This is a genomic window from Acidobacteriota bacterium (assembly GCA_020853395.1).
Classification (GTDB): domain Bacteria; phylum Acidobacteriota; class Vicinamibacteria; order Vicinamibacterales; family SCN-69-37; genus JADYYY01.
In genome coordinates this window covers 1-115,343 of the sequence record JADYYY010000019.1, presented here as the reverse complement: position 1 = coordinate 115,343, position 115,343 = coordinate 1, and the positions used below count along the sequence as shown (strand labels likewise).

Here is a 115,343-nt window from a genome sequence, read left to right as displayed (position 1 = left end):
CTGGCTGGCGGTGCTGGTGCTCGCGTTCGTGAACGGCGGAGTCCGGGAAGTGCTGCTCATCCCCGCGATCGGCGCGTTCGCCGGTCGGGCGATCAGCGCCATCGCGCTCTCCCTCGTCGTGCTGCTCGTGACCTATCTCACGATCCGATGGGTCGGCCCACGGTCGCCTCGCGACGCCTGGATCATCGGCGCTCTCTGGCTCGCGCTGACGCTGGCCTTCGAGCTGCTCACCGGCCATTTCGCGTTCGGCACGCCGTGGCCCGACCTCTTCGCGGACTACGACGTGTTCCACGGCCGGCTCTGGCCCCTGGTGCTCGTCACCGTCGCCGTCGCACCGCGGCTGTGCACGAGCCGTCACGGGATCTTCGGATCGCTCACGTAACGGCGCGGACGCCGCTCGTCACGCAATCGCGCCGCTGCGCGGAGGCCCCGCTACGACAGCCGCACCGGCACGGTACGCCATCCGCCGAGCGGATACGTCTCCCGTGCGGGCTCGGCCTCGTGCGACAGCTCGATGCCGGTGGTGGCGGCGAGCAGCGTCTCCGTCGCGACGACGAGCTCCATCGTCGCGAGCGGACGTCCGGGACAGGCGTGAATGCCGGTGCCGTAGACGAGGTTGTGCGGCGCGTGCGCCTCGGGCCGGTACGCGTCCGGATCGCCGAACACGCGCTCGTCGCGGTTCGCCGAGGTCCAGTTCAGATAGATCCGCGTGCCGGCCGCGACGTCGAATCCGGCGATGCACGCCGCCGCCGTCGTCACGCGCCGGTTGACGAGGAAGGGATCGTCGATCCGCAGCATCTCGTCGATCGCCGCCGACAGGTCGCCGGGACGCGCGCGGAGTCGCGCCTGGACGTCCGCGTGCGTCGCGAGGAAATGGACGACGACGCCGAGCGCCGCGGCCATCGAGGCGAGGTCGCCCGCCGTCCAGTTGCGCAGGATCGACACGATGTCGGCGTCCGGCAGCGGCGCGCCGTTCACGACGACGTCGAGCAGCTCGGTCGTCGGATCCTGCGGCGCGGCCGCGCCCAGCTCGCGGCGGCGGTGAATCTGGGCCAGGACGATGTCGTCGAACGCGGCGGCCACGGCGGCCGTGCGCGCGTGATCCTTCGAGCGCGTGGCCGCATGGTTGTCGGCCATCCACGCGAGCAGTCGATCCTCGATGCCCTGCCATCCCAGCCACGCCGCCTGCGCGTCGACGGCGAAGGGGTAGCCGAGCTCCGTGACCGCATCGACGGTGACGCCGCGCGGGAGCGCGCCGACGATCTCGCGCGCGACACGGCGAACCTGCGGCTCGAGCGCGCGCATGCGCTCCGGCGAGAAGAACGGATCGATGACCGCGCGAAACGCCGTGTGCTCGGGCGGATCGAGCGAGTTCGGCACCATGCGATGCGCGGACGCGGCCGACGAGAAGGTCGCCGGATCGGCCGCCGCCGCGACGACGTCCGCGTGCCTGAAGAGCGTGACGCCGCGCGGCGACTCGGCGAGCGGGCCGGCCGCACGCATGCGATCGTAGGTGCCGCGCTGGTCGGCCAGCAGCGGTTCGGACAACGGCTCCCAGGGAGGAATCGGCGCGCTCATTGAGCCATGTTCGCACAGCGCGCTCAGGGCATTCCGTACGCCTCGATCTCCATGACGCGGCTCCACCGGCTCTGCGTCCCCGTGATGAACAGCCGAATCCTCGTCGTCGTCACCGGTGCGAACCTGGTTTGCCACCAGACGTACGTGTTGTTCCGCTCGATGCCGCCCGGCACCGTGCGCCAGCGCGCGCCGTCCCAGTACTGGACTGTGAAGGCCTTCAAGCCGAATCGGCTGGACTGCATCGACGGCGTCGGATCGTCGGGCGTCCGCTCCGCGTCCTGCTGGCCGAAGACGTCGACCTGGTCGATCGACTTCGGGCCGTCGAACGCCACCTCGATCCAGTCGGGCCATTCGCCGGGCGTCTCGTCGCTCCAGCCGCCGCCGAGCTCCCACGGCTCGCCGCGGCGATCGCCGTTGATGACCGAGCCCGGGTCGAACCACCCGAGCGCGCCTTCACCGTCCCAGCGGTAGGTCGAGGAGGCGCTCGCCACCGCGCCGTGAGCGGAGAGCGCGACGTTCACGCGCCCCGGCCGCGGCGCCACGATCGTCCGTGGCGAGATCGCGGCGGCCAATTCGAGGAACGCGGGCGACGCGAAGAACCCGCGCGGCGGATCGGCAACATCGTTCACGCTCGATGGAGGCGATGGATGGACGACCGCCGCCGCGGCGGGAGGAGACGCGATTGGAGCGCGGCGGACAGGACCGATGGTCGCCGCCGCGATCGCAAGGAGAACGACGGCGGCGCCCGCGTACACCCATGGCGTCGCCCAGCGGCGCCGTGCCGGTGCGCTCTCGTGCGCGAGCGCGGCCGGCTGGATCGCCTCGGCGTCGACGGCCTCGTCGATGCCGATCGGCTCGACGGCAGCCGCGCTCCGAAGCTCGACGACAGCCGCGCTCTGGAGTTCGATGGCCGGTGCGCTCTGGACCTCGACGGCCGGTGCGCTCCGAAGCTCGATGGCAGGCGGCGCGTTGTGAGCCGGCGGCTCGGACGTGCGGTCTTTGATGGCCGCCAGCGCCTCGTGCAGGTCGCGCGTGAGGGCGGCGACCTCGTCGCGCAGGCCGTGGTCGAGCGCGGCCGCGCGGCCCTGCTGGGCTTCGCGGAGCAGCCGCTCGAGCGACTCCAGCTCCGTCCGGGCCGTTCGCCACTCGGCGAGCAGCGCGTTCAGCGAGTCGAGTTCGGACTGCAGGTCGGCGATGGCGGAACCTCGGCGTTCACCTGCTGACGGCAAACGAGACGAGCCGCAGTGCCGGCGCCTCGCCCGAGCGCCAGATCGGATACACGAGATCGTCGTCGATCGAATCGGGCGGCGCGTTGTCTCGAAGGTCCGCGCGCGCAAGCCGCGGCACGTCCGTCCGGAAGTACTTGCGGTAGGCCGCGACCCAATCGGCCGCGATCTCCCGCTGCGCCGTCTGGAGCGCGACCGTTCCATCGCAGACGAGCTGCGGCAGCAGCCGCTCCAGTTGATCCTTCACGTGGGCGTTCCACGTGCGCGAGGCGTATCGCTGCGGCCAGAGGTTCTCGACGCTCGGCGCGCCACCCAGCTCCGGCGTGATCAGGTAGTCGAGCTCGTAGCGCTCCGCCGGCTCGTGCTCCATCCCGTATCCGCGGAGCACCTGGACGCGCACGGCGTCGGGAACGCGCCGCTGCTCGTGCGCGCCGGGCGCGCACAGCTCCTCGGCCGTCACGCTCCATGTCGCTCCCGGCGTGAGCGACGCCACCGGCAGCGCATCGTCTTCGACCGGCGCGATGGCGCCGGGCTGGAAGCGGCCGCCAGGCTCGTGGCCGACGCGGACGAGCAGGACGACCGCGACGATGGCCGGGCAGATCATGACCCAGCGCGACGCGCCACCGAACCGCGGCACGAAGCGCCCGACGGGCGAGCGTTCCCGCTCGCGCACGAGCGCGGCGAGCCTGGCCCGGAGCGCCTCGCGAGACGCGGCGGCGTCTTCCGCATCGCACAGCGCCGACCGGTAGCCGGCCGCGGCCAGCATTACGCCTCGACAGAGCGCGGCACGGCGATGGCTGCACGACGTGCAGTCGGCCAGGTGAGCCTCGACGACGGCCTGGCGGCGAGCGGAGAGCTCGCCGTCGGCGGCCAGCACGAGATCGCGATCGCTCAGGTGAGGGTGACGCATCGATCACTCCATGTCCGCAGCCGAGAGGCGGCCGATCGCTCGCACGATCGATTTCGCGACCGAGCCCAGCGACACGCCGAGGGTCTTCGCGATCTCTCGATAGCAGAGCCCCTCGGCGCGCAGGTAGACGCACTGCTTGTCGCGTTCGGGCATCAGCCGCAGGACGCCCAGCAGATGCCGCTGCCGCTGGCGCTCCGCGAGGCGCTGCTCCGGGTTCGGCCGTGCATCGGCCACGTGGTCCAGGGATGCGGCGTCCCACGTGCCCTCGACCAGGCTTCTTCTGACGGTGTGCTGCCGCTGTTTGAGCGCCAGGTTGTGCGCGACCTGGAAGAGCCAGCCGTTGAGATTCGTGGCGGGCCGGCCGAGCGACAGGTGGCGAAAGAGCGCGAGGAAGACCTCCTGCACGACGTCGTCGGTGGCGGCGTCGCCGAGGTTGAACGACGCGACGTAGCGCCGCACGCGCGGCCCGCACTCGTCGAACAGCGCGAGGACGCGCTCCTGGATCGCAACGGGCGTGGACGGTCTGTCCGCGACGAGGCCCGCCGCGAACGGCAGGTCGATCACGTCATGAAGCTTCTGGCTCGCCATCTCACGCGCTCACGGATTCTACATGCGCCGGCCGCGCCTCCCACGGCGCGATGGGCGATCGGCGGACGTGAACATCCGGCGGCTTTCGAGAATATACAGAAGAAGGGCGTGCCCTTCGGAGGATTCGTGGTGCACTCACGTCGCGTCGGCTTTCTGCTCTCCGCCTTCCTGTTCGCGCTCGCTCCAACCATCGATGCCCAGAACGCCGCCGGTGCCGCGCAGGGGTCGGCCCCCTCGCCGCCGGCACAACCGCCGACGTTCGCGACGACCGTCACGGTCATCGAGACGGCGCCGCTGCCCGGCGTCGACCTGCCGATCGAGAAGGTGCCGGCGCCGGCGCAGACCGCGACGTCCGTCGAGATCGAGCGCAGCAAGTCGCTCGACCTCTCGTCGTTCCTGACCCGCCGGTTCAACGCGGTGTTCGCCAACGAGATCCAGAACAACCCGTTCCAGCCGGACATCAACTACCGCGGCTACACGGGATCGCCGCTTCTCGGCACGCCGCAGGGCCTGTCGGTGTACATGGACGGCGTGCGCCTCAACCAGCCCTTCGGCGACGTCGTCAGTTGGGACCTGATTCCGCGGCTCGCGATCTCGACGACGACGCTGATGCCGGGGTCGAACCCGCTGTTCGGCCTCAACACGCTCGGCGGGGCGCTGGCGCTCCAGACGAAGAACGGCGCGACGGCGCCCGGCACGACGGTGCAGGCCGTCTACGGCAGCGACGTGCGCCGCTCGATCGAGTTCGAGCACGGAGGCCGCAAGGCGAACGGCGTGAACTGGTACGTGGCGGGCAACCTGTTCAAGGAAGACGGATGGCGCGACGACTCGCCGTCCGACGTCCGCCAGATCTTCGGGAAGGTCGGCTGGCAGCGAGCGACGAGCGAGCTGTTCGTCTCGGCCGCGCACGCCGACAACGCGCTCAACGGCAACGGGCTCCAGGAAGCCGGCTTCCTCGATCGCGACTACGCGAGCGTCTACACGAAGCCGGACACGACGGAGAACCGATCGACGTTTCTCAATCTCACCGGCAGCCGGAGCCTGAGCGCCAAGGTGCTGGTGTCGGGCAACGTGTACTACCGCCGCATCCACACGGACACGTTCAACGGCGACATCAACGAGGAGTCGCTGGACCAGTCGGTCTATCAGCCCAGCGCGGCCGAGCGGGCCGCGCTCGCCGCGGCCGGGTACACCGGCGTGCCGGCGAGCGGCGCCAATGCCTCGAACACGCGGTTTCCGTCGTGGCGCTGCATCGCGAACGTGCTCCTCCAGGACGAGCCCGCCGAGAAGTGCAACGGCCTCATCAACCGCAGCGAGACGTCTCAGCAGAGCGGCGGCGGCTTCGGACAGATCGCCGCGCGCCACGCCTTCAGCGGGGGCGAGAACCAGTTCACGGCCGGCGGAGGCTACGACCGGAGCCGCGCCGGCTTCGTCCAGTCGACCGAGCTGGGATATCTGAACGAGGACCGCAGCGTCACCGGCCTCGGCGCGTTCGGCGACGCCGAGACGGGCGGCGACGTCGACGGCGAGCCGTTCGACACGCGCGTGGATCTCGACGGCCTGATCCGGACGGTCAGCGTCTACGCGACCGACACCGTGACGCTCTCGCGGAAATGGAGCGTGACGTTGTCGGGGCGCTACAACCGCACGACGATCAGGAACCGCGACGCGATCACGCCGGGCGGCGGCCCCGCGTCGCTCGACGGCGACCACGTGTTCGGCCGGTTCAACCCGGCGGCTGGCGTGACGTTCAGCCCGTCGCAGGCGCTCAACCTCTACGGCGGCTACAGCGAGGGCAGCCGGGCCGCGACGTCCATCGAGCTCGGCTGCGCCAACCCGGACGAGCCCTGCAAGCTGCCGAACGCGATGGCCGGCGACCCGCCACTCGACCAGGTCGTCACCCGCACGTGGGAGGGCGGGGCGCGCGGCGCGTATCGCGGGATCGACTGGAGCGCCGGCGTGTTCAGGGCGGACAACCGCGACGACATCCTGTTCGTGCTCTCGGACCAGACCGGCTTCGGCTACTTCAAGAACTTCGGCGAGACGCGCCGCAAGGGCCTCGAGCTCGGCGCGCACAGCCGGATCGGACGCGTCACGATCGGCGCCGGCTACACCTTCCTGTCGGCGACGTACGAGAGCGAAGAGACGGTCAACGGCGAGAGCAACAGCGCGAACGACGAGGCGGAAGAAGGCGAACCGGGGCTCGAGGGCTCGATCACGATCGAGCCCGGCAATCGCATCCCGCTCGTGCCGCGCCACATGTTCAAGGCGTACGCGGACATCCCCGTCGGCGCGAAGCTGTCGATCGACGTCGACCTGCTGGCGGTGTCCGGATCGTTCGCCCGCGGCAACGAGAACAACCTGCACGAGCCGGACGGCACGTACTACCTCGGTCCAGGCTCGGTACCCGGCTACGCGATCGTCAACCTGGGCGTCGGGTACCGCTTGGCGCCCTGGGTGCAGCTCGTCGCGCAGGTCACGAACCTGTTCGACCGCAAGTACTACACCGCCGGCCAGCTCGGGCCTCTGGGGTTCACCGAGACCGGCGCCTTCATCGCCCGGCCGCTTCCGGCGATCGACGGTGAGTTCCCAGTCAGGCAGGGGACGTTCTTCGCGCCGGGCGCGCCCGCGCGGGTGTGGGCCGGGACGAAGCTCACGTTCTGATCCGGCCCCGCGGCGCGCGGGCAGCCTCGGCCGGCACCGCGTCCGGCGTCGCCCACACGGCACTGGCTATTGCGCCAGATCAAAGACGGGAGGCGTCCGTGGTCTCACACTGGAAGCCGTGGCCCTGGGACTGCCGGACGATTCGCCGGCGCCCGCGCGGAATCGAGGGCCGGGAGGGCACCGTGACGGCTTCTGAACGAACATCCTCGATCGCCTCCGACGAGGCGGTGCTGCCGGGCGCCGATCTCGACGTCCAGAAGATGCCGGCGCACTGGCTGATGGCGCGGCTCGGCAAGCGCGTGTTGCGGCCCGGCGGCATCGAGACCACGCGCTGGCTCCTCGAGCAGGCCGCCATCACGTCGCAGGACGACGTGATCGAGCTGGCGCCGGGGCTGGGGCGGACGGCTGCCCTCATCCTGTCGCGGCAGCCGCGGAGCTACGTGGGCGTCGAGCGCGACGCCCGGGCGGCGCAGTTCACGGAGCACGCGCTGGCCGGGCGTAAACGGGCCGCCGTGCGCATCCTGCACGCCGACGCGGCAGCCGTGCCGCTCGCCGACGGCTCGGCGACGCTGCTCGTCGGCGAGGCGATGCTCAGCATGCAGACCGTGGCCACGAAGCAGAACATCATGCGCGAGGCGCACCGGCTCCTGCGGCCGGGCGGCCGCTACGTCATCCACGAGCTGGCCGTGACGCCGGACGACCTCGCGCCGGCCGAGGTCGCGCGCATCCAGGCGGACCTGTCTTCGGTGATCCACGTCGGCGTCCGCATCGGGACCGTGCGCGACTGGCGGCAGTGGCTCGAGCAGGCCGGCTTCGCGATCGAGCGGATGACGATGGCGCCGATGCGCCTGCTGGAGCCGGCGCGGCTCGTTCGAGACGAAGGCGTCGCGGGCGCGGCGCGGTTCGTCTGCAACGCGCTGCGCACGCCGGGCGCGCCGCGCCGCCTGCGGGCCGTCCGCGGCGTGTTCCGCCAGTATCGCGACGAGCTCTGCGGGGTCGGGCTGATCGCCCGCCGCGCCTGACCTGCCGAACCGGATCTCCGACAGGCGGTCGTCGACCGCGGCGTATCACGCGCGCCGGTCAGCTCTTCTTCCGTCGCAACCCGCGCGCGCCGGCGAGCAGGCCGGCGCCGAGCAGCAGCAGCGACGCCGGCTCGGGCACCGGCGCGGCGGCTGCCGGCGCGAAGCTGTACACCTCGAGCGCGCCGACCGTGAAGAAAGTGAGGTCGTAGCCGTTTACCGTTGGGCACGGCTCGATGTAAGCAACGTGCCCGAAGAGGTCGGCGCCCAAAACCCCGCAGGGCGCGCCGCTGCCGTAGCTGTACTGCCGTGCAGAGCCGCCGAGCAAGTTGTTGAGAACACGGAGGTCAAAACCGCCGCCGAACACTGGTCCATAGAAGGGGTAGTTGAACGTTTGATATTGTCCGAAATCGAACGAGCCGCCCCAATACGCCGTGTCCGACGTCAGGCGCTGCGCGAGCTTCGTGCTGGTCGTGAGGTTGTAGACGAACGCCGTCCGCTCGGCGTCGGTCGGGCTGAAGTTGTCATTACCGATCGACGACCAACTCAGCGGGTTGTAGCCGCCGATGACGTACCGGTCGGTGCCGACGAAGGCTTCGACCAGCGTGAAGGTCGCGCCCTGGCCGTCCACCGCGGCGTGGAAGTCGAGCGCGTCGTCGCCCGCCTGCTTCTCGTAGAGCGCGGTGAAGGCCAGGTCGCCCTGGCCGAGCCACCCTTCCAGCGTCGCCTCGAAGGCGGACGTCAGCAGGCTCGTCGCCGCCGCTGGCCGCGGCACCCCCGCCAGCGCCCCCGCCGCCAGAACCATCGTCATCGCTCGCCGCCATCCTCGCGTCATCGGCATCCCTCTCGCGTCAACGGAGTCATGAGTTCGAACCACGCGGTCTCGACCACGCCGCGGCCCGCGTTGCCGGGCCCGACGTGTTCAGCAAGAACCTCACCGCTTCGGGCCCGTGTCCGGCCTCTCGGCGGTTCCGGCAATTACCTTCGCGAGCGCGGCCTCCTGTCGCCGGACAGCCCCCGTGGTGCTCGGCACCACGCGCGTGATCACGGGCATCACCTGCGCGCCACGCGGGGCGGCCCCGTCCGGCGCCGCCCCCGCCGCGGGAGTTTTGAAACGCACTCTCAGCTCTTCTTCCGTCGCAATCCGCGCGCGCCGGCGAGCAGGCCGGCGCCGAGCAGCAGCAGCGACGCCGGCTCGGGCACCGGTGCCGCGGCCGCCGGCGCGAAGCTGTACACCTCGAGCGCACCGACGGTGAACGAAGTGAGGTCGTAGCCGTTTAGCGTTGGGCACGGCTCGATGTTAGCGACGTGCCCGAAGAGGTCGGCGCCCCGAACCCCGCAGGGCGCGCCGCTGCCGTAGCTGTATTGCCGTGCATAGCCGCCGAGCAAGTCGATGTGAACCCGAAGATCATTGCCGGCCCCGAACGTCGGTCCAAAATACGAGGAGTTGTATGTCTGGGACTGTCCGAAATCGAACGAGCCGGGCCAATACGTCGGGTCCGACGTCAGGCGCTGCGCGAGCTTCGTGTTGGTCGTGAGGTTGTAGATCAACGCCGTCCGCTCGGCGTCGGTCAGGCTGTAGTTCCAGTCCCCAATCGACGACCAACTGAGCGGGTTGTAGCCGCCGATGACGTACCGGTTGGTGCCGACGAAGGCTTCGACCAGCGTGAAGGTCGCGCCCTGGCCGTCCGCCGCGGCGTGGAAGTCGAATGAGTCGTCGCCCGCCTGCTTCTCGTAGAGCGCGGTGAAAGCCAGGTCGCCCTGGCCGAGCCACCCTTCCAGCGTCGCCTCGAAGGCGGACGTCAGCAGGTTCGTCGCCGCCGCCGGCCGCGGCACCCCTGCCACCGCCCCCGCCGCCAGCACCATCGTGATCACTCGCCGCCAGCCTCGCGTCATCGGCATCCCTCTCGCGTCAACGGAGTCATGAGTTCGAACCACGCGGTCTCGACCACGCCATGGCCCGCGTGCGCGGGCCCGACGTGCTCAGCAAGAACCTCACCGTTTCGGGCCCGTGTCCGGCCTCTCGGCTGTTCCGGCAATTACCTTCGCGAGCGCGAGTCCTGTCGCCGGACAGCCCCCGTGGTGCTCGGCACCACGCGCGTGATCACGGACGTCGCCTGCGCGCCATGCGGGGCGGCCCCGTCCGGCGCGACCCCCGCCGCGGGAGTTTTGAAACGCACTCTCAGCTCTGTTTCTTCCGTCGCAACCCGCGTGCGCCGGCGAGCAGGCCGGCGCCGAGCAGCAGCAGCGACGCGGGCTCGGGCACCGGTGCCGCGGCCGCGGGCGCGAAGCTGTACACCTCGAGCGCGCCGACGGTGAAGAAGGTCTCAGAGATGCCGGGCTGCGTTGGGCACGGCTCGATGTAAGCAACGTGCCCGAAGAGGTCGGCGCCACCAACCCCGCAGGGCGCGCCGCTCCCGTAGCTGTATTGCCGTGCATAGCCGCCGAGCAAGTCGCCTTGAACGCCGAGGTCAAAACCGCCGCCGAACGCTGGTCCATAGAAGGGGTAGTTGAACGTTTGAAACTGCCCGAAATCAGACGAGCCGCCCCAATACGTCGTGTCCGACGTCAGGCGCTGCGCGAGCTTCGTGCTGGTTGTGAGGTTGTAGACGAACGCCGTCCGCTCGGCGTCGGTCAGGCTGTAGTTGTAGTCACCGATCGACGACGACCAACTCAGCGGGTCGTAGCCGCCGACGATGTACCGCTCAGTGCCGACGAATGCCTCGATCAGCGTGAAGGTCGCGCCCTGGCCGTCCGCCGCGGCGTGGAAGTCGAGCGAGTTGTCGCCCGCCTGCTTCTCGTAGAGCGCCGTGAAGGCCAGGTCGCCCTGGCCGAGCCACCCTTCCAGCGTCGCCTCGAAGGCGGACGTCAGCAGGCTCGTCGCCGCCGCCGGCCGCGGCACCCCTGCCAGCGCCCCCGCCGCCAGGACCATCGTCATCGCTCGCTGCCATCCTCGCGTCATCGGCATCCCCTTGCGTCAACGGAGTCATGAAGTCAACCACGCGGCCTCGATCGGGCCGCGGCCCGCATAGCCGGGCCCGACGTGCTCAGCAAGAACCTCACCGTTTCGGGCCCGTGTCCGGCCTCTCGGCTGTTCCGGCAATTACCTTCGCGAGCGCGGCCTCCACGGCTTCGGCCGGCGACCGCGACGTCAAGCCGGCGCGGCGCCAGATCCGCCAGACGGTGCTGGGGCTCGTGCCGGCCAGCGCCGCGACCTGGCGCACGGTTCGCGGCCCGTCCGCCAGCCGCCGTGTCGCCTCGAGCACGGCCCGCGTGAGCGCCTCGGCGATGCCCGAGCGGCGGCCTCGACCCGGCGCTTCGCGCAACAGCGCCGGCAGCCGGCCAACGGCGAAACGCCTGGTCCACAGCCGCACCGTGGCGGGCGCCACGTGCAGCCTGGCCGCGACGACAGCCGCCGACAGCCCGTCCGAGATCAGCAGCACGATGCGGCTGCGCACCACCAGCCGGTGCGGCGACGATCGCTGCCGCGCCCAACGCTCGAGCGCGAGCCGTTCGGCGGCAGTTAATTTCTGAAACGGCGGAGCGGTCCCGGCGGACCCGCGGCCGGCGGCCTGGTCGTTGTCGGCGCCCGAGGTGCCTTTGTTCTGCCGCCCCTCAGCCAGGCTGAGGCCGTCACCGCCGCCGTCGGCGGCTGGAGCATCGAGGTACTCGATGTGCTCGAACATGTCAGGTCGCCCGGTTCGGCCGGATATTGCCCACAGCCGCTGACGGCCGCCAGTACCATTTGGGGGTTGCGCGACGTGCGCAGCTTGATCGTGGAGGTCAGGGCGGCCTGCCCGTGCTTCGACGCGAAGGGGGGCGGAGCGCATGCGCCTCCGGTGCCGTGCGGAGCTCGCCGAGGAGCCGTCCTCCGTTGTGGTTGCGGCGGACACCTACGGATCTGCGCCAGCAACCCCGATCGGGTGCGTGCGCGCTGTCGCGCACGCGAGGCTCCCCGTCTGGCGATCCGCTCCGCGTTCGCGGTTGGTCGAGTTGGTGCCGCTGCTGGACGTAGGGCAGCGCGAGGACGAGGCGAGCTAACCGTCAGCGGCGCTGGCGAACCCCTCGGCTCGGAGCCGGGCGATGTCGCGCGTGGGCGCGTTCCCGAAGAACCTGGCGTACTCGCGGCTGAACTGCGACGGGCTGAGGTAGCCGACGCGGTGGCACGCCTCCACGGCCTCGACCTTCTGAAACAGCATCAGCCGCCGCGCCTCGTGCAGCCGCAACGCCTTCTGGTACTGCAGCGGGCTCATGGCCGTCACGGCCTTGAAGCGCTCGTGGAACGCCGACGCGTTCATCTGCGCCGGCGCCGCCATCTCGGCGACCGTCACGGGCTGCGCGAAGTGCTCGCGGATCCAGGCGACGGCCCGCGCCACCCGGTGCACACCGGACGTCCGTTCGCCGATCTGGGCCACGCGCGCCCCGATCGGCGACTGCAGGAGGCGGATCAGGATCTCGTCGACGACGAGAGGGCCGACGAGGTCCGCGTCTTCCGGCCGCACCATGAGGTCCAGCAACCGCGCGGCGGCGTCGACGATGGCGTCGGTCGCGGGCCCGACGTAGAGTGCCCGGCTGTCGGACGGCTTGGGGACGCCGTGCGGAAACACGCGCGCAGAGAGCTCCGCGACGCGCGCAGGCACGAGGTCCAGCTTGAATCCGAGGAACGGATCCCGCGCGCTCGCCCGCGTCACCTGGCCCGAGACCGGCAGCGGCACGGAGAAGACGAGCATGCGCGCCGGATCGTATCGGACCAGCTCGCTGCCGAGCATCATGACCTTGGCGCCCTGCGCCACGATGCAGAGCGACGGTTCCAGCGTGGCGCGGATCGGCTCGGACGAGATCCGCTTGCGGTGCAACGCGTACGTTCCGGGAAGCCGCAACGGGAACACGCCTTCGCGGGGAGCGTACCGAAGAACCATAGTCGCCAATCGGCGCAGCGCCAGCGCGCCAGGCGCGGCGAGGCTGATTTCTTCGAGCGACGGGCCAACGGTTCTCTCCGCAGAGCGGCCGGCGCGGCCGCGAACGGCGGAAGGCTCGGCAGCGGCTCGCGGGCGGGTCCGACGAAGAGTAGGCATGCGCGATGGCCATCGTACACGGCGCCTGCACGCTCGTCTTGCCTGAACCTCCGGGCTCACGCCATCGTTCGAGCCGGATTTCCGGAGGAACAGGCATCGACAGCCTCGCGCGGGCTCGTACGCTCGCGACATGCAGCAGAGACCTTCTTTCGTCGCGTCATGGGTGATCGCCGGTTGCGTCACGTTGTCGGGCGGCGACGCGATCGCGCAGGCTCTCGCGGACGTGAAGACTCCAGCCTCGCCCCTGGTGCTCGAGGCGCAAGGGAGCTTCTTCGTCGGCGGCGAGAACGTCGAGCAGACCCGAGGAGAGCTCGGCGACCTCGGCCCGGGCGGGCACGTCGCCGTCAATCAGATGTACGTGCGCTTCATGGTGCCGCAGGGCAGCGGCGGCAACGTGCCGGTGGTGATGATTCACGGCGCGACGCTGACCGGCAAGTCGTGGGAGACGACGCCGGACGGCCGGATGGGATGGGACGAGTACTTCGTCCGACAGGGCCATGCCGTGTACGTGCCCGACCAGGTCGGACGCGGGCGATCGGGATTCAACCAGGCGGTCTTCAACAACGTGCGCGCCGGCTCGGCCCCGCCGGTGAGCCAACCCGTCTGGCTGCGATTCAGCGACGAGAGCGTCTGGCCCAACTTCCGCTTCGGGCTGACCCCTGGCAAGCCGTTCGCGGACACGCAGTTCCCGGTCGCTTCCGTGGATGAGCTCGCTAAGCAAGGTGTCCCGGACGTCAGCTTCGGCGGCATCCCCACGCCGAACCCGACAATCAAGGCGCTGTCGGCTCTCGCGAGCCAGTTGAACGGCGCCGTGCTGATGGGCCACTCGCAGTCGGGCTCGTTTCCGCTCGAGGCGGCGCTGATCGATCCCGCCGCGGCCAAGGGCCTCGTGCTCGTCGAACCAGGGAGCTGCCCGGCCCGCTACACGCCCGATCAGATCTCGAGCCTCGCGAAAGTGCCGATCCTCGTCGTCTTCGGCGATCACCGCGAGACGCCGACGGGCCTTCCGACGCTGCCGACGTGGCAGGCTCGCTTCGAGGCCTGCGAGGCCCTCATCGCCCGCATCAAAGGTGCCGGCGGCCAGGCCGAGATGCTCGCGCCGCCCGACCGGGGCATTCGCGGCAACAGCCACATGATCATGCAGGACGAGAACAACCTGCAGATCGCCGATCTGATCCTTCAATGGGTGGACGCGCGCGTGGGCAGGCGGAACGGAGGCCGGCCGTGACGCGCGCTCTCTCGAGAGCACTGACGGCTGCGCTGCTGGCCGTGACCGCGATCCGGCCCGTCGCCGTTCAGCCGGCGCCGCGGCTGATGCTGGAGCTCGAGGACTACGCATCGCTGCCGATCACGGCGAACAACGCGGACGGCAACACGCGCGCGCAGCTCGCCCGCGTCAACTTCCTGCGCGACGAGCCTGGCGGCCGCCGCTTCTTCGTGAACGATCTCAACGGCCCACTCTACCTGCTCGACAAACGGACCAGGACGTTCACGACGTACCTGGACTTCAACGGCCTCGCAAGGCGGCCGGGCCTGTTCCCGAAGTTCACGTACGAACGCAACTTCGCGAGCGGCCTGATCAACGTTCTGCTCGATCCCGACTACGCCAACAACGGCGTCTTCTACACGCTCCACATGGAGGATCCGTCGACGCCCGGATCCGGCATGCCCCGCTCCGCGGCCGTACCCGCGCTCGACCTCGCCGGCTACACGACGACGCCGGCCGTCGAGACGCCGACGGTCGACGGACGGATCGATCGCGAGGTCGTGCTGGTGGAGTGGACGGATCGCGACATCACGAACACGACGTTCGAAGGCACGGCCCGTGAGGTGCTGCGAGTGCAGCATCCGCTGGCACCGCATCCGCTGGGCGAGATGACGTTCAACCCGGCGGCGCGGCGCGGCGATGCGGACTGGCGGGTCATGTATCTCGGCGCGGGCGATGCGCAGTCCGGCGAGCAGCGCGACAACCGCCGCCTCAACCCGCAGCGGCTCGACACGCTCGTCGGCAAGATCCTCCGCATCGTCCCCGACCTGCGTGAGCAGACGACCACGAGCACGATCAGCCCGAACGGCCGCTACCGGATCCCGAACGACAATCCTTTCGTGGCCGTCGACGGCGCGAGAAAGGAAGTCTGGGCGTACGGCCTGCGCAATCCCCATCGTCTGAGCTGGGACGTCGATCCGGCACGGCCCGGTGCGACCACGCTGTTGGCCTTCAACATCGGCCTCGTCGGCTGGGAGACGGTGCACGTCGTCCGCCGCGGCGCGAACTACGGCTATCCGCTGCGCGAGGGCACGCAGAGCATGTCGCCCACGAACGGAATGGGCCCGCTGCCTGACACCGACATGATTCCGGTGCAGGTCTCCGACACGGTGACGCGAGAAACGGTTCGGCCGGCGTATCCGGTCATCCAGTACTCGCACGGTCGCGACACCGGCGGTGACGCCATCGCCAACGGCTTCGTCTACCGCGGCACGCGCATTCCAGCGCTCAGAGACAAGCTCGTCTTCGGCGACATCACCACCGGACGGATCTGGTATGCCAACCACGCCGACGTCGTCGCGGCCGACGATGGAAATCCGGAGACGGTGGCACCGATCTCGGAGATGGTGGTTGACCTGCGCCGGCTCGCGGAAGAGAAGTTCCGCGAGCGCGGCGGCTCGGGATCTGCGCTCCCCGGGTTCGCCGGCGCTGCGGGGAGCGGCCGAGTCGACTTCCGCTTCGCGGAGGACGACGACGGCGAGCTGTACATCCTGACGAAGAGCGACGGCATGATCAGAAAGGTCGTCGGCGCCAGAGCCGTGGCCGCGCCCGCACGCGCGGCGGATGTTCCGGCGCCAGGCACTGGCCGGCGCGTCATCGGGGAAGCCACCACCGGGATCCGCAATCCGCTGTCGTCGACGCCGGAATCCATCGCCGCCGGAAAGCGCGCTTATGACGCCAACTGCGCCGCCTGCCACGGCCAATCGGCCCAAGGCGCGGTGAAGGCCGGCCTCACGATTTCCATCATCGACGAGCAGCGCGGCGAGCAGCCGCCGGATCTCACCGACGGTCACTGGGATCACGGCGCGAGCGATCGCGAGGTCTTCACCGTCATCAAACGCGGAGTCCCGACGACGATGATGGCGGGCTTCGAAGGGCGTCTCACAGACGATGTCATCTGGGGCATCGTCGACTACCTTCGATCGCTCGGGCCGGCGAAGTAGGACCGCGGCGTTTCGACAGGCCGGTGGGCCGGCGAATCTCCGCGGTCACTGAAGACGGGTCACGCGCTTTCGGTGGAGAGGCGATAGCCGACCCAGGGCTCGCTCAACAGGTACCGCGGCTTCGCTGGATCGGGCTCGATCTTCCTGCGGACCTGCGCGACCAGCGTCCACAGGTGCTCGGGCTGATCGACGGCGTTCGGGCCCCAGATGGCCTTGAGAATCGCGCGGTGCGTGAGCACGCGATCGTGGTTTCTCGCGAGGAGCGACAGCAGCTCGAACTCCTTCGGCGTCAGGCGGATCTCGGTCGTGCCGTCGACGACGCGGTGGCGGTCGAAGTCGATCGTGAGGGTGCCCACGCGGAGCGGCTGCGGCGACGCCCGCTCGCTCATCACGCGGCGCAGCGCCACGCGAATTCGCGCGAGCAGCTCTTCGGGCCCGAACGGTTTGCTCACGTAGTCGTCGGCACCGAGGTCCAGGGCGTGCACCTTGTCCGCCTCGCTTCCCCGAGCCGACAACACGACGATGGGGACCTGCGACGTCGCTCGCACGCGGCGGCAGACTTCGGTTCCCTGGATATCGGGCAGCCCCAGGTCGAGCACGATCAGATCGGGCATCTCGTCGGCGATCATCCTGAGCGCCTCGCCACCGCTGGCCGCGATGTCGACGTCGTACCCCCGCGTCCGAAGCAGCGGCCCCACGGCGCGCTGAATCGCGACCTCATCGTCCACGAGCAGGATCCGCGCCGGTGATGTCATGCGTGCGAAGGACTGGACTCTGGCGGCCGGATCTGAACCGGCACGGCGATGGTGAAGCGGGCTCCGCCCTCGGGACGGTTCTCGGCCCAGATTCGGCCGTGCTCGGCAGCCAACAGGCCGCGCGCGATCCAGAGGCCCATGCCCGTGCCCGATGCGCGCGTCTCTGCCCCGGCACCACCTCGGTAGAACCGATCGAAGAGATGGGCGAGCTCGCCCGGCGCGATGCCGCGGCCCTCGTCGAGCACCTCGATGATGAGCTCGTGCTGGTGCAGCCGCGTGAGGACTCGGATGGCGGTGCCGGCGGGCGAGTACTGTGCCGCGTTCTCGAGCACGTGCGCCAGCGCGCCGGCCGCGAGTCGCGGATCGAGGCGCACGGGCACGTCGCCCTCCGCCGTGACGTCCACGACGTGCTGCTGCAGGCTGTGCCGGGCCTGATCGCGAGCGGCCGCCACGATCTCCGCGGCGTGCGTCCAGCGCGGCTCGGTGGCAACCGCGCCGGCATCGATCCGCGCCATGTCGATGATGTTCTGGAACAGGCGTGAGAGCCGTTCGGCCTCGCTGAGGATGAGCTCGCTCTGCTCGTTCCGGTCCGCCTCGCCGAGCGCCGGCGACTGGATGTTGCTCGCGGCCACACGGATGGCCGTGAGCGGTGTGCGCAGATCATGGCCGATCGATGCAAGCAGCGTCGTCTGGAGCTCCTCGCGCTGGCGGGCGAGCTCGCCCGCTTTGCGCGCCTCGAGCAAGGAGGCGCGCTCGATCGCGATGGCCGCGATGCCGGCCAAGGCGTCGAGCGTTCCCGCCTCCACCGGCCGGCCGGCGGCCGCGAGGATGCCGATCGGCATGGTGCGCGCACGCAAGGGCACGAGGCGAACGTGCTCGGTGCCGGCGTTCATCACGCGGTGCCCCGCGTAGGTTCGGGCCATCGCGTCGAACTCCAGCGAGGCGTGCGCGGCGGCGAACGCGCTGGCCAGCTCTCGCCGATCGAGGTCGATCGTGCTCGTTCCCGCTTCGTGGACGTTCCAATCACCGTCCTGCGGAAGGGCGATCGCCACGTACTCGAGGTCGAACCGGCGCGCGATCGATCGGGCGAGCTGCGCGATCGCCCCCGGGCCCTCACCCAGGATGAGCACGTCGCGGCTCAGGTCGAAGAGGCGCGCCAGCTCGTCGCGGCGCGCCACCGCTTCCCGCGTCCGCGCACGCGCGGCGGCCGACAAGTTGCTGGCCACCAGGCTCACGGCCAGGAAGACGAAGACCGCGACCCAGTTGTGGGGATCGGCGATCCTGAACGTGCCGGTCGGCGGCAGGAAGAAGAAGTTGATGACGAGCATCGCGACGATCGAGGTCACGATGGCGACCCACAGGCGCGCCGTCGCCGCCGCGATCAGGACGATCAGCAGGAGCGAGATCGAGACGGTGGCCGCATTCGAGTCGGCGAGCCACCACCTGAGCGCGAGCGCAACAGCCGCCACCGCAGCGAGCGCACCGGCGAGGCGAAACGCGTCGCCCGATCGAGCCGACGGCATCAGTGGGCCATGATAGCCGTCGAATCCGGCGGCGGCGATCGGACACATGACCGTTCTCAGGGTCTTCTCAGGACTTTCGATCGACCGGGCCTCGAAGACAACAGAGGTTCGGCTCGAGGAACAGGAGATGGGATATGGCGACCTTCGTCACGATAGGCTACGGCGACCGTGCGGGCTACGACCGAACGGCGCCGTCGGTCAGGACGGCCGCACATGCCCACGACGCGCGCCTTCGGGCCATGGGCGTGCTGATGGGGATCGCCGGCGCTCCTGTGCAGGTGCGCAACCCGGAGGCCGCCGATCTCCACACCACGACCGGACCGTTCATGCGGTCGGACCTCCCGGTCGCCGGCTTCGCGGTGATCGAAGCGAGCGACATCGAAGAGGCCGTGCGGCTCGTCTCCCAGACGCCGTGCGCGGTCGCTCACGGGGTCGTCGAAGTGTGGCCGCTCGACGTCACGCCGTGAGAGCTCCTCACCTATTCTGCGCGCAACGCGATCACCGGGTCGACGCGGGTCGCGCGCCTGGCCGGAACGTAGCTGGCGAGGAGTGCCACCGCGAAGAACAGGCTCGTGACCGCGACCCACGTACCGGGATCCATCGGACCGATGCCGTACAACAGGCCGGACAACGCGCGCGTTCCGAGCAGTGCTCCGGCAACGCCCACCGCCATCCCCACCGCAACCACGAGCAACGATTCGCGAAGGACCATCGCCACGACATCCCGCTGCTGTGCTCCCATCGCCATGCGCAGGCCGAGCTCCCGCGTGCGCTGAGTCACGGAGTGGGACACCACGCCGTAGATTCCGACCGACGCAAGAACCAGCGCAAGGCCGGCGAACGTGCCCAACAAAACAACGTTGAACCGCGGCGTGGCCAGTGAGCCCGCGATCCACTGGTCCATGGTTCGGACGTTGTAGATCGGCAGATTCGGGTCGAGTGCATTCACTTCTCGCCGGATCGGAGCGATGGACTCTGTCGGACTCACGGCCGTCCGGACCAGGATCGTCATGGTGTGCTGCGGCCAGAGCGCTTGGCCATAGGCGAAATACATCTCGGGGATGGTGGGTTCGCTGAGGCCGTCGTATCGGACGTCGCCCATCACGCCCACGATCGTGCGCCAGGGCATCTGAGGTGACGTGCGGAATCGCTGACCGATCGGGTCTTCGCCCGGCCAGTATCGGTTCGCCATGGTCTGATTGATGAGCGCAACGGGCATCGTTCCCTGGATATCGTGCGGGTCGAGCTCCCGGCCACGAAGCAATGGGATACCGAGTACGCGAAAGTAGTTCGCGCTGACCGGCCGGAAGAATGCGACGCGTGGCCGGCCGCCATCCATCCAACCTGCTCGTTCCTTCTCGAACGAAGCGCTGTTGTTCTCGCCGGTGAGCGGCGCGTATCCGGATGCGGCCACGCCGATGACGCCAGGCAGCGCCGCGAGCCGCCGCAGGAGCTCATCGAAGAACAGTGGCACCTGGCGGCCCTCCCACACGAACGCGTCCCCGACGGGAACGAGCTTGTCGCGGTACTCGGCCTCGGGCAGGGCGATGCGGAAGGTCAGGAGCCGATTCGCTTGGAAACCTGGATCGACCCGTTGCAGACGCCAGAAGCTGTTGATGAGCAGCCCCGCTCCGATCAGCAAGACGAGAGCGAGCGCTGTCTCCAGGACGACGAGCGTGGCTCGCAGACGCCGATCACGCTGCGTTCCAGTCAGGCGCCGGCTGCTGCCTCCGAGTGACGGAGCCGACTCGGCGCCAGAAAGCCGCATGGCCGGTCCCACGCCGAAGACGACCGTCGCGAGCACCGTGAGCGCCAGGCTGAACATCAACACCGACCCGTCGATGGCGAAATCACCACGGCTCCGCTCGAGCACGGTGGCCGGCACGATGCCCCGAAGAGCCTTGACAACGGCATGAGCGATCGCGAGCCCGAGGAAGCTTCCGGCCGTAGCCAGCACGAGGCTCTCGGTCAGGAACTGCCGGACCAGGCGCGAGCGTCTAGCCCCGAGCGCGATCCGCATGGCGACCTCCTGCTGTCTCGCGGCGGCTCGTGCGACGAGCAGGTTGCCGACGTTGGCACAGGCGATCAACAAGACGAGACCCGCGGCGACGAGCAACAGCATCAGCGCCTGGCGAACGTCCGATACCATCTGTTCCTTCAGAGGAATGACGGTGAACTTCCAGTCCGTGTACTGGGGAACGTGACCCTCCTGGGCCCGCGCCATGCTCGTCAACTCGGCCTCCGCCTGGGTCGCCGAAACACGTGGCCCGAGTCGCCCGAACACCTGGACGTTGCTCGTGTGGCGGACGGTACGTTCCTCCGGATTCATGGCGAACGGCACCCAGACCTCGGGACCACTCAAGGGAAACTGAAGTGCGGGCGGCACGACGCCAACGATCGTGTGGACGATGCCATTCAGGGTCACGGACCGTCCAATCGCGCGAGGATCGGAGCCGAACTGGCGCTGCCAGAGTGCGTAGCTCAGAACAGCTACCGGAGAACTGGCGGGTCCGTCCTCACTCTGCAGAAAGGTGCGCCCCCGTGCGGCGCCGATACCCAACAGCGAGAAGATCCCCGCGGACGCCCGCGCGCCGGCGACTCGCAGGGGCGCGGTGCCCGTCACGAGATTGAACGTGACGAACTCAACGGCCTCGACTCGCTCGAGAGTACCTGTCTGACTCCTGAGGTCCAGGAAGGCCGCTGGCGACAGGAGGCCCCGGCCGGCGGTGCGAACGTGCGTGCCCCAGATCCCGACCAGCCTGTCTGGTTCGGCATACGGCAAGGCGCGGAGTACGACGGCGTTCACGATGCTGAAGATTGCCACGTTGGCGCCGATCCCCAGCCCAATCGACAGGACCGCCACAGCGGCGAGCCCGGGAATCCTGCGCAGAACCTTGAAGGCGAACCGGACGTCCTGCCAGCAGTCTTCGAGAGGGCGCAACCGCTGCTCGTCGCGCCAGGCCTCGGTGATCGCTTCCTCGGATCCCATCTCGAGCCTCGCCCGGCGGCGCGCTTCGTCGAACGGGAGCCCGCCGCGGACGTACTCGTCGGTCAGGCTCGTCAGATGTTCCGCCAGCTCCTCGCGCACGCGGCTCGCGTCTCGTCGCCCGAGCACGGATGCGGTCAGCCGCGCCATGAAGCGCCGCAACGTCTTCATGTCAGATCCTCCGCCTTGACCGCGATGAACCGATCCATGAGGGCCTTCGTCTGCGCCCACGCATGCGCCTCCACCCGGAGGCGGCGCCGGCCAGCGACGGTGAGGCGGTAGAAGCGGGCCCGCCGGTTGTTGTCCGATGTGCCCCACGCCGAGTCGATCGCCCCTTCCTGTTCGAGCTTCAGCAGCACGGGGTAGAGCGTGCCCTGATTGACGGCGAGCAGATCGCCGCTAATCTGCTCGATACGCCTGGCGATCCCATAGCCGTGCAGCGGCCCCAGCACATCGATCGTCTTCAGCACCATCAGGGACAGCGTGCCCTGCTGTACGTCACGTTTCTCCACGGTCGAGGCTCCTGTTGGTCCCAAAAATCAGTGGGCGTGTTTTCATTTTGGCAAACAACAGGTCAGACGGATCAACGACGACAATGGTTGCTTTCGCTGGCAGAAGAGCGAGCCCCACGCACAGGGAGCGAGAGTCGGGCGTCGTCTTGCACTCGACCACGCCGAGAACCCGGTCGCCTCAGGGCAACGGAAGTGGCGCCAGCGAGATCCGGAGGCCGTGTCCGCCGCGAGCGGTGGACGCGTTAGAAAGCGGCAGCGCTCGATCGCGAGCGGCAGCCCAGAATCAGAGCCTTGCGTCGGAAAGCAGCGATTCCGACGGCTGCGTGCTCATCGCGCGAGCGGTTCGAGCTCGTAGACTCCGCCGTCGGCACGGAGGGACACGAAGAGATGTCCGTTCCTGATCACGTACGACCGGATGTTCGCCCACTGCCGCACGATCTGGTCGTGCAGAGATCCGGGTGGGCACATCGCTCGCGTCAGCGCCAACGGCCCAACCTCGAGCCGATTGGGACCGTCCGACGTCCAGGTCCCGCGCCCATGATTGCAGTCGATGCGCGCCGCCAGTCGGCCTGCGGCGCCGAATTCGATGGTGTACTTCGTCCGGTCGTCTGGCGCGAGCCGCGTGCCGTCACCGCCCTCGAAGGCGACGAGCTGCCAGGACGTGCCTTCCAACGCCATGGTGCGTGCCGGCCCGGGCGACTCGGCGGTGGCGGAGGTGGACGCGGACACCGGCACCACCACCGGCGGCTCGGCCGAAACCCTGAACACGACGATGGTGATGCGCGACGGACAACACAACGGGTCACTGGCAGCATACCGGGCGTAGTCGCCGATGATCTCGGCGCTGCTCCGAACCGCGACGCGCCCGAGCGCGCCATCGGCCCGGCTGTCCATGGGCTGTGGTGAGAGCGTGCCCGCGAACACGCCGCGCACGAAGACGAAGTCCTGATAGGCGCGCGGCCGGCACATCCCGTCGTACCCGGCCGTCGCGCGGATCACGCGTATCTGCCAGCCTCCCTGATAGGCGCCGACGAGATCCCAGCCTCGGTCTCGTACGCGCTGGTCTTCGGGCGATTCCGGTGGGCGTGCGAGGCCGCGACATCTGGCATCTGGACTCTCCGCGGCCGGTGTCCGCTCGTCGAGCCACGCCGCGGCCGTTCCCTGTGCGCCGCTTGCCGACGGAAGACAGATCGTGAGGGCCAGCGCGAACGGCCGAAGCGCCGCATGCACCGCGCGTTCTCGATGAATGACGCGCGCCGAGACGCACATGGAATCCCTCTCTCGTTCGGGAGCCATCGACAACGCTACCACCCTCGCGAGCCGCCCGTCAGTTCCTTTGGACATTCCATATGAACGGGTGGCAGGTTCCTATGGAACACCCAAAGGTGTGCGGGCCACGCCTGGCCCGACGAGAACGGAAGGAACATGGGCCACGAGCGTAGCCGTTGCCCCTGAGACGCTGTGCGACTATCGTTCCCACTCATGCGGGAAGCTCTCAGCCGGCGTGATGTGCTCTGGAAGTGCGCGGCCCTGGGCGTCCTGACGCTCGCACCGGGGGTATCTATGGCAGATGTTTTCGCCTGGTCCGAAATGCAGAACCCAGTTCGGCCGCCGACGCCCTGGAACGAGCTTGGACCTTTCTACAAACGCGAAGCGCCACACGTCGCCGAGCTTCGGGCGCCGGGAGACAAGGGGCTTCCGCTGGCGGTTGCGGGCCGCGTCTTCGACACGCGCGGTGTCGCACTCGACGGTGCGAAGATCGAGATCTGGCAGGCAGACGACGCGGGACTGTACGACCTCGACAGCTATCGCTATCGGACGTCATTGACCGCAGACCGATCGGGTGCCTATGGCTTCAGCTCGATCATGCCTGGTCACTATCCGGCGCGCGTGTGTCAGCACATTCACTATCTGGTCACGGCGCCCGGCTGCAAGCCGCTCACGACGCAGTTGTACTTCGCGACCGATCCCGTGTTCGACGGCGACCCGGCGAAGAACTTCACCAAGGATCCTCTGATCCAGAGCCTCGAGCTGGTGCGGCCAGTGAAGATGACCGCGTCGTCGGAAGGCAGTCGCGCGGGGGTCACGTTCGAACTCGTCCTGGAGCGTCTGTGAACCGCCGGCGCGGTGCGCTCGCCGCCGTCCTCGTCGCGTTCGCATGCTCGACGGCAGCTCCGGCAATCACTGCGCCCGTGGACACCGGGTCATTGCGCGTGGATTCCAAGGTGTTCGTGCTGCTGTTCGCGCGCACGCGACAAACGGCCGTCGCGCTGACCGCGGATCACACGCTGCGCATCCTCTCATTGCCGGATGGCAACGAGCTCCGGACGATCGACTACGGCGATCGGCCGGTCAACGCGATCGACTACTCGCAGGATGGTGCAGCAGTGGCTCTCGGGGATCGAACCGGCCTCGTGAGCGTCTGGGATGCCGCAACGGGACAGCTGCGATTCGACTACAGGCTGCCGAAGTATCCGGGGTTGCTCGCATTCTCCCCGGACGGCCACCGACTTGCGGTCACGGCGGAGGGCGATGCCGCGCAGATACTCGACGCCGGGAACGGCAAGCTCGTCGTGACGCTAGGCAGCCAGGTCGGCGGCACGCCTGCGCTCGCGTTCTCGCCAGACGGGCGATGGGTGGCAACCGGGGACGGCGATACCGTCGTCCGAATTCACGACGCAGCCACGGGTCGAGAAGTCGCCCAGAATCGTGAATTCCTGATGGTGCCGCTGGCCTTGGCCTTCACCGCCGACAACAAGTCGGTTCTCGCGGTGAGCGGTGACAGGGTCGTGACCATCATCGATGCCGCCACGGGCGCCACGATCCGGAAGCTCGACCGCACATCTCAGCCAATATGGAGGCTCGACGTCTCGCCCGACGGCAAGTTCGTCGCCGAGATTTCGAGGAAGTCAGAAGACATCACGCAGCCCGATCGGATTGTCGTTCGCGCGCTCGATACATGGCAGACGCACACCGAATGGCCGCCGCCGACGATGCCCATCGCCACGGGCTGGACGGGCGACGGCAAGCTGCTCGTTGGCCTTCCGGTACCTGAAGGTGTCCGCCTTTGGCGGTTGCACTGAACGAGTCAACCTGAAGATCGAGGATCGCGCATCACACGCAACGATGTGGACAGGCCCTGCCGATTGCAGGTGGACCGTGAGGTGACGGCCTTCGTTTCCAACGACGCCCCTCCTGGTGGCTGGTCACCAACCGGAGCGTCTGCATCCGAGGGGCGCACGTAGCGAAGCCCAGCCTGCTTGGCCGAACCTTCACCCGGTCGCGCATCCCATGCTGTCAACGACGCATCTGACACCTTCCGCCTCGCGCAGGGCATGTGTGGCATGTCAGAACGCATTGCCGTTGCAGCCACCTGCCTGATCTCCGCGCTCACCATCGTGGCCGGCGTGGGCCGCAGCGCGGAATCGCGTGCGATCCTCGGCCCCGAGTGCGTCGAGGGGCGATGCTAGGATTCGCCCTACAGGAGCGCTGCGGAAATGGTCGAGTGGCCCAGAGTCCCCTATGTCGGCGTCGGTTGTCTCGTGATTCGTGATCGCCGCCTCCTGCTGATTCGCCGGCACGGTTTGCACGGCGCGGGATCGTGGTCGCCGCCGGGCGGCCACCTCGGGTTCGGTGAGACGCCCGCGCAGTGCGCCCGCCGAGAGCTGTACGAGGAGACCGGCGTGGTCGTCTCCGAGGTGACCTTCGTCGCGATTACGAACGACATCTTCGACGCAGAGGACAAGCACTACATCACCGTGTGGATGCGCGGCATCGCTTCGGCTGGTGAGGGCACGATTCAGGCACCGGAGGAAGTGGCCGAGATCGGCTGGTTCGACGTCGACGCGCTCCCGTCGCCGCTGTTCTTGTGCTTCGCCAACCTGGTCGCGGGTGACTGCGCGCCGCGGCTCGGCCCGGGCGAGGCACTCCGGTGACCATCGTGCTGCGACTCTCGCGAGCGCGGTCGAGGCGCCGCTGATGCGGCGGGCCTAGCCGGCTCCGGTGAGCATGGGCTGCGGCTCTCGCGAGCGTGTTCGTCCGTGCCACCAGCGCAATGCGAGCTCAGTTGGTCCGCGTTCGGCGCGTGACTCCTGACGACGGAAGCTGACATCGCCGGCGTGCTCGAAGGCATCGCCGCCGAGCGCATCTACTCGGCCATCGACGAGGTTGCGGACGACGGAGGTCGTGGCAGGCGCAGTGCGCGCAACCCGTTGACGATCACCACGAGTGACGCGCCCATGTCTGACGCCACCGCCATCCAGAGCGTCGCCCACCCGCCCACGGCGAGCACGATGAAGACGGCCTTGTTGATGAGGGAGAACGTGATGTTCTGCCTGATGATGCGGAGCGTCCGACGGCTGTAGCCGAGCGCGACCGGAAGCTTGGAGAGGTCGTCGGCCATCAGCGCGATGTCCGCCGTTTCCAACGCGACATCAGCGCCTGCGGCGCCCATCGCCACTCCGACGGTCGCGGCTGCGAGTGCCGGCGCGTCGTTCACCCCATCGCCGACGAATACGACGCGGGTGCCGTCGAATTCCAACTCGCGAACGGCCGCCAGCTTGTCGTCTGGCAGGAGGCCGGCACGGTGCTCCGTTACTCCCACGGCGGCGGCGACCGCGCGCGCCGTGCCTTCGTTGTCACCCGTGAGCATCAGGATGCGTCGTACGCCCGCGCGCCGAAGGCTGGCGATGGCGTCGGCAGCATTGCCGCGCGGCCGGTCGCCGATGCCCAGGACGCCCAACGCAGACTCTGATGTTCCGAGAGCGATTGCGGTTCTCCCTTGCTGCTCGATGCCCGCAAAGGCCGCTTCGAGCTCCGCAGTCCACACGGCCCTCTCGCGGCACAGACGTTCGTTGCCGAGGAAATAGCGGCGTCCCGCCACGGTGCCTTCGACCCCCAGCCCAACGACGGCCCGAAAATCCGTCACCGGCGAGGTGTCCAATCCACGCGCGCCCGCGGCTCGAGCAATCGCCCGGGCGATCGGGTGTTCGGATCCGCGCTCGAGCGCCGCGGCCACACTGAGGATGCCGACTGCGGACGCGCCGGCGACGGGCAGCACGTCGGTCAACGACGGCTGCCCCTCGGTGAGCGTGCCCGTCTTGTCGAATGCGACGACGGTTGCCGCACCGGCGTTCTCGAGATGCAAGCCGCCTTTGATCAGAATGCCCTCACGGGCGGCGCCGGCAAGGCCGCTCACCACGGACACCGGCGTCGAGATCACGAGCGCGCACGGACACGCAATGACGAGCATGGCCAAGGCGCGGTAGAACCAGTCGCTCCAACTGCCGAAATCGAGCGCCGGCGGCACGACCATCACGAGAATGGCCACGCCGACCACCGCCGGCGTGTAGACGGCAGCGAACCGATCGATGAACGACTGCGACGGCGCGCGCGTCGCCTGGGCTTCCTCGACGGCGTGAACGATGCGCGCCAGTGTCGTGTCTTCGACGAGCTTCGTGACCTCAATCTCGAGCAGGCCCTGCTCGTTGATCGACCCGGCGAACACTTCCGCGCCGACGGTCTTGTCGACCGGCAGCGACTCGCCGGTGATCGGCGCCTGGTTCACGCTCGACGTGCCTTGCCGCACCACGCCATCGAGCGGGATCCTCTGACCCGGCCGAACGACGATGATTTCGCCGGCCGTGACTTCGGCCACGGGCACCGTCTTCTCTTCGTCCCGCCGCTTGACCGTCGCCTCGGTTGGCGACAGATCGATCAGCGCGCGAATCGCGTTCCGCGCGCGATCCATCGACGACGTCTCGAGTAACTGTGCCACCGCGAACAGGAACATGACCGACGCGCCTTCGCTCCATTCCCCGATCGCCGCCGCGCCGATCGTGGCCATCGTCATCAGCACGTTCATGTCCAGCGAGAGGTTCCTGGCGGACTTCCAGGCCCGAGGAACGATGAACCAGCCGCCCGTCGCTGCCGATAGCCCGAGGAGCACGACCTCGATGCCACGATTCGCGTTCGTCCAACCGGCCAGAAGACCCATGGCGAGCCACGCACCCGACACCGCGCACATCGCCAGTCGTCCATGTCGTTGCCAGAAGCGCGGTGGAGGAAGCGCCTGACCTTCCGGCCGCGCGGTCATGCCGAGATCTTTGACAGCGCGCTGGACCGTGACCGCTGGAATGTCGCCATCCACTCGGAGTCGCCGGTTGACGAGATCGAACTGCAGCCGCTCGACGCCAGGCATCGGTGCGAGCTTTCCTTCGAGTTGCCGGACCTCGCTCGCGCAGCACATGCCTTCCACGATGAAGGAGTGACGGCCGCTGCCAGTCGAGACCGGCGTCGGCGCCTCCTGGGCAACCGAACGACTCACAGTTCGGCCTCGCGGTGCTTCGCCCGCCGATCCAGCCAGCCGTGCACTTGGAGATAGAACGTCGGCAACACCAACAAGGTGAAGAGCGTCGACGTCACGAGCCCACCGATCATGACAATCGCCAGCGGCCGTTCGATTTCCGTCCCGTGAAGCTGGAGCACGAGAAGCGGCAACAGGCCGAGCGTCGCGGTCGCTGCCGTCATCAGCTTCGGCCGGACGCGGCCGATGCTCGCCTCACGGACGGCTTCGCGAAGCGTGCGCCCCGCGGTCATGAGACCGCGTGTCTGCGCGACGAGCACGAGGCTGTTCTGCACGGCAATGCCGAACAAGCCGATCAGACCGACGAGCGACGACACGTTCCAGGTCTCGTCGGCCGCGAGCAGCGCGAACACGCCGCCGACGAACGCGATCGGCACGGTGGCGAGGATGAGCGTCGCCTCGATGGCCGAACCCAGTGCGATGAGCAGCAACACGAAGACGCCGAACAGGGCCGCGCCAATGGCCAGCATCAACGAGCGCGTCGCCCGCGCCTGACTCTCGACCCTGCCTCCCAGATCGAAGAAATAGCCCGCGGGCAACTGCAGGCGCTCGGTGAGGATCTGGCGCACTTCGGCTGCGGTGCTGCCGAGGTCTCGCCCGCTCACCGAGGCTTCTACCGCAATGCGGCGCATGCCGGCCTCGCGGCGAATCGCCGCGGGACCGAACGTCTGTGTCAGGTCGGCGAGTTGGCCCAGCGGAATCTTCTTTCCGTCGTGCCCATCGACAAGGAGCGTTCGGATCGCTTCGAGCGAACCACGCTGATCGTCCCGAAGGCGAACGAGCAGGTCGTACCGGCGTTGGCCCTGCCAGACCTGGGCACCCTCCTCCCCGACGAGACCGATACGTATCGCGCGTACTACGTCGCCCGGGGCGAGCCCGACTCGCGCGGTGGCTTCGCGATTCACCGCAATCTGCAACTGGGGCAGACCCGTCAGTTGTTCGACACGCAAGTCCGCCACTCCTCCCACACCGCGGATCAGGCCTCCGGCTCGTTCAGCGAGTCGAGACAGTTGGTCGAGATCCGGACCGAAGATGCGCACCGACAAATCCGCTGGCGTGCCGCCGAGGCCTTCATCGATCCGCATGCCCAGCGGCGTCGTGAACAGCACGGCCACACCCGGCGTGTCTTCCACGCGCTCGCGCATGTCGGCCTCGATGGCGTCCATCGAACGCGTTCGGTCCGGCTGGAGCACCACGAGCACGTCCGAGACGGTGTGCGGCATCGGGTCTTCGGTCCGCTCGGCTCGTCCCGTTCGCCGCACGACGTCCTCGACCTCTGGTACGGCGCGCAGCGCATCTTCGACGCGGTGGTTGAGCCGATCGACTTCGTCCAGGGCCGCTTCAGCAGGTAGCACCGTCTGCAACAGGAAGGCCCCCTCGTCGAGCTGCGGCATGAAGTCGTTGCCGACGCGCGCGCCCGCGACCGCCGTCACGATGACAGCGGCCGCCGTCAGGACCGCGACGATCCACGGCCGGCGCAGGGACGCGTCGAGCATCGGGGCGTACCACTGCTTCACCTTCCGTAGCAGCAGCACGTCGTCGTCACCGCCGTTGCCGTGACGCGGCTTCATGAGGCCGGCCGCCGCGACCGGCACCAGCGTGAGGGCCAGCACGAGCGCCGCGGTCATCGCGGCGATCACCGCGGCTGCCAACGGCTGATACATCCGGCCCTCGATGCCCGAGATGCCGAAGAGCGGCAGGAAGACGACGACGACGATGAGGGTGGCAAAGGCGATCGGCGTCGCCACCTCGAGAGCGGCGTTCATCGCGCGCTCCCGGCGCTCGGCCCTCGACGTGGCTCCCGACAGCCGATGGAGGATGTTCTCGACCATGATGATCGCGGCATCGACCAGCAGTCCAACAGCGATGGCGAGGCCGCCGAGCGTCATCGTGTTGAGGCCGACACCGAGCTGGCGCAGGAGCAAGCCAGACAGCGCGATCGAGGCCGGAATGGTCAGGGTGACGATGAGCGCGGCGCGGGCGTTGCCGAGCAAGACGAGGATCACCAGGACGACGAACACGCCTCCCAACATCACGGCGCGGCCGACGCCGCCGAGGGCCGACTGGACGAGCTGCGATTGGTCGTAGACGATGCGAAGCTGGACGCCCTGGGGCAGCGTCCGGCGAATGTCCTCAACCGCTGACCGGATGCTTGCCGCGACCGTGACGGTGTCGGCGCCGAACTGCTTGATGACGCGGGCGCTCACGACTTCGCCCTTCAGGCGGTGGGCCACGCCCCGGCGGACGGCAGGGGCCTCGCGAACGTCTGCCACGTCGCCGAGCAGGACGGGAACGGCACCTCTCGTCGTGACGACCGTTCGGCGCAGGTCGTCGACCGTTCGTGCTCTGCCGATCGCCCGAACCGTCCACTCGATCGCCCCTTGCGCCACGATGCCACCCGCGGCATCGATGTTGGCTTCATCGACCGCGTGCATCACCTCATCAAGGCTCACGCGCCTCGCCGACATTCGCTCGGGATCGAGCTGAACCTGGAATTGACGCAGGTAGCCGCCGAGCCGCTCGACGGCGGCGACGCCTGGGACGGCCAGCAGACGGTTGTTGACCTCGAATTCCGCGAGGTCCCGGAGCGTCATCAAGTCGGCGGCACCGGCATCGGCCTCGAGCGTGAACTCGAAGATCTCGTTCAGCCGCCCGGTGAGGCTCGAGATCAGCGGCGGATCGGTGCCGGCAGGAAGCTGGCCAGACGCCTGCGCGACGCGCTCGGCCACGAACTGGCGCGAGCGGTAGTAGTCGGCAGCAGGGTCGAACTCGATCGTCACTTGCGCGACGCCAAGCTGAGCGTTGGAGCGGACGCGCCGAACGTCGGGGAGCCCAGCCAGAGCGACCTCCATCGGGATGGCGATCGCCGTTTCCAGCTCCTCAGCGCCCATCGCCGGGTTCTGCGTGATGACGTTGAACACGGGCGCCGAGAGGTCGGGAAACACGTCGCGCCGGAGGTCCTGGATCCAGAATGCACCGACCGTGGAGCCGGCCGCGACGAGGAGGCCCGTGAGCAGTGGTGCACGGAATGACTCGCGTACGAGTGTCCTGATCATCGCGTGCCCTCAGTGGTCGTCGTGACCGTTCTCGCCCTTTTCGGCTTGCGCTTTCAGCAGGAACGCGCCGTCGACGACCACGGTCTCGCCCGCGCGGAGCCCCGAGAGCACTTCGACCTCGTTGCCGAGATCGCGCCCACGGCCGATAGAGCGAATCTCGAAATGGCGTTCATCCTTCGGCACGAACACCGTCCACTCGTTCCGCACACGTTGAACCGACGCCACCGGAACGGTGAGCATTGAAGCGTTCCCGGCGCCCGCAGGCACTGTTGCGGTCGCCGACATGCCAGGCCTCAGCAGACCGCCGGTGTTCTTCACGTCGATGCGAATCGGGACGGTTCTCGATTCGGACTCGACCTGCCGCCCGACCATCGACACCGTGCCGCTGAAGTCCCGTCCGGGCAATGCGGAGAACGACAACCGGGCCGACACGCCTTGCCGGATACGCACGGCGTCGCGCTCGAACGCATGCACAGTGAGCCAGAGCGTGGAGAGGTCGCCGATGCGGAACGCGGGAGTCGCTGGATCCAGCATCTGCCCCATCACGGCAACTCGTGCGATCAGCGAGCCGGCGATGGGCGAACGCAGGGGAAACGCAGACGACGTCTCGCCCTCGGTGTCGTCGGAGGGAGCTTCGACGCCGAACGCCACGATCGCGGCCCGCGACGCGCGCACCGCGGCCCGTGCCTCACCGGCTGCGGACTCCGCTTCCTGCACTTCGCGCAGCGGCGCGATCTTCTCGGCAGCGAGCTGTCGCTTCCGTTCCAGCGTGGCCTCGGCCAGCCGCAGGCGTGCCGTCGCCGACAGGTACTCCGCGCGTGCTCGACCAAGCTCCGGGCTGGTCAGCTCGGCCAGCGCCTGGCCGGCTGAAACCGTCTCGCCGGCGCTCACCTGCAGGCGCGTGACGCGGGCCGACACCGGCGCACTGACCTCCGCGTACGCGCGCTCGTCGACGGCGAGCTCACCCAGGAGCACCACCAGATCGCCGCCGGTTCGAGACTCGACCGGCCGCGTCGTGATCCGGAGGTCACGCAGCATGCCTTCGTCGACTTCGACCGTGTTCGGTGCCTCTTCGTGCGCAGTCTCGGGCGCCTTCGATACCGGTGAATCGGCTGACGATGTCCCGTTCGGGCTGCCACTGCAGCCGGCGAGCGTCGCGTACAGGGTGAAGAGGAATAGGGCTCGGGTCATCGCAGCAATCCTGCGCTGGCGTCGAAGTCGGCACGAGCCAGTGCGGCCTCCAGAAGGGCGTCCAGGAACTGAACACGGGTGTCGAGGATCTCGCGACGGATGAGGAGCAGCTCCGGAAGGCCGATCTGCCCGACATCGAAGCTTCGCGTGGCGAGCTGTGCGTTCTCTTCGAGGCCGGGAAGGGCGTCGGTTTCCAGAATCCGGAGCGCAGCCTGTCGACGGCTGAGTGTCTCGAACGCGGCACGCACTTCGATCTCACCGCGGGCTCTAGCCGCCGCGAGATCCGAACGGAGGCGCGCGGCACGCGCGGAGGCCACCGCCCGCTGTTCCTGCCCTCGGGAAAAGGCCGGCAGCGCGATCTTCAGGCCACCGACGAGGATCTGGTCGCCTTCCTCTCGGGAGTACCTGGCATCGAGTCCGTACTCGGGCTTGGTGTAGGTCAGGCTCAGCCGGACCTCGGCCTCCGCCTCCTGAATCGCGGCCTCGAGCGACCGAAGTTCCGGACGCGCGGACGCTGACTCCAGGGCCGCGACAAGGTCGACCTGGCCGCTGGGTCCCAACGAGCCCGTGACGTCGATGTCTTCCTCAGTACGGAGCAATCGTTTCAATTCGCCAAGTGCCGCCGCCTTCCTGGCCGAGGCCTCTTCGCGCTCGGCTCGCACACGAGCCAGTGATGCGCGTGCGATGTTCACGTCGAGCACCGCAATGTCTCCCGCTCGATAGCGGCGGTCGGCCGAGGTGTAGATCGTGTTGGCCAAATCGAAGGCCGATGCGAGAAGCGCGATCCGCTCGTTGGCGTGAAGGACGCGGTAGGACGCGGCAAGAGCGTCCCTGAGGACCAACCGGGTGACGTGATCGACGTCGGCCCTCCTCCCGGCGATCGCGGCATCGACCGCGGCGATACGCGCCGTCCGCCGAAGACGGGGTTCGAACGCCTGAGCGAGGCCGAACTCGAAATCGGTCGATCGGGTTCCCGTGCCATCGCGGTTGCCGACGGCCACGTCGATCTCCGGATTCGACTGCAGGCGCAACGACGCGCCCGCGAGTCTTCCTCGTGCCTCTTCGACCGCGAGTCGCGCGCTGACGATCTCGGGCGCACGTTCGCGAGCGCGCGCCAACACGTCGGAAAGCGTGAGAGGCCGACCTTGTGCCGCCGTGACGTTTGCGGACACGCAAACGAGCACACACGGCGCGATGGTTCTCATCCCAATGCCCATGCGACTTCCTTCGCCGACACGCGTCGGCTGGTCTTACGGAGAAACTGGACGAGAGGGGCTACGAAGCGAGGCGCTTCGGAACGTGCAAGATGTCGAGGACGGGAGTCTGCGGAAGGTGAGGAACCAGGCTATCGGCGGTAGCGATGACGACATCGTCGCTGCTGGACGCGTGCACGAGCAGCGGCTCAGCGGCCTGAGCACAACATCCGCAGGTCACGCATGTCGGTGGGCACGCGCCGTCGTCTCGCCCGGACTGCTCCACGCCGATGCATGGTTCATCGACGATCAGCACCGCGGCGCCAGAGGCGCTGAGGCTCAGAAGGGTGACGACGATCGCGAAGAACAACCGGCGCACGGTGTCGATCCTAACACTCGGCGTGATCGGCGCGGTTCAACTCGGGGAGGTCCGCTGGGGCAGAAGACACCATCCACGCAGGGAAGGACCCGGCTCAATCGTCGCGGAACAGCTTGATTCGATTGGGGTTCCAAGCCTATCTGACGATGAGTGGCAGTCCCACGCACCTACTTTCCCTCCGAATCGCCAGGGCACGTTGAGCGAGACTCCGGCAGTCGGCCGCGTCCTGCGCCGCAGCCTGGCTTCTCACTGGAGCTTGATCAACGCCTGGTACGAATCCACCCACAGCCCCCCATCGGCCGGAGTGATGTACCCGAACGACCAGTTGGGTTCCGCCGTGGGGCGCGTGAAGGTCCACAGGACGGTGCGGGTCGCCAGATCGATCGCGTTCAAGTTCCCGCCAGGCAGCACTGGCGTCTGTTCGATCGGCTTGCCGCCCTGGTAGACGATTCGCCCCGAAGTTTCCGTGGTGGGCTTCGCACCCGGGTGGCCCTGCACGTAGAGCACGCCTCCGGCAACGGCGATGGCTCGCTCTTCCTGGCGGTATTGTCCTGGCAGCAGCCATGCGCGCTGACCCGTCGCCTTGTCGAACGCCACCAGCGCAACTTGTGTCACACCGATCAGCACATCCCCCGCATCGACTAGTCCAGAGAGGCGGAACGCGCGCTCGCGGCCATCATATGGAGCACGGACCTCGACCGGCGGCCAGAGGTCGCGGCCTGTCTGGAGGTCGATGCCGTACAACGTCACGCCGTTGACAGCGTAGTATCTGGCGCCCGCCACGACCGCCTGGTTGATGCAGATGTTGACGTTGCCAGCCGACGAAGCGGGATACCGCCAGCGTTCCTGGCCGGTATTCGTGTCGAGCGCCACCAGGTGCCGGGCGTAGCTCGCGGGCTGATACGCGTCCGCAGCCTTCACGAGCACGTTGCGCGTCACGTAGACGCTTCCGCCCGTCGCAACCGGAACCGAGTCGCACGATCCCCGGCGCGGGAACGCCGCAGCCCATTTCTCGCGCCCCGTCATGGCATCGAGCGCATGGAGGTTCGCGTCTTCGCCGAGCACGAATGCCGTACCGGCATCGGCCGCGACCGCTGTCGACTGCGCTGTTGCCGGTCCACGCCACGCCTCGAGGCCTGTAGCGATCGTCACTGCGACGAGGGTGTTGCCCATCGGCACGATGGCGAGCCCGCCCGACAAGGCTGGTACCGTCGAGACGAATGGGTTGCCACTGGCGGTGCCGGTGGGACGGAATGCCCACTTCAGTTTCCCGGTGATGGTATCGACGGCGAACAGACCACCGCGATTCGTCGAGTTTCCTCCGACGATCGTCGTCCCGGCGAGCACGGTTGGCCCCCAGTCACGATGACCGGGATTGACGGTGAACTTCTCAACGGGCGTGGTCCGCAGCGGAGCGATGCTCGTCGCGGTCTGCGCGAGCGTGAGCACATGCGCGATCACCACGAGAGTGGCGGCCAGGCCGACTCCGGTCATGTGCTTTGGCATCGGTGCCCATTCTAGACGAATGGATCTGGGGCTCGTCGCCCTTCTGCCGGGTTCACCGCGGTCAGACGGTGGCGTTGAGAGACTCACTTCCAGCTCGCGTGTCGGCCGTCAGCCTCGAATCGATCTGGAAGTCCGAGGTCGCGGCATACGCCGATATCCGGCACGTGCTTCAGCGATTGCCAGTGGAGGTGGGCGTGATCCGATTCGGTGGACGACGAGCCGCTCAGGCGGCGTAGTTAATCCGTCCACCGGATCGGATCACGCCCAGTCTTCATGCTCTGCCGCGCTGAGCGGCGCTAGACAATCCGGCGAAGCCTACCAATCCGAATAGCCAGTGACTTCACGAAAGCCAATTCCGACGAATGTCAGGGTGTCGACCTTCGGTAGCACTACGCGAATGGATCCCGTACGTCGAGCGTCTCGAACTTCCGAAAGTCGCGGTCGTTCGAGTAGAGCGTCCGCACCCCGTTCTGAAACAGGATGGACGCGACGTGTGCGTCCGGCACGAGGTTGCCGCGGACCACGGTGTCGGCTGTGACGTGCAGGTAGGCGTCCATGAAGTCATCCTGCTCGGACACCACGCGTGCCTGCGGCAACGCCAGGATGGCCTGGACGTTGGCGAGGGCTTCCTCGGGTGTCAGAGGCGCCGAAAAGATGCTCGGGTGCGTGGCGATGCGGAGATAGCCCATAAGCGTCGGCCAGGTCACGCAGAGCACCTTGGGACTGGCAGCGCACGATTCCAGGAACTCGCGCGCTGCAGCGTGTCGCTCGCTCGATCGATCCGAGGCGAAGAGGAGCACGTTGGCGTCGAGTGAGTAGCTCAAGACCGATCTCCGTCGAGCGCGGCGTACACCGCGTCCTTGTCAGAGAGATCGATCAACGCCTTCATCGGACGCGACGTCCACCGAAAGGCCGGGCGTTCGCGTCCCGTGCGACGCCGAGCCAGCGCGTCGGCCAGCAACTCCGAGACCACGGCCCCCATAGAACGGCCTTCCTTCTCGTGGATCGCCTTGATCTCCCGGAGGACCGGGTCGTCAATGTCAACAGTGGTACGCATGATGCTTGATGATAGCACTCTACGCATCTGATGTCGCGATACTGAGGCGACAGCATCTCAGCGTGGCATTTCTTGACCTCGATCAGCAGCCAAGCCCATCGGACTCCGCGCCACGCCGCTACTCAAGCATCTCTTTTAGACCGCCCTCCGCCAGCATCGACACCTCCCGAGTCCGCGCGTGCTGTGCAAGGACGACGGCACGCCGCTCACGCGGCAAGGGGCGGGGTCACGCGTGCGGTATGCGGCGCACAGGGCGAAGGTGCCGACGGGCGTCCACATCCTCCGTCACACGTTCTGCTCGCATCTCGCGATGCAGGGCGCGCCGATGCGAGGCGTGCAGGAGCTGGCCGGACACCAGAGCCTGGCGATGACGCAGCAGTACTCGCGTCTGACGCCGGCGTCGCTCGACGCGACGATCCGATTGCTCGAACAGCGCCCTGTACGACGCGCGGTTGGAGACAATCTGGAGACGCCAGAGGGTCGAAACTCGTAGGTTGTTCGAGTAGAACGGGTTAAATGGCTGGGAGGCAGGGATTCGAACCCCGATAACCGCGTCCAGAGCGCGGTGTCCTACCGTTGAACGACCTCCCAGCAACGGCAGGGCGCCGTGCGAAAGCCTATCAAACGTAACAGTACGCCGACGACCGGAGCAAGTCACGCTCCTGACGAAGCCGCGCACAGGCGAGCGCTTCGCTGCACAGTGCGCGACCGTCACCCGATCGGCGGCGCGGCGCCGAGCTGCGCCAGCCAGGCATACCTGTCGACGCTCGACCATCGCTCGACGCACCGGCCGTTCGCGAAACGCAGGATCGTGATGCCGTCGACCGCGATGTGGCGGCCGGTGGGCGCGATGCCGAGAAACTCGCCACGGTGGACGCCCGTCATCGTGAAGCGGATCGCGACACGATCGCCGGCGCTGAACACGTCGTGGAACACGAGCTGCGGACCGTCGTACGCGCGGTGGATCATCTCGTAGAAGCCGCGCACCTCGGGCTTGGTCATCGGCTCCGGCGAGTAGCCGTGCAGCCTGATGTTCTCGTCGTACAACGCGAGGTACCCCTCGAGGTTGCCGGCATTCCACTCGGCCAGTGCCCGCCCCACGTTCGCCTCGTTCAGCGAGCTCATCGACTCCTCCTCGTCGTGACCCTCCGCCGCGTTCCTGTCTTCCCTTCGCCGCTCACGAACCGATGCGCAGTCGCGAGCAAATCGCGGAGCGCCTCGGCCGACACGCGCGGCAGCCGGACGAGCACGCACGGGTACCCGACGTAGTGCGGCTCGAGGTAGTAGGTCGCCGGATCGTCTTCGACCAGCGCATCGCGTGCGGGCACGGCCATCCGCACGACCAGCGTGTTCGGCTCGGCCGACTTGTGGGAGGCGATGCACGCGAACATCCTGCCTCGCACCTTCAGCGCCGGCTGGCCCCACGCCGTTCCCACCTCGACGTCCGGCAGCGCGCGGCCGATCGCCTCGACGCGCGCAAACGGCGGCCGCGACGCCATGAGCGCATGGTAGCGGCGCTTCGCCCTGGCGACAACTGCGACGGACCGCATGGCGGCGGGCCGGGTGGCTGGCCTGTCGCGACAACTGGAGCGAGACGGCTGCCTCACGGCGGACAACGGACGCGCGCGCCGTCCAATCCGGGCCGGCGGCACGTTTGGCATCGCGACCGGGCGCGGCCGGGCCGGCGCATCGTTCGAGAGAGCGCTCGCTTTGACTGTGCTCGGCACGAGAGAGCCGGGCTCGCCCGCGACGCTCGTGCTGGAACTCCGACACAGGACGACTGCGACACGTCATCGAAGGCCGAGGCGAAACGCTCGCGGCGCAACAGGTCACAAGCCAGCCTGGCGGCCGCGGTTTGACAATCGTCCATCCAGCATCAACGATCAGAGGCCGGCCCGCTGCTCGCGGCGGCGCCGATACCGAGGTGTCGTGTTCCGATCTGCCGTTGCCGCGGTCGCGCTCTCCGCCGTCATCCTCACGCCCGGCGGCGTCAGCACGTCGGCCCAGTCATCCGCCGCCCGAGTCGACGCCGTTCTCCGGTCGCCGGCCGTGCAGCGCGCATTCCACGTCCTCGATCGCGACCACGACCGGCTGATCGCCGACATCGTCGCGCTCACCCAGATTACGGCACCGCCGTTCAAGGAAGACGCGCGTGCGACGGCCTATCTCGAGCGGCTGCGCGCCGCCGGCCTGGCCGACGTCGAGCGCGATGCCGAAGGCAACGTCATGGGCCTCTACCGCGGCGACGGCACCGGCCCGCTGATCGTCGTCGCCTCGCACCTCGACACGGTGTTCCCCGAAGGCACGGACGTGCGCGTGCGGCGCGACGGCACGCGCCTCTTCGCGCCTGGCATCGGCGACAACAGCCGATCGCTGGCGGTGCTGCTCGCGATCGTTCGCGCCATGTTGGAAGCGAACGTGCAGACGGCCGGCGACATCCTCTTCGTGGGCAACGTCGGCGAGGAAGGGCCGGGCGATCTGCGTGGCGTGAAGTACCTCTTCACGCAGGGCCGCTACAAGGGGCGCATCAGCCGCTTCGTCTCGATCGACGGCGCCGGCTCCGGCAGCCACATCACGACGGGCGGCGTCGGGAGCCGTCGCTACCGCGTGCGGTTCGCCGGGCCAGGCGGGCACAGCTACGGCGCGTTCGGCCTCGTCAGCCCGGCCTTCGCGCTCGGCAAGGCAATGGACAAGCTCTCGCGCATCAGCGTGCCGGTGCAGCCGCGCACGACGTTCAACGTCGGCGTCATCGGCGGCGGCACGTCGGTGAACTCGATCCCGTCGGACGTCTGGGCTGACGTGGACTTGCGATCCGAAGATGCCGGAGAGCTCAATCGGCTGGAGACACAGTTCAGGACCCTCATGGCCGAGGCCGCCGCCGAAGAGAACAACGCGCGCTCGACGCGGCAGGGGCCGGTGACGGTCGAGCTGACGCTCATCGGCGATCGGCCCAGCGGCAGCACGCCCCGCGGCAGCGACATCGTCGACGTCGCCACGGCCGTGGTGCGGTCGGCCGGCATGTTCCCGTCGTACGGCACGAGCAGCACCGACTCGAACATCCCGATGAGCCTCGGCGTTCCGGCCATCACGATCGACTCTGGCGGCGAGGGCGGCCGCGCGCACGCACCCGACGAGTGGATCGACGTCGCCAAGAGCACCAGCCTTCCGGGTGTCCGGAACGCGATGCTCCTGCTGCTGGCACTGGCAGGGCTGCGATAGGCGACGCTTCTACTCCGTCGCCGTGACCTTGGTCGCGAGCGTGAACTTCCCGGCCTCCCTCCCGAAGAGCGATGCGAGGCCGAGCGTGAGCATCTCCACCGGCAGGATTTCCACGATCGGCCGCACCGCTTCGGAGACCGCGGGCAGCCGCAGCGCGCGGTAGCGGGCCCCTTCCCCGACGAGCTCGGCGCGATGGCCGAGCGCCCGGATTTCCTCGACGATGCCGGCGTTGAGCGTGCGGGTCGGTGGCGCGCCGCCCAAGATCACGACGAGCGTTTCCGGCCCCAGCATCTCCATCGGCCCGTGACGAAACGCCGCGGTGCTCATGCCCTCGGTCGGAAAGTGTGTCGACTCCTTCGTGATCAGACCTCCAGTCAGCGCCGCCGCCAGCGATGCGCCCCGTCCCGCGAGAAACAGACAGCGCGCGCCGCGCGCAAGATCGGCGCACTCCGCTGCGTGCGCACGCCACGCCGCGAGATAGTCCGCGACCGCCGCACCTGCCCCGCCCAGCTCACGCCTCGCTGCCTCGACATCGTCGCACTGCAGAACCACCCCAAGTGCATGGAGAGTCGCAAGGCTGGCCACGTAGGTCTTGCACGAGACGGTGGATTCCTCGCCAGCATGCGTCAGCATCACGGCCGCCGACCTGAGGGCGAGCGGGCTCCCGGCGGTATTGGTCACGCCGATCACCGGCGCGCGCCCGGCGTTCAACTCGAGCAGACGCACGGTCTCGGCGCTTCGTCCCGATTGCGAGACGGCGACGACGAGGGTCTCGGCATCGAGCAAACGCGACTGGTAGTAGACGAGCTCCGCCGTCTCGACCCAGAGCGACGTCCACCCGCGCGCAACGAGCTGGAGGTGCAGCGGATACAGCGCGTAGAGCGACGACCCCATGCCGGTGAGGACGATGCGACGGAAGGCGCCGTCGCGCAGCCGTCCGGCCAGCTCGCGCAATGGCGTCTCCGCCTCAAGCCGCTCGACCGTCCGGTCGAGCGCAGCCGGCTGAGCGAGCAGATCCTTCAGGTAGCCGCCTTCGATGATCGTGTGCGTCATGCGTTGCGATGTCCCTCCTCGAATCGGTGGCGCCACACCTGCGCGGCACCGACGAGCCCGGCATCGGCGCCGAGGCTCGCCGTGCGGATCGTATCTTCGGTGAACGGCACGAGAACGCAGTGCTCGCGAACGGCGGCACGCATCACGTCCTCGAACAAATCGTAGCTGCCCATCACGCTGCCGCCCAGCGCGACGACGTCTGGCGCGAACGTCGTGATCAGGGTTGCGAGCCCGACGCCGAGATAGCGCGCTTCGCGCACGACAGCGTCACGTGCAACGGCGTCGCCCTCGCGGGCGAGCGCGCACACCTCGTGCGCCGCGATCGCTGGCACGCGGCTGACGCGAGCGTGAGCGGCGTACCGCTCGGCGATCGCCGGCCCTGCCGCCAGGGCCTCCCAGCAGCCCCGCCCGCCGCACGTACACGGCGACCCGGACGCCTCGATGACGATGTGGCCGAGCTCCGGGTGTGTGCCGCCGGCGCCCCGATACAGCCGGCCGTCGATGACGATGCCGCCGCCGATGCCGGTGCCGACCGTAACGAAGATGAATCTCCGCGCACCCCGGCCGACGCCCCACTCGGCCTCGCCCAGCGCCGCGGCATCGGCATCGTTTTCGACCGCGACGGTCACGCCGAAGGCGCCGGCCAGCGAAGCAGCGGGATTGCCGCCCTGCCAGTGCGGAAAGAACGGCACGCTGCCGAACGCACCGGTGACGTGATCGATCGGCCCGGTGGCGCCGATGCCGATGCCTCGCAACGCACACCTCACATGACGGAGGCAGCCCGACAGCGCGTCGATCACACGATTCATCGCATCGTCGAAGCTGCGGCCGGGCTCGGTCGGCAAATCGACACGCGACAGCACGTCGCCCCGATCGCCGACGAGGCCGACGGCGATCTTCGTACCGCCGACATCGACGGCGCCGATGACGTCGGTCGTGCGCGTCATGCCGGCTCCACGTCGAGCGTGCCGCGGCCGAACACCGCGAGCAGGAACACGTACAGGAACGGCACGAGGTTCAATGCCATCCCGGCGCGCATGCCCCACGCCTCGCCGGCCGCACCGACGAGGGCGCCGATGATCGCACCGCCGACCACGGCGGTGCACAGGATGCCCGAGAGCGTGCCGTGGTTCGTCTCGAAGCTCTGGACGACAGCACTGAAGACGAGCGTGAACGACGCGCAGGTGAACAGCCCGTTCAGCGCGAACGCGACGAGCGCCGTGCGGCTCGAGCCGACGAGCGCGACAGCGAGACTGACGATGCACAGCCCACTGCCGATCACGAGGAGGCGCTTCGGCGACACCACCTGCATCAACGGTCCGATGGCGATGCGCCCGATCGCCTGCAGGCCCCAGAACAGCGCAACGGCGAGCGCCGACGCCGACGGAAATGCCGTGTGCCAGAACGATCCCGGCGGCCAGAGCGAATCCTGAAGCCCCATGCCGTGCACCGCCTGCATGTAGCTGACGATGTAGGACGACACACCCACTTCCGCGCCCACGTACATGAAGATGCCGAGGGCGTAGGCCGCGACGACCGGGTGCTTCAGCAGCGCGACGATCGTATCGAGCTGCACCTGTTCCTGTGCGGTAGTGTGCGCCGCGGGAAACCTCGCGGCCGCGATCGCCACGAGCAACGCCAGGTTCACCACGCCGAACACCAGGTACACCGACTGCCAGGACCAGCCGGTCGACTCGAAATACGGCACGAGGACGGGACTGATTGCGTAGCCCAGCGCGCCGATCCCGATGATGATCGTCAGGTTCGCCGAGTACTTCGCGGGCACGTCGAGGTCGCGGATGATGGGGTTGCCAGCGGTCTGGATCGCCGTGACGCCCGCCCCGATGAGGAACACCATCGCCAGCATCAGGATCCAGGACGTCGCGACGTAGAAGAGGAAGCAGCCGAGCGTCATCAACAGTATGCCGGCGACGAGCGCGGGCCGGCCGCCGCGTCGATCCATCCACAGGCCGAAGGGGATCGAGCAGACGCCGTAGGCCAGGTAGAACGCGAACGGCAGGAGGCCAGCCACCCAGAGCGGCACCGCATACGCCTCTTGAAAGCGGCTGATCACGACGCCGATGACCGCCGTCACGAGGCCGAACGCGACGTAGGCGAGCGCGACGAGGACGAGCAACGGACACGGTCCCTGGTCCTGGGTCCCGAGTCCCGGGTCCTGCGTCCTGGGTTCCCGGGTCCCGAGTCCAGGGTCCCCGGTCCCGGGTCCCTGGATCCTGGGTTCGCGCGCCGGGTCCATCGGTCCGGCGGTCTTACGGCTCACGACACGGCGACGGACCCGGTGCGGCCATTACATGCGCAACATGGCCATCGTTCCGACGACGAGGGCGGCGACGATGATGAAGCCGAGGGCGAAGCCCCAGAGATCTTCCCGATAGGCTCGCCAGCCATGCCCGCGGGCGCGACGGGCCAGGTGCAGCAGGTCGACGAGCAACAACGGATGGCGGCCTGCGTCCGTATCCGCGCCGTGATCGCTGGACGTGTGGAGCCGGCGATAGAAACCATCGATCCCAACCGCCGGCTCTGGCGGCGTCGCCAGGCTGACGCCGACGAGCAGCGCGATGCCGACGAGGAGCGCAGCCAGAAGGACGTTGGGATCCCAGGCATCGAGCCGCTGTCCCATCCATGCGTACAGCGCGAAGTTCGTCGCCATCGATCCGACGAGGCTCGCGAGCGCGCCCCAGCGGTTGGCGCGGCGCCACACGATGCCGCCCAGAACGCTGATGCCGATGAACGTCGCGAGCGTTTCGGTCAGGAGAAACGTGTAGAGCACCGTCTCGATCAGATAGATGGCGTACAGCACGCCGAGCAGGCTGATCGCGAAGCCGCTGATCCGCCCGACCCAGAGGTAGTGGCGGTCGGCTCGTCCTGGCGCGACGTGCCGCCGATACAGCCCCTCGGTGAACAGCGCGCCGGCGTCCACCAGGAACGCCGAACACGTGGACATGTTCGCCGCGAGGATCGATGCGATCATCAGCCCGAGCGCGCCGGGCACGAGCAGCAGCCGGCACGCGAGGCCGAACGCGTTCTCCGCGTCCACGACCGTCGCGCCATCCACGTGCCCCTGCGCCACCATCGCGGCAACGATCAGGCCGACGAGCGCCCAGCCGATCGTGCAGACGCGCTTGACCATGTTTCCGAACAGCATGCCAACGCGGCAGGTGCGCTCGTCGCGGCCCGTGCCGACGGCGGCGAGCTGATGCGGCTGCGCCATGATCCCGACCAGGCCGTTGACGGTCAGCATCGCGATCGCCCATGGCCCGATGCCCGACGGCGTCGCCAGCGAGAACCTGAACGGCTCCAGCGACGCGCGCATGCCCTCCATGCCGCCGACGATCCCCCAGCCGAGCGGGATGAGCATGAACGACAGCACGATGATCAGCACGCCCTGGAACAAGTCGGTCCATGCGGCGGCGACGAGCCCGCCGACGAAGCTGTAGAGCATGAACAGCACGGTCATCCAGATGACGATGTCGTTCACGGCGACGCCGCCGCCGGTGGCCTGGCTGATCACCTTGCCGGCGCCCTTCAGCATGCTGCCGGTGTTGATGACGAGATAGCACACGGCGAACACGATGTAGATGCCGCCCATCCAGCGGCCGTACCGATCCTCCGTGAACTCCGCCATCGTCGTCCGGCGGATCCGCCGGAAGACGGGCGCCATGATCCAGTAGAACGGCGTGATGAAGAGGTTCTTCCACTGGAACCAGATCGCCGACGCGCCCGAGGTGTAGACCGCGCCGGCAAGGGCCACCGGCATCTCGGCGTGGGTGCCGACGCCGAAGCTCTGGCCGATCATCAGCCACGGGCCGAACTTCCGCTCGCCAAGGAAGTACTCGCCGGTGCGGCGCACACGCGCGCCGACGACGAGCCCAATGGCCGTGATGACGACGAAGTACAGGACGAGAACCGCCCAGTCGAGCGTGGCCAACGACATGGGGACGGGGAACTCTACCGCAGAACGGCCGGCAGAAGCGTCACGGCGTCGATACGCGGGTTACCGAGACGACGACGGCGGTGCACTCGGAGCGGCCGGTGAGGACCGCGCCACCGGCCATCCGTCGGTGCGGCCCGTGTTCAGCGCGACGATCGCGCGCCAGCGCTCGGCGGTGAAGAGCGGGCCGCGCGTGACGATCCGGATGACTTCGTAGAGCGACGCGATACGCGGATCCTCGACCAGATTGCGATCCTGGTCGACGGACTCGAAGTAGCCAGCGGGCAGATCCCTCGAGAAGTGGCCGATGCGCCAGCCCGGCTGGGCCGGAAGCCTCGCGAGGAGCGGATCGCACAGCGCCCACGCGTCGATGATGTGGCGCCGGGGCCCGGTGTAGTAGCCCGCGATGCCGACCTCGTTGTGGACGAACACGCGCGGGCCGCGAGCCATGACCTGATCGAGCTTCGCCTCGATGGACGACCGAGAGGCCGGCTCCCGACGGAACCCGGACGCCGACAGCCAGCCGGTCGACTGGAAGCGATAGCCGCGCTCGTCGACGACACCTCCTTCGGCCAGGACGCTGGCCCACGGTGTGGTGTACGCGGCGCTCGCGAACACGGTCGGCGCCGGTGCGCCGAGGCCGAATGCCAGCGCGGCCGCGATCATCCCGAGGCGGGACGTCGACGTCGCCGCCGCGGGCGTACGGCCGAGCACGCCGACACTCACGACGAGGGGTGCCGAGAAGAACCGGCCGCTCATGAAGTCGCCGCCGATGCGGATCACGTACACGAGATACGTCAGCACCGACAGGCCGGCGAGCCGCGTGTCCCACCGTCCGGCGAGGAGCGCCGATGCGGCGCCGAGCGCAATCGCGAAGAGCGTGATCGGATCGCGCGACAGCGAGTCGAGAACGTAGACGAACCCTTGAGCGACCAGATCGTGCCGCGCCACACCCGTGGCGAGCTTCGCATACGCCGTGTTGGGAAACGGCACGCCGTAGTACACGACGCTGAAGATCTCCCAGATCACGAGCGGTGCGAACCCTAGCGCGAACCAGCCGATCGTTCGCCGCCAGGCCCGCAGGCTCGCGATCGCCAGCGGCATGGCCAAGAGCAGCAGGTCCACTCGCGACAGGCCGAGCAGCGACACGACCGTGCCGGCGAACCACGCCCGCCGGCGCTCGGCGATCGGCTGGGCCGTGAGCGCGAGGAGCGCCGCCAGCAACGCATGCGACAACGGGTTCTCGAGGCCCGACGTCGAGTAGTCCGTGAACGCCTTCGACAGCACGAGCACGAGCAGCACGGATGTCAGCGCCAGCGGATGACGCCGGAGGTTCCAGATCATCAGCGCGACGGCGATGGCCGTGAGCGCGAGCGACAAGCCGATGGATGCGAGGTAGGCGTTGCCGGTGGCGTAGACCGCCGGCAGCAGCATCAGCATCCAGAGCGGGTGTGTGTACGACTGGACGCGCTCGGTGACGTTCCACCGCAGCCCGTTCCCGTGCAGCGCGTTGTCTACCGTCCTGAACGTGATGAACGCATCGTCGGACACCCAGGCTGTCCGCACGACGACGGCCGCGAGCAGCAGCACGAGTCCAGCCGCGACCAGCCAGAGCGCGATCTCGACGCCGCCGTGCCGCGCCTGTCGATCGCCGGCCGGAACGCCGCGGTCGAAGGAAGAGGGATGCACCATGCTACTCACGCAACTCCGCGTCGGAGAACGTGCAGCGGCCAACGCCGCGGCCGCATCGCACGAGCAGCGCCGTGAGCAGTTGCGGCAAGCCCAGGGAGACGGGCCGCGCGCGAGGCGGAAGGTCCTCCCAGCTCAGGCGCGGCGACTCGACCTGTCGGACCAGTCTGTCGCCATCGAGGAAGTCGACCGTGTAGTTGTGACGCGCGCTCAAGATCGCGACGAGCGTCTTCACCGGCCGCCTCGAGAACTGGACGAGCAGGCCGCCCTCCCGCACCTCGAGCGCCGGCCGGCTCGCACCCGCGGCGACGTCATCGAGCCGGACGCGCACCAGGCCGTAGGTCGACTGCGCGATCGAGGCCGCGACGCCTGAGCGCAGCGACATCAGCATGCCGAAGCGTCTTCCGTCGAGCAGCGGGCCGCGCGTTGCCTCTTGCAGGATCTCCACCGCTGGCGCCAACGCCGGATCGGCCAGCGCGCTCGGCCGGTCGCGTACGCTCTCGACGTACCCCTCCGGAATCCGGCGCACCGCCCCCCACGTGCGAACCGCACTGACAGCAGGCGGAAGCCGCGCGAGCAACGGATCGGTCATGCCGGCGGGATCGATGACGTGCATCGTGAGCCCTGCACCGGCGGCGAAGAGGCCCGGCAGCGTCGAGAGCGCAGTCGTCGGTCCGGCAGCGGCCATGCGCTGCCCACGCTCCGCTTCTTCGCCTCCTGGAAACTGCCTGAATCGGTTGTAGAAGAGCAGGCCGGTGGCTGGATACATGTCGGCGCGTACGTCGTGCGCGTACGCGCTCACCTGACGGCCGGCGCCGTAACTCGAATCCGATCGGAACGTTGCCGGCACGAGAACGGTTCCCGACACCGCGACCGCGGCGAATGCCGAGGCGCCGATGGCCGCGGGCCGCGCGTTGAGCCATCTCACCAGAAGACAGAGGCCGACGATGAACGGCACGGTGAGACCCAGGCCGGCCTCGAGCGATCCTCCGGCGAGCACGGCCCACGCGGCGAGCAGCAGCGATCCCACCGCGAGCGCCGTCGAGGCGCCGCTCGTGAGAAGCCCCACGGCTGCACCGAGGATCGTGACCGCGACAAGGATCGGATCGATTCGGGCCGTGTCAGCCAGGAATTCGGCGCCGGTCGCGATCCGCTGCCGCCACGGCACGCCCGCAGCAAGGTCGGCGATCGTGCCGTTCGGCAGCGGCGCGCCGTAGTACCACCACGCCCATCCCCACCAGACGACGAGCGGCGTCAAGGCGAGGCTGCCCATGAGGACACGCTGTCGCGCCGGCCGCGCGCGCGACACCGCAATCAACAGCGGGATCATCGCGACGGCCAGTGTCCAGTGCGCGAGCCCGCCCGCGCCGACGAGCGCGGCGCAGGTCCAGGCGGACCGGGATCCGGCAGCCGTCCGCAAGCCGGTGACGGCAATCGCCAGCGCCAGCAGGTGCAGCAGCGGCGTGCCGATGCCGGCGGTCGAGTACGAGACGAACGTGGGACTGAGCGCGACTCCGCCGATCGCGACGAGCTGCACGGGTTCGGCCGCTCGACGCAGCAGCAGGATCAGGACGCCGAGCGAGCACACGATGCCGATCGACAGCGTCGTCAGGTACATCTCGCCCGTCATCGTCCGGGCGGCGGTCAGCACCAACACCCACAGCGGATGATCGAACGTCTGCACGCGCTCGGCGACATTCCAGCGCAGCCCGTGGCCCGATGCCGCCTGTTCGGCGGTCCGCATGGCGCGGAGGCCAGCGTCCGACACCCACGCCGTTCGAAGCAGCACGACCGCGAAGAACGAGAGGCCGAGGACGGAGACGAGCCGGCGTCCATCCGCGCGGGCGGCCGCCGACGTCGATCCGGATTGCCTGGCGAGCATCGATCGAGGAGATTACCCTACGCGCGCCGCGGGTGCCTGGGAGCAACGGCGGCACGGCGTCGGCGCGACATGACGCGCATCTACATCACGGCGCCAATCTGCCACGGCGAGAACTCGGCCTCGCCGAAGCCCTGCTGCTCGCTCTTCGTGCGCTCGCCCGACGCGACGCGCAGGATCGCCTCGAAGATGCGACGGCCCGCCTGCTCCACCGTCTCCTCGCCGTCGGCGATGCCGCCGCAGTTGAGATCCATGTCGTCGATCATGTGCCGGTAGAGCCGCGTGTTCGTCGCGATCTTGATCGACGGCGTCGGCACGCACCCGAAGACCGAGCCGCGTCCCGTCGTGAACGCGAGCACGTTCGCTCCACCCGCGACCTGGCCGGTGGCCGACACCGGGTCGTAGCCTGGCGTGTCCATGAACACGAATCCCTTCGTGCGAATGGGTTCCGCGAATCGCACCACGTCGACGAGGTTGGTCGTTCCGGCCTTGGCCGCCGCGCCCAGCGATTTCTCGAGAATGGTCGTGATGCCGCCCGCCTTGTTGCCGGGCGAAGGGTTGTTGTCCATCTCGCCGCCGTTTCTCGCCGTGTAGTCGCGCCACCAGTCGAAGAGCGCGAGAAGCTTCTCCCCCACCTCGCGACTGACGGCACGGCGCGTGAGCAGATGCTCCGCCCCGTACGTCTCGGGAGTTTCGGACAGCACGACGGTACCGCCGTGGCGAACGAGCAGATCCGACGCCACGCCAAGGGCCGGGTTCGCGGTGATCCCGGAGAAGCCGTCCGAGCCGCCGCACTGCAGCGCGAGGATCAAGTTCGACGCGGGCACGGCCTGCCGCACGACCCTGTTCGCGTCCGGGAGCAGCTCCTTGATCTGCGCGATGCCGCGCTCGATCGTCTTGCGTGCGCCGCCCATCTCCTGGATCGTGAAGGCCTGGAGCGACCGGGCCATCTTCAGCCCCTGCGTCACCATCAACGGCCCGATCTGATTGGCTTCGCAGCCGAGCCCGATGATGAAGGTGGCTGAGAAGTTCGGATGCCGGGCGTAGCCGCCGGACGTGCGGCGCAGCACGTCCATTCCCTCGCCTTCGCTCGCCTGCCCGCACCCGGTGCGATGCGTGAGCGCCACGACGCCGTCCACGTTCGGATAGTCGGCGAGCAATCCGTCGCGGGTGAACGCGTCCGCGATGTGCCGCGAGACCGTCGCCGAGCAGTTCACCGACGACAGAATGCCCACGTAGTTGCGGGTGGCGACCCGTCCGTCGGCGCGCACGATGCCCTGGAACGTGGCCTGCGGGAGGATCGGCTCGGTCGGCACGGTCGCGACCGAGAACTCGTAGTCGCGCGCGAGCTCGCTCATCCCGCAGTTGTGCGTGTGCACGTGATCGCCGGGCGCGATGTCGCGTGTCGCCACGCCGATGACCTGCCCGTACCGATAGACGGGCTCGCTCTGACGGATCGCACGCGTCGCGACTTTGTGTCCGCCGGGAACCGGCCCCGACGTCACGATCCGCTCGGCGTCCACCGGCGTCCGTGACGCAAGGTTCGCCCGAACGATCACGACGTTGTCGGAGGGGTGCAGGCGGATGGTCGGAGCGGCGGCAACGGCGATCGACATGATGCGGACCTCGAGGCGATCCGATCATACCGGCCGTATGCGGGGATTGTCAGGCGATCGCTACACCGGCGCGGAATCGGCCGGCGCCGAGCCTGCTGGCGCACGCGGCGCGAACGCCGCCTCGAACCCGCCCGCGCTCGGGCGGCTCAGGTCGAGGCTCATCCCGAAGCGATCGGCGATCTCGCGCGCGACGGCCAACCCGAGTCCCGGCGCGCCCGGGCGGCGGTTGCGCCCCTCATCGCCGCGGAAGCGGCGGACGGCCGTCAGGCCTTTGAACAGCTCGTCGCTCACGCCCGGCCCGTTGTCCACCACCGACAGCCGCCACGATCGGCCGCCGTCACCCGCCACGATCGCGATCCTCACGCGACCGCCCGGCCTGTTGTAGCGAATCGCGTTGTCGATCACGTTCGCCACCGCGCGCGCGATCAGCCGCTCGTCGCCGTCGATCATCACGGGCGCGGCCTCGATGACCGTCTCAAGCGAGACGCCGCTGGCGCGGGCGAGCGGCTCGTGCGACACGACGACGCGCCGGAGAAGCGCGGACAGATCGATGGGCACCGGCTCCGCGATGCCGCCGGTCATGCGCAGGCGGGCCGCGGCGATCAGGTTCTCGACCCGCGCGCTCAGCGCGTGCGAGTCCACCAATGCCTCCCGCGGGTCGGCGCCGCCCGCCAGCTTCGCCTCGAGGGCGCGCAGCGGCTCGGCGATCTCCTCGTCGGTCGACCGGACGAACCGCCGCAGCCCGCTCTCGAGATCGTCGATGCGCGCCTTCCGCAGTTTCAGCTCGGTCGCCGCATCGTTGTAGACGAACGTCACGCCGTTCAGCTCGTCCTTGCGGCCGTCGAGCGCGACCGTCGCGTAGTCGCTCGCCGCCGAGGCGCGAGCGAGCACCGCCAGCCGCCGTACTCGCCGCACCAGCGGGAGGCCCGCGGCCAGCGCGGCGAGCAGCGTGACGACGAACGTGCCCGCCGCCACGCGAACGCGCTGCGCCATCGCATCGGGAGGTGGCGCCATGCGGCCCATGAAGTAGGCGCACGGGCCGTTCAGCCATCCTGTGTGCACGGCCATCGCGATGCCGGCCCCGTCGTCCGTCTCGTAGGTGCCGAACACCGGCAGCGCCGATCGCTGCAGCTCCCGGCGGAACTCGTTCGGAAACCTGGGCGCCGCCGAGCTCGATCCGATGAACTGCTCGTCGTACGCGAACAGGTCGAATCCCTGGTTGCTGGGCTTCGGCCGCGGCTCGAGCGCATCGGGATTGGGGCTGATGAAGATCCCGTTCGGCGGGCGCCCCTCGAGCGGACCGGTCAGGAACCACTTCGGATCGCTCTCGCAGCGTTCGCGTACCTGTCCGTTGAGCTGCGAGGTGACGACGCGCGACAGCGCCAGGTGCATGTCACGATCGCGCACGCGATCGACCAGGGCGACGGCGAGCACGGCCACAGGCGCCGCAATCAGCAGGGCGCTCACGAACGTGCGCGCGGGGAGCATCATCGCCGATCAATACGCCAGGCGCCGTCCGGCTGTTGCCGTCAGCCGCGCGTCGCGCCCTACTCGTTGATCCGCCAGAGGTACCAAGCGGCAACCGATCGATACGGCCGCCACGCCTCCGCTGCCCGCACCATCGTCACCGGCTTCGGCCGCTGTTTCATGCCGAGCAGCGCCTGCACCCCCTTGACGATGCCAAGGTCCGTCACGGGAAAGACGTCGGGGCGGTTCAACCTGAACATCAGGAACATCTCGGCGGACCACCGGCCGAGGCCTTTCACGGCAGTGATGGCGGCGACGACGTCCTCGTCCGGCGCGTGCTCGAGCGCGTCGAGATCGAGACGCCCATCGTGAACGCGCTCGGCGAGGTCGCGAAGATAAGCGATCTTCGGCCGGCTCACGCCGGCCGCGCGCAGATGCTCGGGATCGACCGCGAGCAACGCGGGCGGAGTGAGCCGCTCGTGGCCGCCGAGCAGCGCGAGCACACGGCCGTGAATCGTCTCGGCCGCTTTGCCGGACAGTTGCTGCCAGAGGATCGCGCGGACGAGCGCGGCAAACGGCGCGCGCGAGCGGCCCTCGCCAAGCCGGCACGGGCCGACGCGCCGGATCAGCGCGCCCAGCCGTGGATCGCGGCGTATCAGGTGGGCGCACGCGGACTCGAGGTCATCGTTGGAGAGCGGACGGAGGCTCCCGCGTTCCCGGCCCTGCGTCTCGGATCCGTTGGTTCGGTCTGATCGTGCGTAACCAGGTGGACGGTTCGGTGCGCTGCTCGATGGTCCGCGGTCCGGTGTGTTGGTGCTCGGACCTGCCGGCGCAGCTTGCGCTGATGTCGCATCGGCTCTGCCGGATCGCTCGCGCCGCGATGCGGACGTCTTTCGGCGCGCCACCGTCTTCGTGGACCGTGCGCGACCTGACGGAGAGGACGCGCGCGGCACGCGCGATGCGAAGCCGCGGACCGGCGTGTCTTCGGTCCTGAGCTCGTCGCCGCGCCCCGATCGCTGGCGGGACGACGTGGGAGCTTTCTGGCGGGCGACGGTCTTGACGGGCTGTGCACCGCTGGTCCGAGACGAAGGACGCGGCACGCGAGACTTCGGACTACGCACCGGCATTCTCCAGCCTCGCGAGCACGCGGTCGCGGCCAATGAGCTCCAGCACCTCGAAGAGCCCGGGACTGACCGCCTGTCCCGTAACGGCCACGCGCGTTGCGTGGATTAGCGGGCCGGCTTTGACGCCGCGCTCGTCGGCGAGCCGCCGCAGCGCCAACTCGATCGTCGCGGCGTCGAACGGCTCGACGTCCTGCAGCCGCTGCCGCAACGCGTCGAGCAGCTCGGGAATCTCCGGCGCCACGAGGTACTTCGTCACCGCCGCCTCGTCGCGTTCGACGGTGTCGGCGACGAACGGACGGATCTGGCTGACGATGTCGTCGAGCTTGCGAGCGCGGGGTTTCACGAGATCGACAACCGCCTCTATCCACGGTCGCAGGTCCGACTCGAAGGCGGCGCGCCACAGCCCGGCCGCGTCGAGTCGCGGACGCAGGCGCCGCAGGATCTCCGCCGCCGGCATGCGCACGATGTGCTGCTGGTTGAACCAGTCGAGCTTCTCCGGGTTGAAGATCGCGTTGCCGCCGCTGATGCCCGTGAGCGCGAAGCGGGCGACGAGCTCGTCGCGGCCGAACACTTCCTGATCGCCGCTGCCGGGCGACCAGCCGAGCAGCGCGAGGAAGTTGACCATCGCCTCCGGCAGGTAGCCTTGCGCCTCGTACTCGCCGACGGAGGTGGCGCCGTGGCGTTTGCTCAGGCGCTTGCGATCCGGCCCGAGGATGAGCGGCACGTGCGCGAAGCCGGGGACGGGCGCGCCGAGCGCGCGGTAGAGCAGCACCTGTTTCGGCGTGTTCGAGATGTGGTCGTCGCCGCGCACCACTTCCGTGACGCCCATCGCCGCATCGTCCACGACGACCGAGAGCTGGTAGGTCGGATGGCCGTCGGATCGGAGGATCACGAAGTCCTCGATGTGCTCGTGCGCGATGGTGATGCGGCCGCGGACGCTGTCGTCGAACGACGTCTCGCCCGCCGGCACGAGGAAGCGGACAGCGCGCGGCACGCCGGCACGCTCGCGCGCGGCGATCTCGTCGGCGGAAAGCGCGCGGCACGTCCGGTCGTACTTCCATGCCGTGCCGGCGGACTCGGCGGCCTGCCGTTTCGCGTTCAGATCTTCGGGCCGGCAGTAGCAGTAGTACGCCGCGTCGGCGCTCACGAGGCGCGCGGCCGCCTCGCGATAGAGCGCCAGCCGCTCGCTCTGCAGATAGGGTCCGTGCGGGCCGCCGACGAGGGGCCCTTCGTCCCAGTCGAGGCCGAGCCAGCGGAGGCTCTCGAGGATGCCGGCCGTCATGTCGGCCGACGACCGCTCGACGTCGGTGTCTTCGATCCTCAGGATGAAGGTGCCGCCGTGCCGACGGGCGTAGAGCCAGTTGAAGAGCGCGGTGCGCGCGCCTCCGATGTGGAGATAGCCGGTGGGCGACGGGGCGAAGCGAACGCGGACGGACGAGGACACGGGAGAGAATCGTACGTCAGGGCAAAGGGCAAAGGGCAGAGGGCAAAGGTAAAGGGATAAGGGAAAAGGAAGGAAAAAGGGGAAAGGAGAACGGGAAAGGCCGCGCTGAACGTCTTAACTGGCGGTGAGGCAGGGATTCGAACCCTGGATACAGCTTTTAGGCCGTATAACGGTTTAGCAAACCGCCGCCTTCAGCCACTCGGCCACCTCACCGCGGAAAAACAAGTCTAGCTGATCGAACGACTTCCGCGTTTCAGCTTTCGACGAACCGTCTCATTCTCGCCGATTGTCGTTCGCTTTGTCGCGGTGCCGAACGACGCTGACGTGCACCCTCCCCCCGATGGCTCGGGCGAATCGAGCTCCCTCGCTTCGCTCGATCACGCGCGCGGCAACCTCTTCTGGTACGCCCTGGTGCGCGTCGAAACGGTCCTGAGCCACTGCACCTGCAGCTCGATGCCGGTGCGCAACGTGTCGACGAACGACGCAGGCAGCACCGACCAATCGATCGTGTGCTCGCCCCAGTCGGGCCGGCGCCCGTCGTAATCGGTGAAACCGTACTCGCGCGACAGCTCCCACGACGACAGCAGCATCCCGCTCTTGCTCATCACGTCGCGATCGGCCGAGAGCGCGGCGACCGCACGGCCGACGAACAACGGCGACTCGGACATGAGGAAGTTGGCATCCTGCCGTCCGCCGTCGCGCCAATTCGCCTCCGTGACCTTGAAGTGCTGCAGCATCGACTCGGACCGGAGAAACCCGGGCGTGACGGCGACGCAGGCAATGCCGTGCGGCTTCAACTCGGCGGCCCAGTTGAGGGGCAACAACTTCTGAGCGAGCTTGACCGTCTGGGACATCGGGTTGCCGCCGCCGCCGAGCATGTCGTTCTCGGTGACCTCGACGATCAGACCGCGACGCCCCCTCTTCATCAGCCGCGCCGCGTGCTTCGCCGTGATGATGCGCGACGTCAGCGCCTGCCGGAAGATGGCGTCGGCGTGCTCGAGCGTCGCGTTCCAGAAGCTGTCCCATTGGCCCATCAGCGGGTCTTCGCCGGCGACGCTGTCGACCACGATGTCGATCCGTTCGTGCGCGCGAGCCACGCGGGCGAACAGCGCCTTCACCTGAGCCTCGCTGGTGTGGTCGACGCGGACGGCGATCGCGGTCCCGCCGGCGGCGTTGATCATGTCCGCCGTCTGGTCGATCGTCTCCGGCCGCCGATACGGCGACGGTTTTCCCGCGACGCTGCGGCCCGTGCAGTACACGGTCGCGCCAGCTTCGCCGAGGGCGCGTGCGATGCCGCGGCCGGCCCCGCGCGTGGCGCCAGCGACGACGGCGACTCGACCGTGAAGCGGCGGATCGGCCGCGCCGCGACCGCGGGACGTCGCCGCTCGCCGTTTCACCGCGCCCACGCCACCCTCCCTCCGCCCTTCGCGCGCGCCGCCAAACCGATCGGCCAGCGCCGCGCATCGAGAGCGATGACAGTCGCCACGTTCCAACCCGCCGCCGGTGTTGAAACGCTCTTCATCCGACGCCTCAATCGGACGCTAGACGCCGTCGAGCCGCACGGGACAGACGAATCCATCCGGCTTGACGGCGAGCACCGAGCACGGCAGCCTTCGCAGCACGCGTTCGGCCGTGTTGCCGATGAGCAGGCCGGCGATGCCGCCGCGCGCGACCGTGCCCATGATCACGAGATCGATGCCCTGCGCCACGACGAACTCGGGGATGACGGCCTCCGGCTCGCCGCGGCGATGCACGACCTGCACGCCCGAGAGGCGCTCGCCGAACGACTGGGCCAGGTGCCTCAAGTCCCCCGCAGTACGCTGCCGCGCGTCTTCCACGTAGGCCGCGAAGGCATCGTCCGGCGAGTGACTGCGGACCATGTGCTCGGCGAACGGAGCCCAGGCGTGCAGCAACATCGGCACGCCGCCTTCCAGCTCCGCCATGAGCAGCATCGTCTCGACGATCTTGGCGTTCAGCGCGTGTTCGGAGGGCTCCTCGGTGCTGGCGTTGACCGCCCCGACGATCTGAGGGTGCTCTTCCAGGGCGCCGTGCCGAACCAGCAAGACCGAGCAGGGGCACTTGCGCAGCAGCTCCATGTCCACGGCCCCGAACGGCTGGAAACCGGAGACCGTCACGTCCCGCGCGTGCGACCGCATGAGCAGGTCGTGGTTCGAGCGCAGCACTTCTTGAATGAGCGCGGTCGCAGGCCGCCCGATCAGGAGTTTGGCCTCGACCCGCACGCCCGTCACGGCCTGCGCCAGACGCGCCAACTGCTGACGCCGACGGTCGAGCATCTCCTCTTCGAGGTCTGCCGGCAGATAGCGTCGCGCGTACGCTGGAACGGTCATCACATCCGCGATCGTGAGCCGAGCGCCGGAAGCCCGGGCGAGGCGGATCGCGCGTTCGAGGGCGGGATGCGCCGGGACGGCGGCATCGATGTCGACGAGAATGCTCTTGAAGGCGTCCATGTCCTGAATCACCCGTTCTCCGCTCGGTCCCTCATGAAGTGCGCCACTCCCACGACCTGGTCGACGGACAGCACGAACGCGATCCCACGCCCGGTGTCGTTCAGCTCCGCGGCGCGCACGATCTCGTTGAGGACCGTGTCCACCTGGTCGGCGTAGACGACCGTCAGCACGATCTCCTTCTCCGGCTCGATCGACATGCCGAAGATCTTTTCCCGTTCGTGGATGCCGGCCCCGCGGCCGAAGAGCACGGTCCCGCCACGCGCGCCCGCTTTCACGGAAGCGTCGAGCACCGTGCTGCCCCATCCCTTGCGGACGACGCTCACGATGAGAGAGGCGTTGGTCATGTTCATGACTCCTTTCGACGCTCCTTCCAGCGCACCACCAACCCCAGCGCCATCACCGAGATCAGGGGCGCAAGCGCGATGAGTGCCACGAGCCCGAGCCCCTGGACGAGCGGATCCTGATTGCCCACGGCCGCAGAGGTGCCGAACGCGAGCGCCAGCAGGAACGTGTTCGCCAGCGGTCCCGTCGCCACGCCGCCGGCGTCGACGGCGATCGACACGAACCGGCGCTCGCTCCACCAGAGCATCGCGACGACGAATCCGTAGCCAGGCACGAGCAGATACAGCAGCGGGATGCCGTACGCAATGCGCAGCATGCCGAGGCCCACGGCCAGCGCCACGCCCAGGCAGACCGCCCAGAGCACGAGCGATCGCCGAATCGATCCGGTCGACGTGTCTTCCACCTGGTCCGCCAGGATGCGCACGGCCGGTTCCCCCCACGTCGTCGCGAAGCCGAGCACGATCCCGAACGGCGCGAACAGCCACTTCTGCGGGAGTGCGCCGACGGCCTCGCCGATGACGCGCCCGAACGGCAGGAACCCGATGCCGACGCCGACGAGAAACAGGAACAGCCCCGCGGACGCCATGAGCGTGCCGGTCAAGAGACGGGTCACCTCGCGCCGCGGCAGCTTCAGAAACAGCAACTGAAACAGCAGGAACAGCGCGGCCAGCGGGAGGACCGCCACCGCGACGCTCCATGCGAGCCGGCCGAGCTCCGTCAACGTCAGCGCGCCGTTCACAGGAGGCCCAACAAGAGCACCGCGATGACGGGCCCGGCCGACGCCAGGCCGAGCAGCCCGAATCCGTCGTCGACGGCCGATCGTTCGCCGAGAACCGACGCGAGGCCCAGCGCGAGCGCAAGGACCACCGGCGCCGTGAGCACGCCGGTCGTCACGCTCCCGGCGTCGTACGCCAACGGCACGAAGTTGTCCGGCGTGACGAGCGACAACGCGATCATGACGATGTACACGGTGGCCAGGAGCGCGGCCATGGAGAACCCCCGCACGACGCGCAGGAGTCCAATCGCCGTGAACAGCCCCACGCCGACCGCGATGATGACGATGAGCACGTGGCTCCGGAGGCTGCCCTCAGACGCGCGCTCGACTTGTCCTGCAAGGACCAGGACGTCGGGCTCGGCGACCGTGGTGGCGAAACCCAGCGCGAACGCGACGCCCAGAATCAACCAGAGCGACTGCTTTCTCGGAAGCTCGGCACCGATGAACCTGCCCATGGGCAAAATGCCGCCGTCGATTCCCGCGAACAGCAGGAGCATCCCGAGCATCGCCAGCACCGATCCCGCCAGGAACTGGACGAACAACGCCGCGGGCGCCTGGACGATCGAGACCTGGAGCGCGGTGACGACGCCGACGAGCGGCGCGACCGCCTTGACTGTCTCCAGAAACCTCGTCCGTAGAAGTGTGAGCATGGCGACCCGATGTTCGACGCAGCCGGGCGCGTCAGAGCTGGTTCTTGAGCACGATCACGTCGATGATCCGGCGCGCGGCGGCCTGGTCCAGCTTCAGTTCGCCGCCCAGCCCGACGAGAAACCGTCGCTCTCGCCCCTCGAGCTCGCCGTCCGCGAGCAAGAGATCCGCGACCAAGGCGAACGCGGATGGACGAAGCTTGGCAGGAACGGCCCGGGCCGCGCGCGTGATCACGGCTTTCGCGTCCGAATCCTCGATCAGGCGCCGCATCTCCTGCGTGAGCTTGCCCACCGCGTCTCCGGACTTGCGCCGAAATCGCCGTGTCGACCAGATCAAGTGCTGGGCGCGCGCCGCCTCGTCCGGCGCGACGTGATCGTTCGCGTTCATCGCTCCGATGAACAGCGCGATCAACGCCTCGTCCAGCGTGAACCGGCCCGTCCGCCGGCCTCGACGTGTGCGTGTCGTCGTCTTCGCCATGTGACTCCTTCGAATCCGCTCGGCCGCCTTCGTCATGCGCTGCCGACCAGCTCGCTGTGTGCCCGCGCGCGTTCGCGGTCGATTTGCTCGGGGGTCGCACCGAGATTGTCCAGAATGTCTTCGATGAAAGCGAGCGCGACTTCGCCCTCCCCTGAGTAGACGCTGTTCGCCCCGGCCGCTTTCAACGGAGGGACGTCGCGCAGGTACGCGGCGCGCGCGAGCACGCGGATCTGCGGATTCACCGTACGCGCGGTGCGAATCACTTCCTCGCTGTTCGCCATGCCGGCCGAACCCAGGATGAGGCTGCCGGCTTTCGCGATCCCGGCCGCTTCGAGCGTCTCGGGACGGGTGGCATCGCCGTAGATGGCGTCGATGCCGTTCTGCCGGAGCGCGCGCACGGCGTCCATGTTGAGCTCGACGACCGTCGGGGCGATGCCGTTGTCCCGCAACAGCCGCACGACGGTGCGGCCCGTCGGCCCGAAGCCGATGACGACGGCCCGATGATTCGGATCGCCACGGTCGAGGCGCGAGCGCGCGAGGTCCGCGGGAACCGAGGATGGCCGGTTCAAGAGCGCCCACAGCCGCGGACGCGCGAGCGCCCACCGTTCGATCGGCCGGATCGTGCGGTACGCGACCGGATTGAGCACGATCGACGCGATCGACGTGGCGACGAGCACGTTCGTGGCCTCGGGCGTGAGCACGCCCAGATCTCGTCCGACGGACGCGAGGATGAACGAGAACTCGCCGATCTGCGCCAACGCGATGCCTGCCGTCAGGGCCGTCCTGAACGGATACTTCATGACCCAGACGAACAGGAGCGCCACGAGCGGCTTACCGAAAAGCACGACCGCCAGTGCGCCCGCGACCAGCACGGGCGACGCCATCAGCGAACCGGGATCCAGCAGCATGCCCACCGAGACGAAGAACAGCACGGCGAACGCGTCGCGCATCGGCAGCGCTTCAGAGGCGGCTCGCAAGCTGTAGTCCGAGCGGCCCACCACCATCCCGGCGAGAAACGCGCCGAGCGCCATCGACACGCTGAAGACGAGCGACGACCCGACGGCAATCCCCAGGGCGATGACCAGAACGGTCAACGTGAACAGCTCGCGCGACCGTGTGTCCGCGACGTAGTCGAGCACCCGGGGAATAACGCGCGTGCCGACGAGCACGGTGAACGCGACGAGCGCCGACACCTTGAGGGCCGTCAGCCCCAGCGCGACCCACAGCGGCGTGCCGGCCGTGGCCTCGCCGAAGAGCGCGGGCAGCAGCACGAGCGCGATGACGGTGAACAGGTCCTCGACGACGAGCCAGCCGACGGCGATGTGCCCGGCCTGCGTGTGCAGATCGTTGTTGTCGGAGAGCACGCGCACCAGGACGACCGTGCTGGCCACGGCGAGTGCCATCCCGAAGACCAGACCCGACGACCAGTCCCAGCCGAACGCGCGGACCAGCAGAGCGCCGAGCACGGTGGCCACGGCGCTCTGCGCGACGGCGCCAGGGATGGCCACGTGGCGCACCGCGAGCAGCTCCTCGATGTGGAACTGCAGGCCCACGCCGAACATCAGCAGGATGACGCCGATCTCCGCGAGTTGCTCGGCCAACGCCGCGTCCGCCACGAATCCTGGCGTGTGCGGGCCGACGAGCGTGCCCGCCAGCAGGTAGCCGACGATCGGCGACAGGCCGAGCCGCTGCGTGATGTAGCCCAGGATGAGCGCACCGCCGAGACCGCCGGTGAGCGTGAGGATCAGGTCGTAGGCGTGCATGTTGTTGGTCTCACGGAGTCACCGATCTCAGCTCACGCGATGCGCCGACAACGATGTTCGCGCCGCACGAATGTTGCGTTGCCTGATGGGATACGCGTCGTCTTCTGCGTGCCGATGCCGACGAGGAAGACCCGCGTGGCGAGTGTCCAACCAGGTCTCTTCGAGTTGCCAATCCGTCGAGGACGCCGAAGATCAGCGCCCGATGCGGCAGCCCGTCAGCGCGCGCTCCTGTAACCGTTCCAGATCTCGCGCCGATCCCTGTGGTCCGCCGCAAGCTCGTTCGAGGAACCGCACGCCGCGGCGAGCGGCGCCGCCAGAACCACTCTCACACGAGAGGACCTCGAACGCACCATACACTTCGCCTCATCCCGATGAATTCCGCGCGCACGGACCGCTGCGCGTCGCTCGATCGTTCTGATTTGCGCCTGATCTTATGCGACGGGTGCGGAGCGCGCAATCTCACGCGGGAGAGGAATCAGCGCGTCCCGACGCGAACGGCGCGCCGAATCAGAACCCCACGCGGACCCCGCCGTTGATCGCGCGGCCGTCGAGCGCGCCCACGCGGTTCCGGCCCCACAGCACTGCGATCGCTAGGAACCGGGATCGGGCTCGACGACTCTCAGCGCAGAGGCTCGCTTGACGATCGCGAGGATCTCCCGCACGTGTTCGGTCTCGACGTCGATCTGATGCTGGATGAAGGCGGCCAGCGGCGGCGAGTCGCTGACGCGCGGGAGGAACTCGCGATAGGCCTCGAGCGCCTGCTGCTCGATCTCGAGCGCTTCGGCCAGCGCGTCTTCCGGCGGGATCGGGTCGCCGTCGAGCGTCAGGTTGATTCGAAGCGCGGGGACGAAGCCCAGCATCGTGATCTGATGAGCGATCGCGTGCGCATGTTCCAGCGTCTCCTGGGTGGCGTCTTCGAAGAACTGCGCCGCCGAGCCCTGTCCCGGACCCGCCAGGCGGAAGCGCATCTGGAGATAGCGCAGCGAGGCTTCCAGCTCCTCGGCCATCAGCCGGTTCAGTTCGTCGACGACCTCCTCGAGGTTCATGGGAGACGCCGCGTCAGACGGCCCGCTCGAGATCGGTCATGAGGCAGTGCCCTTTGCACACCTCGCACGTGCCGGTCGTCGGGCACGGGCCGGGCTCGCGCTGGAAGAACGTCAGCCGTTCCATGGCGGCCGAACTGTCGCAGGTCAGGAACTGCATGAGCTGAATGAGCCGCTGGCCGGTCTGGTCGCTGATCAAGTGTTCGATCTTGCAACTGTCGATCTCGGCCTGCGCTTCCGGAAGACCCAACGCGCTCGTCAGGAACGCCTTCACGACGGCGCGCTTGGCCTTGACCGAGTGCGCGATCTGCAGGCCGGCTGGCGAGAGCTTGACGAGGCGATGCGCGTCGGTCTCGACCCATCCGCGCTTCTTGAGCACGCGCAACGTGATCGACACGCTGCCTCGCGTGATGTTCAAGGCTCGCGCGATGTCGGACACCCGCGCCCATCCGCCGTAGGGCTCGCCGACGTCGTGGATCGCGAGCAGGTGGTGAGCGGCGCTGTGGGTCAGCTCGTTCGCGTCGAACTCTTTCCACGTCTCCATGTTTGAATCTTAACGCATGTGTTTGACATACCAATCTGCCGGTTGGTAATGTAATTTGGCTCTCGATAGAAGTGGGCCAATTGGGCGCGGCAAACGCCCGATTGGCCCCGAGACGCAGGTCCGGAGGGACCTTTCACGCGTGGAAGCGACTGCGTCCCGCCCGCATCGTACGGGCCTCGGGCCGCAGACGCAACCCCCAGATACCGGAGGCTCGATGTCCAGGAAGCGAGTGCAGCAGCTCGCCGCCGCGCTGCTGTGCATGACCGTCATCCATGGTGGCCAGTCAACCATTCAGGCTCGCGTGCTCGGCCAGGATTCGCCGGGCGCGGATTCACGCGTCGCACGGGCGATCTCGGGGGTCGTCGTCGACACCCAGGGCCGCCCGGTGGCGGGTGCCTCGGTCGTGCTGCGCAGCGCGACGACGGGCAACGATCGGATTCGGATGACCGACCACGCCGGCGAGTTCGTGTTCCCCGGCGTCGGCGCCGGGCGCTACGAGGTCGTCGCGACGATTGCCGGGTTCAGCCCCGCCGCCGTCGATGTACCGGCGTCGGGCACTGCACCGCTTCGCGTCGTGCTCGAGCCACGCCCCTATCAGGAAACCATTACCGTGACGTCGGCCGCCCGCGACGTGACGACGCGCGACACGTCGGGTGTGCCGGTGGTGGTGGTCGCGGGCGAGGCGCTCCGTGACTCGGCCATCGAAACCGTGGGCGAGGCGCTTCGCGGCGTCGCCGGCGTCGTGACCCGCCGCGGCTCCGAAGGGACCGCCGCTGCCGGCGAGCAGATTCAGGGGATCGACTCCCGGCAGGTGCTGCTGCTCGTCGACGGCCAGCCGATCGTCGGCGCGCGCGGCGTCAAGAGCGGCGTCGTGAACCTCGACCGCGAGTCCGTCTCGCGCCTCGACCGCGTCGAGGTCGTCAAGGGGGCATCGTCGGCCGTCTACGGGTCGGACGCCATCGGTGGCGTCATCAACCTGATCACGCGCGAGCCGCGCCGGCCACTCGAGGCGTCGCTGCGCCTGTCGGGCGGCGACTTCGGCGTCGTGGACACGGCCGCCGATCTCGGCGTCCGGCGATCGAAGGGCACGATGTTCTTCAGCGTGGGACGGCACACGCGCGATTCGTTCGACTTGACGCCGTCGACGCTCGACACGACCGGCGCCAGCCTCGAACGCAACGACCTGACCGTCCGCGGCACCACGCAGCCGAACGCCTCCTGGCGGCTGACCGGCACTGCAACCGGCTATTGGAACACGCAGGTCGGCCGAGCGACCGGCGAAACCGGCCCGGAGCAGAGCAACGTCTCGACCAACTCCCAGACGTTCGCCGGCACGGCGACGCTGCAGATCGATCCCGTCACGTCCGCGGAGTTCCGCGCCTATCGCGGCCGGTACCGCGAGACCGCCACGGGATTCCTGCTGAACGCGACGCAGACGCCCCTGACGCCAGGCGACCTCTTGCAGGAGCTGGGCAAGCTCGACGCGTCGATCCGCCGCGAGTTCAGCGAGCGGCACGAGCTGTCCGGCGGCGTCGAGTGGATGCACGATCGGTATCGCGGCACCAATCGCATCCGCGACATCGACGGGAACACGGCGTCCACCGGAGTGCTCTGGACGCAGTACAGCGTGCACCCCGTGGCGCCGCTCAACATCGTGGCCGGCGTCCGCGTCGACCGGCATTCGAACTTCGGCACCGCCGTGTCGCCGAAGATCGCCGCGACGATGCGAGCGTCGGGCGGCCTCTCCGCGCATCTGTCGTTCGGACGAGGGTTCCGCGCGCCTGATTTGGGTCAGCTCTACTACCGGTTCCTCAATCCGACGAACTTCTATCAGGTCATCGGCAACCCGCACCTCTCGCCCGAGCGCTCGGGCTCGTGGCAGGTCGGCGCCGATCTGAACCGTGCGCAGGGGCGCGTCGGGGTGAACTACTTCCACAACGACATCACGAACCTGATCGAGTCGGTCAGCCTGGGGACCATCACGTCGGCCGCACAGCTCGCGGCGATCAGCGCGACCGAAGGCATCGACGCCGCGTTCGACGTGCAGCTCGATCGGCTGCTGTTCATCTACAAGAACGTGACGCACGCCAGGACGGAAGGCGTGGAGCTCGAGGGCGAAGCGCGGCTCCCGTTCGAGGTCCGGGCGAGCGGTTCGTACACGTTCCTCACGGCCGTGGACGTCGCGACGAAACTGCGGCTGACGGGCCGCAATCGCCATCAGGGGAACTTCCGGGCCGACTGGACTCCGCGGCACCTGGGCGGCTTCCGGGTGAACCTGCGGGGCTCGTTCTACGACGCGTGGATCGTGTCGCGGTCGGCGAGCTCGGGCGCGGAAACGAAGGCCAAGGCGTTCGCCCTCTGGGACGCCGCGATCTCGAAGCCGATCGTGCGAGGGGTCGAGCTGTTCGTCGCGATCGACAATCTGACGGACAGCCAGGACCCGAACACGGGGCAGACGTCCGCCGCCGGCACAGCGCTGCCGATCTACCGGCCGGAAATCGGCCGGTCATTCCGTGGAGGAGTGCGATGGTCCTGGGATCGATGAGATCGATGAGATCGATGAGTGGTGCGGCGCGTCCGCGCCGCCGAGTCGTCATACGCTGCGCGATGTTCGCCCTCGCGCTCGTCAGCGCAACGAGGGTGTACGCGCAGCAGGCAACGGACAGCACCGGCGTCCTGCTCCTGGCGCACGGCGGATCGCCGGCCTGGAACGAGATGGTCGGCGCGCTGGCCGGCACCGTCAACGAACGCAGGCCAATCGAAGTGGCGTTCGGCATGGCGGATCGCGCGAACATCCAGGGCGCCGTGGATCGGCTCGTCCGACGTGGCGTCGGGCGAATCGTCGCGGTGCCGCTGTTCGTGTCGTCGCACAGCTCGGTCTTCGAGTCGTCCGAGTTCCTGCTGGGCGCTCGCGCCGAGGCGCCAGCCGATCTCGCGAAGTTCGCGGCGATGCACCACGGTCCGGCGGGCGACATGGCCGCGCACGCCGGGCATGCCGACCCGAACGCGACGCGGCCCGTCGTCTCGCCGGTGCCGATTCGCGTGGCGACGGCGCTGGATCACTCGCCGGTCGTGGCGGACATCCTCACGGCTCGCGCGCGGGCGATCAGCGAACGGCCCGAGTCCGAAGTCGTAATGGTCGTGGCTCATGGCCCGGTTGGCGACGCAGAGAACGATCTGTGGCTCCGGGACATGGAGATCCTCGCCGGCACGATTCGCCAGGCGGCGCCGTTCGCCGGCGTCGAGGTCATGACGGTTCGAGACGACGCGCCGCCGGCGGTGCGCGATGCGGCGACGGCCGAGCTGCGCCAGCGCGTCACGCGCTCGATCGGCGAAGGCCGCCGCGTCCTGATCGTCCCGCTGGTGCTGGCCTTCGGCGGCATCGAGAACGGCATCCGCAAGCGGCTCGAAGGCCTGGACTACCGCATGTCGACGCAGGGACTCCTGCCGGACGATCGGCTGTCGCGCTGGGTTCTCGACTCGGCCGCACCGTAAACGTTGACGTCACGATCCGGTCGGCTGGCGCCCACGCGCCGGCCGGCCGGACCGGGTTGCCGGCAGCAACCGTCCCCGCGCTTCCCCGATCAGACGTTCCCCCATCAGCCGCTGCGCTCGCACCCGCGCCGTGAGACGATCCGGCTCACGGCCATGAAGCCGCTTCCTCTCTCTCGGGTCTACCGGCTCATCGAACCCGGCCCTGTGGTCCTGCTCACGACGGCCCGGCGGGGGCGCGCCAACGTGATGACCATGTCGTGGCACATGATGGTCGAGTTCGAGCCGCCGCTCGTCGCCTGCATCGTGAGCGAGGCCAACTTCAGCTTCGCGGCGCTTAGGGCCACCAGCGAGTGCGTCATCGCGATTCCATCGGCCAGGCTGGCGCGCACGGTCGTGAAGATCGGCAACGTCTCGGGACGCACCGTCGACAAGCTCGCCGCGTTCGGCCTCACCGCGGTGCCGGCCGCGCGGGTGCAGGCGCCGCTCATCGCGGAGTGCTTCGCCAACCTCGAATGCCGGGTCCACGACCGGCGGCTCGTGCGCGAGTACAACCTCTTCGTGCTGGAAGTCGTGAAGGCGTGGATCGATCGGACGCAGAAGCGTCCCAGGACGATCCACCATCACGGCGCTGGAACGTTCGTCGTCGACGGCGCCACGATGCGGCTCCGATCGGCGAAAGCCTAGAGCCGCGGCGCGGCCCTCCCGCGCCCGCGATCGTCTCAGCGCGTGATGACGGGCATTGATCGCGGATCGATCGCGTCGGTCGCCGGCGGCCGCGTCACTGTCCGCCGCGGCTGGCGACAAGCGCCAGCAGCTCGTCGTCGGTCCACGGCGTGGCGCGGGCGGCCGTCTGCGCGCGGACGGCTCGCACCGTCGCCGGATCGACCGGGTCGCCCGTCTGTCCCCATTCGCGTCGCACGTACGTCAGCACCGCGGCGATCTGATCATCGCTGAGAGTGGAGCCGATCGGCGGCATCAGCCCGACCGCGCCTTCTTTGCCATTGAGGAGGATTCTCGACGTCACGTCCGCGGGCGCGAGCGCCAGCGTGGAGCCGACGAGCGGTGGTGCGACGAGCGCCTGGCCTCGCCCGTCGGGCTGATGACAGGCCTGACAGATGTCGCGGTACAGCTCGCGTCCGGCGTCGAAGCGCCGCTCTTCGGCCGCCGTGAGCGGCGGAGCCGGAGCCGCCGCGCCCGGTTTGCCGGGCCAGTCGATTCGCGCGAGCACGGCGGCCGCGCGCGCCGAGAGATCGTCCGTCCCGCCGGCCAGCGTGGTGAACGCCGTCGGCTCGCGGAGGACGCGCAGCCGCGGCCCGCCGCCTCGCCCGGCGATGCCGCTGCCCTGGGTCGCGCCGCCGGCACGGCCGCGCGCCGCGACGACGGGCGGCGTCCCGCGGGCCGGGCCGCGTGCGTCCTCGAACGCGTACGCACCGCCCGGGCCCGCGCGGCCGCCAGGACAGGTCGGACACGGCGCGCCCGGCGTATTGGTGGCGGTCGCGGTAATGGACGGTGCGGCGCCGCGCCGCGCAACGCCCGGCATCGGCGTGTTCGGCACGAGCGCGACCTCGGCGCCGCGCACCACAGCGGCGCGCTGCCACGCGGCGCGGACCGGCGTCGCGGCGGCCGACAGCGTCGCCTGCACGGCGTCCTCCTGCCCGGCACGGACGATCGTCGCGCTCACCATGACGATCGCCGCCTCGTGCGCGGCCGTCTGCGGCGCATCGTGCAGCAGCTTCTCGAGGATCGCGCGCTCGACGCCGCGCGCGCCGCTCAGCGCGGCGTCGGCGACGACCGGCTCGTCGCCGTGGCGCTCGAGCAGCGAGGCCAACGCCGCCGCCCGCGGCGCAGGCGCCAGCGTTCCGAGCGAGGCCGCGGCCTGCGCCCGCACCTGCCAGTCCGGATCGTCGGAGAGCGCCAGCACCGCCGCCTGCACGGGGCTCGTCGGATCGGCGAGCCATCGCTCGGCGATCCGCAACGCCGAGGTCCGCACGTCGCGCGACCGATCCCGCAGCACCGCGGTGATCGTGCGCACGTCGATGGCGTCGATGCCGTCGAGCACCCACAGCGCCTTCACGCGCGCCGGCGTCGGCGCGGCCGAGTCGCTCGCCAGCGCGGCGAGCTGAGGAACGGCCGCCCGCGCACCGCGCTCGACCAGGAGCTGCTGCGCCATGTCGCGCCACCATCCGTTCGGGTGCGAGAGCGCGGCGACGAGCTCGGCCGGCGTCGCGCGCGAGAGCTGCGGCCGCGCCGGGTCGCGGCGCGTCGTGTCGTGCACGACGCGGAACACGCGCCCCATGCCAACGCCGATCGGCGCGTCGAGCTTCCGCTGCCGGATGTAGTTCTTGAGATAGACCGTCGTCGAGGCGCGGTCCTGAATCACGCCGCGGTAGAAGTCGACGATCATCAGCGTGCCGTCCGGAGCGCTCGAGATGAACACCGGACGGAACCGCTCGTCGGTCGACCCCAGGAACTCGGCGCGATCGTAGGCGCTCCGCGCGCGGATCGTCGTGCCATCGTCTTCCAGGACGATCCGGCGGACGAAGTTCGCCGTCGGTTCCCCGACGAAGACGTTGCCGTACAGCTCGGTGGGAAGCCGGTCGCCGCGATACACCATCGGCGCGCATGCGGCGGTGACCTGCACGACGGTGCCGTCCGACGCCCGGGTGACGCCGTACTGGTACGACCGGTTCGTGCCAGGGTTCGGCCGGACGGGCCAGACCTCGTTGATGTTGTTGACGTCGTTCGTCAGCACCTCGTAGCTGCCGCGCGTCCGGATGAGCGTCGGGTTGCGGGCGTAGTAGGGCGTCGGCACGAGGTCCACCTGCAGCGTGGACTCGCTGGAGTTCCGGAACATCCGGCCGAAGTCGTCCTGCGTCACGCCCCACTCGCCGCGCGAGAGCGTCGGCCGGCGATCGAAGACGCCGTCCTTCAGCCGCAGCGAGTACGACACGTTCGATCCGGCCGAGTGCAGGTAGTTGTCGAGGCCCCACTGGAAGCTGTTGGCGTTGCCCTCGACGCCGCCTTCGCGGCGCCCGTAGCCGGTGCCGACGAGCTCCTTCGCGTCCATCCTCAGGTCGCCGTTCGTGTCGCGCATGAGCCAGACGTTCGGCGGCTCGAGGACGAGGATGCCGTGATCGAGCGCCTTGACGGCGCGCGCTTGCACGAGACCATCCGCGAACACGGTCCGCCGATCCATCCGGCCGTCGTTGTCGGCGTCCTCGAGGACGGCGATGCGGCCGATCGGATCGAGATTGGGCTCGGGCGTCTCGAGATCGGGCACGAACTCGGGGTACTCGACGACCCACATGCGCCCGTCCGCGTCCCAGTCGATCGCGACCGGATCCTGAATCAGCGGCTCGCTCGCCACGAGCTCCACGTGGAATCCCGGCGGCAGGTGGAAACGCGCCATCTCGTCGGCCGGCGACAGCGCCGGCGATTCGTCGGGCGCCTTCTGCACGCCGGGCGACCAGGTCCGGTCGGTGACCTGCTGGGCGACGGTCGTCGCCGCGCCGCAGGCCAAGAGCAGCGCGATCAGCCGGAGTCGTGTCATGAACCGCTCCGCGAGAACGACGGATGAAGGATCGGCGAGCGCCGGAGGACTTCGCGCATCATAGCGCAGCCGAATCGGGCCGAAGCCGCCGGATCGGACGAGTGGTTGACGGCCGCTGGCAGCGGCTCAGACCGGCCGAAGCGCCTGCGCGATGGCGTCAGCCCACGCGTCGATGTCGGGCCAGTGCCGGTTGTCGCCGTCTCGTCCGCCGAGCGCCTTGAACACGAGACGCCCCCACGCCGGCCAATGCTGGAGATCGAGCACGCCGGCGAACACGCGGTACTCGCGCGGATGGACGAGCTGCTCGATCTCGCCGATGTCCTTCGGCTCCCTGACGATGAGATGGCCGATCACGGGATGGCGATCGCCGAACGAGCCGACGCTGAAGAGCCAGACGGGCCTGGCGGTCAGCTCGGCGGCGTGACCGCGCAGCCACGCCGTCGCGTTCGGCGTCCACGACCCGTCGTAGACGCCGCTGCCGAACACGACGGCGCCGTAGGGTGCGACGTCGCCAATCTCGAGCACGTCCCGCGCGTCCGCATCGACGCCGGCTCGCCGAAGCCGCTCCGCGATGTGAGCGGCGATCTCTTTCGTCGATCCGAATCGACTCGCGTAGCCAACCAGCACGCGCACGGCGCCTCCTCGATCATTGTAGGAGCCCCGGCGTCGGCCGGCCGAGGCTATCTCAAAAGAAGGAGCGCCGCGCCCGACGTCGCGAAGACGACCGCCAGCGCACCGCCCGCGATCGTCCGGAACCGTGCGCTTCCAAGCGCGAGCGCCAGGCTGAACTTCATGCCGGTGTTGGCCAACACGCCGATCGCGATCGCCGTCGCGGCGATCTCCGGCGACATCGTCCGCGCGATCTCGCGCGACATCGTCGCCGTCAACGCGTCGACGTCGCTCAGCCCCAGGACCGCGGCCGAGGTGAAGACGCCGGATTGGCCGCCGAACCGGCGGGCGAGGTGCACGAGCATCAGCACGGCCTGGAACAGCGCGGCCATCTGCAGTGCCCCGAGCAGTTGGAGCGGGTTCCCTCCCGTCACGTGTGGAGGCGCGTTGTTGTCGGCCCGGCGTGCAGCGAGAATCGCGATCGCGATCGCGACGGCCGCCGGCGGCACGAGGAAGGCGGCGAGCGGTGCCAGCACGGCGGGGTTGAGCACGCCCGCCGCGACGAGCACGCGCGGGTACAGCATGGCGTTGGCCGCCACCGCGCCGACCGCCAGCGCGCGATCCGATCCGCCGTCGCGGCGGCTCGTCCTGGCGAAGGTGAACGTCACGTTCGTGGACGATACGAGCCCGCCGAGCAGCCCCGTCAGGAAGTACCCGTGATCTGGTCCGACGAGGCGCCGCGCGACGTACCCTGCGAAGCTCAGGCCGGCGAAGAACAGGACGAGCGCCCACAGCTCGCGCGGGCGGACGCCGCCCGCCGGCCCATACGGGCCTTCGGGCAGGAGCGGCAACACCACGAGCGCCATCACGGCGAACCGCACGCCCGATCGGAACCCGACGTCATCGAGCCGGTACGCGAGCGCGTGCAGGCGCGATTTCTCGACGAGCAGCAGCGTCGTGATCGCGAACACGGCGCTCGCGAGGCGAATCGCGCCGAGCCCCGCGAGCAGGCCCGCCGCGACGACGACGAGCGCGGCGACTTCGGTGGTGCTGTCGACGTCCTGTCGCGCGCCGGCGACGTACGCCGCCGCGATGATCGCCACGGCGCCGCCGAGCAGCAGCGTCGCCGGCAACGACACGCCCGTGGTCCAGAGCCAGCCGGCCACACCGCCGACGCCGCCCAGCATCGCGAACGTCCGGATCCCCGCGAAGCGCGCGCGGGCGCCCTCGGCATGGCCCGACCACTGCCGTTCGAGGCCCACGGCCGCGCCGCCCAGCGCGGCAATCACCAGCCCGGCAACCTGAGACGTGTCCATGGAGAAACCGCGGCTGGAAGCATATCCGCGCGCGCCGCACGCGCGAGCGCGTCAGTGCACCTGGGCCACGCCGACGACGTAGTTCTTCCCGTAGTGCTTCGCGCAGCGCGGGCACGTCGTGTAGAAGAAGTACAGCGAGTCGAGCGCCTTTCCCTTCGCGCGGACGTGCTCGGTCATCTGGTCGCACCAGGTTCGCGCTTCCGAGTAGGGTCCCTCGAAGACCCGCGTCATGAAGTCGCCCGACAGCTCGACCATCTGCGCGCCTGGCACCGGGCGATCCACGGCGAAGAGGTGCTCGGCGTGCCAGGGCCCCTCGTCCCGGCTCAGCACGAGAAACCCGCCGGTATCGGCATGCGCCTGCTGGATCGCCGTCCAGGTTCGCGAGAACACGGATCCCATGTTCAAGGGCACGTGAAACAGGCTGATCGTCGATGCGCGCACGAACGGCTTGCGATCGAAATGGAGATCCTGGTTCTCCCAGGGCTCGGGATGAAACCGCGGACAGCATCCGGTCTCGTTGTCCGACGGATCGAAACGCGGCAGCTCGTTCGCCTGCATACGCCTCCGGCGGACGAGAGGAGCACGAGTCGTACCGCCGCCGTCGGCGCGGCGTTCGCGCCGCCCTGGCTGCGATCCCGGGCCCAATCGGGAATATTCCTGACGCCGTGCGATGCAGTAGACTGCCGCAGTCGAAACCTCTGGAACCATGAGCGGACGCGTGGATCGGCCGCCCTCCCGTACGAATCGTCGCGGCGGAGCGGCGTCCGCCCGTGGGTCATGCGGTCGTCACATCGCGACGCGAGGATCAACGCCACCATGTTCCATCGCCGACCGAACGTCCGACACTACGAACGCGTCGTCGCCGGCCTGTCGAGGCGCGAGCTGCTCAACGCGGCCTGGAAGCTCGGCACGGCCGCCGTCGTGCTGCCTGCCGCGTCGACGCGCGTCCTCACCCAGATGGCGTTCGCCGAGTACCCGTTCACGCTGGGCGTCGCGTCCGGCGATCCGCTGCCGACGGGCGTCGTGCTCTGGACGCGGCTCGCGCCGAAGCCTCTCGAAGGCGGCGGCATGCCCATGGCCAACGTGGAGGTCGGCTGGGAAATGGCGCGCGATGCCGCCTTCGCCAGCATCGTCCAGAAAGGCGCGGCGGTCGCTCGGCCTGAGCTCGGTCACGCCGTGCACGTCGAGGTGGACGGGCTGGATCCGGGGCGCGACTACTTCTATCGCTTCCGCGTCGGCCGCGAGCTGAGCGTCACGGGTCGCACGAAAACCGCGCCCGCTTCCGGTGCCAGCGTCGATCGCCTTCGATTCGCCGTCTGCGGCTGCAGCCACTTCGAGGCCGGCTACTTCACGGCGTACCGCCGGATCGCCGAAGAGCGCTTCGACTTCGTCTTCCACACGGGCGACTACATCTACGAGGGGCGGGACGATGGCGGCCGAAACGAGGCGTTGGCGCGGCGCCACGCCGGCCAGGAGATCTACACGCTCGTGGACTACCGGAACCGCTACGCGCAGTACAAGCTCGACGCCGACCTGCGCGCGGCTCATGCGTCCGCGCCGTTCATCGTGACCTGGGACGATCACGAGGTGGAGAACGACTACGCCGGCGACCTGGACGAGAACGACACGCCGCCAGAAGTCTTCCTCCTCCGCCGGGCCGCCGCGTACCAGGCGTACTACGAATCGATGCCCGTCCGCCATCAAGCGCTGCCGTCCGGACCGGCAGCCCGTCTCTACCGCCGGTTCCAGTTCGGCACGTTGATCGATTTGAGCGTCCTCGACACCCGCCAATACCGATCGAACCAGGCCTGCGAACACGGCCAGCCGTTCGAGTGTGCGGAACTGCGCGATCCCGGACGCACGATGCTCGGCGCCGAACAGGAGCGATGGCTGTTCGATCACCTGGCCGACGTCCGCTGCCGGTGGACGGTCATCGGACAGCAGGTGCCGACATTCGCGCGCGACCTGCCCGACGCGTCCGCTCCCAACGGGTTCCGCGTGGACAAGTGGGACGGCTATCCGGCGGCGCGCGATCGGCTGTTCGCCCAGCTGGTGGAGACGCGCGCCCCCAACCCGATCGTGCTCTCCGGCGACGTCCATCAGCACTACGGCGCCGACCTCAAGCGCGACTTCCGCCGCCCAGAGTCCGAGACCGTCGCCGTCGAGTTCACCAACTCGTCGATCTCGTCTGGCGGCAACGGCACGGCCCGCGCCGCCAACTGGACCGAGATCCAGCGAGTCAACCCGCACCTCCGGTATCACAGCAATCGCCGCGGCTACATCGCCTGCACGGCGACGCCCGAGACCATGCGCGCGGATTTCACCGTGCTGGAACAGGTCACGACGCCGGGCGCGCCCGCGCGAATCGACGGCTCGCTCGTCGTCGAAGCCGGCCGGCCCGGCACGTCGGCGGCGTGAATCGCCGCGAGGATCTTCCCCATGCGAGTCATGTCCTTCATCGTCGTCACCACGTGCCTGCTGTTGGTCTGTGCGGCGTGCAGCCAGGATGCGGCGCCCCCGGCGTCGGGGCGCATCGTGTACGTCGGGACGTACACGGGCGGCAACACCGGCAGCCAGGGCATCTACGCGTTCCGGTTCGACGACGCGAGCGGCGCGCTCACGCCGGTGGGCCTCGCGGCCGACACGCCGAGCCCGAGCTTCCTCACCGCGAGCGCCGACGGCCGCGTCGTGTTCGCCGTCAACGAGATCGATGCGTTCGAGGGCGCCGCGAGCGGCAGCGTCAGCGCCTTCGCCGTCGATCCGGCCACGGCCCGGCTCACGAGGATCGGCGTGCAGCCGTCGCGCGGCGCACACCCGTGCCACTTGGTGCTGGATCGCAGCGGCCGCTTCCTTGCGGTCGCGAACTACACGGGTGGCAACTACGCGCTCCTGCCGGTCGGTGCGGACGGCGCGTTGTCGCCGGCCGCCGCGGTCGTGGGCGGGCAAGGCCGCGGGCCGACCGCGCGGCAGCAGGGGCCGCACGGGCACGCCGTCTGGTTCAGCGGCGACAATCGCTTCCTCGTCGGCACCGATCTCGGCCTCGACGAGCTGCTCGTCTACCGCTTCGACGCGGCAACGGGAGCGCTGACGCCGAACGACCCGCCGTTCGCGTCGATGACGCCGGGCGCCGGCCCACGCCACACGGCGTTCCATCCAGACGGCCGGCACGCGTTCGTCATCAACGAGCTGGACTCGACGATTACCGGCCTGGTGTGGGACGGCGCGTCCGGAACGTTCACGAGAGGTGCGAGCGTGCCCACGCGGCCCGAGGGCGTGACCATCGGGACGACCGCCGAGATCCACGTGCACCCGAGCGGCCGGTTCGTGTACGGATCCAATCGCGGGCACGACAGCATCGCGGTCTTCGGGGTCGGCTCCGATGGCGGGCTGACGCTCGTCGAACACGAGCCCACGCGCGGGCGGACGCCGCGCAACTTCTCGATTGACCCGACCGGCCGGTGGCTGATCGCCGCCAACCAGGAGTCGAACTCACTGGCCGTGTTCAGCATCGATCAGGGCACGGGTGCCCTGACGCCGGCCGGCCCGCTCGTCGACGCGCCGGCGCCCGTCAACGTCCTGTTCCTGAATCCCTGATCAACGTCCGATCGCGCGGCCCTCCCGCACCGTCGGCGGACTTCGGCCACAGCAGCGACGCGGCGATGCTTCCGGCCAGCAGGCCGGCGATGATCGCCAGCGACAGGCCGATCGGGAATTCGCCGCCGAACAGGCGGTTCAGCCACACCATCTTCAGCCCGACGAAGATCAGGATGAGCGCGAGCCCGTACTTCAGCAGGTGGAAACGTTCGACGGCTCCCGCGAGCATGAAGTACATCGCCCTGAGCCCGAGGATGGCGAACACGTTCGACGTGAACACGATCATCGGCTCGCGCGAGATCGCGAAGATGGCCGGCACCGAGTCCACGGCGAAGATCACGTCGCTCATCTCGAGAAACAGCAGCGCGACGAGCAGCGGCGTCGCGTGCCATCGCCCCTGCACCCTCACGACGAACCGCGCGCCGTGCAGCCCGGGCGTCACCGGCATGAGCCTCCGGACGAGCCGGACCAGCGGATTGCGGTCCGGCTCGATCTTCCGTTCGGGTGCCCACAACATGTTCAGGCCCGTCAGCACGAGGAACGCGCCGAACAGCAGCACGACGACGTGGTACTGCATCAGGGCGGCGCCGATCGCGATGAAGATCGCGCGCAGGACGAGGGCGCCCAGGATGCCGTAGAACAGCACCCTGTGCTGGTAGGGCGGCGGCACCGCGAAGTACGCGAACACGAGGACGAACACGAACACGTTGTCCACCGCGAGCGACTTCTCGACGACGTAGCCGGTGAGGAACTCCAGGCCGACCTGGCGGCCGATGTCGGCGCCGAACAGGCTGGCGGCATACCGGTACAGGCCGTAGGCGAAGATCAGCGCCAGCGTGATCCAGACGATCGACCAGCCCAGCGACTCGCGGAACGAGACGACGTGCGGTCGCCGGTGGAAGACGCCGAGGTCGAGCGCGAGCAGCAGCAGCACGAACCCGGTGAAGCCCGCGTAGAAGCTCCAGTACTCCGCAAAGGGAAACAGCAGCGGCATCGTCGCCTCCCGGGACCGGCGTCGGGCCCGTTCCCCCGACGATAGAAGCGGGGCGACTCAGCGAGCAAATAGATAGTTCTGTCGCTTCATATCGAAAAAGGCTATGCGAGCGCTACGCGCCGAACACCTCCGTGCGGGCCGCGGTCGTGATCGCGAGGACGCCGGGGTGCTTGAGACGCCGCTCCGCCGACACGGCGTAGTACCGCTCCTTGACGCCCCGCGCGCGGCCGATGGGCCGGACGCGGTACTGACGGACGATCTCGCGCTCGATGGCCGAGGATCCCGGAAACGCCGCCATGCCGCTCTGCCCGAAGGCCTTCATGAGCGCCGGGTCGTCGAACTCGCCGATGACGCGCGGGTGCACGTCCTCGGCGTCGAACCATTGATCGAGAGCGCGACGCGCGGCCGTCTGCGGCGTCGGCAGCAGCATGGGCGCGTCGTTCAGCGAGCGCGGGAACCGGCGGCGCAGGCGCGCCGCCAGCGGTTCGGCCGCGAAGATGGTCGTGTCGGACTCGCCGAGGAGGTGGCTGAACACCTTGACGCGAACGTGCGACGGCGCCGGCACGTCGGTGATGACGACGTCGAGCGCGTGCGTGGCGAGGTCGGCGAGCAGTTCCTCCGTGCTGTCCTCGCGGCAGACCAGGCGGATGGGCTGCGAGCCGCGCACGGCCGGCTCGAGCAGGCGGTGCACGACGAGCTTGGGCACGACGTTCGCGACGCCGACGGTGAGCGACAGCGGCCGGCCCGCCGCCGGCCGGCCCTTGAGCGTCTCCATCAGCTCGCGCCCGATGCCGAACATCTCGTCGGCATAGCGGTGGACGAGACGGCCCACGTCCGTGAGCACCAGCCGCCGCCCCTGGCGCTCGAGCAATCGCTCGCCGATCGCCTGCTCGAGCTGCCGAACCTGCGCGCTCACGGTCGGCTGCGCGAGCCGCAGCTTCTCGGCCGCGCGAGAGACGCCGCCTTCGCGGACGACCGTCCAGAAGTACAGCAGGTGGTGATAGTTCAGCCAATCCATCTGAATACCCGTTCGCTCGCCATCAGACATGCGGAATTTCTATCGCGCATGTTACACGCGGACGTCGGCCGGCGGGGTGTGCGCCGGACGACTGGCGACGCCGAGGATGGCCGGCGGCGCCTGGGAGCGGCGGCTCAAAACGCCGGTCCGCCCGAGCCTCGCACGTCACCGTATGACGTGCTGGCGACCTTCCGCCGACGCGGCTCGCGGCGGCCGACTGGCGACGCCGCAGGGTCCCACCGCCATCGCGCAGCCACGAATGCGACGTCCAGCGCTCACGTGTTGGTCCGCGCTCGACGCGCCGCCTCGTCGTTCGGCAACCGCAGCGAGAGCGCCGCGGCGCCCGGACGATGGACGCGAGCCCCACCGCCATCGTGCCGCCTGCCCGTAGACTGAAAGCAGCGCGCCGTCATGAGCCGAAGGACGCGACACACGCTCGCCGCGATCGTTCTCGCCGCCGCGACGGCGGGGTGTCAGCGCGCGCCGTTCCGCGATCGCAGCGGCGAGTCGCATCTCGCGACCGGCGGCGCAGAACAGGCGGCTCCCGGCCAGCGCCCGGCGCCCGACACGATCGCGGCCGCGGTTCGGACGCTCGGCAGCACGCTGCCGCCCGGCGAAGCCGCTCGACTCGCGACGCTGTACGACCGGGCAGCCGGCGCCCCGCTCTGGGTGGGCGAAGACGGCCGCACGACCGGCGAAGCGCGCGTGGCGCTCTCGCGGCTTCGTCAGTCGGATGCAGAGGGTCTCGTCCCCGACGACTACGCTGCGCCGGAACTGACGCGTCTCGAGACCGCGCTCGCCGAGCCCGGCGAGCCGTCGATCGCCGCGCGATTCGACGTGCTGCTGTCGGCGGGCCTGATGCGCTACTACCGCCACCTCCATCTCGGCCGCACGGACCCTCTCACGCTCGGCGTGCAGCTCACGATGCCGACCGACGACCACGACTTCGCGGAGATCGTGTTCGCCGCACGCGACGTCGACGGCGTCGAGCGCACGGCGGCCACGCTCGCGCCGCCGTTCACGCAGTACCGCGCGCTCAAGGCGGCTCTCGCGCGCTACCGCACGCTCGCGGCGGCGCCCAACGCCCTGCCGGCGTTCACGACGACGGTCCGCGAGGGCGATGCGTATGCCGGCGCGCGCGCGCTCTTCGACTGGCTGGCGGCGCTCGGCGATCTGCCGCCCGGCACGCCGCCTCCCGCCGCCGGCGTGTACGACGAGGCGCTGAGCCGCGCCGTCGCGCGATTCCAGCGGCGGCACGGCCTCGACGTCGACGGCACGCTCGGCCGGGCGACGGCGGCCGCGCTTCAGGTGCCGCTCGCTTGGCGCGTGCGGCAACTGGAGTTCGCGTTGGAACGCCTGCGATGGCTGCCAGATCTCACCGGCGGCCGCGTCCTCATCGTCAACATCCCGATGTTCCGGCTCTGGGCGTGGGACGCCGTGCCGTCGGCCGATCCGCCCCGCCTCGACATGGCGGTCATCGTCGGACGCGCGCTCGACACGCGCACGCCGGTGTTCGCGGAGCGCATGCGCTTCGTCGTCTTTCGGCCGTACTGGAACGTGCCGATGTCGATCCTGCGCAAGGAGCTGCTGCCGGAAATCCGGCGCGATCCGTCGTACCTGCAGCGCGAGCATCTCCAAATCGTGCGTGGTCAGTCGGACTCGTCGCCCGTCGTGCCGTTCTCGCCGGAGACGCTGGCGGAACTGGCGCGCGGCGCCGCGCGGCTGCGTCAGGCGGCCGGCCCTTTCAACTCGCTCGGCCTCGTGAAGTTCATGTTCCCGAATCAGAACGAGGTGTACCTGCACGGCACGCCGGCGACGGCGCTGTTCCGCCAGTCACGGCGCGACTTCAGCCACGGGTGCATTCGCGTCGAGGATCCGGTGGCGCTCGCCGAGTGGGTGTTCGAGCGGCAGCCGGGCTGGCCACGCGAGGCGATTCTCGCGGCCATGCAGGGCCCTGAGAACCGGCGCGTCGATCTCGTGGATCCCGTGCAGGTGATGATCTTCTACACCACGGCGGCGGTCATGCAGGCCGACGGTGCGGTGTACTTCGCGAGCGATGTGTACGGGCAGGATCGTCTGCTGGATCGCGTCTGGTGACGCGCGGCCTACCAGGTCCGGATGCGGCCGACGTCCACGTGCACGAAATCCGACGCCGGGTAGTAGCCGACGCCGCCACCATGGATCGCGAGCGCCGCCGATCGAAGACGAGGCAGCGGCACGTCGGTCAGCCGGATGTCGATCGCCTCGCCCCGCATGTGCAGGCTGCCGGCGGCGACGCCCTCGCTGCGCTGGCGGAGCGCGGCATTCGTCTGCGGCGATCGATAGCCCGAGATCACCTGGAACGGCCGGCTCGTTTCGGTCGTGGCGGCGAGCCGATGCAGCAGGTCGAGCAGCCCCGGATGGATGTCGTGTACGGCGCCCGTCCGGAAATCCCGCAAGAAATGGTTCACCGTGGCGAGCGCGTCCGGCAGGTACTCCCCTTCGCTGAAGTACTCCACGGACAACCGCTCAGCCGTATGCGTGTGGACGAAACTCAACGCCCTTGGCGCGGCAGGATCGGCGAACACGAGCCGCGGCGCGGCACAGGCGGGCAGCGCGACCGCCAACATCCCGAGGAACCTCCGGCGCGAGAACCCCTCGGCACACGGGTGCTCGGACCGGTCGTGGCCGGATGAATCGCGAGTGCCGAGGCTGGGGATTTCTGTCGGCCGCATTCGCCTCTTTCGACTATCGCAGCCCAACGGCACGCTGTCAACGAGAGGGGGACGAGAACGGTCCCGGGAGCTCAGCCTGGCGTACGGCGTCTGCGAATGATCCTGCGCGATCCGCTGCACGCCGCGGTAATCTCGCGGCATGCGCAGGCGCGACTTCCTCTCGAGCGCGGCAGGCATTCCCGCGTTCTCGCTGCTGCCGGCTGAACTTGCCCCCTCGAGCGATCTCTTCCAGGCGCGCGCCGGCCTGAAGCTCGGCGCCGTCACCTACAACATCGCCAAGGACTGGGACATCCCGACGATCATCGAGAACCTCTCGGCCGCGGAGTTCGACGCCGTCGAGCTGAGAACGACGCACAGGCACGGCGTCGAGATCGCCCTTGCTCCGGCCGCGCGCGCCGCCGTGCGCAGGCAGTTCGACGCCTCGCCGGTGAAGATCGGCGGCCTCGGCACGACGTGCGAGTTCCAGTCGCCGGACCCCGCGGTCGTGCGGCGCAACGTCGACGAGACGAAGGCATGGATACAACTCGCGCACGACATCGGCTCGCCGGGCGTCAAGGTGCGGCCGAACGGCCTTCCCAAAACGGTGCCGGAAGAGAAGACGCTCGAGCAGATCGGCCGCGCGCTGGCCGAATGCGCGTCGTTCGCCCGCGACGCCGGCGTCCTCCTCCATCTCGAGGTGCACGGCGAAGACACGGCCCGCCTGCCGCGCATCCGCCGCATCTTCGACCACGCCGGAAACCCACCACATCTGAAGGTCTGTTGGAACTCGAATCAGACCGATCTTCTGGACGGTGGATTCGCCGCCGCCTTCGATCTCGTCGAGCACCAGATTGGCCAGGTGCACATGCGCGACCTCTTCCTCGACGAGTACCCGTGGCGCGCGCTGCTCACCTCGCTCGTCGCGATGCGCTTCCAGGGATACTGCTTCGCGGAGATCCCGGAGTCGCCGGATCCCTTGCGCGTGCTCCACTACTTCCGCGCGCTGTTCCGCGCCTATCAGGTCTGATGCCCGCCGGCGCGGATCGTCGTCTCGCACAACGTAGTGGGACGATCCGCGCGGTTCGAGCCGTCACCTTCGAGACCTCGCACCCGGGAATCCTCGCGACCCTGGGATGCTTCGTCCCGTCGCAACGCCAGCAGATCCTTGCCCATCGGTGGTCACGCTCGATCCCTGCGCGTCCACCATCGGCGGTGGAACGCTCGCGGCACGCGGCACGCGTTCCGCAAGGTCGATGACCTCTCCACCCGTCACGCCGCCCGTCCCACCCATGCTCGCCAGGCTGGCGGACGCGATCCCCCGCGACGCCGCCTATCTGTACGAGCCCAAGTGGGATGGCTTCCGGGCGATCGTTTTCCGCTCCGCGGACGATGTCTTCATTCAGAGCCGGGACTTGCGGCCGCTCGATCGCTACTTTCCCGAGTTGCACGCGGCGCTGATCGAGCGGGTGCCGCCCGGCTGCGTCGTCGACGGCGAGATCGTGATCGCGACGCGGCACGGTCTCGACTTCGACGCGCTGCAGTTGCGGCTGCACCCGGCCGCATCGCGCGTCGCCCGCCTGGCCGCCGAGTCGCCGGCGTCGTTCGTCGCCTTCGATCTGCTCAGCGCCGGCGGCCACGACCTTCGCGCTGCGCCCCAGCACGATCGTCGTCGCGCGCTCGAACGGCTGCTCGACGGCGTGACGCCGCCCGTGCACGTGACGCCGATGACGACCGATCCGTCCATCGCCGAGGACTGGCTGAGCCGCTTCGAGGGTGCGGGGCTCGACGGCGTGGTGGCCAAGCCGGCTGATGCGCCCTATGAGCCGGGCAAGCGCTCGATGATCAAGATCAAGCACGTCCGCACGGCGGACTGTGTCGTCGGCGGATTCCGATGGCACAAGGCCGGCCCGGACAGGCTCGTCGGCTCGCTCCTGCTCGGGCTGTACGACGACGCCGGCACGCTGCACCACGTCGGCGTCACGTCGTCGTTCACGATGGCCAGGCGCCTGGAGCTCGCGCGCGAGCTCGAGCCCCTGCGGGCGCGCGCGCTCGATCGACACCCGTGGCGAAACTGGGCCGGCGCGGAGCAAGGCAACGGTGCTCGAATGCCGGGCGCGCAAAGCCGGTGGAGCGCGGGCAAGGACCTGTCGTGGGAGCCGTTGCGAGTCGAACGCGTTTGTGAGGTGAAGTACGACCACCTTCAGGGCGATCGGTTCCGGCACGCGACGACGTTCCTGCGCTGGCGGATGGACAAGCCGCCGCGCGAGTGCACCTACGAGCAGCTCGACGTCATGCCCGCTTACGAGCTGTCGAAGGTCTTCGGCGTGCGGTCTTCTTCTTCGCGCTGACGTCCGGCGCGTCCGCGTCGTCGGGGCCGCCGGCCGCGGCGACGGGGCTCGGAGCGCGGCGTCGAGACGGCGCCACGCGCGGTGCCTCGCCCGCGTGCTTGCGGTAATGCGGCGGCCACGGAGCGTCGCCCTGCCCTTCCGCCGCCTGGCGGGCCGCCAGCTCGAGCAGCGCGTCGAGCGATCCCGCGTGGCCGTCGATCGGCTCGTGCGGATCGCCCAGCGCCGCGTATCGGCGCGGCATCGTCGCCATCGTGAAGTCGCCCGGCTCGCAGCCGTCGATCTCGTCCCACGCGAGCGGCGCCGACACGGTGGCGCGCGGCGTCGGGCGGACGGAATACGCGGACGCGACCGTCCGGTCCTTCGCGTTCTGGTTGTAGTCGAGGAAGACGCCGTGACGCTCTTCCTTCCACCACTTGCTCGTCGCGAGCGCCGGCGCCTGGCGCTCGACCTCACGTGCCAGCGCGAGCGCGGCGCGCCGCACGTCGTCGAACGTCCATCGCGGCTGGATGCGCACGCACACGTGCAGCCCGCGCGATCCCGACGTCTTCGGCCAGCCTCGCAGGCCGAAGGCGTCGAGCGCGGCGCGGACGATGGCGGCCACGCGGCGGATCTCCTTCCAGCCGACGCCGGGCACCGGGTCGAGATCCACGCGAAGCTCGTCGGGGTGATCCAGATCCTCGGCGCGCACGGGATGCGGGTGCAGCTCGAGGCACGCGAGGTTCGCCATCCAGATCAGCGCGGCCGCGTCACGCGGTACGACCTCGTCGGCCGTCCGGCCCGACGGAAACCGCAGCGTCACGACCTCGATCCACGAGGGCCGCGAGGCTGGCGCGCGCTTCTGATAGAAGAACTCGCCCGCGATCCCGCCGGGGTAGCGCTTCAACATGTTCGGACGGCCGCCGGCGCCGCGCAGCGCGCCATCCGCCACCGTGAGGTAGTAGCCGGCGAGGTCGCGCTTCGTGTACCCCGCCTCCGGGAACAGCACCTTCTCCGGATGCGACAGGACGATCTCGCGGCCGGCGACGGTCAGCGTCTCGGCGTCACGCACGGCGCGCTCATTGAGCGATGATCTTCTTCAAGACGTCTGGATCGGCCTTCGGCGTCCGATCGAACGTCATGAGGCCGTTGATCTCCTGCTCGACGTCCGTGAGCTGCGTGTAGCAGAACCCCGCCCACGCGCGGTTGCCGCGCAGCGCCTTGACCAGGCCGTCGAGCCTGGCGAGAAACGTCTCTCGCGTGGGCTCCACGCCGGCATAGCCCCACTCGTTGGATCGCTGTTGCGGTCCGAGCCGGAACGCGATGCCGCCGAACTCGCTCATCACGAACGGCGCGCCGTTGTATCGCGCGCCGTAGACCGACGCTTCGCGGCCGTTGCGCGGGATGCGCGCGGGCTCGGCGGTGAGGTGCGCGTACTTGGCGGCGAGCTCCTCGCCGGTGCGCGCGTAGTCGTGCAGCGTCATCAGGTCCGTCTGGTCGGTGTGCTCCCAGCCGTCGTTGTCCACCACCGGCCGCGTCGCGTCGAGCGATCGCGTCATCTGGTACAGCGTCTTCGCGTGCGCCTGCTGCTCGGCGCTCGTCAGGATCTGCGGCACGCCCCAGCTCTCGTTGATCGGCACCCAGGCCACGATGGCGGGGTGGTTGTAGTCGCGGGCGATCACTTGCGCCCACTCGTCGGCGAAGCGTGATGCGTACTCCGGGCTGAAGTCCTGCGCGTTGGCCATCTCGCCCCACACGAGCAGGCCCATCCGGTCGGCGTAGTAGAGCCACCGCGGATCTTCCGCCTTCTGGTGTTTCCTCGCGCCGTTGAATCCGAACGCCTTGGTCATCCGGATGTCGTACTGCATCGCGTCGTCGCTCGGCGGCGTCAGGATGCCGTCGGGCCAGTAGCCCTGGTCCAACACGAGCCGCAGGTAGTACGGGGCGTTGTTCAGATAGACGCGTCCGTCGTGCAGGCTCACCTTCCTCTGCCCGAAGTAGCTCTCGACACGGTCGACGACGCCATCGGGGCCCGACAGCTCCACGGCGAGGTCGTACAACACCGGTCGATCCGGGCTCCAGAGCCGCTGCGCGGGAAGCGAGAGCGTCGCGGCGATGCGATCGCCGTACACCGTGGTGGTCTGATCGGCCTGCTCGACGCCCTCGATCGCGGCGGTCATCCGCACGCGGAGCGCCGTGGCAGGCGCCGGCGTCGTCCGGCGTGCCCGCACGAGGTCGGCCTCGACGCGAACCTGAGCGCGGTCCACGTCCGGCGTCACGCGCAGGTTCGCCATCCGCACGGCGCCGGCCGCCTCGATCCACGCCGGCTGCCACAACCCCGTCGTCCGCGTGTAGAAGATGCTTTCGGACGACGGCCGCCAGTACTGCTTGCCGCGGGGCACGGTGCGGTCCGTCCCCGGATCGACCACGCGAAGGCTGACCACGTTCTCGCCGGATCGCAGCGCGTCGGTCACGTCGAAGCCGAACCCCACGTGTCCGCCACGATGCCGGCCCACCTCCGTGCCGTTGACCCAGACGATGGCCTCGTAGTCGACCGCGCCGAAGTTGAGCAGCACACGGCGGTCGCGCCAGGCGGCCGGCACGGTGAACCGGCGGCGGTACCACACGACGTCGTGAAACGCCGTGTCGCGGATGCCCGACAACGAGGACTGAAACGCGAACGGCACGACGATGGTGCGCGAGAACCGCGCAGCATCCGCCGCGAACCACCGCGCCCTCATTCCTTCATCGCGATCGTCGAACTCGAACTCCCACGTGCCGTTCAGCGTCTGCCAGTCGCGGCGCACGAAGTCGGGCCGCGGATGCTCGGACCGCGGCACCGCCGGCTGCGCCTCGAGCGATCCGAGGACGCCCGCGCACAGAACGACGAGCGCGGTGATCGCCGACCGTCGAAGAGGCGACGTCACGCCCGCACGATCACTTCGCCCCTCGCACCCGGTTGATCTGGCGGACGATCAGGAACAGGGCGAAGGCGATGAGGAGGAACTGGATCACCGTGTTGAGGAAGTTGCCGTACGCCAGAACCGGGACGCCGGCCGCCTTCGCGTCCGCGACGGTGGCATAGGTGGCGGCTCCGCGCGCGAGCACGAGGAACCGCGCGCCGAAATCCACGCCGCCGGTCAGGATCGACAGCACGGGCATGAGGATGTCGTTGACGAGCGAGTCCACGATCTTGCCGAACGCGGCGCCGATGATGACGCCGACGGCCAGGTCGAGCGCGTTGCCCTTGTTGATGAATTCCTTGAATTCTCCGAACACGGCGGGACCCCTTTCGCGGCCGAGGAGACCGGTGCCGCATTCTACAACCGGCGCCCGTCCGCCATTCGTGCGTATCGACGAGCACAACGTGCCGTCCGCCGCATGGCCGTCGACGCCGCGACCGCGCGCGAGCGCCGGCCGCCTTCCGAGCCTCGGCTCGGGCCTCGACGCGGCCCGCCACTACACTAGGAGGCCATGTCGGCCACGGTCTGGATCGTCCTCGCGATCCTCATCGGTGCGAACTCGCTGTACGTCGCGGCCGAGTTCGCCGCCGTGAGCGTACGGCGCAGCCGGGTCCGCCGGCTGGCCGAGGAGGGCGGCTGGCTCGCGCGGCGGCTGCTGCCGTTCCTCGAGGACGCCGCGGGCCTCGATCGCTACGTCGGCGTGTCGCAGATCGGCATCACGCTCTCGAGCCTCGTCCTCGGCGCCGTCGCGCAGGCCACACTGAGCGAGGCCATGGTCCCCGTGCTGAACGCGTGGCTCGGCATGAGCGAGGTCACGGCCCTCTCGCTGTCGGCCGGCCTCGTGCTGGCAACGATGACGGCGCTGCAGCTCGTGCTCGGGGAGCTCGTGCCCAAAGCGCTCGCGCTCCAGTACCCGACCGAAACCGCGCTCGCAACCGTTTTGCCGATGCGCTGGTCGCTCGCGGTCTTCCGGCCGCTGCTCGTCGTGCTCAACGGCGCGGCGCTGCTCCTGCTGCGCGCGCTCGGCGCCGCGGGCCACACCCACCGGCATCTCCATTCGCCGGAGGAGATCGACCTGCTGATCGCGGAGAGCCGCGACGGCGGGCTGCTCGAGCCGGAAGAGCAGCAGCGGCTGCGCCGCGCGCTCCACCTCGGCACGCGCAAGGTGCGCGACCTGATGGTGCCGCTCGCGCAGCTCGCGATGCTGCAGGAGGGCGCTCCGGCCGCCGAGATCCTCCACCAGGCGACCGCCACGCCGTACAGCCGGCTGCCGGTGTATCGCGGGTCGCGCGAGCAGGTCGTCGGCTTCATCAGGGTCAAGGATCTCGCCGAGCGCTACGCCTCGGATGGGCGGCTCGGCATGGATCGGCTGCTGCGGCCCATCTCGCGGCTCGACGAACAGCTCCCCGCCGATCGGGCCGTGTACGAGCTTCGCGATCGCCGTGCGCACCTGGCGGCCGTCACCGATCAGCAGAACCGCGTGATCGGCCTCATCACGGTCCACGATCTGCTGAACGAGCTGCTCGGCCCCCGCACGCCGGCCGGGGATCCGCCGCGAGGCGAAGGGCGGGAGCGAGGCCGCCGATGACCGCGGTCATCGGCATTTCCTTCGTGCTCGTGGTGCTGAACGCCGTGTTCGTGGCGGCGGAGTTCGCCCTCATCGCGGCGCCGAAACCGGCCCTCGAGCAGCGCGCCTCGAAGGGCGACCGGTTCGCAGAGCGCATTCTCGGCACGCGCGAGTCACCCAAGCGGCAGGACGAGTACGTCGCCACGTCGCAGATCGGCATCACGCTCGCCAGCCTCGGCCTGGGCATGTACGGCGAGCATGCGCTGGCCGGCCTGCTGGAAGCGCGCATGCCGGCCGTCCCGCACGTGCTCGCCGCGCCGGCAGTCGCGAGCCTGCTCGCCCTCGCCCTGCTCACCATCGTGCACATCGTCGTCGGCGAGATGGTGCCGAAGGCCGTCGCGCTCCAGCATCCCGTGCCGGTCTCGAGATTCACCCATTGGCCGATGCGCGTGACGTGGCTGATCTGCTATCCACTCGTGCGGCTGTCCAACGGCCTCGCGCTGCTCGTGCTCCGGCTGGTGGGCCTGCGGCGGCAGCAGGCGGCCGAACAGGTCTACACGCCAGAGGAGCTGCAGCTCATCGTCGAGGAGAGCGAGCGCGGCGGCGCCATCCGCGCCGAGTCGAGCCGCATTCTGCAGGAGCTGTTCGAGTTCGGCGATCTCACGGCCGCCGAGATCATGGTGCCGCGCGTGCGCGCCGTCGGCATCCCGCTCGGCGCGGGACCCGACGAGCTGCGACAGATCATCACCAAGCAGCGTCACACCCGCTACCCGGTCTACGACGGCGATCTCGACCACATCGTCGGCATGCTCCACGTGAAGGATCTGCTGCGCAGCCTCGCCGCCAACGAGCGGCTCGGGCCGTCCGACGTTCGCCGCCTGCCCGTCGTCCCCGAGACGGCCTCGCTCGACGACGTGCTCGCAACGATGCAGCGGGCGCACGCGCACCTGGCGGTGGTGATCGACGAACACGGCGGCACGGCCGGCATCGTGGCGCTCGAAGATCTCTTCGAGGAAGTGGTGGGCGAGATCGACGAGGGCGCGCCGGCCCTGGCGCCGATCGCGCCGCTGCCCGACGGCTCGGCGCGCGTCGCCGGCACGGTCCGGCTGGACGAGCTGGGTCAGTACTTCGAGATCGACCTCCAGCACGAGGACGTCGACAGCGTGAGCGGGCTGGTGCTCGAGCGCCTCGGCCGGCTGCCGGCGGTGGGCGACGTCGTGGAGTACGGGCCGCTGCGGCTCGAAGTGCTGTCCACGGCGGGACGAGGCGTGCGCGAAGTGCGCGTCACGCGCGCGGCCGACGCGGCCTCGCGAGACGACGCGTAGGAGACGAACCCGGATGCGCTACGACCTCGTCGTCATCGGAGGCGGACCGGCCGGCGAGAAGGCCGCCGTGGCGGCGGCCTTCTTCGGCAAGCGCGTGGCGCTCGTCGAGGCATCGCCGGCAGGACCTGGCGGCGCCGCCGCGCACACCGGCACGCTGCCATCGAAGACGCTTCGCGAGAGCGCGCTCTATCTCACGGGGTTCCGCCGGCGCGAGCTGTACGACATGGTGCGCGAGCCATTGGGCGACGGCCGGCCCCTCACCGCCACGCTCACCCGCCGGCTCGCGACCGTCCGCCGGCTCCAGACCGACCAGATTCGAGCGAACCTGGCCCGGCATGGCGTGGACCTCGTCCAGGCTCACGGCTCCTTCGTCGATCCGCACGGCGTGCGCGCGGGCGATCGCGTGCTCGACGCCGAGCACGTGCTCATCGCCACCGGATCGAGTCCCCGCCGGCCGCCCGGGTTCGATTTCGGCGATCCCGAGGTGTTCGACAGCGACACCGTGCTGGGTCTCGATCGCGTGCCGGCGTCGCTCGCGATCGTCGGTGGCGGCGTCATCGGCAGCGAGTACGCCTGCGTGTTCGCGGCGCTCGGCACGACGATCACGCTGATCGAATCGGGCAGCCGGCTGCTCTCGTTCCTCGACCGCGAGATCTCCGACGCCATCGCCGCCGCCATGCAGCGTCAAGGCATCACCGTGCGCTTCGACGACGCGGTCGCGCGCATCGAGCGGTGCGACGACGACCTCGTGCTGACGCTCGAGAGCGGCCGCACGGAGGTCGTCGACCGGGTGCTCGTGTCCGCGGGCCGGACGGGCAACACGGCGGGACTGAATCCGAGCGCGGCCGGCGTCGCGCTGGACGCGCGCGGGCTCGTCGTCGTCGACCGTCACTTCCGCAGCTCGCAGCCCAACGTCTTCGCCGCCGGTGACGTCATCGGCCGGCCGGCGCTCGCCTCGGCGTCGATCGAGCAGGGCCGTATGGCGGTCGGCGAGATGTTCGGCCTCGCGTTCCCCGAGCGCGACTGGCGCGCGCTCGCGTCGGGCATCTACACGATTCCGGAGGCGTGCGCGTGCGGCCCGACCGAGGAAGAGCTGGTCTCGTCGGGCGTGCCGATCGTCGTCGGCCGCACGTCCATCATGGACAACGCGCGCGGGCAGATCATCGGCGACACCGACGGCTTCCTGAAGCTGATCTTCCATCGCGACACGACGCGGCTGCTCGCGACGCACCTGATCTGCGAGCGCGCGACCGAGCTGATTCACATCGGGCAGGCCGTCATGCGCCTCGGCGGAGGCCTCGACTACTTCCTCGAGACGGTCATGACGTACCCGTCGCTCAGCGACGCCTACAAGCAGGCCGCGTACGACGCGCTCGGAAAGCTCGAAGGGCGATCCGCCGGCGCGGTGGGGCACGCTGGATGACGTCGGACCCGGCGCCAGAACGGCAGTGACGGTCTCCCGTGGGAACGAATCGCGCGGCGGCTCGTCCGTCGACCGGACGTGATCACCGGTAGTACTGGCTGTACATCCCGCGCCTGAACAGCCATCCGCCGAGCGGGCCCAGCCAGCCGAGCACGTAGTACATGTAGCCGAGATCCATCAGCTCGATCAGGTTCCCGTCGAAGTCCCGGCAGAAGAAGAACGAGTGCCCGCGCGGCGATCGCTCCGGACGGCTGACGCACTCGACGCCCTTGCGCACGAGCGCGTCGTGCCAGCGTGGCAGGTTCCTGACGTTGAACGAGAGGTGCGTGAGCCCGACGCGGTTCCACGGCACGGGCGCGGGCGGCTGATCCGGCCGGAACTCGAAGATCTCGAGGACGCCGCCGCCGGGCACGCGGATCCAGCCGATCTTGCACGTGGGCGCGGGCGCGTCGACGCCGAAGAACGCGCGCACGCGCTCGGACGGCGTGTCCGCGACGCCCACGAGCGGGCAGCCGAACACCTCCCAGTAGAACCGCACGGCGCGATTGAAGTCCGACACCGTGATCCCGACGTGACTGAACGTTCGGACTCGCATGGGCTACCTGAGCTCCGTGTCCTTGATGTGATCCGCCACGCGGATCGCCTGCGCGACGATCGTCAGGCCGGGATTGACGGCCGCCGACGAGGGGAAGAACGACGCGTCCACGACGAAGAGGTTCTCGACGTCGTGGCTGCGGCACCACGGATCGAGCACCGAGGTTCGCGGGTCGGCGCCGAAGCACAGTGTGCCGCACTGATGGGTCGTGTTGCGATGGAGGTGCGAGTGCGCCATCACCTTCCAGAACCCGAGCCAGTGCAGCACGCGCGTCATCTCCCGCACGAGCTGGCGATGGGGCGCGACGTTGTTCGGCTCGTACACGAGGTGGATCCGGCCCGCGGCGTCGACGACCACGCGGTTGTCGTCGCGGGGCAGATCCTCCGACATCGCCAGCCAGTCGACGCCGCGCGCCACCCACGCGTCGTAGGCCCAGAGCGGGATGCCGGGCACGATCGTGTCGCCGACGACCTTGGCCATCACGCCGTGCGTGCGCCCCTGCGACTGCACGTGGCCGAGCGGAAAGCGCGACGACGGTCCTTCGCGATAGAAGTCGTTGAGCGCGACCGTCTTCTGGAACACCGTCGGGTTGCGCCGCGCCGGATGGAAGCCCTGCATCATGGTCGCCAGGTGCGCCATGTAGCGGCGGCCGACGAGCCCCGACGAGTTGCCGAGCCCGTTGGGGTGCCGGCCGCTCGCCGATCGCAGCAGCAGCGCGGCCGAGTTCACGGCGCCGCACGACGCGACCACGATCGACGCGCCCACCCGCACGGTCTCGCCCCCCCGCACGACCTCGACGCTCTCCACGCGACGGCCGCTCGGATCGGTGACGAGCCGCCGCGCGTCGGCGTGCGTCCACAGCTCCACGTTCTCGTGACGGAGCGCCGGCTGGATGCCGCAGACGTCCGCGTCGCTCTTCGCGCGGATCCGGCAGGGGAACGAGTTGCAGGTGTTGCAGAGGCAGCAGCCGCCCGGCTCGCCGGGCGCGATCAGGCCGAGCGGCAGCGGCGCCGGATGCAGCCCCAGGCCGCGAAGCCGCTCGACGATCGCCGGCATGACGCCGGTGTGCGGGATCGGCGCGTGGGGAAACGGCCCGCGCGGCGGATCGGTGGGATCGGCGCCGTGCTGGCCGTGCACGAAGTACCACGCTTCGGCGCGGTCGTAGTACGGCGCGAGCGTCTCGTAGTCGATCGGCCACGCCGGCGAGATCCCGTCGGCGTGCTCGATCGGCTGGAAGTCCTCCCGGCGCAGCCGGTAGAGCACGCTCCCCCAGAACCGCGTGTTGCCGCCGACGCTGTAGTGCGTGTACGGCACGAAGGGCGATCCATCGCCGCCCACCCACTGCTCCGACACGCGATAGCGCAAGTCGCGCCAGACCGCCGCGGGGTTCCAGTTCTCGGGCTCCTGCGCGACGGGCCCGCCGCGCTCGAGGACCAGCACGCGCGCCGACGAGCCGGCCAGCGCCCGTGCCATCGTGCCGCCGCCAGCGCCGCTGCCGATGATGACGACGTCGAACCGATCCGTCACTGCCCCGCTGGCCCGACGGTCGCGTAGACCTGATCCATCAGCCGATGATCGCCGATGGCGCGCTCGAGGCTCATCTCCGGCTGACGGCCGCCGCGAATCGCCGCGGCGAAGTCGCGATACATCGCCCGGTAGCCCCGGATGTCGTGGTAACCGGGGAAGCGCACCCGCGGCAGGCCGCGACCGCGCGCGACGACGAGCGCGCCGTTGGACTCGAACGTGATGACGCCGCGCCGGCCGAAGATCTTCGACAGCCGCAGCCCCATGAACAACGAGGGAATCTCCCGCGAGTAGAACAGCGACCCGACCGCGCCGGTGTCGTAGCGAAATGAAATCAGCATGCTCTTGACGCGCACGTCGCCCGACGCCGACGTCGCCACGGCGGGACGGTAGCCGTGAATGGACGTGATCGACGGCCCCAGGCTGTTGGCCAGGTGCAGCCAGTGGATGCCTTCCTCGAAGAAGGCATCGCCGCCGGCCATCCGCTCGTCGTTCCGCCAGTCCTCCGCCGGCTTCGGCCGATGAGCGATCGTCGACACCTGCACGAAGACCACGTCGCCGACCGCGTCGCCGGCCAGCAACCGGCGCAGCTCGACCGCGAGCGGCTTGTAGTGATCGTTCTCGCCGACGAGCACGACCGTGCGGGCGCGATCGCGCGCGCGTACCGCCGACTCGTAGTCGGCGAGCCGCGGGAACGCAGGCTTTTCCACGAGCACGTGCTTGCCGGCGGCGAGCGCGCCCTCGGCCAGCGACAAGTGAAACACCGGCGGAACCGCCACGACCACGGCGTCGACCGCCGGATCGCCGATCGCCTCCATGTAATGACCGTAGGCGCCGACGCCCCCGTACTGGCGCCGGAACGATTCGGCCTTCGCGCGATCCCGGCTGGCATAGCTCAGCCGGAATTCGTTCCGAAGCGACCGGAGCCTGCGGCTGTGCACCCGGGTGATGAACCCGCACCCCAGGAACGCGAGGTGAAGCGGATCTTTCAACGGCGACCATCATATAAAACGGTCCTGGGTCCCGGGTCCCGGGTCCCGAGTCCTGGGACCAGCGGACCCGGTCCCGGGACAATGGGACCTCAGTCCTAGGACCAGGGGACCCGGGACCTGGGACCAGGGGACCCGGGACCCGGGACCCGGGACTTAGGACCCGGGACCTAGGACCAGCGGACCCGGGACCTAGGACCAGCGGACCCGGGACCCGGGACCAGCGGACCCGGGACCTAGGACCAGCGGACCCGGGACCCGGGACCCAGGACCGTGTCCTAGTGCTAGACTCCGAGGCCGTCGGAGCCGGTATGCGCGGGCGTCTGCTGATCCTGGCCGGGCTGGTCTCTGCATCGTTCGCCGGCGTGCCGTCGATCGCGGGTCTTGCGCAGTCGCCGGACGCGGGCTCACGCGAATGGCGTGTCTACGGCGGCGACGCGTCGAGCGCGCACTACTCGCCGCTGGCGCAGATCACGACAGCGAACGTGTCGCGCCTCGAGGTCGCGTGGCGGTACGAGGTCGCCGAGGCGGGCGGCTCGCCCTTCAGCCCCATCATGGTCGACGGCGTCGTGTTCGTCGTCACGCCGGGCGGACGCCTCGTGGCCCTCGACGCGGCCAGCGGTTCGGTCAAGTGGGAATGGACGCCTGGCCTGGGACGCAACCCGGTGCGCGGCGTGACCTACTGGGCGGACGGCCCCACCCATAGAGACGCGCGCATCCTCGCCGGGTTCGGCCGCTACGTCTACGCGGTGGACGCGGTCACGGGCCGCGTCATCACGACGTTCGGCGCGGAGGGACGGCTCGATCTGCACCAGGACCTCGGCCGCGATCCCGAGCGCCAATCGGTGGGGCTCACGACGCCCGGCGTCGTCTACCGCGATCTGTTCATCGTCGGGGGACGCACGAGCGAAGGACTGCCGGCCTCTCCCGGCGACGTGCGCGCGTACGACGTGCGATCGGGCCGGCTGCGCTGGTCGTTCCACACGATTCCGCATCCGGGCGAGCCCGGCTACGAGACGTGGCCGAAAGACGCCTGGACCTACATCGGATCCGCGAACAACTGGGCCGGCATGTCGGTCGACGCCGCGCGCGGCATCGTCTACGTGCCGACCGGATCGGCGGCCGCCGACTTCTACGGCGCGAACCGGCTGGGCGACAACCTCTACGCGAACACGCTGCTCGCGCTCGACGCGGCGACGGGCCGGCGGCGCTGGCACTTCCAGGCCGTGCGCCACGACATCTGGGATCGCGATTTCCCCTCGCCGCCCGTGCTGGTCCGCCTCCGGCGCGACGGCCGGATGGTGGATGCCGTGGCGCAGCCGACGAAGGCCGGCGTCGTCTTCGTGTTCGATCGTGCGACCGGCACGCCGTTGTTTCCGATCGAGGAACGCCGCGTGCCGCCGAGCACGGTGGATGGCGAGGTCGCGGCGCCGGCGCAGCCGTGGCCGACGAGGCCCGTGCCGTTCGCGCGCCAGCGGCTCACCGAAGACCTCCTGACGAACCGCACGCCGGCGATGCGCGCGTGGGCGCTGGAGCAGTTCCGATCGTTCCGGAGCGACGGGCAGTTCGTGCCGTTGAGCGTCGGCAAGGACACCGTGATCTTTCCCGGATTCGACGGCGGCGCCGAATGGGGTGGCTCGGCGGTCGATCCGGCGACCGGCGTGCTCTACGTCAACGCGAACGACATCGCGTGGACCGGCGCGCTCGCGCCGGTTCCACCGGCGGACCTCGGCAGGCAGACCTACTTCACCCAGTGCGCCGCGTGCCACGGCGCGGATCTCGGCGGCGTCGCCGGCCAGGCGCCGGCTCTGGCACCGATCGCCACAGCGCCGCGGAGCGCTGCCGACGTGCGCGCCATCGTGCGGAGCGGCAGCGCGCGCATGCCGGGATTCAGCTCGCTGTCGACCGACGCGCTCGACGCCGTCGTGCGCTACGTCGTTTCGGGCGGCACTGCCGGCGCCGGCGCAACGCCGCCATCGCCCGTCGACCTGAAGTACCGGTTCACTGGATACAAGCGCTTTCTCGATCCCGAAGGCTTTCCCGCCGTGGCGCCGCCCTGGGGCACGCTCAACGCCATCGATCTGAACACCGGCGAGCTCGAGTGGAAGATCCCGCTCGGCGAGTATCCGGCTCTCGCCGCGCAGGGGCTGAAGGACACGGGCTCGGAGAACTACGGCGGGCCGATCGTCACGGCAGGCGGCGTGCTGTTCATCGGCGCGACGGTCTTCGACCGGAAGTTCCGCGCGTTCGACAAGCACACCGGCGCGCTGCTGTGGGAAACCACCTTGCCGAATTCCGCCACCGCGACGCCGATCACCTACGACGCCGGCGGCCGCCAGTTCGTCGTCGTCACCGCCTTCGGCAAGGCGCCGAATGCCGGAGAGACGGGCGCGTTCATCGCCTACACTCTGCCGCGTCCGTGACCCTCGTCCGCTCCGAGACCGAGTTGACGACCGCGGCGACCGACGCCCTGCTCGCGGCGGTGTGCGCGGTCGAGGCCTGGCGGCTCGCCGGCCTGCCCGCGGCGTCGCCGTGGAAGCAGCACGCGTGGCTCGCCGTCCTCTCGTCGATGGCCGTCGCCGCTCTGCTCGGCGCCGCCGTGCACGGCGTGGAATGGTCGCCGCGGGCGCGTCTGCTCCTCTGGAAGCCGATCTACCTGTCGCTCGGCCTGACGGCCGCGCTCGTCGTTGTCTGCGCGATTGCCGACGGGTGGGGCGACGCGGTGGCCGCGCGGTCGCTTCCCTGGGCCGTCGCGGCCGCCGCCGGCTTCTTCGCCGTCAGCCAGGCGGCACGCGGCTCGTTCGCGATGTTCGTCGCGTACGAGGCGGTCGCGCTGATCGCCGCGATCGCCATCTACGTGACGCTCGCCACGGCCGGCACGCCGGGTGCCACGGCCATCGCGGCCGGCCTGCTGCTCAGCATGATCGCCGCCGCGATTCAGACGAGCCGCCTGCGCGCGCGGCTCGTCTTCCGGTTCGATCACAACGGTCTGTTTCACCTCGTGCAGATCGCCAGCGTCGCGGTCATCGCCGCGGGCGTGCGCGCCACGCTCGGCTGAGATCCAGGTCGAGGCCAACCTCGGGAACTGCGATGTGCCGGAACGGCTGGTACGTCGTGGACACTCGGGGCGAGACGCCTCGCGGCAGACGACATGAGCGTGCGACCCATCACGCTGCACGCTACACTAGCCGCGAGATCATGCGCCGTGTGACGCTCGAGGAGCCCATTCAGCTCGCCGACCTCCGGCAATTCGTGCCCGGGCGATTCCGCGATTTCGTGAAGGCTGTCATCGACCTGCGGCGGCAGGTGATGATCCTCGACGCCGATATGCACGCCGATCAGGAGGCCGTGCTGCTCGCCGAAGGATCGCGGCAGCGCGACCTCTGGGGAATCAACCTGTACCCGCAGCTCGACGGCGAGGACTGGCTCGAGTTCGATTCGATGATCAACATGAGGCCGTCGTTCGGCAACCGATCGCGGGGCGTGGACGATGCGACGACGCGCGATGGCATCAGGACGCTGGTCTCGAGGTTGGTGCGCCGATGAGCGTGATCCAGCATCGTGACCTGGCGAACGGCCGCTGGTGGCAGTTGTCGCTCGCCGAGCAACTCGGGAACATCGGCAGCGAAATCAGTCGCGCCGTGAAGTGGTCCGGCCGCAACCCGACGCTCGCGCACGGGGCACTCGAACGCGCGCTCGAGCTGTTCGACCTGACACTCGACGACCCGCGCCACCGGCAGTCACCCCCGAGGCTGCGGGAAATCGCCCGCGCGCGCGAGGTCGTCGTCGACTTCTTCGACGGCCCGAACGAGTACGGCTCGACGGCCGAGAACCTCCAGCGGTACTTCGACGCCTACGCGCTCGCGGTTCGGCGGTAGTGGACGTGATCGTTGCCGGCGTGCTGTCGACTCAGTCCCTGACGACAATCACGACGGTGTTCGAAATCAACGGATGATCGCGCGACGGCAACCACACCGGCAGCCCGAGCGCCTCTTCCTTCGTGAGGACACTGACGTACTCGACGGTCAACTCGTACGTGCCACGCCTCAGAATACCCATGTCCCTCATCGGGTATGCTCGGCGTTCGCCGAACACCTGGCCAGGATCGAGTTTCACGAAGTCGTCCCGTGACCGTGGTGGACTGGTGAACGATCCTCCCCAGCCTCTGGGCAGAGCTTCGTTGGATTCCGCATCTCTCGCCAGCAGCACGAAGTCGTTCATCCCCCCGTTCCAACCGATACGGCGATCCAGGTAGAAGGCCACATTGGACGTATTCGCGAGTACTGCCTGAAGTTGGACGTCTTCACCAAGCCGGTACACCTGCTTGTCGGCGACCAGTGTGAGGCGGGCGTCGCCCTCGGCGATGGCACGATCTGCGCGCTCTACATCTTCGTTGGCGACCACGCCCTTCGGGTGTGGCAGCTCAAGTGAACGGCTTCAGAACGCGGGCAGGTGGGCTTCGATCGCCGAGGCCGCGCGTATCGCCTCCGCCGGGATTGGCTGCGGATCGGCGCAGAGGAAGCCGCGCGCCGGATACGTGCGCAAGCGCTGGATCTCGCCCGCGCACAGGCGTGCCACGAGCGCAAGCGTCTCATCGTCCCACTCGTCGGGCGATCCCCAGTCGCTCGGACAGTTCAGGCACTGGATGTCTGGACGATGCGTCCGCACCGTCAGCGACGCGCGGCGCTGAAACGGCGGGATCGTGACGAGCAGGGCCGTCGCAACGTGCAGCCCGCGCTCACGGAACAGATCGCTCGACAGCAGGATGTTCTCGGCCGTGTTGGTGGAACGCGTCTCGAGCACCATGCGATCCGCCGGCACGCCACGGGCGGCGGCGATCTCGGCGAACAGCTCGGCCTCGGATCGCGGGAGGTGCGACCAGCGATGTCCCTTGCCGCCCGAGAACACGATGAGCGGCGCGAACCCGCCGTGGAACAGATCCGCCGCGCGCTCGGCCACGCGCGGTTCGTGGCTCCCGAGGCCCCAGATGATGTCGGACGCGGCTGGCGGATCGCTCGGCGCAAGATAGCCGAGCAGCGTGGCGCACGCGCTCATGAGCGCCGGACGAACCTCCGCCGCGATCGTCACACCGCTCATCCCGTCGTGTCGGCACGGCGCGACGGCATGGTGCTCGCGTCCTTCGGCGGGTTGCGTCCGATGAACGGGTGCTGCTCGAGATCCACCACCTGTCCGCTGATCGGGCCGCTCTCGTCCGCGAGCCAGTAGACGGCCGCCGCCGCGATCTCCTGCGGCCGGATGAGCCGCCCCGCCGGCGCGTACACGGCCGGCACCTGCGCGTACCAGTCGTCGGCCAGCCCATCGGCCCGCTTGCGCGCCGCTTCGCGCTCGGTGAGGACCCAGCCCGGGTTGATCTGGTTCACGCGCACGCCGTCCTCGCGGAAGAGCGTGTCGCCGAGATTCCGCGTCAGCGTCATCAACGCGCCCTTGCTCACGCTGTAGGGCAGGAGGTTCGGCTCGCCGCTCCACGCGTTGACCGATCCGATGTTCAACACCGCGCCGCGCGTCTTCCGCAGCTCCGGCAGCGCCGCCTTGATCAGCGCGAACGGCGCGATCGTGTTGACCTCGAGCATCCGCCTGAAGAGCGGCAGGTCGGTGGTCTGGAGGTTCGCCCGATCCAGCATCGCCGCGTTGTTGACGACGGCGTCGAGCTGCCCGAACGCGCGCACGGCGATCTCGACGAGCCGTTCGGGCGCGCCGTCGCGCGCGACGTCCTCGACGTGCGCGACCGCTGCCGACCCTCCGAGCGCGGCGACGACGTCGGCCACCAGATCCGGCTCGAGGCCGTTGATGACGACGCGGCCGCCCTCAGCGACGACGCGTTCGGCGATCGCCTTGCCGATGCCGGTGGAGCTGCCCGTGACGATGACGACCTTGTCCCGAAGCCGCACGCTACACCGGCCTCAGCACGCACTTCACGACGTCGCCCTCGTGCATCGTCTCGAACGCCTCGCGCCACTCGGTGATGGGCCAGACGCCGACGACGATCGGCCGCACGTCGAGCGCGCCGCTCGCGAGCAGACCGAGCACACGCTCCCACACGGGCCAGTTGTGGCTGAACGATCCCTGCAGCGTGACGTTCTTCTGCACGAGCGGATCGAGGCTGAACTGCAGCGGATCCCTGCCCCACCCGACCTTCGTGATCCACCCGGCCGGTCTCACCAGGTTCAGTGCCGTTTGGAGCGCCTCGGTCGAACCCGACGCGTCGACGACGCAGTCGGCGCCGAGGCCGTCGCGAGCCCGCGCCCACTCCGTCGCGTCGCCCACGGCCGTCTCGCACCCGTACTGCCGCGCCACCTCGAGCCGCCGGCGGTCGCGCTCCAGGCCGACGACGAGCACGTCACCGCCGCCGAGCCTCGCGATCGCTGCGCACAGCAGGCCAATCGTGCCGGGACCCAGCACGACGATGCGGTCGCCGGGACGCATCCGCGTGTTCTCGACCACCGCGTTGTACGCCACGCTGCACGGCTCGGCGAGGCACGCCTGCTCGAAGCCGAGGCTGTCGGGCACGCGGTGGAGGCAGCGCGCCGGCACGCGCACGTACTGCGTCATCGCGCCGTTGACGCCGTAGCCGAAGCCCTTGCGCGCCGGGTCGAGGTTGTAGAGCCCGACGCGCGAGAGCGGGCTCGCGACGTCCACGACCGCCGCCGTCTCGCTGACGACGCGATCGCCCAGCCGCCAGGCGCTGACCCGCGCGCCGACGCCGGCGACGCGCCCGGCGAACTCGTGCCCGAGCACGACGGGGTAGTTCACCGGCCAGGAGTGATCCGCCATCCACTGATGAATGTCGCTGCCGCACACTCCGACGTTCGCCACCTCGAGCAGCACGTCGTCGTCGCCGATCGTCGGCACGGGGACGTCGCGAAGCTCGACGGATCCCCTGACGGGCGCGTAGTTGACCACGGCTGCGGGCATGGGACGGACGCACCTCACCGGAACCGGCGCCGGCTCCGAAGAACGACGGCCGATGGCAAGGATAGATGATACGCTCCCGCCGGTTGACGGACCGCCGCGCCGGCGCCGGAAGATTGGCAGCGGTCGCGGCGCGGCGATCACGGCCGAACGGAAGGAGCCCCGTGTGAGCGACCACTCGCGACGATCGTTCCTGCAACAGGCCGCCGCCGGTGCGTCGGGCCTCGGGCTCGGCGCGTCGTCGGCCGGCGCGGCATCGGCGCAGGCGGGCAGCCAGCGCGGGGAGGTCTTTCCACGTCCCACGAAGGACGCCATCTCGCTCGCGATGTACTCCCTCAATCGATCCTTCTCCGCCGGCCTCTGGGATCTCTTCGACATCGCGCGCATCGCGCGGGAGGACTTCGACGTCGACGGCCTGGAGTACGTGACGATCTACTTCAAGGACGTGCGCGAGCAGTCGATGCTGCGCCATCTCAACCAGCGCGCGGCCGACTACGGCCTGCGGAACGTGCTCATCATGGTCGACCAGGAAGGCGACATGGGCGCGCGCGATCGAAAGGCGCGCATGCAGGCCGCGGTGAACCATCGCAAGTGGGTCGACATCGCGGCGTATCTCGGCTGCTTCGCGATCCGCTGCAACTGCACCGGCACCGGCAACACCGTGCAGGAGGATCCGGATGCGCTCGAGCGCTCCGCCGAGTCGTTCAACGCGCTCCTCGAGTACGCGAAGGCCTCGAAGATCGTCGTCTGCATCGAGAACCACGGCGGGGGCCTCGCGTCGAACGCCGACTGGCTCGCGGCCCTGGCGAAGAAGATCGACAACCCCAACTTCGGCCTGCTGCCGGACTTCGGCAACTTCGCCGCGCCCGAACCCGCGACGACCTACCAGCGGATCCGGACGATGATGCCGCACGCGGTCGACATCTCGGTGAAGGGATCGTGGGCGCCCGACGGGACGCACCCGCGCTTCAGCCTCGACGAGGCGCTGCGGATCTGCAAGCAGGAGTTCCGGTACACCGGCTTCTGGGGCATCGAGTCGAGCATGCGGCGTCCGGCGTCCGCGCCGGCGACGCCGCCGCCCGCGCTCCCGCCGCTGCAGGTTCAGCGCGAGGAGTGGACGGCGGTTCGCTGGACGGCCACTGCGATCCGCAAGGTGGTGCTCGGGAAGGCCTAGCCTCCTCCGAGATTGACGAGCGTCATCGTGGGTCGCCCAGTCGTGAATACCGCGAAGCGGTTCGACGCAACGGCACTCGAGGCTCACGGCTCTGAGCTCAATCCTGTCTAGCGCGCCGCGTTCCCGAGCTCTGCTCATCATCGCGCTGCTCGCCGGCGGCGTGATCCGCGTCCTGGCGCTTCCGCAGCCGGGCATGGTCGACGTGCCGTCCTGGAAGATCTGGAGCTTCGCGGGGGCCACCGACACGACCGGGCTGTACGGCGTAGGCGGCACGCCGCCGGAGCGCCGGCTGCTCAAGTGGCGCGGCATGCAGGGGACCACGGAGTACCCGCCGCTCGCGCTCTACGAGATCGGCGCGATGGGCAAGATCTACCAGCGCATCGATCCGCTGTTCGACGACTCGCCGGCGCTCACGATGCTGATCAAGACGCCGGGCCTCGCGGCGGAGATCCTGCTCGTCGCCGTGCTGCTCACCTGGGGCCGGCGCGTGCTCGGCGACCGCGCCGCGACGTACGCCGCGCTCGCCTTCTGGCTCAACCCGGCGGTCGTGCTCGGCGGCGCCGTGCTCGGCTACCTCGACGCGCAAATGGCGGTGCCGGCGGTGCTCGCGGTGCTCGCGCTCGCGGGCGGCCGGCCGGCGCTCGCCGGAGCCTTCGCCGCCGCGGCCGTGCTCACGAAAGCGCAGGCCGTGTTCGTCGTGCCGGTGCTCGCGGTTGCGGCCGCCGCCTCGGGCGACCGGCGCGCGCGGCCGCTGCTGCCGTTTCTCGCCGGCGGCGTCGGCGCGACCGCGGCGATCCTCGCGCCAATTGCGGTCCGTGGCGCGCTGCCCAACATGGTGCAGGCGCTCGCGAGGCTTGGCGCGCACGACATGCTGTCGGGCAACGCGCTCAACGTCTGGTGGATCGCCACGTGGTACGCGCGCGTCGTGGACTCGCTCAACGACATGGCGCTGTCGAGCGCGCTGACGCTCACCGTCCGCATCCTCGGCATCACGGACTGGTCGCGCCTCTATTCGAATCCGCGGCCGTTCGCCACGGCCGTCGTGCTGCTCTGCTGGGCCTGGGGCACCTGGCGCGCGAGCCGGCGCGCGGATCTCGCCACGACGGCCGCCGCCAGCGCCTGGTGCGTGTACGCCTACACGATGTTCGGCGTGCAGGTCCACGAGAACCACCTCTTCCTCGCCGTACCGCTCGCCGGCCTCGCCGCCGCGGTCGATCCCGCCTGGCGACGGCCCTTCATTGCGCTCTCAGCCATGGTGGCGCTCAACTTGTACGTGTTCTACGGCCTGGGCGAAGGCTGGCCGATTCTCCTCCGCCGCGACTGGACGGCCATCGACCTGACCGTGTGGCTCAGCGTGGTGAACGTGGCGATCTTCGTCTGGTGGACGAGGATGATGAGCCGGCGTACGGCTCAGACTTTACGGCTCGAGTCGTAAGCCGTCTCCAGCTCGTGCCAGCGCGCGTAGGCGTCGTCGAGCTCCCGCCCGGCCTGGCCCAGCCGTGCGAGCGCGGCGGCAATCGCGCCGGCAGGTTCCTTGTAGAAGTCCGGCGATCCGATGCGCTCGTTGAGCTGCCGCTGCTCGGTCTCGAGCGCCTCGATGGCAGCCGGCAATCGATCGAGCTCGCGCTGCTCGTTGTACGACAGCCTTCTCGGCTTCTCGGCCGGCCGCGGCGATCGGGCCGGGGGCGCCGTGTCACCCGGCGGCTCGGATGTCCGTGGCGCGGGCCGCTGCCGCAGCCAGTCCTGGTAGCCGCCGACGTACTCGACGACCCGGCCGTCACCCTCGAACGCGAGCGTCGAGGTGACGACGTTGTCGAGGAACGTGCGGTCGTGGCTGACGAGCAGGATCGTCCCGGGCCACTCGGCGATCTGCTCCTCCAGGAGCTCGAGCGTCTCGACGTCGAGGTCGTTCGTCGGCTCGTCGAGCACGAGCACGTTGGCGGGGGCGGTGAACAGCCGCGCCAGCAGCAGGCGGTTGCGCTCGCCGCCCGACAGCGCCTTCACCGGCGAGTGCGCACGTTCGGGCGGGAAGAGGAAATCGCGCAGGTAGCCGATGACGTGCCGCGACGTGCCGTTGACCGTCAAGGTGTCGTTGCCGCCGCCGACGGTGTCGACGACGGTGCGCTCGGGATCGAGCTGCTCGCGCTGCTGATCGTAGTAGGCGATGCGGACGTTCGTGCCGGCACGCACCTCGCCCTCGTCGGGCGGCAGCGCGCCGATCAGCATCCGGAGCAGCGTGGTCTTCCCCGCGCCGTTCGGGCCGATCACGCCGATCCGATCGCCCCGCACGATGCGCATGGAGAAGTGCCGCACCACCGGCGTGCCGCCGTACGACTTGCTGATGTCGTCCACGTCGAAGACGACCCGGCCGGTCTGCTCGGCCCGCGCATCCTGCATCACGCTCTCGAGCCGGACGCGCCCCACCTGCTCGCGCCGGGACGCGCGCTCGACGCGCATGGCCTGGAGGGCGCGCACGCGCCCCTCGTTCCTCGTCCGGCGCGCTTTGATCCCCTGCCGGATCCAGGCCTCCTCCTCCGCGAGCTTGCGATCGAACCGTTCGTGCGCCGCCGCCTCGGCCGCGAGCGCCTCCTCCTTGCGCCGCAGGTACGTCCGGTAGTCGCCGGGCCAGGACGTCAACCGGCCGCGGTCGAGCTCGACGATGCGCGTGGCGAGGCGCTGGAGGAAGGCGCGATCGTGCGTCACGAACAGCACCGCGCCGGCATAGCCGGCCAGGAGCTCCTCGAGCCAGGTGATCGCGTCGACGTCGAGGTGGTTCGTCGGCTCGTCGAGCAGGAGCACGTCGGGCTGGCCGACGAGCGCGCGCGCGAGGAGCACGCGGCGACGCCAGCCGCCCGACAGCGTCTCGACGATCACGTCCGGCGCGAGGCCCAGCCGCGACAGGATCTGGTCCACCTGGTGCTCGCGCACCCACGCCTCGTCGTCCGTCGAGTGGCCGGTGTGGCCGTCCGCCACGACGTCGAACACGCGCCGGCCGGTGGAGAGTGGCACGTCCTGCTCGAGGCGCGCGACGCGCACGGCCGGCCGCCGCCACACGGTTCCGCGATCGGGCACCACGTCGCCGGCGAGGATCTTCAGCAGCGTGGACTTACCCGTGCCGTTGCGGCCGATCACGGCCACCCGCTCCCGCGCGTCCACCTGCATCGCGGCATCGTCGAGCAGCGGCAGGTGGCCGAAGGCCATCGAGATGCCCTGGAGGGCGATCAGCGGCGGCTCGGCGCGAGGAGGCATCCGATCAAGTATGCCGGAACTCGGGGCTCGTCCCGGAAGCGGTGGCGGGCGGCGCCCGTCCGCACCGAGCGTGGGCGAAGCGGCTGCGCGTCACTCGCCGCGCGGGCGACCGTGTATCATCACGCTGACCACACACCCGCTACACGGAGAACGGCCCATGGAACGTCGTGAATTTCTGATTGGATCGGCGCTCGCGCTCGGCGCCGCGGGCAAGGCGTTCGCGCAGGCGTCGTCGCCGGCCGCCACGCAGGCGAAGCTCGACCGGCTCGCGATCATGACCTACAGCTTCCAGCGGATCCTCAAGGTGCCGAACGCGCCGTCGAGTCCGGATCGCGTGCTGGACTTCTTCGACATGCCCGACATGCTGGCCGATCGCTACAAGGTCCACAACGTCGAGGTGCAGCACGGCCACTTCGCGTCGACCGAGACGGCGTACTTCAACGACTTCCGCGCGCGCCTCGCCAAGGCCAAGTCGCGGGTGTCGAACATCAACCTCGAGCTCAGCACGATGAACATCTCGTCGCCCGATCCCATCCTGCGGTCGCAGGCGGTGGATCTCACGAAGCGCTGGGTCGATCACGCGGTCGTCCTCGGATCGCCCCGCGTGATGATCAACCAGGGGCCGCTCACCGATCAGACGAAGCAGGTCGCGATCGACGCGCTCGGCCGCATGACGGCGTACGCGAAGACGAAGAACATCCGGATCACGATGGAGACGCGCGGCAACGGCCCCGCGCTGCAGCCGGGCGAACCGCCGCGCCGGCCCGCGTACGAGGTCATGGCCGAGGCCATCAAGGCCACCGGCGCCTGGTCGAATCCGGACGTGGGCAACTTCGGCGGCGACCAGGCGTTCCAGCACGCCGGCATGCGCGTGCTGCTTCCGCTCCACGGCGGCAACTGCCACATGAAGATGCTGAACCCGCCGCGCTACGACCTGGTGGCGGCGATCAACCTGACGAAAGAGCTGAAGTACAACGGGCTCTACTCCATCGAGTTCGAGGGCGCCGGCGACAACTACGAGGGCGTGCAGGCGGTCTACGACCTGCTGCTCGCGAACCTGTAGCGCGCGCGTCGACGCCCACGACGCGCCGGTCGATCGTTCCGCGCTCGTGACGCTCTAACATACGCGGGACGGCTCACCGCGATGCGCTACGCGTCCCTGCTCGATCGGCTCGGCCTCCACCGGCGGGAGCTCCGGGCGTGGGCGCTCTACGACGTGGCGAACTCGGCCTGGATGACGACCATCCTCCAGGTGTTCCCGCTGTTCTTCGTCCGCGTCGCGGCGAGCGACCTCCCCGCCGACGTCGCGCGATCGCGCTTCGCGTTCGCGACGTCGGCGTCGGTCGTGCTCGTCGGGCTCACCGGCCCCGTGCTCGGCGCCGTCGCGGATTATCGCCGGCGCAAGAAGCTCTTCCTCGCCGCCTTCCTCGTGCCGGGCGCCATCGCGACAGCGGCCATGGCGGGCATCCGCGAGGGCGCCTGGCTGTACGGCTTGACGACGTTCGCCATCGGCAACGTGTGCGTGATGGCGACGCTGGCCTTCTACAACGCGCTCCTGCCGGGCATTGCCGGCCAGGCCGAAGTCGACCGCGTCTCGACGGCCGGGTTCGCGATGGGCTATCTCGGCGGCGGCCTGCTCTTCGCGGTGAACGCGGCGATGATGGCCAGCCCGTCGGCGTTCGGCCTCGCCGACACCAGCACGGCGGTGCGGCTGTCGTTCCTGACCGTCGCCGTCTGGTGGGTGCTCTTCTCGATCCCGCTGTTCCGCCGCGTCCCCGAGCCGCCCGCGACGCTCGAGGCCGGCGAGCGGCCCGGCGAGCCGGCGCTCCGCCTGGCGTTCGGCCGCCTGCGCGAGACGATCCGCGATCTCCGGCGCCATCGCGACGCGGGACTGCTGCTGCTCGCGTTTCTCGTCTACAACGACGCGATCAACACGATCGTCCGCCTGGCGGTGACGTTCGGCGACGAGGTCGGCATCTCGGCGTCCGCGCTGATCGGCGCGCTCGTCATGGTGCAGTTCGTCGGGGTGCCGTTCGCGTTCGGCTTCGGGCTGCTCGCCGACCGGATCGGCGCCCGCCGCGCGCTCTTCATCGCGTTGGCCGTCTACGGCGGGATCTCGGTCTACGCGTTCCTCTTGCGGACCGCGACGCAGTTTTTCGTCCTCGCGTTTCTCGTCGGCACCGTGCAGGGCGGAGCGCAGGCGCTGGGGCGCTCGCTCTTCGCGGCGATGACCCCACGGCACAAGGCGGGCGAGCTGTTCGGCATCTTCGGCGTGTGCGATCGGTTCGGCGGCGCGTTCGGCGCGATGATCTTCGGCACCGTGCTCTCGCTGACCGGCTCGAGCCGGCCGGCCATCCTCTCGCTCGTCGTGTTCTTCGTGCTCGGCGCCGTTCTCGTCGCCAACGTGGACGTCGACCGGGGCCGCCGCCGCGCCCGGGAAGCCGAAGCCGAGGCGCTCGCACGTGCCTAGCCGCGCCGCTGCATTCCTGGCGCATCGCCGCGGCCTCTTCGTCGCCCTCGCGCTCGCCTGGGCGCTCGTCGTCGCGCGCAGCGCGGTCTACCTCGCGTACGAGCAGGCGTTCTTCGACTCGGATCAAGCCGTCTTCGGCCTGATGGCGAAGCACCTCATGGAAGGGCGTGCGTTCCCGCTCTTCTGCTACGGGCAGACCTACATGCTCGCCGTGGACGCGTGGTTCGCCGTGCCGTTCTTCGCGCTCGCCGGGCCGACGGTCGGCGCGCTGCACGCCTCGCTCGTCACGAGCAACCTCATCGTCGTGACCCTCGTGATCGTCGCCCTCCACCGGCACGCCGGGCTCACGCCCGCGGAGTCGTTCGCGGCCGTCGTGCCGCTGGCGTTCGTGCCGCCCGAGACCGCGGCAACGCTGCTCGAAGCGGCGGGCAACGTCGGCCCGCTGCTCTACGTGCCGCTCTTGTGGCTGCTCAGGAACCGGCCGCTCTGGTTCGGGGGCGTGCTCGGCGTCGGCGTGCTGCACCGGGAGTTCACCGCGTACGCCGTGCCGGTGCTGCTCGCGCAGCAAGCCTGGGACGGATCGCTCTGGCGCGCACCGCGCCTGCGTGCCTGGCTCGTCGCCGGCGCCGCGGCGCTCGCCACGTGGCAGGCCGGACAGGCGCTCAGGCCGTTGGCCGATCCGCTCGGGCCGGGCACGCGCGGCATGCGCCTCGACGCCGCGGCCGGCGTCGGAGCCGTCACCGAACGCATCGAGTTCGTCGCCACCGAGCTGCCGGATCGCGTGACGACGATGCTGCTGGAACACATGCCGGGATTGGTGGGCGGGCGCCTGCGCCGCGGATCGATTGCCGTTCAGGGACACGAGTGGCTGTTCTGGCCGTTGGCCGCGCTGCTGGCCGCGGCCGCCGTCTGCGCGTCGGGCGTCCTCGCGCGCTGCCGGTGGTGGACGCGACGCGCCGCCGCGCACGCGAGCGCCGATTCACGCTGCGCGCGCGCCGGTCTGCCGGTCTTTCTCCTCGGCGTGGGTCTCGTCGCGATGGCGAGCTACGTCGTTACTCGCCCGTCCGACTTCTTCCAGGATCGCTACATGCTGCTCGCGCTGTATCTTCCGGTCGGCGCGGCCTCGCTGCTGTTCGTGGCGGCACCTCGATGGATCCGCCTGACCGCCGCCGGCTGTGTCGCGCTCCTGGCGGGAGGATCGGCGGTCGATCACCTGCACCTGTACGAGCGGTACCGCGGCGGGCGCGAACCCAACGAGATCCGCGTGCTCGCCGATGCGCTCGTAGCGCGCGGCACCACGGTGGCCCGTGCCGGCTACTGGCGCGCCTACAAGCTGACGTTTCTGACCGGCGAGCGCGTGAAGATCGCCTCGACCGACGTCGTCCGGATCCAGGAGTACCAGCGGCTCGCACGCGACGCCGGCGACAAAGCGATCACGATTCAGACCGAACCGTGTGCCGGCGGGGAGCGCGTGGCCGGTCACTATCTGTGCACCGGCCTCGCGGCGGGGCCCTGAACGCCGTCGCGCGCAGCCGCCTCCAGCAATCGTGCAGTGCTCATCGCCAGCCTGGAAGCTGACACTCCGTCCAGATTCATCTACCAGCTCGACAGCCGCTGAAGCGCCTTGAGTCCGGGTGTCGTTCTTTGCGGTACCGGAGGGCCCGGGAACTCCTTCGCAATCTCTGACCCCACTTCCGCGAACACCTCGCCGCGGGAGTTGAAGTACAGAGAGCCTTTCTCCGTATGAACTTGGACGAGAGGCCGCAGAATCGATATGCCTCCTTCCGCCGTGCCATTCATCGGCTCGGCGATTCGAATCACACCGCCGACAGTGATGCCCACACGCGCGACTGGAGTGCCGTTCAACGCCTCCAGCTCCACGACCAAGTACTCCGGCCGCGGCGACTCGTCCCGCACACGCAAGATCCGTCTGGCGTGTAGGACGCCGTTCTCCAATGCGGGAATGCCCATGAACTTGCCGAGGCCGGTCTGCCGGGCGACGGCCTGGATGTTCGCGACCACCTGCTCTGGAATGACGTCTTGCGCTCCTCGAGCCGAGGCCGTCGTCGATAGAAGCAGACAGATGAGGATCAAGGCCATCGGGGTCCCGCCGTTGGATTGACCATTCTGCGCTCCGATGGTTCCAGCGCGCACTCGATGGCTCTCTCTCGCACCAAGCAGGACGAATCGTCCAGAAGGCAGGCCCAGAGACGTGGACGAGCATCTCTGGGGCTGTCGAGACAAGGCACCGGGTTCCCGCGGTCCTCTGCGGGAACCCGGTGTTCTCCTACTGCCGCGTTCGGCGCCGGCATCTCATGACGCCCTCCGCAGCTCTCCGTCTGGCGGCGTGTCAGCCGCCGCGTGCGTCCCGGATCCGGCCGTCGTCACCGAACCGGCTACGCTCGCGGGCGGCGAGGCCGCCTCGCCCCCGCGCGACGCGTCATCCGGGATCGGCGGCGCGACCGGCATCGGGACGGGGTTGGATGCCGAAACCGGCGTCCCCTGTCCCTCGATGTGCCGCGCTGTCTTCCAGGCGTCGGCGAGCGCGGGATCCTGCTGCGTGGCCACCTCGACGATGACGTCGAGGTCGCGGACGAGCTCGAGCCCCTGCCTGACGGCGACGGTGCCCCCCGCCTTCGCGTGGCCCCGCACCGTCTTGCTGCTCAGGCGCGCGTCGATCGCCTGCTCCAGCTCGTCCACCAGCGCCGCGAACGCGCTGAAGTACGACTGGGGCAGGCCGAACCGGCCGAACGCCTCCTCCCGCGTGCGCGCCTCCTCGACGAACACGCGTGCGGTCGCGACGTCGACCTTCAGCGTGCGCCGGGCCGGCAGGCGAAACGGGTTGGGACGCCGTTCCTCGCGCGTCACTCGCCGCCCCGCCCGGGCGATCGTCTTCATCCGGGCGCGGACGAGGGCGCGGGTGCGGGGCGAGATCCGTCGCCCTCCGGTCTCGCCGAGGAGCCGTCCTCGCAGGTGCGCGTCGATGGTCTGCACCACCGCCGCGACCTGATCGAACAACTCCCCGCCCGTGCTCGACCCCGGAAACCGATCGCGATGGGCGATCCCGAAGTCCCTGACCCTGACCAACATCTCGTGCTTGTACCGTTGTGTGCGTGTCATCGGAGCCCCCTCCTGTGGGGCGACGGCATCGTCGCAAGGTTGCGGGGGCAAAGTCCTGAAGGTTTCGCTGAATTGATCTGAAAGTTGCGCGGCTCGCAAGTCACCGTTCGTGGCTGATGCCGTAGCCGCCGCGCAGACGGCACCTCGGGCGCCGAGGCGCTGCAGCCATGGTGTCGAGGGCTGCAGGCACCGTGTCGGCGCACTGTAGTAACCGCGTCGAGGCGCTGCGGCAACCGTGTCGGGGCGCTGCGGCAACCGCTTCGGGGCGCTGAAGTTGCCGCACATGGACCTGCAGATCGTAAGTTGCGAGGCGTCAGTGATTTAGAGGCCGCATTCGGAGAAGCGACCATCTTCGCGTTCGTGACTGCAGCGATCGGGATCGGATGTGTGCGGCGACGCACCGTGGATGCGGCGGCCGCTCCGGTCGGTACGCCGGCATCGTGCCGGCAGTGTGCCGCCGCGATCCGCGTGCTCGTGGTCGGCGATCCGGTACCGCAGCGATCCGTGCCGCGCTGTCTGACCCAACGTCTCGGTGCTGCGCGCCATGCTCCGGTGACCGCGGGCTCGCGCGTCGCCTACTTCATCGATCGCTTTCGCGACATCCGGTGCTGGTGTTCGGACGTGTGGCGCTTGCTCACGTGGATGCGACGTTCGCGAATGCCGTCACCGGGTCGAGCTACGGGTGGTGCGAATCGCCCTGCGGCAACTGCAACGGGGTGGCGATCGAGTCGCAACGTGCTGATCTGGAGCTCTCAGGTCTCACTCACGGCTCACCGCTCGAGACGGCACTAGACCAGGCGTGCGGCGATGAGGATGCCGGGCAGGGTCAGGATGGCGTCGACGAGCAGCGGTCCGGCCGCGTCGGTGGCGAGCAGCGCGGGTGAGGTCGTGGCCAGCCCCAGGGCGAGCGCGCTCACGAGCAGCCCGGGGCGCTCTTCGGCGACGGCCGCGCCGCCTGCCAGGAGCACCAGCACGATCGCGATTCGTACGGTGGCGGATCGGCCGAACATCGCCGGCACGCTCTGCACGCCGGCCTCCCGATCGCGCGTCTCGTCCTTGAGATCGCACAGCAGGCAGCCGGCACTGATGAGGAGGAACAGCGGCAGGGCGACCGGAATCGCGAGCGCGCGCCAGCCCAGCCACGTGCCGTCGTTGAAGGGCAACGCGAGGCAGGCCCACGTCCAGATCAGCGGCAGCGCGAACGTCTTCGTGAGCACGAGGCGCTTCAGCCGCGCGTAGAACAGCGACGCGACGGCCAGCACCGGCACGATCGCGGACGTCTCGACGGGCAACCGCCACGCCGCCAGCCCGCAGAGCACCGCGGCTGCCGTCCCGATGACCGCCAGGACGCCGCGCAATGCGCGCGACACTCCGGGCTCGAAGACCCGGTCAAGGGTGTAGGCCGCCAGGATCCCTGACAGCAACGTGACGAGGCCCGGTGCGCTCGGCGCGCGTCCCGTCGCGCGGTGGACGACGACCGACGCCGACCAACCGAGCGCGAGCGGCCAGACGTAGTGGAGCAGACGCAGCGCGGACCGGCCTGCGTGTCGCGGCATCCTCTCGATCATACGCCCGGGCCGCGAGCCGCCCGAACGGCGACGCCGCCGCGCGGCCGGCCCGGCCTCGCGGTAATCTGACCCGGCTGGAGGATCACGCGTGAAGCACTTCCTGCTCTTCTACGACTACGTCGCCGACTACCTCGACCGGCGCACGGCGCTTCGCCCGGCGCACTTCGTGCACGCCCGCGCGGCCGTCGATCGCGGCGATCTCTTCCTCGCCGGCGCCTGCACGGACGACGGCCCGCCGATCGGCGTCCTCGTCTTCAAGGTGGCCGATCGGCGGACGGTCGAGGACTTCGCGCGCGCGGATCCCTACGTCACTGAAGGCCTCGTCACCGGCTGGCGCGTGCGCGAATGGACCACGGTCACGGGCCGGGACGCGCTCACGACGGTCACACTCTGAGGGCGGCCTCGGCGGCGCGCGGCAGACGTCCCGCCCCGAGGGCAACGCCTGCCGTCGTCGTCAGTCCTGCGCACGAGGTGCGCCGGTGAAGGCTGCCGGCGCACGGCGCACCGGCCGGCGGCGGCGCGCCAAGCCGTACGTCCAGACCGCGCGTCCAACCCCGTGGAGGGCTCATGTCTCTGCGAAAGCTGGTTCTTGTTTCCTTGTGGGCGTTGTCGCTCGTCGCCGCGGCGCAGCTCGGCGCGGCCGCCCAGAAGCCGTCGAACGACCCGGGCTACGCCGTGCGCTTCGTGCAGACCGGCACTCACGACGGCATGCTCCTCGGCAAGCTCACCGCTCAGGTGAACGGTCAGTGGATGACGGTCGAGATCGCGCCGCCGGTGTCGCGTCCGAACGTTCACCCGCTGAAGCAATAGCAGCGCTGGTCTGGCTCCGTTGGCGAAGACGGCTACCGGAGGCGATCGATCAGCGCGCCGGCCGCGAGGCCGATCCCGGCGGAGCCCAGGATGATTCGTGTGTTCCCCGCCGCGCCAACGCTGTCGGACGATCCGCTGAGGTAGCTCACGACCACGACGCCGTACGCAGCACCGAGCGCCGCGCCGATGAGCGCGCCGTCCCGAATCGAATCTCGCGGGGCTTGGCGGACGACGCGCACTCGCCAGCGGTCATCTGTCGGGAACGTCGGGGCCGGAAGCCGACCGAGGAAGACCTGGCGGTCGACGCGTGCCGGCGCCGGCCGCACGTCAGCCTGCTGCGCGTCGACCGGACGCGCGACGGTCATGACGCACAGGATGGCCGCGACTCGAACGAACGAACCCATCGTTTCACCTCAACCCAGCTCGGGACGACGAGGATTGACGTCGAGCGCACGGCCCCGAACAGTTGGCGAGCACGCGGCGGCCGTCGTCCAAGGAACCTGATCCTCATCACCTTTGCTCCAAGGCGGTCTCGATCGGCGTTTCCGTTTCGCCCTTTGGCGAGCGCGCATCGTCGAGGACGCGTAGACGACGATGCGGGCGTTGGTGGCCTCTTTCCAGGCCCTGACCCGACACATGCGAACCGCGAGCGGTGTGCCGTCGATCGCGGGAACCGCCCCGATGCCGACCCGGAGCCGGGCCGAATCGTGCCTCGCAGTGTCTAATCATCCACCCGTCGCCATCTGACGCGAGGAGAACCGAACATGCGCCCAGGGTACCTCGGCACGCTCGTGGTCGGCACGTGTCTCACCGTGGGGTTGTCAGCCCAGATCAAGTGGGAAACGCCGCCGGGCAAGGACTTCCCGCTCGTGGGCGGCACGCTCGCCAACACGCGCTACTCGGCACTGACGAGGGTCGACAAGGCCAACGTCGCGCGGCTCGGCGGGGCGTGGATGGCGCACGTCGAGCCCGGCAAGCCCAACCTCTGGATGCAGGCGACGCCCATCGTCGTCGACGGCGTGATGTACATGGCGGCCGGTCACATCACCGCGCGCGACGCCAGGACCGGCGCCGTGAAATGGCAGTATCCGAAGGGCGACATCGGGCGCGGCGGCGGGCCCGTCGGCGGGCCCGACAACCACTTCAACCGCGGCGTGGCGGTGGCGGAGGGCAAGGTTTTCGCGGCGTCGTTCGGCACGACGCTCCTGGCGCTCGATCAGAAGAGCGGCGATCTCGTCTGGCAGACCGAGCTGAAGACAGCGCCCGGGGGCGGACCGTCGTTCGCGAACGCGGCGGCGGTCTACTACGACGGTCTGGTCTACATGGGCGTCGCGGGCGGCGAGCAGGGCGTTCGCGGGCAGTTCGGCGCCTACGATGCGAAGACCGGCCGCGAAGTGTGGAAGTTCTACACCGTGCCGGGCCCCGGCGAGCTCGGCCACGACACCTGGGAAGGCGATTCGTGGCAGCGCGGCGGCGCGCCCGTGTGGACGCATCCGGCGATCGATCCGGAGCTCGGCGTGGTGTACATCACGACCGGCAACCCGTGGCCCGACACCGACGGCTCGAAGCGAGGCGGCGACAACCTCTTCAGTTGCTCGATCGTCGCGCTCGATCTGAAGACCGGCCAGCGGAAGTGGCATTACCAGGAAGTGCATCACGATCTGTGGGACTACGACGGCCCGGCCAGCCCCGTGCTGGCTGACGTGACGTATCAGGGCGCCCCGCGCAAGATCCTCATGCACGGCAGCAAGACCGGGATGATGTACATCCTCGATCGCACCAACGGTCGGCCGCTCATCGGCATCGAAGAGAAGCCCGTCACGCAGCAGCCCGAACAGAAGACGGCGAAGACCCAGCCGTTCCCGATTGGCGACGCGTTCGTGCCGCTCTGCCCGGAAGGCATCCCGGCCTGGTATCCGTCGGGCTGCGTGTTCACGCCGTTCTGGGACGAGCGGGTCGCCACGGCTCCCGGCACGAACGGCGGCCTCGCCTGGGCGCCGATGAGCTACAGCCCGCAGACGAAGCTGCTGTACCTCTGCGCCAGCCATCGCGCCAACAGCTTCGACGTCAACACGTTCGACGGCTTTCCGTTCCGGACGCGGTTCGCCGGCACGCTCAACGCCATCGATCCGACGACGAACCGGATCGTCTGGCAGAAGACGTTGCCGTTTCAGTGCGGCGGCGGCAGCGGGGTCTTGAGCACGGCGTCCGGCCTGCTCTTCCGAGGTCAGGCCGACGGCCTGCTCGTCGCGCACGATGCGACGAACGGCAACGTGCTCTGGTCGTTTCAGACCGGTGCCGGCGCCGACGCGCCCGTCGTCACCTACGAAGTCGACGGCGAACAGTACGTCGCGATTCTGGCGGGCGGCAACCAGTACATGAACTCGCAGCCGGGCGACAACCTCTGGGCGTTCAAGCTGGGTGGAACGGTGCCGCCGCTGCCGGCGCCGCGATTCCCCGGCCCGCCGCCGTTGCCGCCGATCGTGACGATCGCGCCGGAGTTGCTTCCCCGGTACGTCGGCACGTTCGCGCTGCCGCTCGGTGGTCCGAGGCAGCCGCCTTTGGTCATGACGGTCACGCTCGAGGACGGCGTGTTGAAGATGCAGTTCGCGAACAGCCCCAAGGTCGACATGCAGCCGACGTCGGACACGAGCTTCATCACCGCTGGTCCGGTCACCAGCGTGATCTCGTTCGCCCCGGACGAGAAGGGCATTTTCCAGATGACCGTGCAGGGCCAGGGGCCTTTGATGAGAGCCGCGCGGAAGTAAGAACACGCGCTGGGCGGCGTGTCAGGCGTCGTCCTGCGACGCGAGCCTCGCCGCCGAAAGGGCGATTCATGCGCGGGACTTCACGACAGCTCCGATGGCGCCTGACGGTCGTCTCGGCCCTCGCCCTGGCAGCCGCCTGCGACAAGCAGCCGTCCAGAGAGGACGGGCCCATCACCGTCCAACAGACGATAGACCTTGCTCGTGCCTTCGACGAGCAGAGGTTCCGGCTCGGCAGCCAGTCATTCCTGGAGCGATTCCTGTTCAGGGGCTCGAGCTCGATCACGACCCTCCCTGATCGAGATGGGGTGCACCTGCCAGGTCGTGACGGATACACGGTGGCCTGGATTGAAGGCACGAACTTCCAGCACGGGACCATCGACATCGAGCTGCGCGGCAAGGACCGTCGCGTGTGTTCGTTCGTCGGCGTCGCGTTCCACCGCGCGGACGACAACACGTACGAAGCCGTGTACGTGAGACCGTACACGTTTCGCATCGCGGATCTGCGCCTCAAACACCAGACGGTGCAGTACATCACGATGCCCGAGCACGAGCGCGACAGGCGTCGTCGCGACTTCGATGCCGACAAATGGGCGGCGGTCGCCAGACCTGTCACGTCAGTCGGACCCAACGATTGGGTCGTTCTTCGCGTTGTCGTGTCTACTGGCCGGTTGCAGGCCTATGTTGACGATGCCACTGCGCCCACTCTCGAGGTCAAGCGATCAGGCCAGCTCAGGGGTGGTGAGGTAGGCGCTGGACCGGCAGCGACGGGGACTTCAGACGCCTCGTGATCACGCCAGCTCCGTAGCGCACGCGCCAATCGCAGGGGGCGCTAGTCTACTTTCCGGTGAAGAAGTGACCTCTGGCGATGCGCGTTCGCGGCCTCGGTGGGTCCGGGAATGTGGCAGGGCGCTTCAATTCTGTTTGTTCACGGGTTCCGACTACGCGGCGGCTCGCCGGTCCAGGTACCTCGCAATGTTGAT

The 115,343-nt window shown here is 69.3% G+C and carries 100 protein-coding genes and 2 tRNA genes (1 of these 102 running past the window's edge); 35 read left to right on the top strand and 67 right to left on the bottom strand.

Going from position 1 to position 115,343, the window contains the following annotated elements; genetic code table 11:
- Positions 1 to 382, top strand: partial view of a hypothetical protein gene (locus IT184_17045; GenBank protein ID MCC7010518.1) — the 3' portion only. It extends 23 nt beyond the left edge of the window; the window shows 382 of its 405 coding nt (coding positions 24-405); the start codon falls outside the window, past its left edge; its stop codon occupies positions 380 to 382.
- 50 nt (positions 383 to 432) lie between these two features.
- Here IT184_17045 and IT184_17040 read toward each other — a convergent pair whose 3' ends face one another.
- Genes IT184_17040 through IT184_17025 form a run of 4 tightly spaced genes read right to left on the bottom strand, consistent with a single transcriptional unit; the run spans position 433 to position 4,302 of the window.
- Positions 433 to 1,578 carry a cytochrome P450 gene (locus tag IT184_17040; GenBank protein ID MCC7010517.1) on the bottom strand — a complete coding sequence of 382 codons (1,146 nt, stop codon included), beginning with the start codon at positions 1,576 to 1,578 and terminating at the stop codon, positions 433 to 435.
- Between the two features lie 23 nt (positions 1,579 to 1,601).
- Positions 1,602 to 2,807 (bottom strand): hypothetical protein, encoded by a 1,206-nt coding sequence (locus tag IT184_17035; protein ID MCC7010516.1) that lies wholly within the window; start codon positions 2,805 to 2,807, stop codon positions 1,602 to 1,604.
- Positions 2,791 to 3,714, bottom strand: a complete 924-nt coding sequence (locus IT184_17030; protein MCC7010515.1) for a zf-HC2 domain-containing protein — start codon at positions 3,712 to 3,714, stop codon at positions 2,791 to 2,793. Before IT184_17030 ends, IT184_17035 begins: the two co-directional genes overlap by 17 nt.
- 3 nt (positions 3,715 to 3,717) lie before the next feature.
- Complete coding sequence (locus IT184_17025) at positions 3,718 to 4,302, bottom strand: sigma-70 family RNA polymerase sigma factor (GenBank protein MCC7010514.1); 585 nt, start codon at positions 4,300 to 4,302, stop codon at positions 3,718 to 3,720.
- Here IT184_17025 and IT184_17020 point away from each other — a divergent pair.
- Both IT184_17020 and IT184_17015 read left to right on the top strand, forming a co-directional pair.
- Positions 4,282 to 6,966 (top strand): TonB-dependent receptor, encoded by a 2,685-nt coding sequence (locus IT184_17020; GenBank protein MCC7010513.1) that lies wholly within the window; start codon positions 4,282 to 4,284, stop codon positions 6,964 to 6,966. The two genes, IT184_17025 and IT184_17020, sit on opposite strands and share 21 nt — an antisense overlap.
- Before the next feature lie 260 nt (positions 6,967 to 7,226).
- Positions 7,227 to 7,988: a methyltransferase domain-containing protein gene (locus IT184_17015; protein MCC7010512.1), complete on the top strand. Its 762-nt coding sequence runs from the start codon at positions 7,227 to 7,229 to the stop codon at positions 7,986 to 7,988.
- Between the two features lie 58 nt (positions 7,989 to 8,046).
- Here IT184_17015 and IT184_17010 read toward each other — a convergent pair whose 3' ends face one another.
- The 5 genes from IT184_17010 to IT184_16990 all read right to left on the bottom strand — a co-directional run bounded on the left by IT184_17010 (position 8,047) and on the right by IT184_16990 (position 12,904).
- Positions 8,047 to 8,796, bottom strand: a complete 750-nt coding sequence (locus IT184_17010) for a PEP_CTERM-anchored TLD domain-containing protein (protein MCC7010511.1) — start codon at positions 8,794 to 8,796, stop codon at positions 8,047 to 8,049.
- Positions 8,797 to 9,107: 311 nt separating this feature from the next.
- The gene (locus tag IT184_17005; GenBank protein MCC7010510.1) at positions 9,108 to 9,881 is read right to left on the bottom strand and encodes a PEP_CTERM-anchored TLD domain-containing protein; all 774 of its coding nucleotides are present in this window, start codon (positions 9,879 to 9,881) and stop codon (positions 9,108 to 9,110) included.
- A 286-nt stretch (positions 9,882 to 10,167) separates the two neighbouring features.
- Positions 10,168 to 10,923, bottom strand: a complete 756-nt coding sequence (locus IT184_17000) for a PEP_CTERM-anchored TLD domain-containing protein (GenBank protein ID MCC7010509.1) — start codon at positions 10,921 to 10,923, stop codon at positions 10,168 to 10,170.
- Between the two features lie 121 nt (positions 10,924 to 11,044).
- A complete protein-coding gene (locus tag IT184_16995) occupies positions 11,045 to 11,671 on the bottom strand; it encodes a helix-turn-helix domain-containing protein (protein ID MCC7010508.1) in 627 nt (208 codons plus the stop codon).
- A gap of 351 nt (positions 11,672 to 12,022) precedes the next feature.
- Positions 12,023 to 12,904: an AraC family transcriptional regulator gene (locus tag IT184_16990; GenBank protein MCC7010507.1), complete on the bottom strand. Its 882-nt coding sequence runs from the start codon at positions 12,902 to 12,904 to the stop codon at positions 12,023 to 12,025.
- 286 nt (positions 12,905 to 13,190) lie between these two features.
- Here IT184_16990 and IT184_16985 point away from each other — a divergent pair, with 286 nt between their 5' ends.
- Together IT184_16985 and IT184_16980 are read left to right on the top strand one after the other, a co-directional pair.
- A complete protein-coding gene (locus tag IT184_16985; protein ID MCC7010506.1) occupies positions 13,191 to 14,288 on the top strand; it encodes a hypothetical protein in 1,098 nt (365 codons plus the stop codon).
- The gene (locus IT184_16980) at positions 14,243 to 16,270 is read left to right on the top strand and encodes a PQQ-dependent sugar dehydrogenase (protein ID MCC7010505.1); all 2,028 of its coding nucleotides are present in this window, start codon (positions 14,243 to 14,245) and stop codon (positions 16,268 to 16,270) included. Before IT184_16985 ends, IT184_16980 begins: the two co-directional genes overlap by 46 nt.
- A gap of 59 nt (positions 16,271 to 16,329) precedes the next feature.
- Here IT184_16980 and IT184_16975 read toward each other — a convergent pair whose 3' ends face one another.
- Both IT184_16975 and IT184_16970 read right to left on the bottom strand, forming a co-directional pair.
- Complete coding sequence (locus IT184_16975) at positions 16,330 to 17,025, bottom strand: response regulator transcription factor (GenBank protein MCC7010504.1); 696 nt, start codon at positions 17,023 to 17,025, stop codon at positions 16,330 to 16,332.
- Positions 17,022 to 18,548, bottom strand: a complete 1,527-nt coding sequence (locus IT184_16970; protein MCC7010503.1) for a DUF4118 domain-containing protein — start codon at positions 18,546 to 18,548, stop codon at positions 17,022 to 17,024. The genes IT184_16975 and IT184_16970 overlap by 4 nt, the downstream gene beginning before the upstream one ends.
- 134 nt (positions 18,549 to 18,682) lie before the next feature.
- Between IT184_16970 and IT184_16965 the strand changes: the two genes are divergently transcribed.
- Positions 18,683 to 19,015: a transcription initiation protein gene (locus tag IT184_16965; GenBank protein MCC7010502.1), complete on the top strand. Its 333-nt coding sequence runs from the start codon at positions 18,683 to 18,685 to the stop codon at positions 19,013 to 19,015.
- Positions 19,016 to 19,026: 11 nt separating this feature from the next.
- Here the strand turns inward: IT184_16965 and IT184_16960 are convergent, their stop codons facing one another.
- From IT184_16960 to IT184_16950, 3 genes are all read right to left on the bottom strand, one after another.
- Positions 19,027 to 21,705: an ABC transporter permease gene (locus tag IT184_16960; protein ID MCC7010501.1), complete on the bottom strand. Its 2,679-nt coding sequence runs from the start codon at positions 21,703 to 21,705 to the stop codon at positions 19,027 to 19,029.
- Positions 21,702 to 22,007, bottom strand: coding sequence for a PadR family transcriptional regulator (locus IT184_16955; protein MCC7010500.1), 306 nt, complete (start codon positions 22,005 to 22,007; stop codon positions 21,702 to 21,704). Before IT184_16955 ends, IT184_16960 begins: the two co-directional genes overlap by 4 nt.
- A gap of 366 nt (positions 22,008 to 22,373) precedes the next feature.
- Entirely contained in the window at positions 22,374 to 23,045 is a 672-nt protein-coding gene (locus IT184_16950; GenBank protein MCC7010499.1) for an LppP/LprE family lipoprotein, read from the bottom strand.
- Between the two features lie 591 nt (positions 23,046 to 23,636).
- Here IT184_16950 and IT184_16945 point away from each other — a divergent pair.
- The 3 genes from IT184_16945 (at position 23,637) to IT184_16935 (ending at position 25,981) form a co-directional block, all read left to right on the top strand.
- Complete coding sequence (locus tag IT184_16945) at positions 23,637 to 24,161, top strand: hypothetical protein (protein ID MCC7010498.1); 525 nt, start codon at positions 23,637 to 23,639, stop codon at positions 24,159 to 24,161.
- Between the two features lie 77 nt (positions 24,162 to 24,238).
- Positions 24,239 to 25,129, top strand: coding sequence for a PQQ-binding-like beta-propeller repeat protein (locus tag IT184_16940; protein MCC7010497.1), 891 nt, complete (start codon positions 24,239 to 24,241; stop codon positions 25,127 to 25,129).
- Between the two features lie 414 nt (positions 25,130 to 25,543).
- Positions 25,544 to 25,981 (top strand): NUDIX domain-containing protein, encoded by a 438-nt coding sequence (locus IT184_16935; GenBank protein ID MCC7010496.1) that lies wholly within the window; start codon positions 25,544 to 25,546, stop codon positions 25,979 to 25,981.
- 212 nt (positions 25,982 to 26,193) lie between these two features.
- Here IT184_16935 and cadA read toward each other — a convergent pair whose 3' ends face one another.
- The 8 genes from cadA to IT184_16895 form a co-directional block, all read right to left on the bottom strand.
- The gene (cadA, locus tag IT184_16930; protein ID MCC7010495.1) at positions 26,194 to 28,371 is read right to left on the bottom strand and encodes a cadmium-translocating P-type ATPase; all 2,178 of its coding nucleotides are present in this window, start codon (positions 28,369 to 28,371) and stop codon (positions 26,194 to 26,196) included.
- On the bottom strand, positions 28,368 to 31,466 hold the full coding sequence (locus IT184_16925; protein ID MCC7010494.1) for an efflux RND transporter permease subunit: 3,099 nt from the start codon (positions 31,464 to 31,466) through the stop codon (positions 28,368 to 28,370). The genes cadA and IT184_16925 overlap by 4 nt, the downstream gene beginning before the upstream one ends.
- A 9-nt stretch (positions 31,467 to 31,475) precedes the next feature.
- Positions 31,476 to 32,657, bottom strand: a complete 1,182-nt coding sequence (locus tag IT184_16920; GenBank protein ID MCC7010493.1) for an efflux RND transporter periplasmic adaptor subunit — start codon at positions 32,655 to 32,657, stop codon at positions 31,476 to 31,478.
- Positions 32,654 to 33,874: a TolC family protein gene (locus tag IT184_16915; GenBank protein MCC7010492.1), complete on the bottom strand. Its 1,221-nt coding sequence runs from the start codon at positions 33,872 to 33,874 to the stop codon at positions 32,654 to 32,656. The genes IT184_16920 and IT184_16915 overlap by 4 nt, the downstream gene beginning before the upstream one ends.
- Before the next feature lie 58 nt (positions 33,875 to 33,932).
- Positions 33,933 to 34,229: a hypothetical protein gene (locus tag IT184_16910; protein ID MCC7010491.1), complete on the bottom strand. Its 297-nt coding sequence runs from the start codon at positions 34,227 to 34,229 to the stop codon at positions 33,933 to 33,935.
- A gap of 246 nt (positions 34,230 to 34,475) precedes the next feature.
- On the bottom strand, positions 34,476 to 35,822 hold the full coding sequence (locus IT184_16905; GenBank protein ID MCC7010490.1) for a PQQ-binding-like beta-propeller repeat protein: 1,347 nt from the start codon (positions 35,820 to 35,822) through the stop codon (positions 34,476 to 34,478).
- A gap of 302 nt (positions 35,823 to 36,124) precedes the next feature.
- Positions 36,125 to 36,559, bottom strand: a complete 435-nt coding sequence (locus tag IT184_16900; GenBank protein ID MCC7010489.1) for a PIN domain-containing protein — start codon at positions 36,557 to 36,559, stop codon at positions 36,125 to 36,127.
- Positions 36,556 to 36,792 carry an antitoxin gene (locus IT184_16895; GenBank protein MCC7010488.1) on the bottom strand — a complete coding sequence of 79 codons (237 nt, stop codon included), beginning with the start codon at positions 36,790 to 36,792 and terminating at the stop codon, positions 36,556 to 36,558. The genes IT184_16900 and IT184_16895 overlap by 4 nt, the downstream gene beginning before the upstream one ends.
- Positions 36,793 to 36,970: 178 nt before the next feature.
- On the opposite strand from IT184_16895, the gene IT184_16890 reads away from it, so the two are divergent.
- Positions 36,971 to 37,285, top strand: coding sequence for a tyrosine-type recombinase/integrase (locus tag IT184_16890; protein MCC7010487.1), 315 nt, complete (start codon positions 36,971 to 36,973; stop codon positions 37,283 to 37,285).
- Positions 37,286 to 37,309: 24 nt separating this feature from the next.
- Here IT184_16890 and IT184_16885 read toward each other — a convergent pair.
- The 3 genes from IT184_16885 to IT184_16875 all read right to left on the bottom strand — a co-directional run bounded on the left by IT184_16885 (position 37,310) and on the right by IT184_16875 (position 38,291).
- A tRNA-Gln gene (locus IT184_16885) sits at positions 37,310 to 37,383 on the bottom strand.
- Positions 37,384 to 37,503: 120 nt separating this feature from the next.
- The gene (locus IT184_16880; protein MCC7010486.1) at positions 37,504 to 37,917 is read right to left on the bottom strand and encodes an ester cyclase; all 414 of its coding nucleotides are present in this window, start codon (positions 37,915 to 37,917) and stop codon (positions 37,504 to 37,506) included.
- Positions 37,914 to 38,291, bottom strand: coding sequence for an MmcQ/YjbR family DNA-binding protein (locus tag IT184_16875; GenBank protein ID MCC7010485.1), 378 nt, complete (start codon positions 38,289 to 38,291; stop codon positions 37,914 to 37,916). Before IT184_16875 ends, IT184_16880 begins: the two co-directional genes overlap by 4 nt.
- Before the next feature lie 430 nt (positions 38,292 to 38,721).
- Here IT184_16875 and IT184_16870 point away from each other — a divergent pair, with 430 nt between their 5' ends.
- The gene (locus IT184_16870) at positions 38,722 to 40,011 is read left to right on the top strand and encodes a M20/M25/M40 family metallo-hydrolase (GenBank protein MCC7010484.1); all 1,290 of its coding nucleotides are present in this window, start codon (positions 38,722 to 38,724) and stop codon (positions 40,009 to 40,011) included.
- A gap of 9 nt (positions 40,012 to 40,020) precedes the next feature.
- Here the strand turns inward: IT184_16870 and IT184_16865 are convergent, their stop codons facing one another.
- The 20 genes from IT184_16865 to IT184_16770 all read right to left on the bottom strand — a co-directional run bounded on the left by IT184_16865 (position 40,021) and on the right by IT184_16770 (position 62,295).
- Positions 40,021 to 41,064 carry an SIS domain-containing protein gene (locus IT184_16865; protein ID MCC7010483.1) on the bottom strand — a complete coding sequence of 348 codons (1,044 nt, stop codon included), beginning with the start codon at positions 41,062 to 41,064 and terminating at the stop codon, positions 40,021 to 40,023.
- Entirely contained in the window at positions 41,061 to 42,011 is a 951-nt protein-coding gene (locus IT184_16860; GenBank protein ID MCC7010482.1) for an ROK family protein, read from the bottom strand. Before IT184_16860 ends, IT184_16865 begins: the two co-directional genes overlap by 4 nt.
- The gene (locus tag IT184_16855) at positions 42,008 to 43,201 is read right to left on the bottom strand and encodes an MFS transporter (GenBank protein ID MCC7010481.1); all 1,194 of its coding nucleotides are present in this window, start codon (positions 43,199 to 43,201) and stop codon (positions 42,008 to 42,010) included. Before IT184_16855 ends, IT184_16860 begins: the two co-directional genes overlap by 4 nt.
- Positions 43,202 to 43,372: 171 nt before the next feature.
- A complete protein-coding gene (locus IT184_16850; GenBank protein MCC7010480.1) occupies positions 43,373 to 45,019 on the bottom strand; it encodes a sodium:solute symporter family protein in 1,647 nt (548 codons plus the stop codon).
- Between the two features lie 60 nt (positions 45,020 to 45,079).
- Positions 45,080 to 46,708: a hypothetical protein gene (locus IT184_16845; protein ID MCC7010479.1), complete on the bottom strand. Its 1,629-nt coding sequence runs from the start codon at positions 46,706 to 46,708 to the stop codon at positions 45,080 to 45,082.
- 1 nt (position 46,709) lies between these two features.
- Positions 46,710 to 48,587, bottom strand: a complete 1,878-nt coding sequence (locus IT184_16840; GenBank protein MCC7010478.1) for a hypothetical protein — start codon at positions 48,585 to 48,587, stop codon at positions 46,710 to 46,712.
- 80 nt (positions 48,588 to 48,667) lie between these two features.
- Positions 48,668 to 50,200 (bottom strand): altronate dehydratase, encoded by a 1,533-nt coding sequence (locus tag IT184_16835; protein MCC7010477.1) that lies wholly within the window; start codon positions 50,198 to 50,200, stop codon positions 48,668 to 48,670.
- 60 nt (positions 50,201 to 50,260) lie between these two features.
- Positions 50,261 to 51,691: a hypothetical protein gene (locus IT184_16830; GenBank protein MCC7010476.1), complete on the bottom strand. Its 1,431-nt coding sequence runs from the start codon at positions 51,689 to 51,691 to the stop codon at positions 50,261 to 50,263.
- Positions 51,692 to 51,747: 56 nt separating this feature from the next.
- Entirely contained in the window at positions 51,748 to 52,572 is an 825-nt protein-coding gene (locus tag IT184_16825) for a DNA-3-methyladenine glycosylase 2 family protein (GenBank protein ID MCC7010475.1), read from the bottom strand.
- 208 nt (positions 52,573 to 52,780) lie between these two features.
- On the bottom strand, positions 52,781 to 54,235 hold the full coding sequence (locus tag IT184_16820; protein ID MCC7010474.1) for a glutamate--tRNA ligase: 1,455 nt from the start codon (positions 54,233 to 54,235) through the stop codon (positions 52,781 to 52,783).
- Positions 54,236 to 54,354: 119 nt separating this feature from the next.
- Positions 54,355 to 54,448, bottom strand: a tRNA-Ser gene (locus IT184_16815).
- 164 nt (positions 54,449 to 54,612) lie between these two features.
- Complete coding sequence (locus IT184_16810) at positions 54,613 to 55,632, bottom strand: SDR family oxidoreductase (GenBank protein MCC7010473.1); 1,020 nt, start codon at positions 55,630 to 55,632, stop codon at positions 54,613 to 54,615.
- Positions 55,633 to 55,776: 144 nt separating this feature from the next.
- Positions 55,777 to 56,715: a universal stress protein gene (locus IT184_16805; GenBank protein MCC7010472.1), complete on the bottom strand. Its 939-nt coding sequence runs from the start codon at positions 56,713 to 56,715 to the stop codon at positions 55,777 to 55,779.
- Positions 56,712 to 57,047, bottom strand: coding sequence for a P-II family nitrogen regulator (locus IT184_16800; GenBank protein ID MCC7010471.1), 336 nt, complete (start codon positions 57,045 to 57,047; stop codon positions 56,712 to 56,714). The genes IT184_16805 and IT184_16800 overlap by 4 nt, the downstream gene beginning before the upstream one ends.
- Positions 57,048 to 57,049: 2 nt before the next feature.
- A complete protein-coding gene (locus IT184_16795; GenBank protein MCC7010470.1) occupies positions 57,050 to 57,772 on the bottom strand; it encodes a DUF1538 domain-containing protein in 723 nt (240 codons plus the stop codon).
- 8 nt (positions 57,773 to 57,780) lie between these two features.
- On the bottom strand, positions 57,781 to 58,470 hold the full coding sequence (locus tag IT184_16790; protein ID MCC7010469.1) for a DUF1538 domain-containing protein: 690 nt from the start codon (positions 58,468 to 58,470) through the stop codon (positions 57,781 to 57,783).
- Between the two features lie 31 nt (positions 58,471 to 58,501).
- A complete protein-coding gene (locus IT184_16785; protein MCC7010468.1) occupies positions 58,502 to 58,945 on the bottom strand; it encodes a TerB family tellurite resistance protein in 444 nt (147 codons plus the stop codon).
- Positions 58,946 to 58,977: 32 nt separating this feature from the next.
- Complete coding sequence (locus IT184_16780; protein ID MCC7010467.1) at positions 58,978 to 60,708, bottom strand: cation:proton antiporter; 1,731 nt, start codon at positions 60,706 to 60,708, stop codon at positions 58,978 to 58,980.
- A 590-nt stretch (positions 60,709 to 61,298) separates the two neighbouring features.
- Complete coding sequence (locus IT184_16775; protein ID MCC7010466.1) at positions 61,299 to 61,754, bottom strand: ferritin-like domain-containing protein; 456 nt, start codon at positions 61,752 to 61,754, stop codon at positions 61,299 to 61,301.
- Positions 61,755 to 61,767: 13 nt separating this feature from the next.
- Entirely contained in the window at positions 61,768 to 62,295 is a 528-nt protein-coding gene (locus tag IT184_16770) for a metal-dependent transcriptional regulator (GenBank protein MCC7010465.1), read from the bottom strand.
- Positions 62,296 to 62,509: 214 nt separating this feature from the next.
- Between IT184_16770 and IT184_16765 the strand changes: the two genes are divergently transcribed.
- The 3 genes from IT184_16765 to IT184_16755 all read left to right on the top strand — a co-directional run bounded on the left by IT184_16765 (position 62,510) and on the right by IT184_16755 (position 66,474).
- Complete coding sequence (locus IT184_16765; protein ID MCC7010464.1) at positions 62,510 to 64,840, top strand: TonB-dependent receptor; 2,331 nt, start codon at positions 62,510 to 62,512, stop codon at positions 64,838 to 64,840.
- A 62-nt stretch (positions 64,841 to 64,902) separates the two neighbouring features.
- The gene (locus tag IT184_16760; GenBank protein ID MCC7010463.1) at positions 64,903 to 65,790 is read left to right on the top strand and encodes a hypothetical protein; all 888 of its coding nucleotides are present in this window, start codon (positions 64,903 to 64,905) and stop codon (positions 65,788 to 65,790) included.
- A gap of 153 nt (positions 65,791 to 65,943) precedes the next feature.
- Complete coding sequence (locus tag IT184_16755) at positions 65,944 to 66,474, top strand: flavin reductase family protein (GenBank protein ID MCC7010462.1); 531 nt, start codon at positions 65,944 to 65,946, stop codon at positions 66,472 to 66,474.
- 94 nt (positions 66,475 to 66,568) lie between these two features.
- Here the strand turns inward: IT184_16755 and IT184_16750 are convergent, their stop codons facing one another.
- From IT184_16750 to IT184_16735, 4 genes are all read right to left on the bottom strand, one after another.
- The gene (locus IT184_16750) at positions 66,569 to 69,340 is read right to left on the bottom strand and encodes a c-type cytochrome (GenBank protein ID MCC7010461.1); all 2,772 of its coding nucleotides are present in this window, start codon (positions 69,338 to 69,340) and stop codon (positions 66,569 to 66,571) included.
- Positions 69,341 to 69,466: 126 nt separating this feature from the next.
- Positions 69,467 to 69,973: a flavodoxin domain-containing protein gene (locus IT184_16745; GenBank protein ID MCC7010460.1), complete on the bottom strand. Its 507-nt coding sequence runs from the start codon at positions 69,971 to 69,973 to the stop codon at positions 69,467 to 69,469.
- A gap of 47 nt (positions 69,974 to 70,020) precedes the next feature.
- The gene (locus IT184_16740; protein ID MCC7010459.1) at positions 70,021 to 71,265 is read right to left on the bottom strand and encodes a DUF4010 domain-containing protein; all 1,245 of its coding nucleotides are present in this window, start codon (positions 71,263 to 71,265) and stop codon (positions 70,021 to 70,023) included.
- A gap of 51 nt (positions 71,266 to 71,316) precedes the next feature.
- A complete protein-coding gene (locus tag IT184_16735; protein ID MCC7010458.1) occupies positions 71,317 to 71,823 on the bottom strand; it encodes a hypothetical protein in 507 nt (168 codons plus the stop codon).
- A gap of 258 nt (positions 71,824 to 72,081) precedes the next feature.
- On the opposite strand from IT184_16735, the gene IT184_16730 reads away from it, so the two are divergent.
- Together IT184_16730 and IT184_16725 are read left to right on the top strand one after the other, a co-directional pair.
- The gene (locus IT184_16730; protein ID MCC7010457.1) at positions 72,082 to 73,683 is read left to right on the top strand and encodes an alkaline phosphatase D family protein; all 1,602 of its coding nucleotides are present in this window, start codon (positions 72,082 to 72,084) and stop codon (positions 73,681 to 73,683) included.
- Between the two features lie 21 nt (positions 73,684 to 73,704).
- The gene (locus tag IT184_16725; GenBank protein ID MCC7010456.1) at positions 73,705 to 74,859 is read left to right on the top strand and encodes a lactonase family protein; all 1,155 of its coding nucleotides are present in this window, start codon (positions 73,705 to 73,707) and stop codon (positions 74,857 to 74,859) included.
- Here the strand turns inward: IT184_16725 and IT184_16720 are convergent.
- Positions 74,834 to 75,853, bottom strand: a complete 1,020-nt coding sequence (locus tag IT184_16720; protein ID MCC7010455.1) for a TerC family protein — start codon at positions 75,851 to 75,853, stop codon at positions 74,834 to 74,836. The two genes, IT184_16725 and IT184_16720, sit on opposite strands and share 26 nt — an antisense overlap.
- Positions 75,854 to 75,965: 112 nt before the next feature.
- A complete protein-coding gene (nhaR, locus tag IT184_16715; GenBank protein MCC7010454.1) occupies positions 75,966 to 76,871 on the bottom strand; it encodes a transcriptional activator NhaR in 906 nt (301 codons plus the stop codon).
- A 411-nt stretch (positions 76,872 to 77,282) separates the two neighbouring features.
- Between nhaR and IT184_16710 the strand changes: the two genes are divergently transcribed.
- A complete protein-coding gene (locus IT184_16710; protein MCC7010453.1) occupies positions 77,283 to 78,968 on the top strand; it encodes a L,D-transpeptidase family protein in 1,686 nt (561 codons plus the stop codon).
- Positions 78,969 to 78,976: 8 nt separating this feature from the next.
- On the opposite strand, the gene IT184_16705 is transcribed toward IT184_16710, so the two are convergent.
- Positions 78,977 to 79,585: a DUF882 domain-containing protein gene (locus tag IT184_16705; protein ID MCC7010452.1), complete on the bottom strand. Its 609-nt coding sequence runs from the start codon at positions 79,583 to 79,585 to the stop codon at positions 78,977 to 78,979.
- 244 nt (positions 79,586 to 79,829) lie between these two features.
- Here IT184_16705 and IT184_16700 point away from each other — a divergent pair, with 244 nt between their 5' ends.
- Both IT184_16700 and IT184_16695 read left to right on the top strand, forming a co-directional pair.
- Positions 79,830 to 80,591 (top strand): TIM barrel protein, encoded by a 762-nt coding sequence (locus tag IT184_16700; protein ID MCC7010451.1) that lies wholly within the window; start codon positions 79,830 to 79,832, stop codon positions 80,589 to 80,591.
- 226 nt (positions 80,592 to 80,817) lie between these two features.
- Positions 80,818 to 81,912, top strand: a complete 1,095-nt coding sequence (locus IT184_16695; protein ID MCC7010450.1) for an ATP-dependent DNA ligase — start codon at positions 80,818 to 80,820, stop codon at positions 81,910 to 81,912.
- Here IT184_16695 and ligD read toward each other — a convergent pair.
- From ligD to mscL, 3 genes are all read right to left on the bottom strand, one after another.
- Positions 81,854 to 82,960 (bottom strand): non-homologous end-joining DNA ligase, encoded by a 1,107-nt coding sequence (gene ligD, locus IT184_16690; GenBank protein MCC7010449.1) that lies wholly within the window; start codon positions 82,958 to 82,960, stop codon positions 81,854 to 81,856. The two genes, IT184_16695 and ligD, sit on opposite strands and share 59 nt — an antisense overlap.
- 7 nt (positions 82,961 to 82,967) lie before the next feature.
- Positions 82,968 to 84,728 (bottom strand): glycoside hydrolase family 2, encoded by a 1,761-nt coding sequence (locus IT184_16685; GenBank protein ID MCC7010448.1) that lies wholly within the window; start codon positions 84,726 to 84,728, stop codon positions 82,968 to 82,970.
- 97 nt (positions 84,729 to 84,825) lie between these two features.
- Complete coding sequence (mscL, locus tag IT184_16680; GenBank protein MCC7010447.1) at positions 84,826 to 85,167, bottom strand: large conductance mechanosensitive channel protein MscL; 342 nt, start codon at positions 85,165 to 85,167, stop codon at positions 84,826 to 84,828.
- Positions 85,168 to 85,362: 195 nt separating this feature from the next.
- On the opposite strand from mscL, the gene IT184_16675 reads away from it, so the two are divergent.
- From IT184_16675 to sthA, 3 genes are read left to right on the top strand one after another with little or no spacing between them, the layout of a single operon-like run.
- Complete coding sequence (locus IT184_16675) at positions 85,363 to 86,439, top strand: HlyC/CorC family transporter (GenBank protein MCC7010446.1); 1,077 nt, start codon at positions 85,363 to 85,365, stop codon at positions 86,437 to 86,439.
- Positions 86,436 to 87,743, top strand: coding sequence for an HlyC/CorC family transporter (locus IT184_16670; GenBank protein MCC7010445.1), 1,308 nt, complete (start codon positions 86,436 to 86,438; stop codon positions 87,741 to 87,743). The genes IT184_16675 and IT184_16670 overlap by 4 nt, the downstream gene beginning before the upstream one ends.
- A 13-nt stretch (positions 87,744 to 87,756) precedes the next feature.
- On the top strand, positions 87,757 to 89,166 hold the full coding sequence (gene sthA / locus IT184_16665) for a Si-specific NAD(P)(+) transhydrogenase (GenBank protein ID MCC7010444.1): 1,410 nt from the start codon (positions 87,757 to 87,759) through the stop codon (positions 89,164 to 89,166).
- Positions 89,167 to 89,248: 82 nt separating this feature from the next.
- Here sthA and IT184_16660 read toward each other — a convergent pair whose 3' ends face one another.
- From IT184_16660 to IT184_16650, 3 genes are read right to left on the bottom strand one after another with little or no spacing between them, the layout of a single operon-like run.
- Entirely contained in the window at positions 89,249 to 89,761 is a 513-nt protein-coding gene (locus IT184_16660) for a VOC family protein (protein MCC7010443.1), read from the bottom strand.
- Positions 89,762 to 89,764: 3 nt separating this feature from the next.
- The gene (locus IT184_16655; protein ID MCC7010442.1) at positions 89,765 to 91,288 is read right to left on the bottom strand and encodes a GMC family oxidoreductase; all 1,524 of its coding nucleotides are present in this window, start codon (positions 91,286 to 91,288) and stop codon (positions 89,765 to 89,767) included.
- Positions 91,285 to 92,277, bottom strand: coding sequence for a Gfo/Idh/MocA family oxidoreductase (locus tag IT184_16650; protein ID MCC7010441.1), 993 nt, complete (start codon positions 92,275 to 92,277; stop codon positions 91,285 to 91,287). The genes IT184_16655 and IT184_16650 overlap by 4 nt, the downstream gene beginning before the upstream one ends.
- A 308-nt stretch (positions 92,278 to 92,585) precedes the next feature.
- Here IT184_16650 and IT184_16645 point away from each other — a divergent pair, with 308 nt between their 5' ends.
- From IT184_16645 to IT184_16630, 4 genes are all read left to right on the top strand, one after another.
- Positions 92,586 to 94,697 (top strand): PQQ-binding-like beta-propeller repeat protein, encoded by a 2,112-nt coding sequence (locus IT184_16645; GenBank protein ID MCC7010440.1) that lies wholly within the window; start codon positions 92,586 to 92,588, stop codon positions 94,695 to 94,697.
- Entirely contained in the window at positions 94,694 to 95,332 is a 639-nt protein-coding gene (locus IT184_16640; protein MCC7010439.1) for a hypothetical protein, read from the top strand. Before IT184_16645 ends, IT184_16640 begins: the two co-directional genes overlap by 4 nt.
- A 194-nt stretch (positions 95,333 to 95,526) precedes the next feature.
- Positions 95,527 to 95,820, top strand: coding sequence for a hypothetical protein (locus IT184_16635; protein MCC7010438.1), 294 nt, complete (start codon positions 95,527 to 95,529; stop codon positions 95,818 to 95,820).
- Complete coding sequence (locus IT184_16630; GenBank protein ID MCC7010437.1) at positions 95,817 to 96,152, top strand: hypothetical protein; 336 nt, start codon at positions 95,817 to 95,819, stop codon at positions 96,150 to 96,152. The genes IT184_16635 and IT184_16630 overlap by 4 nt, the downstream gene beginning before the upstream one ends.
- Positions 96,153 to 96,183: 31 nt before the next feature.
- Here IT184_16630 and IT184_16625 read toward each other — a convergent pair whose 3' ends face one another.
- From IT184_16625 to IT184_16610, 4 genes are read right to left on the bottom strand one after another with little or no spacing between them, the layout of a single operon-like run.
- Positions 96,184 to 96,678 carry a hypothetical protein gene (locus tag IT184_16625; protein ID MCC7010436.1) on the bottom strand — a complete coding sequence of 165 codons (495 nt, stop codon included), beginning with the start codon at positions 96,676 to 96,678 and terminating at the stop codon, positions 96,184 to 96,186.
- A 33-nt stretch (positions 96,679 to 96,711) separates the two neighbouring features.
- Entirely contained in the window at positions 96,712 to 97,362 is a 651-nt protein-coding gene (locus tag IT184_16620) for a YdcF family protein (GenBank protein ID MCC7010435.1), read from the bottom strand.
- A gap of 5 nt (positions 97,363 to 97,367) precedes the next feature.
- Positions 97,368 to 98,183 (bottom strand): SDR family oxidoreductase, encoded by an 816-nt coding sequence (locus IT184_16615; GenBank protein MCC7010434.1) that lies wholly within the window; start codon positions 98,181 to 98,183, stop codon positions 97,368 to 97,370.
- Position 98,184: 1 nt separating this feature from the next.
- The gene (locus IT184_16610; GenBank protein ID MCC7010433.1) at positions 98,185 to 99,207 is read right to left on the bottom strand and encodes a zinc-binding dehydrogenase; all 1,023 of its coding nucleotides are present in this window, start codon (positions 99,205 to 99,207) and stop codon (positions 98,185 to 98,187) included.
- 163 nt (positions 99,208 to 99,370) lie between these two features.
- Here IT184_16610 and IT184_16605 point away from each other — a divergent pair, with 163 nt between their 5' ends.
- Together IT184_16605 and IT184_16600 are read left to right on the top strand one after the other, a co-directional pair.
- Complete coding sequence (locus IT184_16605) at positions 99,371 to 100,378, top strand: sugar phosphate isomerase/epimerase (protein MCC7010432.1); 1,008 nt, start codon at positions 99,371 to 99,373, stop codon at positions 100,376 to 100,378.
- A gap of 160 nt (positions 100,379 to 100,538) precedes the next feature.
- A complete protein-coding gene (locus tag IT184_16600) occupies positions 100,539 to 101,813 on the top strand; it encodes a hypothetical protein (protein ID MCC7010431.1) in 1,275 nt (424 codons plus the stop codon).
- On the opposite strand, the gene IT184_16595 is transcribed toward IT184_16600, so the two are convergent.
- Positions 101,789 to 103,627, bottom strand: a complete 1,839-nt coding sequence (locus IT184_16595) for an ATP-binding cassette domain-containing protein (protein MCC7010430.1) — start codon at positions 103,625 to 103,627, stop codon at positions 101,789 to 101,791. The two genes, IT184_16600 and IT184_16595, sit on opposite strands and share 25 nt — an antisense overlap.
- Before the next feature lie 157 nt (positions 103,628 to 103,784).
- Between IT184_16595 and IT184_16590 the strand changes: the two genes are divergently transcribed.
- From IT184_16590 to IT184_16580, 3 genes are all read left to right on the top strand, one after another.
- Positions 103,785 to 104,690 (top strand): hypothetical protein, encoded by a 906-nt coding sequence (locus IT184_16590; protein MCC7010429.1) that lies wholly within the window; start codon positions 103,785 to 103,787, stop codon positions 104,688 to 104,690.
- 81 nt (positions 104,691 to 104,771) lie between these two features.
- A complete protein-coding gene (locus IT184_16585; protein ID MCC7010428.1) occupies positions 104,772 to 106,097 on the top strand; it encodes an MFS transporter in 1,326 nt (441 codons plus the stop codon).
- Positions 106,090 to 107,613 (top strand): hypothetical protein, encoded by a 1,524-nt coding sequence (locus tag IT184_16580; protein ID MCC7010427.1) that lies wholly within the window; start codon positions 106,090 to 106,092, stop codon positions 107,611 to 107,613. The genes IT184_16585 and IT184_16580 overlap by 8 nt, the downstream gene beginning before the upstream one ends.
- An 80-nt stretch (positions 107,614 to 107,693) precedes the next feature.
- Here the strand turns inward: IT184_16580 and IT184_16575 are convergent, their stop codons facing one another.
- The 3 genes from IT184_16575 to IT184_16565 form a co-directional block, all read right to left on the bottom strand.
- Complete coding sequence (locus tag IT184_16575) at positions 107,694 to 108,197, bottom strand: hypothetical protein (protein ID MCC7010426.1); 504 nt, start codon at positions 108,195 to 108,197, stop codon at positions 107,694 to 107,696.
- A gap of 213 nt (positions 108,198 to 108,410) precedes the next feature.
- Entirely contained in the window at positions 108,411 to 109,217 is an 807-nt protein-coding gene (locus tag IT184_16570; protein MCC7010425.1) for a hypothetical protein, read from the bottom strand.
- 788 nt (positions 109,218 to 110,005) lie between these two features.
- Positions 110,006 to 110,773, bottom strand: coding sequence for a UbiA family prenyltransferase (locus IT184_16565; protein MCC7010424.1), 768 nt, complete (start codon positions 110,771 to 110,773; stop codon positions 110,006 to 110,008).
- Between the two features lie 100 nt (positions 110,774 to 110,873).
- Here IT184_16565 and IT184_16560 point away from each other — a divergent pair, with 100 nt between their 5' ends.
- A complete protein-coding gene (locus tag IT184_16560; protein MCC7010423.1) occupies positions 110,874 to 111,179 on the top strand; it encodes a hypothetical protein in 306 nt (101 codons plus the stop codon).
- A gap of 173 nt (positions 111,180 to 111,352) precedes the next feature.
- Entirely contained in the window at positions 111,353 to 111,595 is a 243-nt protein-coding gene (locus IT184_16555; GenBank protein MCC7010422.1) for a hypothetical protein, read from the top strand.
- Positions 111,596 to 111,627: 32 nt separating this feature from the next.
- Here the strand turns inward: IT184_16555 and IT184_16550 are convergent, their stop codons facing one another.
- On the bottom strand, positions 111,628 to 111,999 hold the full coding sequence (locus IT184_16550; GenBank protein ID MCC7010421.1) for a hypothetical protein: 372 nt from the start codon (positions 111,997 to 111,999) through the stop codon (positions 111,628 to 111,630).
- Positions 112,000 to 112,359: 360 nt separating this feature from the next.
- On the opposite strand from IT184_16550, the gene IT184_16545 reads away from it, so the two are divergent.
- Both IT184_16545 and IT184_16540 read left to right on the top strand, forming a co-directional pair.
- Positions 112,360 to 114,363 (top strand): PQQ-binding-like beta-propeller repeat protein, encoded by a 2,004-nt coding sequence (locus IT184_16545; protein ID MCC7010420.1) that lies wholly within the window; start codon positions 112,360 to 112,362, stop codon positions 114,361 to 114,363.
- Between the two features lie 335 nt (positions 114,364 to 114,698).
- On the top strand, positions 114,699 to 115,151 hold the full coding sequence (locus IT184_16540) for a hypothetical protein (protein ID MCC7010419.1): 453 nt from the start codon (positions 114,699 to 114,701) through the stop codon (positions 115,149 to 115,151).
- Positions 115,152 to 115,343: the final 192 nt, after the last annotated feature.

Coding starts and splice junctions, on each gene's coding strand:
- IT184_17040 (MCC7010517.1), bottom strand. CDS start 1,578: ATGAGCGCGCCGATTCCTCCCTGGGAGCCGTTGTCCGAACCGCTGCTG.
- IT184_17030 (MCC7010515.1), bottom strand. CDS start 3,714: ATGCGTCACCCTCACCTGAGCGATCGCGATCTCGTGCTGGCCGCCGAC.
- IT184_17020 (MCC7010513.1), top strand. CDS start 4,282: ATGAAGCTTCTGGCTCGCCATCTCACGCGCTCACGGATTCTACATGCG.
- IT184_17025 (MCC7010514.1), bottom strand. CDS start 4,302: ATGGCGAGCCAGAAGCTTCATGACGTGATCGACCTGCCGTTCGCGGCG.
- IT184_17015 (MCC7010512.1), top strand. CDS start 7,227: ATGCCGGCGCACTGGCTGATGGCGCGGCTCGGCAAGCGCGTGTTGCGG.
- IT184_17010 (MCC7010511.1), bottom strand. CDS start 8,796: ATGACGATGGTTCTGGCGGCGGGGGCGCTGGCGGGGGTGCCGCGGCCA.
- IT184_17005 (MCC7010510.1), bottom strand. CDS start 9,881: ATGACGCGAGGCTGGCGGCGAGTGATCACGATGGTGCTGGCGGCGGGG.
- IT184_17000 (MCC7010509.1), bottom strand. CDS start 10,923: ATGACGATGGTCCTGGCGGCGGGGGCGCTGGCAGGGGTGCCGCGGCCG.
- IT184_16995 (MCC7010508.1), bottom strand. CDS start 11,671: ATGTTCGAGCACATCGAGTACCTCGATGCTCCAGCCGCCGACGGCGGC.
- IT184_16990 (MCC7010507.1), bottom strand. CDS start 12,904: ATGGTTCTTCGGTACGCTCCCCGCGAAGGCGTGTTCCCGTTGCGGCTT.
- IT184_16985 (MCC7010506.1), top strand. CDS start 13,191: ATGCAGCAGAGACCTTCTTTCGTCGCGTCATGGGTGATCGCCGGTTGC.
- IT184_16980 (MCC7010505.1), top strand. CDS start 14,243: ATGGGTGGACGCGCGCGTGGGCAGGCGGAACGGAGGCCGGCCGTGACG.
- IT184_16975 (MCC7010504.1), bottom strand. CDS start 17,025: ATGACATCACCGGCGCGGATCCTGCTCGTGGACGATGAGGTCGCGATT.
- IT184_16970 (MCC7010503.1), bottom strand. CDS start 18,548: ATGCCGTCGGCTCGATCGGGCGACGCGTTTCGCCTCGCCGGTGCGCTC.
- IT184_16965 (MCC7010502.1), top strand. CDS start 18,683: ATGGCGACCTTCGTCACGATAGGCTACGGCGACCGTGCGGGCTACGAC.
- IT184_16960 (MCC7010501.1), bottom strand. CDS start 21,705: ATGAAGACGTTGCGGCGCTTCATGGCGCGGCTGACCGCATCCGTGCTC.
- IT184_16955 (MCC7010500.1), bottom strand. CDS start 22,007: ATGGTGCTGAAGACGATCGATGTGCTGGGGCCGCTGCACGGCTATGGG.
- IT184_16945 (MCC7010498.1), top strand. CDS start 23,637: ATGCAGAACCCAGTTCGGCCGCCGACGCCCTGGAACGAGCTTGGACCT.
- IT184_16935 (MCC7010496.1), top strand. CDS start 25,544: ATGGTCGAGTGGCCCAGAGTCCCCTATGTCGGCGTCGGTTGTCTCGTG.
- IT184_16925 (MCC7010494.1), bottom strand. CDS start 31,466: ATGATCAGGACACTCGTACGCGAGTCATTCCGTGCACCACTGCTCACG.
- IT184_16920 (MCC7010493.1), bottom strand. CDS start 32,657: ATGACCCGAGCCCTATTCCTCTTCACCCTGTACGCGACGCTCGCCGGC.
- IT184_16915 (MCC7010492.1), bottom strand. CDS start 33,874: ATGGGCATTGGGATGAGAACCATCGCGCCGTGTGTGCTCGTTTGCGTG.
- IT184_16895 (MCC7010488.1), bottom strand. CDS start 36,792: ATGCGTACCACTGTTGACATTGACGACCCGGTCCTCCGGGAGATCAAG.
- IT184_16880 (MCC7010486.1), bottom strand. CDS start 37,917: ATGAGCTCGCTGAACGAGGCGAACGTGGGGCGGGCACTGGCCGAGTGG.
- IT184_16875 (MCC7010485.1), bottom strand. CDS start 38,291: ATGGCGTCGCGGCCGCCGTTTGCGCGCGTCGAGGCGATCGGCCGCGCG.
- IT184_16865 (MCC7010483.1), bottom strand. CDS start 41,064: ATGACGCACACGATCATCGAAGGCGGCTACCTGAAGGATCTGCTCGCT.
- IT184_16860 (MCC7010482.1), bottom strand. CDS start 42,011: ATGACGCGCACGACCGACGTCATCGGCGCCGTCGATGTCGGCGGTACG.
- IT184_16850 (MCC7010480.1), bottom strand. CDS start 45,019: ATGTCGTTGGCCACGCTCGACTGGGCGGTTCTCGTCCTGTACTTCGTC.
- IT184_16845 (MCC7010479.1), bottom strand. CDS start 46,708: ATGGTGCATCCCTCTTCCTTCGACCGCGGCGTTCCGGCCGGCGATCGA.
- IT184_16840 (MCC7010478.1), bottom strand. CDS start 48,587: ATGCTCGCCAGGCAATCCGGATCGACGTCGGCGGCCGCCCGCGCGGAT.
- IT184_16835 (MCC7010477.1), bottom strand. CDS start 50,200: ATGTCGATCGCCGTTGCCGCCGCTCCGACCATCCGCCTGCACCCCTCC.
- IT184_16830 (MCC7010476.1), bottom strand. CDS start 51,691: ATGATGCTCCCCGCGCGCACGTTCGTGAGCGCCCTGCTGATTGCGGCG.
- IT184_16800 (MCC7010471.1), bottom strand. CDS start 57,047: ATGACCAACGCCTCTCTCATCGTGAGCGTCGTCCGCAAGGGATGGGGC.
- IT184_16790 (MCC7010469.1), bottom strand. CDS start 58,470: ATGCTCACACTTCTACGGACGAGGTTTCTGGAGACAGTCAAGGCGGTC.
- IT184_16785 (MCC7010468.1), bottom strand. CDS start 58,945: ATGGCGAAGACGACGACACGCACACGTCGAGGCCGGCGGACGGGCCGG.
- IT184_16780 (MCC7010467.1), bottom strand. CDS start 60,708: ATGCACGCCTACGACCTGATCCTCACGCTCACCGGCGGTCTCGGCGGT.
- IT184_16775 (MCC7010466.1), bottom strand. CDS start 61,754: ATGAACCTCGAGGAGGTCGTCGACGAACTGAACCGGCTGATGGCCGAG.
- IT184_16770 (MCC7010465.1), bottom strand. CDS start 62,295: ATGGAGACGTGGAAAGAGTTCGACGCGAACGAGCTGACCCACAGCGCC.
- IT184_16765 (MCC7010464.1), top strand. CDS start 62,510: ATGTCCAGGAAGCGAGTGCAGCAGCTCGCCGCCGCGCTGCTGTGCATG.
- IT184_16760 (MCC7010463.1), top strand. CDS start 64,903: ATGTTCGCCCTCGCGCTCGTCAGCGCAACGAGGGTGTACGCGCAGCAG.
- IT184_16755 (MCC7010462.1), top strand. CDS start 65,944: ATGAAGCCGCTTCCTCTCTCTCGGGTCTACCGGCTCATCGAACCCGGC.
- IT184_16750 (MCC7010461.1), bottom strand. CDS start 69,340: ATGACACGACTCCGGCTGATCGCGCTGCTCTTGGCCTGCGGCGCGGCG.
- IT184_16740 (MCC7010459.1), bottom strand. CDS start 71,265: ATGGACACGTCTCAGGTTGCCGGGCTGGTGATTGCCGCGCTGGGCGGC.
- IT184_16735 (MCC7010458.1), bottom strand. CDS start 71,823: ATGCAGGCGAACGAGCTGCCGCGTTTCGATCCGTCGGACAACGAGACC.
- IT184_16730 (MCC7010457.1), top strand. CDS start 72,082: ATGTTCCATCGCCGACCGAACGTCCGACACTACGAACGCGTCGTCGCC.
- IT184_16725 (MCC7010456.1), top strand. CDS start 73,705: ATGCGAGTCATGTCCTTCATCGTCGTCACCACGTGCCTGCTGTTGGTC.
- IT184_16720 (MCC7010455.1), bottom strand. CDS start 75,853: ATGCCGCTGCTGTTTCCCTTTGCGGAGTACTGGAGCTTCTACGCGGGC.
- nhaR (MCC7010454.1), bottom strand. CDS start 76,871: ATGGATTGGCTGAACTATCACCACCTGCTGTACTTCTGGACGGTCGTC.
- IT184_16710 (MCC7010453.1), top strand. CDS start 77,283: ATGAGCCGAAGGACGCGACACACGCTCGCCGCGATCGTTCTCGCCGCC.
- IT184_16705 (MCC7010452.1), bottom strand. CDS start 79,585: ATGCGGCCGACAGAAATCCCCAGCCTCGGCACTCGCGATTCATCCGGC.
- IT184_16695 (MCC7010450.1), top strand. CDS start 80,818: ATGACCTCTCCACCCGTCACGCCGCCCGTCCCACCCATGCTCGCCAGG.
- IT184_16675 (MCC7010446.1), top strand. CDS start 85,363: ATGTCGGCCACGGTCTGGATCGTCCTCGCGATCCTCATCGGTGCGAAC.
- IT184_16670 (MCC7010445.1), top strand. CDS start 86,436: ATGACCGCGGTCATCGGCATTTCCTTCGTGCTCGTGGTGCTGAACGCC.
- sthA (MCC7010444.1), top strand. CDS start 87,757: ATGCGCTACGACCTCGTCGTCATCGGAGGCGGACCGGCCGGCGAGAAG.
- IT184_16660 (MCC7010443.1), bottom strand. CDS start 89,761: ATGCGAGTCCGAACGTTCAGTCACGTCGGGATCACGGTGTCGGACTTC.
- IT184_16645 (MCC7010440.1), top strand. CDS start 92,586: ATGCGCGGGCGTCTGCTGATCCTGGCCGGGCTGGTCTCTGCATCGTTC.
- IT184_16630 (MCC7010437.1), top strand. CDS start 95,817: ATGAGCGTGATCCAGCATCGTGACCTGGCGAACGGCCGCTGGTGGCAG.
- IT184_16610 (MCC7010433.1), bottom strand. CDS start 99,207: ATGCCCGCAGCCGTGGTCAACTACGCGCCCGTCAGGGGATCCGTCGAG.
- IT184_16595 (MCC7010430.1), bottom strand. CDS start 103,627: ATGCCTCCTCGCGCCGAGCCGCCGCTGATCGCCCTCCAGGGCATCTCG.
- IT184_16590 (MCC7010429.1), top strand. CDS start 103,785: ATGGAACGTCGTGAATTTCTGATTGGATCGGCGCTCGCGCTCGGCGCC.
- IT184_16585 (MCC7010428.1), top strand. CDS start 104,772: ATGCGCTACGCGTCCCTGCTCGATCGGCTCGGCCTCCACCGGCGGGAG.
- IT184_16575 (MCC7010426.1), bottom strand. CDS start 108,197: ATGGCCTTGATCCTCATCTGTCTGCTTCTATCGACGACGGCCTCGGCT.
- IT184_16570 (MCC7010425.1), bottom strand. CDS start 109,217: ATGACACGCACACAACGGTACAAGCACGAGATGTTGGTCAGGGTCAGG.
- IT184_16565 (MCC7010424.1), bottom strand. CDS start 110,773: ATGCCGCGACACGCAGGCCGGTCCGCGCTGCGTCTGCTCCACTACGTC.
- IT184_16555 (MCC7010422.1), top strand. CDS start 111,353: ATGTCTCTGCGAAAGCTGGTTCTTGTTTCCTTGTGGGCGTTGTCGCTC.
- IT184_16550 (MCC7010421.1), bottom strand. CDS start 111,999: ATGGGTTCGTTCGTTCGAGTCGCGGCCATCCTGTGCGTCATGACCGTC.
- IT184_16545 (MCC7010420.1), top strand. CDS start 112,360: ATGCGCCCAGGGTACCTCGGCACGCTCGTGGTCGGCACGTGTCTCACC.